The 84,120-nt window shown below is 49.4% G+C and carries 66 protein-coding genes; 32 read left to right on the top strand and 34 right to left on the bottom strand.

Annotated elements, in window-relative coordinates; translation table 11 throughout:
* Positions 1–283, bottom strand: a 283-nt coding sequence (locus tag AC4MRN_RS00795; protein ID WP_491202215.1) for a hypothetical protein, incomplete at its 3' end; no start/stop codon positions are given.
* Between AC4MRN_RS00795 and AC4MRN_RS00790 the strand changes: the two genes are divergently transcribed.
* Positions 267–953, top strand: coding sequence for a response regulator transcription factor (locus AC4MRN_RS00790; protein WP_255051287.1), 687 nt, complete (start codon positions 267–269; stop codon positions 951–953). The two genes, AC4MRN_RS00795 and AC4MRN_RS00790, sit on opposite strands and share 17 nt — an antisense overlap.
* A 240-nt stretch (positions 954–1,193) precedes the next feature.
* Positions 1,194–1,679, top strand: coding sequence for a hypothetical protein (locus AC4MRN_RS00785; protein ID WP_490403402.1), 486 nt, complete (start codon positions 1,194–1,196; stop codon positions 1,677–1,679).
* Positions 1,680–1,743: 64 nt separating this feature from the next.
* Here AC4MRN_RS00785 and luxS read toward each other — a convergent pair whose 3' ends face one another.
* From luxS to AC4MRN_RS00760, 5 genes are all read right to left on the bottom strand, one after another.
* Positions 1,744–2,250, bottom strand: coding sequence for an S-ribosylhomocysteine lyase (luxS, locus tag AC4MRN_RS00780; protein WP_073323751.1), 507 nt, complete (start codon positions 2,248–2,250; stop codon positions 1,744–1,746).
* Between the two features lie 201 nt (positions 2,251–2,451).
* Positions 2,452–3,822: a hypothetical protein gene (locus AC4MRN_RS00775; protein WP_491055028.1), complete on the bottom strand. Its 1,371-nt coding sequence runs from the start codon at positions 3,820–3,822 to the stop codon at positions 2,452–2,454.
* A 20-nt stretch (positions 3,823–3,842) separates the two neighbouring features.
* Positions 3,843–4,160 carry a superinfection immunity protein gene (locus tag AC4MRN_RS00770; protein ID WP_491055029.1) on the bottom strand — a complete coding sequence of 106 codons (318 nt, stop codon included), beginning with the start codon at positions 4,158–4,160 and terminating at the stop codon, positions 3,843–3,845.
* Between the two features lie 175 nt (positions 4,161–4,335).
* Positions 4,336–8,412 carry a response regulator gene (locus AC4MRN_RS00765; RefSeq protein ID WP_491202214.1) on the bottom strand — a complete coding sequence of 1,359 codons (4,077 nt, stop codon included), beginning with the start codon at positions 8,410–8,412 and terminating at the stop codon, positions 4,336–4,338.
* 201 nt (positions 8,413–8,613) lie between these two features.
* Positions 8,614–9,309 (bottom strand): SDR family oxidoreductase, encoded by a 696-nt coding sequence (locus AC4MRN_RS00760; protein WP_491202213.1) that lies wholly within the window; start codon positions 9,307–9,309, stop codon positions 8,614–8,616.
* Positions 9,310–9,509: 200 nt separating this feature from the next.
* Here AC4MRN_RS00760 and AC4MRN_RS00755 point away from each other — a divergent pair, with 200 nt between their 5' ends.
* The 3 genes from AC4MRN_RS00755 (at position 9,510) to AC4MRN_RS00745 (ending at position 12,507) form a co-directional block, all read left to right on the top strand.
* Positions 9,510–10,289 carry a FlgO family outer membrane protein gene (locus AC4MRN_RS00755; RefSeq protein WP_491202212.1) on the top strand — a complete coding sequence of 260 codons (780 nt, stop codon included), beginning with the start codon at positions 9,510–9,512 and terminating at the stop codon, positions 10,287–10,289.
* A gap of 135 nt (positions 10,290–10,424) precedes the next feature.
* Positions 10,425–11,498, top strand: a complete 1,074-nt coding sequence (locus AC4MRN_RS00750; RefSeq protein ID WP_491202211.1) for a glycosyltransferase — start codon at positions 10,425–10,427, stop codon at positions 11,496–11,498.
* Complete coding sequence (locus AC4MRN_RS00745) at positions 11,473–12,507, top strand: sterol desaturase family protein (RefSeq protein ID WP_491202210.1); 1,035 nt, start codon at positions 11,473–11,475, stop codon at positions 12,505–12,507. Before AC4MRN_RS00750 ends, AC4MRN_RS00745 begins: the two co-directional genes overlap by 26 nt.
* A gap of 19 nt (positions 12,508–12,526) precedes the next feature.
* Here AC4MRN_RS00745 and AC4MRN_RS00740 read toward each other — a convergent pair whose 3' ends face one another.
* The 3 genes from AC4MRN_RS00740 to AC4MRN_RS00730 all read right to left on the bottom strand — a co-directional run bounded on the left by AC4MRN_RS00740 (position 12,527) and on the right by AC4MRN_RS00730 (position 15,903).
* A complete protein-coding gene (locus AC4MRN_RS00740) occupies positions 12,527–13,990 on the bottom strand; it encodes a DUF1593 domain-containing protein (protein WP_491202209.1) in 1,464 nt (487 codons plus the stop codon).
* Between the two features lie 81 nt (positions 13,991–14,071).
* Entirely contained in the window at positions 14,072–15,283 is a 1,212-nt protein-coding gene (locus AC4MRN_RS00735) for an acyltransferase family protein (protein ID WP_491202208.1), read from the bottom strand.
* Between the two features lie 26 nt (positions 15,284–15,309).
* Complete coding sequence (locus tag AC4MRN_RS00730; protein WP_491202207.1) at positions 15,310–15,903, bottom strand: CIA30 family protein; 594 nt, start codon at positions 15,901–15,903, stop codon at positions 15,310–15,312.
* A 170-nt stretch (positions 15,904–16,073) separates the two neighbouring features.
* On the opposite strand from AC4MRN_RS00730, the gene AC4MRN_RS00725 reads away from it, so the two are divergent.
* On the top strand, positions 16,074–17,696 hold the full coding sequence (locus AC4MRN_RS00725; RefSeq protein WP_491202206.1) for an RNA polymerase sigma factor: 1,623 nt from the start codon (positions 16,074–16,076) through the stop codon (positions 17,694–17,696).
* A gap of 10 nt (positions 17,697–17,706) precedes the next feature.
* Here AC4MRN_RS00725 and AC4MRN_RS00720 read toward each other — a convergent pair whose 3' ends face one another.
* The 9 genes from AC4MRN_RS00720 to AC4MRN_RS00680 all read right to left on the bottom strand — a co-directional run bounded on the left by AC4MRN_RS00720 (position 17,707) and on the right by AC4MRN_RS00680 (position 28,302).
* A complete protein-coding gene (locus tag AC4MRN_RS00720; protein ID WP_370246069.1) occupies positions 17,707–19,029 on the bottom strand; it encodes a mechanosensitive ion channel family protein in 1,323 nt (440 codons plus the stop codon).
* A gap of 103 nt (positions 19,030–19,132) precedes the next feature.
* A complete protein-coding gene (locus AC4MRN_RS00715) occupies positions 19,133–19,744 on the bottom strand; it encodes a response regulator transcription factor (protein ID WP_370241475.1) in 612 nt (203 codons plus the stop codon).
* Positions 19,741–20,841 (bottom strand): sensor histidine kinase, encoded by a 1,101-nt coding sequence (locus AC4MRN_RS00710; RefSeq protein ID WP_491202205.1) that lies wholly within the window; start codon positions 20,839–20,841, stop codon positions 19,741–19,743. Before AC4MRN_RS00710 ends, AC4MRN_RS00715 begins: the two co-directional genes overlap by 4 nt.
* A gap of 2 nt (positions 20,842–20,843) precedes the next feature.
* The gene (locus tag AC4MRN_RS00705) at positions 20,844–22,679 is read right to left on the bottom strand and encodes an amidohydrolase family protein (RefSeq protein WP_491202204.1); all 1,836 of its coding nucleotides are present in this window, start codon (positions 22,677–22,679) and stop codon (positions 20,844–20,846) included.
* 14 nt (positions 22,680–22,693) lie between these two features.
* Positions 22,694–23,482 carry an ABC transporter permease gene (locus tag AC4MRN_RS00700; protein ID WP_491202203.1) on the bottom strand — a complete coding sequence of 263 codons (789 nt, stop codon included), beginning with the start codon at positions 23,480–23,482 and terminating at the stop codon, positions 22,694–22,696.
* Complete coding sequence (locus tag AC4MRN_RS00695; RefSeq protein ID WP_491202202.1) at positions 23,479–24,408, bottom strand: ABC transporter ATP-binding protein; 930 nt, start codon at positions 24,406–24,408, stop codon at positions 23,479–23,481. The genes AC4MRN_RS00700 and AC4MRN_RS00695 overlap by 4 nt, the downstream gene beginning before the upstream one ends.
* A gap of 107 nt (positions 24,409–24,515) precedes the next feature.
* Positions 24,516–25,406 carry a LysR family transcriptional regulator gene (locus tag AC4MRN_RS00690; RefSeq protein ID WP_370241470.1) on the bottom strand — a complete coding sequence of 297 codons (891 nt, stop codon included), beginning with the start codon at positions 25,404–25,406 and terminating at the stop codon, positions 24,516–24,518.
* Positions 25,407–25,546: 140 nt separating this feature from the next.
* Positions 25,547–27,823 (bottom strand): xanthine dehydrogenase family protein molybdopterin-binding subunit, encoded by a 2,277-nt coding sequence (locus tag AC4MRN_RS00685; RefSeq protein WP_370241468.1) that lies wholly within the window; start codon positions 27,821–27,823, stop codon positions 25,547–25,549.
* 11 nt (positions 27,824–27,834) lie between these two features.
* Positions 27,835–28,302 carry a (2Fe-2S)-binding protein gene (locus AC4MRN_RS00680; RefSeq protein WP_073323779.1) on the bottom strand — a complete coding sequence of 156 codons (468 nt, stop codon included), beginning with the start codon at positions 28,300–28,302 and terminating at the stop codon, positions 27,835–27,837.
* Positions 28,303–28,692: 390 nt separating this feature from the next.
* Here AC4MRN_RS00680 and AC4MRN_RS00675 point away from each other — a divergent pair, with 390 nt between their 5' ends.
* Positions 28,693–30,090: an aldehyde dehydrogenase gene (locus AC4MRN_RS00675; protein WP_491202201.1), complete on the top strand. Its 1,398-nt coding sequence runs from the start codon at positions 28,693–28,695 to the stop codon at positions 30,088–30,090.
* 88 nt (positions 30,091–30,178) lie between these two features.
* On the opposite strand, the gene AC4MRN_RS00670 is transcribed toward AC4MRN_RS00675, so the two are convergent.
* Entirely contained in the window at positions 30,179–31,528 is a 1,350-nt protein-coding gene (locus AC4MRN_RS00670; RefSeq protein ID WP_370241464.1) for a LysR substrate-binding domain-containing protein, read from the bottom strand.
* Between the two features lie 336 nt (positions 31,529–31,864).
* On the opposite strand from AC4MRN_RS00670, the gene AC4MRN_RS00665 reads away from it, so the two are divergent.
* Positions 31,865–34,411 carry a TonB-dependent receptor gene (locus AC4MRN_RS00665; protein ID WP_491202200.1) on the top strand — a complete coding sequence of 849 codons (2,547 nt, stop codon included), beginning with the start codon at positions 31,865–31,867 and terminating at the stop codon, positions 34,409–34,411.
* Between the two features lie 87 nt (positions 34,412–34,498).
* A complete protein-coding gene (locus AC4MRN_RS00660; protein ID WP_491202199.1) occupies positions 34,499–35,590 on the top strand; it encodes a hypothetical protein in 1,092 nt (363 codons plus the stop codon).
* Positions 35,591–35,630: 40 nt separating this feature from the next.
* Here AC4MRN_RS00660 and AC4MRN_RS00655 read toward each other — a convergent pair whose 3' ends face one another.
* The 4 genes from AC4MRN_RS00655 to AC4MRN_RS00640 all read right to left on the bottom strand — a co-directional run bounded on the left by AC4MRN_RS00655 (position 35,631) and on the right by AC4MRN_RS00640 (position 42,054).
* Positions 35,631–36,176 carry an acyloxyacyl hydrolase gene (locus tag AC4MRN_RS00655; RefSeq protein ID WP_073323789.1) on the bottom strand — a complete coding sequence of 182 codons (546 nt, stop codon included), beginning with the start codon at positions 36,174–36,176 and terminating at the stop codon, positions 35,631–35,633.
* Between the two features lie 82 nt (positions 36,177–36,258).
* Positions 36,259–37,650: an efflux transporter outer membrane subunit gene (locus AC4MRN_RS00650; protein ID WP_491202198.1), complete on the bottom strand. Its 1,392-nt coding sequence runs from the start codon at positions 37,648–37,650 to the stop codon at positions 36,259–36,261.
* Positions 37,643–40,813, bottom strand: a complete 3,171-nt coding sequence (locus AC4MRN_RS00645; protein ID WP_491202216.1) for an efflux RND transporter permease subunit — start codon at positions 40,811–40,813, stop codon at positions 37,643–37,645. Before AC4MRN_RS00645 ends, AC4MRN_RS00650 begins: the two co-directional genes overlap by 8 nt.
* A 5-nt stretch (positions 40,814–40,818) precedes the next feature.
* Positions 40,819–42,054 (bottom strand): efflux RND transporter periplasmic adaptor subunit, encoded by a 1,236-nt coding sequence (locus tag AC4MRN_RS00640; RefSeq protein WP_491202197.1) that lies wholly within the window; start codon positions 42,052–42,054, stop codon positions 40,819–40,821.
* A 381-nt stretch (positions 42,055–42,435) separates the two neighbouring features.
* On the opposite strand from AC4MRN_RS00640, the gene AC4MRN_RS00635 reads away from it, so the two are divergent.
* Positions 42,436–43,347 carry an AraC family transcriptional regulator gene (locus tag AC4MRN_RS00635; RefSeq protein WP_084526558.1) on the top strand — a complete coding sequence of 304 codons (912 nt, stop codon included), beginning with the start codon at positions 42,436–42,438 and terminating at the stop codon, positions 43,345–43,347.
* Between the two features lie 71 nt (positions 43,348–43,418).
* On the opposite strand, the gene AC4MRN_RS00630 is transcribed toward AC4MRN_RS00635, so the two are convergent.
* Together AC4MRN_RS00630 and AC4MRN_RS00625 are read right to left on the bottom strand one after the other, a co-directional pair.
* A complete protein-coding gene (locus AC4MRN_RS00630) occupies positions 43,419–44,552 on the bottom strand; it encodes a hypothetical protein (RefSeq protein ID WP_073323798.1) in 1,134 nt (377 codons plus the stop codon).
* Positions 44,553–44,575: 23 nt separating this feature from the next.
* Positions 44,576–46,135 carry an MBOAT family O-acyltransferase gene (locus tag AC4MRN_RS00625; RefSeq protein ID WP_491202196.1) on the bottom strand — a complete coding sequence of 520 codons (1,560 nt, stop codon included), beginning with the start codon at positions 46,133–46,135 and terminating at the stop codon, positions 44,576–44,578.
* Positions 46,136–46,306: 171 nt separating this feature from the next.
* Here AC4MRN_RS00625 and AC4MRN_RS00620 point away from each other — a divergent pair, with 171 nt between their 5' ends.
* Positions 46,307–47,194, top strand: coding sequence for a LysR family transcriptional regulator (locus AC4MRN_RS00620; RefSeq protein ID WP_073323802.1), 888 nt, complete (start codon positions 46,307–46,309; stop codon positions 47,192–47,194).
* Between the two features lie 115 nt (positions 47,195–47,309).
* Positions 47,310–47,891: an outer membrane beta-barrel protein gene (locus AC4MRN_RS00615; RefSeq protein ID WP_491202195.1), complete on the top strand. Its 582-nt coding sequence runs from the start codon at positions 47,310–47,312 to the stop codon at positions 47,889–47,891.
* 21 nt (positions 47,892–47,912) lie between these two features.
* On the opposite strand, the gene nei is transcribed toward AC4MRN_RS00615, so the two are convergent.
* Positions 47,913–48,737: an endonuclease VIII gene (gene nei, locus AC4MRN_RS00610; protein ID WP_073323806.1), complete on the bottom strand. Its 825-nt coding sequence runs from the start codon at positions 48,735–48,737 to the stop codon at positions 47,913–47,915.
* Positions 48,738–49,049: 312 nt separating this feature from the next.
* On the opposite strand from nei, the gene AC4MRN_RS00605 reads away from it, so the two are divergent.
* On the top strand, positions 49,050–49,628 hold the full coding sequence (locus tag AC4MRN_RS00605; RefSeq protein ID WP_073323808.1) for a porin family protein: 579 nt from the start codon (positions 49,050–49,052) through the stop codon (positions 49,626–49,628).
* A gap of 50 nt (positions 49,629–49,678) precedes the next feature.
* Here the strand turns inward: AC4MRN_RS00605 and AC4MRN_RS00600 are convergent, their stop codons facing one another.
* Together AC4MRN_RS00600 and AC4MRN_RS00595 are read right to left on the bottom strand one after the other, a co-directional pair.
* Positions 49,679–50,149 (bottom strand): hypothetical protein, encoded by a 471-nt coding sequence (locus tag AC4MRN_RS00600; protein WP_073323810.1) that lies wholly within the window; start codon positions 50,147–50,149, stop codon positions 49,679–49,681.
* A 147-nt stretch (positions 50,150–50,296) separates the two neighbouring features.
* On the bottom strand, positions 50,297–52,555 hold the full coding sequence (locus AC4MRN_RS00595; protein ID WP_490403748.1) for a TonB-dependent receptor: 2,259 nt from the start codon (positions 52,553–52,555) through the stop codon (positions 50,297–50,299).
* A gap of 301 nt (positions 52,556–52,856) precedes the next feature.
* On the opposite strand from AC4MRN_RS00595, the gene AC4MRN_RS00590 reads away from it, so the two are divergent.
* The 4 genes from AC4MRN_RS00590 (at position 52,857) to katG (ending at position 59,258) form a co-directional block, all read left to right on the top strand.
* The gene (locus tag AC4MRN_RS00590; RefSeq protein WP_073323814.1) at positions 52,857–53,876 is read left to right on the top strand and encodes a LacI family DNA-binding transcriptional regulator; all 1,020 of its coding nucleotides are present in this window, start codon (positions 52,857–52,859) and stop codon (positions 53,874–53,876) included.
* A 112-nt stretch (positions 53,877–53,988) separates the two neighbouring features.
* Positions 53,989–55,221, top strand: a complete 1,233-nt coding sequence (locus tag AC4MRN_RS00585) for an MFS transporter (RefSeq protein WP_370241450.1) — start codon at positions 53,989–53,991, stop codon at positions 55,219–55,221.
* A 9-nt stretch (positions 55,222–55,230) separates the two neighbouring features.
* Positions 55,231–56,754, top strand: coding sequence for a trehalase family glycosidase (locus AC4MRN_RS00580; protein ID WP_491202194.1), 1,524 nt, complete (start codon positions 55,231–55,233; stop codon positions 56,752–56,754).
* 281 nt (positions 56,755–57,035) lie between these two features.
* Positions 57,036–59,258, top strand: a complete 2,223-nt coding sequence (katG, locus tag AC4MRN_RS00575) for a catalase/peroxidase HPI (protein ID WP_073323947.1) — start codon at positions 57,036–57,038, stop codon at positions 59,256–59,258.
* Positions 59,259–59,351: 93 nt separating this feature from the next.
* Here the strand turns inward: katG and AC4MRN_RS00570 are convergent, their stop codons facing one another.
* Both AC4MRN_RS00570 and AC4MRN_RS00565 read right to left on the bottom strand, forming a co-directional pair.
* On the bottom strand, positions 59,352–59,534 hold the full coding sequence (locus AC4MRN_RS00570; RefSeq protein ID WP_491055049.1) for a hypothetical protein: 183 nt from the start codon (positions 59,532–59,534) through the stop codon (positions 59,352–59,354).
* A gap of 274 nt (positions 59,535–59,808) precedes the next feature.
* Positions 59,809–60,228, bottom strand: a complete 420-nt coding sequence (locus tag AC4MRN_RS00565; protein WP_490403463.1) for an Lrp/AsnC family transcriptional regulator — start codon at positions 60,226–60,228, stop codon at positions 59,809–59,811.
* Between the two features lie 276 nt (positions 60,229–60,504).
* Here AC4MRN_RS00565 and yjeH point away from each other — a divergent pair, with 276 nt between their 5' ends.
* Positions 60,505–61,761 carry an L-methionine/branched-chain amino acid transporter gene (gene yjeH / locus AC4MRN_RS00560; RefSeq protein WP_490403464.1) on the top strand — a complete coding sequence of 419 codons (1,257 nt, stop codon included), beginning with the start codon at positions 60,505–60,507 and terminating at the stop codon, positions 61,759–61,761.
* Positions 61,762–61,783: 22 nt separating this feature from the next.
* Here the strand turns inward: yjeH and AC4MRN_RS00555 are convergent, their stop codons facing one another.
* Complete coding sequence (locus AC4MRN_RS00555; RefSeq protein WP_491202193.1) at positions 61,784–62,422, bottom strand: Vat family streptogramin A O-acetyltransferase; 639 nt, start codon at positions 62,420–62,422, stop codon at positions 61,784–61,786.
* 36 nt (positions 62,423–62,458) lie between these two features.
* Positions 62,459–63,493 (bottom strand): LysR family transcriptional regulator, encoded by a 1,035-nt coding sequence (locus tag AC4MRN_RS00550; protein WP_491202192.1) that lies wholly within the window; start codon positions 63,491–63,493, stop codon positions 62,459–62,461.
* Positions 63,494–63,970: 477 nt separating this feature from the next.
* On the opposite strand from AC4MRN_RS00550, the gene AC4MRN_RS00545 reads away from it, so the two are divergent.
* The 3 genes from AC4MRN_RS00545 to AC4MRN_RS00535 all read left to right on the top strand — a co-directional run bounded on the left by AC4MRN_RS00545 (position 63,971) and on the right by AC4MRN_RS00535 (position 68,838).
* Positions 63,971–66,637, top strand: a complete 2,667-nt coding sequence (locus tag AC4MRN_RS00545; RefSeq protein WP_491202191.1) for a TonB-dependent receptor plug domain-containing protein — start codon at positions 63,971–63,973, stop codon at positions 66,635–66,637.
* A gap of 173 nt (positions 66,638–66,810) precedes the next feature.
* On the top strand, positions 66,811–67,632 hold the full coding sequence (locus AC4MRN_RS00540; RefSeq protein WP_073323833.1) for a sulfite exporter TauE/SafE family protein: 822 nt from the start codon (positions 66,811–66,813) through the stop codon (positions 67,630–67,632).
* A 30-nt stretch (positions 67,633–67,662) separates the two neighbouring features.
* On the top strand, positions 67,663–68,838 hold the full coding sequence (locus AC4MRN_RS00535) for a pyridoxal phosphate-dependent aminotransferase (RefSeq protein WP_073323835.1): 1,176 nt from the start codon (positions 67,663–67,665) through the stop codon (positions 68,836–68,838).
* Positions 68,839–68,915: 77 nt separating this feature from the next.
* Here the strand turns inward: AC4MRN_RS00535 and AC4MRN_RS00530 are convergent, their stop codons facing one another.
* Both AC4MRN_RS00530 and AC4MRN_RS00525 read right to left on the bottom strand, forming a co-directional pair.
* Positions 68,916–69,935 (bottom strand): helix-turn-helix domain-containing protein, encoded by a 1,020-nt coding sequence (locus tag AC4MRN_RS00530; RefSeq protein WP_491202190.1) that lies wholly within the window; start codon positions 69,933–69,935, stop codon positions 68,916–68,918.
* Positions 69,936–69,976: 41 nt separating this feature from the next.
* Entirely contained in the window at positions 69,977–70,876 is a 900-nt protein-coding gene (locus tag AC4MRN_RS00525) for a GGDEF domain-containing protein (RefSeq protein ID WP_491202189.1), read from the bottom strand.
* A gap of 324 nt (positions 70,877–71,200) precedes the next feature.
* Here AC4MRN_RS00525 and AC4MRN_RS00520 point away from each other — a divergent pair, with 324 nt between their 5' ends.
* The 11 genes from AC4MRN_RS00520 to AC4MRN_RS00470 form a co-directional block, all read left to right on the top strand.
* A complete protein-coding gene (locus tag AC4MRN_RS00520) occupies positions 71,201–73,894 on the top strand; it encodes a TonB-dependent receptor (RefSeq protein ID WP_491202188.1) in 2,694 nt (897 codons plus the stop codon).
* 113 nt (positions 73,895–74,007) lie between these two features.
* A complete protein-coding gene (locus AC4MRN_RS00515; RefSeq protein ID WP_491202187.1) occupies positions 74,008–75,000 on the top strand; it encodes a purple acid phosphatase family protein in 993 nt (330 codons plus the stop codon).
* Positions 74,997–76,880 (top strand): phytase, encoded by a 1,884-nt coding sequence (locus AC4MRN_RS00510; protein ID WP_491202186.1) that lies wholly within the window; start codon positions 74,997–74,999, stop codon positions 76,878–76,880. The genes AC4MRN_RS00515 and AC4MRN_RS00510 overlap by 4 nt, the downstream gene beginning before the upstream one ends.
* A 279-nt stretch (positions 76,881–77,159) precedes the next feature.
* A complete protein-coding gene (locus AC4MRN_RS00505) occupies positions 77,160–77,525 on the top strand; it encodes a response regulator (protein WP_073323847.1) in 366 nt (121 codons plus the stop codon).
* Positions 77,522–78,106: a chemotaxis protein CheX gene (locus AC4MRN_RS00500; RefSeq protein WP_073323849.1), complete on the top strand. Its 585-nt coding sequence runs from the start codon at positions 77,522–77,524 to the stop codon at positions 78,104–78,106. Before AC4MRN_RS00505 ends, AC4MRN_RS00500 begins: the two co-directional genes overlap by 4 nt.
* Positions 78,107–78,112: 6 nt before the next feature.
* Positions 78,113–79,444 carry an ATP-binding protein gene (locus AC4MRN_RS00495; RefSeq protein ID WP_491202185.1) on the top strand — a complete coding sequence of 444 codons (1,332 nt, stop codon included), beginning with the start codon at positions 78,113–78,115 and terminating at the stop codon, positions 79,442–79,444.
* 105 nt (positions 79,445–79,549) lie between these two features.
* Positions 79,550–80,086: a sigma-70 family RNA polymerase sigma factor gene (locus AC4MRN_RS00490; RefSeq protein WP_491202184.1), complete on the top strand. Its 537-nt coding sequence runs from the start codon at positions 79,550–79,552 to the stop codon at positions 80,084–80,086.
* A complete protein-coding gene (locus AC4MRN_RS00485) occupies positions 80,083–80,781 on the top strand; it encodes an anti-sigma factor (RefSeq protein ID WP_491202183.1) in 699 nt (232 codons plus the stop codon). The genes AC4MRN_RS00490 and AC4MRN_RS00485 overlap by 4 nt, the downstream gene beginning before the upstream one ends.
* A gap of 204 nt (positions 80,782–80,985) precedes the next feature.
* Positions 80,986–82,563: a DUF4331 domain-containing protein gene (locus tag AC4MRN_RS00480; protein WP_370241434.1), complete on the top strand. Its 1,578-nt coding sequence runs from the start codon at positions 80,986–80,988 to the stop codon at positions 82,561–82,563.
* 9 nt (positions 82,564–82,572) lie between these two features.
* Positions 82,573–83,073, top strand: coding sequence for a cadherin-like domain-containing protein (locus AC4MRN_RS00475; protein WP_491202182.1), 501 nt, complete (start codon positions 82,573–82,575; stop codon positions 83,071–83,073).
* Positions 83,074–83,109: 36 nt separating this feature from the next.
* Positions 83,110–84,120: tetratricopeptide repeat protein (locus AC4MRN_RS00470; protein ID WP_491202181.1), on the top strand; the 1,011-nt coding region annotated here is incomplete at its 3' end.

Raw genomic sequence — 84,120 nt, 5'->3', positions numbered from 1 at the left:
CAGACATACCGAATAGCGTGAATTCACCAACCAGCAGCGCGGGCCAGAAACGTTTATCGAGTAGCAAAAATGCGTATACTCGAACACCTGCCGGCAAAAACCAGCTAGTCGTGTTATCGATGGCCTCCATACTTATTGAAATAAAATAACTAACGGTCATGGCCAATGCGAAAATGACACACGCCGCCACTTGCTTTAAGCTAGCATGCAGGAACGAAGTCAGATTTCCCTCGCCAGAGGTGTAGGCAGTACCAGGATGGAAAAATTTGGATAATAACAACATAAGAGTTCTGCTCGTTGATGATCACGAAATCGTCAGACGCGGGTTCAAGGCGCTCATTAATGTGGAAGATGCATTGGAAGTCAGCGCAGAAGCCGCCAATGTATTTGAAGCCAAAAGCGTTCTGGACAGCCAACAATTTGATTTGATCATCACAGATCTTTCCCTTCCGGATGGCAGCGGCACTGACATTCTTCGATACCTGTCTGAGCGCTCGCTGCCAATCAAGTCCATTGTATTCAGTATTTACGATCGGGAACCTTATATTTCCGAAGCGTTGAATGCCGGAGCAAACGGTTACTTATCTAAAAGAACAGCATCGGACGAAATAATCAATGCTATTCATCAGGTAATGAATAACAATGCGTTTCTAAGCCAGGATGTCCTGGTAAACCTGAGCAACAGCGTAAAAGGCAAAAGTACCGTAAATCTGGATGTATTAACATCCCGGGAACGCGAAATCTTTATGTTGTTGGCCAAAGGTAAGCTGGTGAAGGAAGTCGCACAGACACTGCGCATAATGCCTAAGACTGCCCACTCTCATCGCCGCAACATCTTTGAGAAGTTAAACTGCACCAGTAGTTTCGAGCTTACTCAGCTCGCCTTGCGTGCGGGATTGATTAACAGCGACGACCTCATTGACCTCAACCATGATCACTCTGCCTTGTCTTAAAACGTGTTTAAGTCGACGTTGACGTAAGAGTCTTTACCTGCAGATGCGCTTGAGCAAAACGAGCGTTTCCTCAGGATAACCTCAAAAAAACTTAGCATGCAGTGGAGATGACTATCAGCTGAGAGCTGATTGATTCCATAGACAAATATTTCCCTTAAGCTCAGTGTTACGTATATTTTTTAATAACTACGTATACCGCATTTTTTCGTGAAACACCCGGGCATAGGCTATGAGTAAAGTATGGGCGAGTTTCATAGCGAGTGCATTATGCAGAAGAAATTGTTGCTGTGTTTTATTTGTGCGATCTACGTATTGCCGGTGTTTGCTAACGACGCTTATCATCACTACCCGGGCGTGTTTGTCGGGACTACACACAATAACAATACTTTCTTCACCACCGTTGGACTGGAATATGAATATCGTACATCTTCGTCTAGCGGCGTCGGTCTGGCCTACGAACACATCAGTGACTATCACGACGGAGCTGGGGCCGACTTATTGGCGCTGCAGCTATTTTACCACCCAAACACGCACATCAAACTTGGCCTGGGGTTTGGTCAGGAAAGGATTGGCGGTCATCACGCCCGAAACGACACCTTTTATCGCTTATCAGCAGCGTATGAGTATCATGTCGAGCCATTTGAAATCGAACCCACTGTGGATTTCGATGTTATGAATGGTGACACGTCCGTTGCCATTGGTATTGCTATTGTTATGCCGTTTTAGTGAAGTGCTTTCTGAGAGGAAAATTTCACTGCGCAGCCTGAACAGACTGCGCAGTGAATTGTGGTTATTGCTCTAAAAACTCGTCGCTCAAATACAGCTCGTCATTGCTGTTAATGGCAACTTTGCGGTTCAGTACATCTTGCGCGATTTCCTGCGCTTCTTTTAATGAGTGCATCTTGTAAGTACCGCACTGATATTCGTTTAACTCAGGAATATCTGATTCGGTTTGTACTTTCAGCACGTCATTCATGGCCGCTAACCAGGCCTTGGCTACGCGCTCTTCATCCGGCGTACCGATCAGGCTCATGTAAAAGCCGGTGCGGCAGCCCATGGGCGAAATATCGATAATTTCCACATCGTCGGCATTAAGGTGATCTCGCATAAAGCCAGCAAATAAATGCTCCAGGGTATGGATGCCTTTTTCTGACAGCGCTTCCTGATTAGGGATACAAAAACGCAAATCATAAACCGTAATAGGATCGCCTTTCGGCGTATTCATTTTCTTTGCAATACGCACTGCAGGTGCATGCATACGTGTGTGATCAACACGGAAACTGTCTAGTAATGGCATGAGGCATGTCCTTTCATGTTGGGTAAATGAGCCTGCTCGTCGCGGCTCGTCAAACCATAAAAATAGAATGTTCTGTATTGTACATCAACTCATGGGGATAAACAGGCATTATCCCGAAACCTCAAACGTGATTGCGGTATGAAATGAAGCAAAATCGGACGTGAAGGCAACTTCACGCCCGTAGATATGATTTCCGGCTTATTAATCCATTAAGAGAATCATGGCAGCAAGCACATAATCGCGATCACTGGTGCCGGGATCAAACCCTACTACCATGGTATTGTTTCGGTATTGTTCTGCCATTAGTTTATTCATCCCGGATGACTTAACCAAAATACCAAAATTGGCTTTTTGTCCTGGCGACTGCAAATCTATGAAAATAGTGTAGAAACTGCCGGCATCGATATCGAACTTATAGTCATTGATACTGATCGATTCGACAAGTGACTTGTCCAGTATCTCTTCGGCAACCGAGTTATAGTACTGCCGCAAAGACACCAGATAAGGGTCCATGATTTGATATTGAAAATCGCCAGATTGGTTCGGGTCAAACCGCGCATTTTTAGCCCTTTCTATGGCATTCTCCCAGCGAACAGGGATTGCATCGTTGTGCCTGAACCTTTGTTGTAAGCCAGACAATGAATCCCTGCCAACGCCGTGTCTTTTCTTGAATGCACCAAACGCAGATTTAAGCTCACTCTCTTTTTGCTTTACTTGATGTTTTAATGAGCCCTTGTCACGTAGTGACCGTCCAAGAGATTTTTCTAGCTCGTAATAGTGTAAAACATAGGATTCTGCGATCGCGCCAAACTCGTCAAGATGTTCCTGCCAAGCTTGTGCCGTTGTCCAGTCGAAACACTTATCAACTTCGCTTCGTTTATCGATGGAGTACCACCGCTTGGATACTCTGCATTCTCCCGATTTTCGGTCTCTTCCCGCTTCTCGGAATTTTAACAGTTTAATCGAGCCACTACTTTTTGATATTAATCGAGGACTGGCCGAATTCGCTGCCAGAATAGCGTTGGCCCGTTGGATAAATTCATCGTCCATCGCGACCAGTTTGGCCTCTATTTCTGAGGCTTTATTCTGCAGCGTTTCAAGTTCCTCAACGAGTGGGCCCAACTCCTGATTAAAGTTAACTTTTAACGCATTTACTTCTTCATATGCACGCATATCATTTTGATAGTCTCTGGACTGCTTTATACGACTCTCTGCATTCGTATTCGTGTCTTTTATCCAAGCGTTTTTAATCGCAGTGTACATTGGCTGAAAACCAGCTATACGCTCATTCAAAGTTTGAATATTGCCATATCTGGCATTAACACCCGAAAATGTGCCTCTTTCGAGAATCGCTATCAACTCATCATTTGTGCGAGGCACGCCGGAACGAATGATATCGTTAGTGAACTCAGTCAGATTTCCCTTAAACGCGTAAGCTTTGCCTTGAGTTAGGACCTCGCCGTATCTGTTATTCAAAAAACTACCGGCACTTACAGTAATTTCAGTCGCAAACGCGCAAGAACAAGCACCTGCTAAAAAACCGAGAATGGCATATTTACCAAACTTCATCATACTTCTCCCTGTTAAAAGCTTTAAATCGTACTCAGGATGGATTTCTTTTTAGCTTCAAACTCGTCGTACGTAATGGCTCCGTCTTCCATTAATGCTTTTAATTTGGCAATTTCATCACCGGCTGATACATGACTAACTGGCGTTGGTTGTGAGGATTTTTCATTTTTCACTGCCCACACCAACGCAATCACCCAGCCCAGTAAGCTCCAACCCAGAAAGAAATTCAGCAAAAATATCGACATAAAATTGGGGTGATTCTTACCTTTTGCGACAAAGGTAGGCAGGAAGTAAATAAAGAGGGATATTACAACTAGAATAGCACCGTAAACCGTTTCCATTTTTCATCTCCATGAATCAAACTGATTGTAATGTAATAAACACGAGCTCTCTGCACGGCTACATTGCTTTGTGTAACCATTGCTCAGGTTGGAGTGTGAAGGAGAATATTGAGAAGGGTTATTACATAAACGACATCTGTTATTACAACGACGACATTGAATTTAACCCGTTGTTTTATTGTGAATTTTCCATGTGACTTTCAATGAATTGGGAAGGGGTAATATTAAACGTTTCTCTAAAGCACTTCGTAAAATACGCCTGACTCGAAAAGCCACAATCGAAGGCGACATTGCCAACAGGTACGCCGGAAAGCAGCATCAATTTACTTTTTTCCAGCCGGCGGGTACGAATAAATTGTGACGGCGTGCAGTCTGCCAGGGCTTTTAATTTTCGTTGCAACTGGCGCTCGCTTAGTGCCATCGCATCAGCCAACGCTGGCGCGTCAAAATCTGCTGATGCGAAGTGCGCATCCAAAATGGCATTGAGCTTTTCTGAGAAAGCCCGCTCACTCACCTGCAAAGCAGAATCAATCCCCATGGACTGTTTCAGATCCTGTTGGTAATGCAATTTCAGTTTTTCCAGTTGCTCCGTTAAGTTGCGAATATGAAGAAGCAGTTCATCAGTCTCAAACGGCTTGCTCAAGTACACGTTTGCCTTATGGGACAGCCCTTCAATGCGGCTGTCATAGTCACTTTTTGCGGTTAATAGAATAAACGGAATGTGAGACGTTGCCGGCTCAGCTTTCACTGCCTGACATAAGCTAAAACCGTCCATTTCAGGCATCATCACATCTGACACTATCACGTCGGGCTGGCGGACAGCGATGGTATCGAGCGCGACAACACCGTTTTCAGCCAGTGTGCACTGATAGCTGCGGGATAATGTTCTCAATAAGTATTCACCTAATTCCTTGTTATCCTCCACAATGAGCACGTGCGGTAAAGTATCCTGCCCTGCGTTTTGCACACTCAATGATTCAGAAGAGTGCAGCCCCGTCAGATCCTGCTCAAGCTCAACTGCTACCGTTTTCGGGGGCGTTGACTGAACCGGCATATTTTCAGGAGAAACTGCAGGTAGCGTAATTTCAAAACACGCACCGCTGTCTGGCAAATTATAAGCCCGGGCAGTGCCTTGGTATTTCTCTGCCAGGCTTTTTACTAACGGTAAGCCCAACCCGGTTCCAGCAATATGTTCATGTTGCCTGCCGCGATAAAACGGCTGCCAGATACGAGGCAACTCGCTTTGTGGAATGCCTTCTCCTGCATCCAACACCTGAATAATGACCTGCTCGTTAGCTTTACAGATAGTCAACTCAACCGCGGCGACTCGCTTGTGTAGCTGTGCTACCACACTGTACTTCAGGGCATTTGATAGCAGGTTGTTGACGATGGTTTCCAGATCTACGGCGGATATTCGACACCACACGCCTGGCGCTATAACAGCGTTCAGGGTCAGGCCTTGCTGGCGAGCCAGTACCTGGAAAACATCAACTACCGGTTGAAGAGTATGGTTCACATCGCATAATGCAGGTAATGCTTCAGGTGGGTGTTTTGAGTTGAGCGCCAAAAGTTGATTAACCAGTATCAGCAGCCGGTTTCCTTGTCGCTTAATACCGGACAAAGCATTTGTATGCTCGCTGGTGTGTGATGTTTCCTGAATTTCCCGAACCAGCCCATTAATGAGCGTCAGCGGCGTTCGGAATTCATGAGAAATATGATTAAAAATCGAGTTTTTCTCGGTTAGCGCGTTATTCAGCGCTTTGGTTCGTTCAGCAACGGCTTGTTGTAACCTGAGTGTTTGGCGTTTATGAAAGTTAATCCGTCTTCGATACAGTTCAAAAGCAAGAAGAAGCGCCAGCAGCAAGTACAATGTTAAAGCGGGCACGCTTCGCCAGAATGGAGGAATAACCGATAACACAATGGACTTACTCCCTACTTCAGCACCGCCAGAAGATAGTGCGCGAAAGGTGACATGAAATGTACCTGTGGGTAAACCGGTAAAAAAGGCCCGCTCTCCATCTAACGACAACCAAATGTCACCTAACTCTTTCACTTTGTATTCATAGGTTATGCTGCGCTTCTCACTGAACTGCAAAAGCGCAAGGTCAATGGAAAACGCGGGTAAATCCTGTCTTACAGACAATTCGGATAACTGGCTTAACGGCCCATTCAGCGTTACACCATCAATAGTGCTGGCATAGGATATGTGTTCATTGAGTACTTTCAAGCCGACTACCTGTAAAGGCAATCGTTGTGGCTCATGGTTAAGTAAGATGTCTGGGTCGAACAGGTTCAATCCACCTACACCACCAAAAGCCATACTGCCGTTAGCCAGTTTTACATATGCCCCGGTATTAAACTCATTACTCTGCAAACCATCGGCCTGTCTAAAACGCACCGTTTTCCCGGTTAACGGCGTGTACGCAATAAGCCCATCGTTAGTGCTTAACCACAATCGCTGCTTCGCATCCTCAACAATTCCGTAAATGGTATCAGACAGAAAATAGGCGTTGTCTACCCTTATAACGGCCTCGCTAACCTTTACCTGATTAAGGCCGGCATTGGTTCCAACCCACAGTGTCCCATCATTGGTTCGCAAAAAGCTTCGAACCCAATTGTTACTCAGTGAACCCGTTGTATCTTCGCTGAATGTGAGTAATTGGCGGGACTGAGAATGATAAACATAAGCCGCTTTCGTGCTGCCTATGTAAAAATTATCATCCCTATCGATGAACAACGACTGCATGTACGAAGGCTGATTAGCCTTGTCAAAAACATCCGCGATGTGCCAGGTTTGATCGGTTAGGTTGAGGTAATGCAGCCCTGAGGATACAAAGGCGACCCAGAGTTTATCCTGATGCACAAGACTGGTGAATACGCCGTCTGTTTCAACCAGTCCGGTTGGAGGAGACAACGCTTTCCATTCACGCGTTTTCGGATCAAACAGCCAAAACATGGAACCCTGAAAAGACTGCGACAGCATCAACAGAAGCCGGCCCTGATAACCGTATATGCCTCTGATAAAGAAACGACCTGACGTATCAAACGGCGGAAAGTACTGCTCAACAGACAGCGTTAAAAGGTCAACCCTATTCAAACCATCGAATGTCCCTACCCACAGTGCATTAGCTTGCCTGTCTTCCCAAAACGATCTGACATGATTGTGACTTAGTCCGGACTTATCGCCTTGTTTCGAAACAGTCACAATAAGGCCTGGTTCAGATTCAATTAGATTCACGCCCGCTCCATAGGTCGATATCCAAATATTGTTTTGGTTATCTACATACAACTTACCAATGTCATTATTGGGCAGATAAGTGTCTTCATCTTGCTCTGAACTATACTCGCGTACGCGTTTATAATTCGCATCCAGCATGTATAAAGCGCTGCCATAACTAATTAAAATTCGGGTTTGTTTATCGTAGGGCTCAATAATGACAGGAGCGTCAGAAACGGCGGAGTAATATTTCGGAGAGAAATCAAAATTATGCCCTCCACAGTTAATCAACGCCGGTCCCTTAAGACACCAGCGAGCAGACCGACCTAGCAAGGCTATTGCGTCTGAGTACAAACGCTCAAATACAACATACGGCGCCGTCAGCATAGGTGTAATATCCTTAACCTCGCCTTCCTCTATAGATACCCACAATATTGCCTCTTTCGAGACGAGATACATATCGCCATCCGGGTTAACCAATACACTCTGCGCGTATTGCGTTTTCGCTAACGGGATCGTTTGCCTTTGTGTTACCTGAACTCCGGACAGAGAAAAAATACTCAACTGATTGATCTGGCCGCGCTGCAGAATAATAAGGGTATTTTGCCATACAGATACACCGCCGTTTTGCTGAACCTTAATCGGCTTTTGGCTTTCAGTGTGCAATACCGGTTGTAATGAATCCAGAGATACATCGTAATAAAACAACTGGTTCTCACCCATCGCGAACAACACGCCGTCATGAGAAACCAGCAACTGTGTAAATCGCTTAACTGGCCGTTGGTTCTCAGAAGTAGCTTGATAGGTTTTAAACCGTGAGCCGTCATATCTCGCCACACCATCGTTGGTGGCAAACCACATAAAACCCTGTGGTCCCTGAATAATATCGCCAACACTGCTTTGAGGCAGGCCTTGCTCGATACCTAAATTCACTACGCCGGATGCGTGAAACGAGCAGACAACACTGAGGAGCAACAACAGCCTTGCGATTGCGAATACAACCAAACGCGTTGTGGGTTTTACGGCACGCCACATAACTCAGACCATCCCTGACTTCGTTACTACCAGTGAGAGCGTTGGCAATTGACTCGCTTTCGCTCACACTCCTCTTGGAATCAATGACTCACTTCAGGTGTTGAAGAACCACCTGATGAAAAACCAACCTATCCTACCTGGTCAATTTTTGCAAAAAACTTCCATTCCGTTGGAGAGATAACACGCTGAGCGTGTAAGAATTTAAAAGTTACGCTCGCTCTCAGGTCGAATTACCAATTCGTGGATATGCGCGCTGGGTCCGGTGTTTAGCATTGCCATGATCGCCTCGGCGACGTCTATGGCCGTTAAGTACTCGGGGCGGGACGCTTCCCGGAAATCCGTATCAACGCCCCCCGGATACACTGACAACAGTTTGATATGTTCGGCAGCCAACTCTTTGCGCATAACTTTTGTATAGGCATCCAGAGCAGCTTTGCTCGCCGTGTACGCCGCGATTCCGGGGTTCGAGAATAAACAAACCGTTGAGAGCACGTTAATAATGGTACCGCCTCCGCGTTGCTTCATGTCCGGTATCACGGCTTTCATACACTCGATAGGAGCGTAACAGTTTACCCGCATCAACCAATCCAGTTGTTCAATCGGAGTGGCATCTGCGGGCAGACGTACATTGTTCAGACCTGCACAGTTTATCAGCACGTCGACCGGCCCGTTGGCCTGCTCCGCACCTTTAAAAAAGGCTGTGACTGCGCTTTCATCAGTCATACAAAATGTCTGATTGAATGTGGCGGCCTGGTTGTCGAGCTGCCCGACGGTAGTGGCGAGTTTTTGTGCATTCCTGCCACAAATGCTCAAGCGAAAGCCGGCTTTTTCAGCCAGTACAGCCAGTTCCCGACCAATTCCCGAAGAGGCGCCGGTTAAAACAAGATGCTTAGTCATGATGTGTCTTTTTTACAAAACCAATTTGCCGCTATCTTACGCTTTCCTCACGGTTAAATCTGTATTGTCTTTCACAACACTGCAGAGAAGCCGCCCGGCGAAATGCAGTAAGAATTTTTCTTAGCTGAGCTAGGAACAATCCCTATAGCTTAACCCATTGAAAAATATGATAACTACCCAAGAGGATAAATGGAGGTAGTATGAGAGTAAAACATGGTATTTTAGCGGGGGTAGCCTTAGCGGCGCTTAGTGCATGCAGCAGCCCTCACCACCGTGATGTGTATAACGAGCATTCACATCATCAACAGGTTGTGCCGCAGCAGCAAACCCAGTATTGCAACCACCCGAGTCATTACGGTACGCGAAAGCCACCACAAAACCGGCATCACACCCCGCAATATGTGCACGTAGATGATACCCTGCAACAGGCTCATCAAATGCAAAGCAGACCAATGCAAATCAATGGCTGGCAGCCGCCGGTGCACACCTACAGGCCGGTGTATACTCATAAATTACTGGGTGACTATGCTGAACAGATCACCATGAAATTGGTTGAGAATATGCGTTACGTTACAGTGAATACGCCGGTGGCGGTAGCATCGTTTGTTGACCTGGATAGTTCTTTGGGGAGAACGAATATCCTGGGCAACCAGTTGGCTGAAAGCTTCATCACCGAACTGCAGGAATTTGGTGTCCCGGTGGTCGACTTTAAAACCACAGGCGTCATTCACGTTGGGGATAGCGGCGATTTTGTATTCAGCCGTAAACTGGGTGAATTAGCTCGTAATCCGCACATTAAGTATATTTTGTCGGGCACGATGACCTACAACGACAGAGGCGTGATCTTAAACGTCAGAATGGTCGACATTAACAGCAAAGTGGTGGTGGCTTCTTCGAAAGGGTTTGTCCCACAGTTTGTTGTAGAGTCGTTGTATCCCAGAAATTATGTTGACGGAATAGTACTGGATTCAACCAGTTGATGGGGATTGCGTATACCGGTTGGGGGTATACGCAGTTCTCTCTCCGGGGCTCAGGCGCCGCCAGTTGGTTATTAACAGTACAACATAGCGTCACATAGTGTTAAGCTTCCTGCACTTAAAGCAGGAAGTATTAAGATGCAAGGACGAGTTCTTTCCATTGTCCCCAGAGGCTATTTACCAGAGCTCGCCGGCGGGCTTGAAATTTGCGCTATGGAAACCCTCGAGTTTTTCATCGAGCAAGGATACAGCGGTGCCGTTGCAGCCAAATGCCCTCAGACATTTCGAGGCAAACTAGCCGCCCGCCTGAGCCGAAAATTCAAAGGGCCATTCTCAACAATCCACACCGTTAAACGCCATCAGGTTTATACCGACTTCTGGCATCCTAATGCGTTAGGTTCCTTATTCGACAAGCTAAAGCCCGATTTTGTTGTTTGCCATGTGTCTATGTGCGACGACCTGCTGCAAAAACTCATCGCGCTGAATTACCCCACTTTGTTTTACATTCACAGCCGGGAAATTTCTCCGTTATTTGGAACATTACCCGCTGATCACAAGTTTGCGTTTGCCTGCGAGTCGACCTTTATCAAACACCAGTTCCAACAGATAAGCGAGGCGCACATTGACGTGATTCGCCCTATTTTGCCACCGCAAAAATTTCAGGTGAGTGACACTGGCGACGCGATTCTAGTGATCAATCCTCACCCTAAAAAGGGTGGAAAGTTGATTGTAGAGGCTGCGCGTCAATTGCCTCACCGTCGCTTTTTGATAGTAGGCGGCTGGGCCAATACTCAACACGACCCTGAGGTTGTGGAGATCGAACAGGCGCTTACACAATTGCCCAATGTGACACGTCAGCCGCACGTAGAGGATATGCGAACAGTCTTCAAACAGGCTCATTGTTTACTTATGCCCTGTGTCGTGGCGGAAGCTTACGGCAGAACCGCCGCCGAGGCATTAATTGCCGGTATTCCCGTAGTGGCATCAAACCAGGGTGCATTGCCTGAAACCGTGGGCGACGGCGGCATCATTATTGACATTGAAGCTCCGGTTACCGAATGGACAACGCAACTGGAAAACCTTTTTAACAACTCTGACCTTTACCGTAACCTAAAACAACAGGCACTCGCGACATCACAGCAAGATGTTCGCCAGGCCACCTTTATTCAGAAGCAATTACTTGACCATGCAAAACGCTTATCCGGAAAATAATACCGCCGACGGCAGCAGAAAAATCTGGGCCATCGAGTCAAAACTGGCCAATGGCATCATTCTGCTTTTTTTGATTTTGGCATCACTGGCCAGTATTGGTGTGGTTGTTAATCACTATTATCAACTTGCTCAAGCCAGTAACATTCCCTGGTACGGAATTAAGCAGATTTATTGGCATATCCATCACGATGTCATTGTGCCTTTTGGTGCTGATCCTCAGCTCTATCTGGGCATTCCGGCTTTGCTTTGCATTCAGGCTTTGTTTCCGGCTATTCGTTCACAAAAGCCATTAAATACAGGTATTTTGGTGGATATGGTATGGGTATTCATTCATGGCTTCATGGTAACCGGCTTTGTACTCATCGCCATTGCGGCATTGAACCAGGTTCTTATGCCCTGGACCAGTAGTTTAAAAGTCGGCGTTTTCAGCAATGTGCCCGCCTGGCTTGAGATTGTACTTGGTTACCTCGCGGTTGAACTGGTGGGCTGGTTCAGCCACATGCTGCGTCACAAGGTGCGGGTATTATGGGTATTTCACGAGGTACACCATTCGCAAAGTCAGATGAACCCATTTACGTTATTTCGCGTGCACCCCATGGACTATTTGTTCGCGGAATTTATTATTTTTCTGCCCGCGCTTTTGTTTGAAGAAACACTGGGCATTGTACTCAGCTATCTGATTATTTCCCGTTTGCATGACGCATTAACCCATAGCAACATACGAACAAACCTTGGGCCGTTGCGGTATATTTTTGTGACCCCACAATCGCATCGTGTACATCACTCGTCAGAAACCGAGTATTTCGACATGAATTATGGTGTCACCTTGTGTGTGTGGGACCGGTTGTTCGGCACGCATTCGCCGTCTGATTTTGTGTACCCAAAAACCGGTATCAACGACCCCGACTTCCCGGAAGAGAAAGGCCAAAAATGGTATAAGCTCCCCTGGATAATCACGCGACAACTGTATTACCCCTTTGTAAAAGCGATGCGATTATACTGGCGTTAGACCAACCGCCAGTCGTTTGTTAATTTGGGACAACCCTTACTAAAACGCGTTTATAACGAGTCAGTGCAGGGTTGCCTCTATCAGTTACCCGCAATATAAAATGCAGCGTTTCCGGTTTCGTAACTTCAGGCGCCACAACAGCTACCCGCGCCATATTTTCTGCGCTTTGAATAGCAACAGGCGACGCTGATAACGTACCGGCTTCTGCATAGTTAAACCAATAATATTCGAGACTGTCTCCGTCGGGGTCCTTCGAGTCTCGGGCATCCAGTGAAAAATAACTACCACTTTTCACTGTTAGTTGCTGCTCGTGACGCAGTGACGGCTGGGGAGGATGATTTGCATGTGCGTAATCAAACAAAGTCCAATCCATGCGAGCTGCAAAATCATTCTGAAAATCGTTGCGCCATCTCCACAATGTTTCCCGATAACCGGAAAAACGCTGGTCACTGATGGTTACCGTGCGACCAAATTCATTTCTCTTAAGCAGAAAGAACGTGTCTGTGGCATTTGTCCATATTGGGCGGGTTTCCTGCTCAATGGGAACACCACCGGTAAAGCCATTCGGGTCAGTGGCGTTTACATCGGGTATGTAGATCTCGTAGCGGCCGCCCCATCCTCCAACATCAGGTTGTTCTGGCACGTTTAGGCCATTACTAATTAGATTTAACCAAGCAGGTGTATCACCCTCCATGCCATAGGCAACATCAGGGTATTGTTGCCCCAGAGGTCCATGATTTTGCTGTATATTGTTCGCAATCCAGGTGTTGCTGATAGTTGTATTGTCTGTTCCATCGACAACCATGTTTATACCAAGCCAGGTAGCGGCGCCATAACCGCCTGGACTAACGATATAAAACAAGTCAGGAAATGTTTTTCTTATCCATGCAGCAGAGTCATCCTGATCCGAAATGGTGTATACGCGCAGTTTACTAATCAATTGGGCTAGCTGATCGGGAGATTTTTGCTTTTGTAGAGTATAAAGCGCCTGAGCAAGTGTATTAGGGCCTCCCCACACACTCACCCAAAGCGGCCTGGGATCATCTTTTTCAATTGCTTTAATCAGCAACCGGGCACCTTCTGACTCCTTATCTTCTCCGACGCCCTTCATGCCATATACTGGCAACCCCGCCCGCACAATGCTGCGCAAGAAATCAGCTGTCGGAAAACCAGGTTCATGCAATAACAGATTACTATGTACTTTGCCGTAAGCGTCTATAATTTGGTGAATGGTTTCAGGTGCAACCATCCCCTTCTGGTGTACCGATGTCGTCGCGACCAACCCTTCAACATCAAAATGATTTGAATACAGTAAAAATCTTACCAGCGTCTGAGCATCATCAGGATCAGCCTCAATATCTGTAAGTACAAACACACGGCTTTTTTCTTCAACCTGCGGCTCTGCAAATGAGTATGAGTAAAAGAACATACTCACAAGCAATATCAACACTGGCTTAATTGCTGGTACACAATGTAATTTCATACGCCTTAACAACCATTCTTACAATCTAACTGTCTAGGTTGCGCATTTACCAATAGCTTTACCTTTATTGATTTTAATTAATCAATTACTTAATTTTGCCGCGTATACTTTTTCTGGTTTCCGCCAGCCGTTTAGTATCCTTCCCACCCAGGAATGCTTCACCAGGGATTCGTATAGTATAAGTCCGATACCCAGTGTACTTGCACACACTATGACCCACTTAATAACCCAGTGAAACGACAATTCAGCAACCGCGATTTGCAGGGCAACCACCAGCGGCAAATGAATTAAATAAAGCCAGTAAGACGCATTAGACAAATAGCTTATCCAGGCTTTAGGGCTGCTAAATAACTTTTTACACAGCCCTAGCGTGAGGGGAATCAACGTCCACATTGTTATGCCGTAGGCGAGGCAAAATAAGGCTTTAACCCACAAGTAACACTCGTATCCTGGCTGTGATTCATAGGGCGTAAGTGCAATCAATACGGAAATACTGATCAACGCAAATACGCCATTGAAGAGCGAAAGGCAGCTGTATACCTGAAACCGTTCGCGGTTATGCTGAAAGGCCCAGCCAATCAGGAAACACCCGAAATATAAACAAAACACCGGCCACAGAGGCACAAGGGATTTGTCTGGCGTGTCGATGCCCCAATGGTTCATCCACCACAAGCAACAAGCTGTGGGAACGGCCAGAAGTAACGGCGCACTTTTCGCACCAGCCAGAAAACGCACCAGTTTGTTTCCCAGTGCCATCGTAGCTTTGTAAAGCCCGGGACGACTGAGCACACAAGACCGCAACACAATTGCGCTTAGAGTGAAAAGTATCAGGTAATATAAAAACCATAAGTGCGTGCCGACAAATAACTCATTGGGCAGGTTGGTAAGAGAGGCAAACCCTTGTGAGAGGGACGCAGATATGTCCACATCCCCGCGCATGCTTTGCCCGCCCGCAATCCAGCCGCTTACCAGCAATGGGCGGAGCAAAAACCACCCAACAATAAACGGCACGCCTAACCGCACAGCTCTGGATTGCAGGAAATCACGGGTGCGGGTTTTGTTCAGTACCATAGCGCTGAAAAAGCCGGCAATCAGAAAGAATAAGGCCATTCGAAAGGTGTGGCTGATGAGTGCAAATCCCCCCGCGATATAGCTGGTTGATACATCCATCACCGCCCAGCCAATGAATACCGGCATAAACGACAAGCTGGCGTGAAACACAATCCCCAGTAGCAGGGCAAACGCCCGGGTGGCATCCAAATAATGCAGTCGGGTTGATGGACTCGTATTCATGGCTGGCTCCTTCTGGATGTATACTCTTAGTAAAAACTCACTGCGTCAATTTCGTAGTCAAATGCGGTGGGCTGAAGGCTGTATGCCACTATACTCAGGCTGGTTAAGTTGGTGGTATTCAGTGGTGTTTGTGCTGACCAGGCGCGTTTCATTTCCTTGAATGGGATCTTAACTTCATGAAACTTTCCGTCTGTTTTCACCACAACCGGTGACGCGTGAAAATCAAAATTGGTGATATCCAGACTGTTGGCCGACAGGTTGATATTTCCCTGGCTAATACGCACGCGCAGTTTAATTCCTTCAAACTCACTGACATCCTTTGCCTGCCCCAATGCGGCCAGAGGTAATACCGTGCTCGACCAGCCGGGCTGCCCCCGTGGCGGGGTAATTGTTCCGGTGACCTGCAAAATACCGTTTTTCACTGAGTGCGCGTCTTGTGTTGCACCGCCTGCCATAGAATCGTTCAAATACTGGCGCGGCTGGCCGTAGTGCGTATTGGTCGAGGCGGTAAAATCATCAATCATCGCAGTGGCATCGGCACTAAGCGAAAACACACTGCTGGATAACGCGACTAAGCCAGCCATCAACATCATTTTTCGATTATTGCTATTTGTTTTCATTTCTTTCACTCCGGTTTAAGGTAGATCCCGCAACAAGCACCGCGCTGTTGTGGGTAGGTACCTATAAGTGCCTGCAACACGAAATTAGGTGACAGGAAATTTTTTTATTTTTTTCTGTCACCTTTTGTTGCTGAGTTGGCACCTATAAAAAAACAGCCAGAGTGTTAAATATGTTTTCACAGCGAACGTCATTCGATAACGAACAGGATGCCTACCTGGTAATGCTTGCATTGGGCGGCAACAGAGAAGCGTTCTGCCAGATTGTAAAGCGGTATCAGACCCTGCTTTGCACGATTGCCTATTCCGCGCTGGGTGATATTAAACACAGTGAAGACGTCGCTCAGGAAACGTTTGTAGAGGCCTGGAAAAAGCTCGATACCCTGCACAATCCGGAAAAGCTCAAGTCCTGGTTATGCGGCATTGTGCGATTTAAAATCAGTCGTTTCAGGCGTCAGCAACCCACCAATGAGCAGACTGTAGACGACCCTGCGTTGCTCGAAGAGCACCCGGCAGAAAACGAAGAGCCCGAAGCGAAGGCTATGTCCCGCCAACAGCACGCCCTTATGTGGCAGGTGTTAAATAGCATGGATGAAACTTATCGCGAGCCATTGATTCTTTTCTACCGTGAACAACAATCGGTAGAACGCGTCGCGGCTGAACTGGAACTGACCACCGATACCGTTAAACAGCGTTTGTCACGGGGCAGAAACCTGCTGAAACAAGCCATGAGCCATGTGGTTGAGGAAGGGTTGAAACACAGTAAGCCGGGGGCCGCTTTTACCTTATCAGTCATGACTCTCATTAGCGGCATTTCTCCTCCTGCGAAAGCGGCAGCATTTGGTACCGGGACAGCGAAACTCGGCAGTGCTTTTAAACTCGCGACACTGCTCACGGTGTTAGCCGTATTTTCAGGTTTTATTAGCTCTTTCTTTGGCTTGCGCGCCGGCCTGGATCAATCCCGCACCCAACAAGAGCGCCGGCTCACCATTAAATCTGTTGTGTTGTTCTTTGTGGTTACCTTTGTGTATGTGGTGGCTATGTTTGGTTTAAAAGCGATAGCCGTTAATAATCCGAGCCTGATCACACCTATTACCTATGGCGCACAACTCCTGATACTGGTTATCGCCTGCAGTTTTGTTTGGCTGACTCAACGCATGCTCTATGCGATGCGAACCCTGCGTGCCCACGAGCGTATTTTTAACCCCGAGGCATTCAGGCATAACGCCGACCAACCCGGCTCGAAGCGGCGGGAATACATCAGCAAGCTTCAGCTGTTCGGCGTGCCACTGGTGCATTTTCAGTTTGGCATGCCCGAACATACCGACACACCGGCCTACGGTTGGATTGCCGGAGGTAGCCATGCTTATGGATTACTCTTTGCCTGGGGCGGCGTTGCAGTTGCCCCAATAAGTGTTGGCATTGTTGCAATGGGTGTAATTACGGTTGGCGCCGTGGGAGTTGGTATTATTAGCACCGGCACCATTGCAATAGGGCTACTCGCCTTCGGCGCCTCGGCGGTAGGTTACAAAGCCTATGCATCCTTGTCTGCAACAGGGTGGGAAAGCGCCTTCAGCGGTGGATTTTCACTGGCCAAAGAGGCCGCGGTAGGGCCCGTTGCAGTTGCTCGCTATGTGAACGATGACCAGGCCGTTGCCCTTACACATTTGACTGAATTTGGTTATGTCTATCAGTGGGTATTGGCCGCCATTGCGGTACTGGTTATTGTCCCTGCGGCCTGGCACGCCATGCAGGTCAGGCGGCGGATGAAGTCACCTCATCCACCGCAATCGTAGGCATGACACTTTACTTAGGCGTTGTATTACTCAGTTTAATCGCCTCGTCATTTATGACACGTACTTCGCGTTGTGGGAACGGGATTTCAATGTCGTGTTCTCGCAGCGTCTCAAACACAATGAGCAGTAAGTCCCCACCGACGCGGTTTTTACCGTCATCGACGCCTTCCATCCAGAACTCGACAAACATATTCACACCAGAATCACCAAAGCTGTCAATTTCGCAGTCCGGGCGTTCCTCAAAGGGAATGTCATCACCACTGATCACCTGAGGATGTTCAGACACGGCTTCTTTAATAATTTCCACCATAGCGCGAATATCCGTTTTGTAAGCCACGGAAAAGTCGATTCGATAGCGCTGTTTCGGGTCCTTATGCGTCCAGTTGATTAGCAGTGAATTGATGAACTTCTCGTTGGGCACCAGGATGTCTTTGCCATCGTAGGTTTCCAGCACGGCATAACGCATTTTAAATTCGCGCACGAAGCCTTTGCTGCCATCGTCCAGCTCAACAAAGTCCCCTACGGTCAGTGAACGGTCGAGTAAAATAATGATGCCTGAAATAAAGTTTGAGGCGATTGTTTGCAAACCAAGACCAAGGCCGACACCCAGCGCACCACCGAACACCGCCAGCGCCGTCAGATTAATACCCATGATGTTCAGCAATAGCAGGAAAATCACGCAGAACATGGCCACTTCAAAGAGTTTGGCAAACACTTCTTTGGTCGAGACATCAAACTCTTTGTGGTTGCGAATAATGTCTTTACCAATGGAGTTGGACGCCCTGCCCAGCCAAAACAGCAGTACACCGAAAATCAGCACCCGCGCGATGCCATAGGCAGAAATATCGACGTTACCTACATTGAAGGAAATCGACTCCAGTGCATGGATAACGTTTGGCAACACGTTTATCAAATGCAGAAAGACAATCGGCAGCCCTACCCAGCGCAAAAAATTAGCGATACCGGTACTGCTAACAAACGCACGAATAAAGGAATTCAGGAAGATCATCACCGCAATAACGACAGCGATTTCCAACAACCACGCATCAAGCTGATACTGCTTACCCAGCACGGATGTAAGCTTTAACAGGGTAATGGTGAATATCGGGAAGAATGTCCCACCAGCGCGATACCCCAGAACCTGCAGCGAGTGCGCCCCTTCCTGCGGCTTCTCCCGCGTTAGGGTAAATTGTTGTCTGACTTTGGCTGAAATTAACCAGGCAAACAAATAGATAAGTAGGATTGCTCCGGCCTGATAAATAAACGTCGGGCTTACAACCGCGTCCTGAAACAACTGAAACTGTTGTTTAATTTCCGCAACCAGCGTGTCCATGACGGCACCAATGTAAAAGGTAGATTGCGCATGTTGTAACGCTAAATGGCGGCGGGGTAAAGCATTTACTGTTGTTTAATTCCGCTGGTTTTCCAAAAGCCGCTTACAGCCAACCCTTCTGTCTGGCAATGCGAGCGGCTTCAATGCGGTTTGAGGCATTCAACTTACTGGACGCGCTGGAGAGATAATTTCGAACGGTCCCCGGAGAAAGGTGCATTTCACTGGCAATTTGCTCGGTTTGTTTGCCATCGGCAGCCAATTTCAACGCCCTGCGTTCTTTGTCGCTTAGCGGGTCGGCTTCTTCCCAGGCATCCACGATTAGTTCCGGTGCGATAATTTTTCGCCCTTGCATCACCCGTCGAATAGCATTGGCTAAATCATCGCTGGGCGCGTCTTTTAACAGGTACCCTTTAACGCCGTAATCCATGGCCCGACGCAAATACCCTGAGCGGGCAAAGGTTGTCAGGATAATGACCTTACTGGTTAGTTGGCGCTGTTGAATACACTGGGCCAGTTCGAGCCCTGTCATTTCCGGCATTTCAATATCGGTTATCACGATATCGGGCGTCAGTGCTTCAGCCATCGCCAGGGCCTCCTTGCCATTACTGGCTTTACCTACCACCTGCATGTCGGGCTCTAAATCCAGCAGTGCAGACAGTGCCCCTAACAGCATGCCCTGGTCTTCTGCAATAAGAATGGTTGTCGCCGTCGTCATAATGGCACCTTCACAGTAATATTAAATCCATCTTTACAGTCGAAACAAATGTCACCGCTGAGCTGTGACACGCGCTCCCGCATCCCTTTTAAGCCGTTGCCCTCTGGCGCTTGTTTACTGTTTCCATTGTCTTTAATGGCTAACGTCAACTGGTTGCCTTCCACTTCAAGGGTAATCTGGCAGCGGTTGGCATTGGCATGTTTTACCAGATTGGTAACGGCTTCCCGCACAATAAACGCAAGTGCACTGTCTACATGGGCAGGCAGAGTGCGTTCCTGTACGGTATAGTGAAATGCCACGTCCACTGAATTAAGCAAGGTTTTGGCATTGGCCAATTCCGAAGCCAGATCCTTTTGCCGGTACCCGGTAACCGCTTCCCTTACGTCAGACAGCGCACTTCGGCTTATTTGCTCCAGCTCGGCGATTTCCTGCCGGGCTTTGTCAATATCGTGGTCAAACAGTTTTTGCGCCAGCTGTGCTTTCATGGTGAGCATTGAAAACGTGTGGCCAACCAGGTCGTGCAGGTCCCGGGCGATACGCTCCCGCTCAGCGGTGGTCGCCAGCCGCTTCACTTCTTCCTGGGTCAGCTTTAACTCTGCATTCTTCTTAGCCATCTCGCGCTGGAAAACATTCACGCCACCTATCATGACAGAGAATATCAGCGCTGGTGCATAGAAATACGAAGGTAAATCCCGAAGCCAGGCCAGCAGCACGATGTACACCAACACGGCGCCTATGGTAGCAATGCTCTGCTTCGGCGGCCCTACATGGGAGGCAAAAGCACTGGCATACACAAAAAACACGCCAGCGCCCGGATTCACCAGCGTCATTAGCGAACCAATCACACAAATACCGGCAATGTATTTCAGGGTTTGATGCCCGGTCACCCAATAAGCCCGAAAATAACAGGCAAGAAAAGCCGTAACCCCAAATAGCGTAAGCCCTATATGCCAGGCTGGCGGGTCATAAAAGAAAAAGTGGACGAAGAACATCCCCAGATACACCAGCCACAGGTAGGGCAAACCCCCTACCTCACTGTCAGCGGGCAATAACTTACGATGCAGAGCGATTGCCACGCGGCTTAACGATTTAATCATGGTTACTCAAATTCGATATTGTCGAGTTCAAAGGCAAACTCAGGCGTTGCGGCGCCGGCCACCCAGCCGATCCCTGCAACATTGCGCCAGTCAACGCCGCCGATATCGGCGAGTGCGATAGACACGCTTTGGCATTCACTGGTGACGTTAAAGCTCACTTCACTGGGTCGTGCCGTTTGCGGGTTCATTACCATCAGACGAAACTGACCGGGTGTGCCTTTCACATCGAACACTATACGCTTGAAATTACTCAGATTGTAGCCGCTACTCACAGATTCCCCGAGCATTAAAAATGTGCCAGCCCAAGGGTACGGAAATTGCCGGCCAATTCGGCCTTTCACCCGCAAAGCACCGCTTCCGCCGCATCCTGCCTCTACATGAGTAATGGTAGCGGTTGAGTCTCCCTGCATTATGTTGTCGGTGGATACGACAAACTGATTGCCTAATTGCGGTGAAAGATCACTATCAAACTGACTGACCAAACCCGATTCCGGGGTTTCACCGGTTTCAACTTCCGTCTCGAATAAGGACGGCACCCTGAACCCATTTTTCACAATGATGCGAATAGATTGGGTATGTCGAATATCTTCACGTGGATCGCGTTCCAGCAGAATAAAATCGGCTCGAGCGCCCGGTTGCAGCGTACCCCGCTCACCTATAGCAAAACGAGAATAAGGTAAATACGTGGCCGCCTTTAAGGCGTCGGTGGGCGACAATCCACTATCGACCAATAGCGCCAGTTCATCGTGCAGGCTGATTCCATGCGCGGTCCCCTGATTCGGCGAATCCGTGCCAGCCATAATCTGAATACCGGCTTCATGCATGCGGCGCGTATTGTCCAGCGCAATAGCGAAGTAGTCATCAGATACCCGGCTCGACGCAATGTCATGGACAATGGCATATTCAACGTCGGCGCTTATGCTTCCGCTGAATGCAGAATCACTCACCAATGCTCGTCCCCGCCCCTCGCCAGCAATGGAAGCCAGTATCGATAAGGTCGGAATAACGAACATGTTTTGCGAGGTCATTTGTGCAATCAGTTCGTCGCTGGCACGCGCACCACCAAAGGTGTGTACCAGTCCGTCGGCGCCAGCTTTAGCGGCATGCTCAGCCGATACCACATCCATAACGTGCACGACAGCCAGTACATTATTGGCGTGTGCCGCTTTGACTACTGCACTTAATGTAGCGTAATCAATGGAAGTAAAACGCCCTTTGTGATCAGCATCACTGGCTGACGCGTCATACACGATTTTGATATAGTCACTGCCCTCTGCCAGTCGGGCTGCAACGAAGGCATCGGCTTCTTCAGCAGAGGCAATAGTCGGGATCTCAATACCATATTCTGTGCCGTGGCCGCCCGCACTGGTTACCAGCACACCCGATGAAAACAAATCCGCTTCCTGGCGGAGCGACAGCGCATTGCGCTCAGCGCTTTTAGGCGTAAAAAAACGCAGGTCAGTAAACATATCCAGTGTGGTGGTAACACCGTACTCAAGGGATTGTTTCAGTGCATTGCCCCAGCTATGAGTATGTGCATCGATTAATCCCGGGATGATATAAGCACCTTGTCCGTCAATTTGTTCGATATCAGACGCGGTAGTTGTATCGAATGGCTCTGCAATACGACCATCCTCAATGCTCAGACTGGCATGTTCATGCCACTGCTGACCATCAAACACAGTGACATTGACGATTTGGTAGCGCCCCGACGCTGGCCAGCTCGCTGGCCGGGCGTCGTTTTCCGCTGGTACCGGTGACACTTCTGGGGTCGGTAACACGCTAAGAACTATCCCTACCAGCGCGATACCTGCTATGACAATAAATGAAAATCGCATGTTGCTCTCCCTACTTAACCACGATTATCGACACGTTTAAACTGTCTTACTGACAGCACCAAAAACACCAGAGTAAATGCCAACAACGCACCGGCATGCAGATACCATGGTGAACCAGCATGATTACCCTGAACTAACAACGCCAGTTGTGCAAGGTGGTAGGCAGGAAACGCATTTGCCAGCATTTCCATGGAATTAGGAAACAAGTGAATGGGTACCCACAACCCCGACAAAAAGGCCATTGGCAAATAGATAACATTCACCACAGCAGGCGCCGCTTTCGCCGATACTGACAACCCGATGAACAAGCCAATTGCACAAAAAGGCAATGTACCGGCAAGCACCGCCACCAGTGTAAGTACCCACTGACTTCGTGTCATCACCACATCACCAAATACGGCGCCCAATGCAAACAAACTCAGAATAATCAGCAAAGCGAACAACATGGCAGTAGCAATCCGGGCAGCAAAATAGCTGCTGACGGGCATTGGGCTGACTAATTTTAAACTTAGGATCCCTTTGTCTTTGTCGGTCGCCACATCAGCGCCAAAGGAAAACAATGCCGGTCCTATTGCACCGAAAACGGCATAGGTCGCCATCATGTATTTGGCAGCATTGCCCGGGTTTCCGCCTATGGCATTAAACAACAGACCGAAAAACACGTAAAACATCACCGGGAACGCCAGACTCGGGATCACAAAAGCAGGACTACGAAAGGTCTTTAGCAGCTCGGTTTGGGTCTCCAGCATCAGGATCTGCCAACGCTTCGACAACGATAAGGGAATAGGTTGAAATTGACTCATGCTGACATCTCCTTTGCAGGTACTGCGTGTTCCTGAGTGGGTTGGGTTAGGTGTAAAAAGGCATCTTCCAGCGAAATGCCGGCTACGGTGAGGTCCTGTAACACAATGCCGGCGTCGAATAACGTCTTCAGGTGTGCTTCGGGGGTTTGCGAATGCAGCTCGATATAGTCACCGCGGCACTGAGCTACGCATCCGGGAATCGCTTGCTCAATGGCACCAACGCCGCCGTTACTGCGAAAACGAATTCGCTTACCGCCCAACTGCGCTTTAATCGCTTCCGGCACGCCTTCGGCTACGACTCGCCCTTTGGCCAGTACAACAATGCGATCAGACAACGCATCTGCCTCTTCGAGATAATGAGTAGTCAGCAGCACCGACGTGCCATTGGCAGCCAGCGCGCGTATGCAGGACCAAAACTCGCGGCGAGCCGTCGCATCAAGCCCCACCGTGGGTTCGTCCAGAATAACCAGTCGCGGATTGCCAATAATCGCCATAGCGAACAACAAGCGCTGTTTTTGCCCACCCGATAAGGTTTGTACTTTGCGTTTTACCAGGTCGGTGAGCAGCGCCGTATTCAGCACATACTCCAAAGGCTGGCTGTGCGGATAATAGCTGGCAAATAACCGCAGTTGTTCAATCACGGTCACGTTGTCCGGCAGGGCGGCGCTTTGCAGCATCACGCCCATTTGCTGTTTGGCAGCCCAATGCCCGGCCGGGTAACCAAGCACCGTAACTTCACCTTTATCGGGCGTTAGCTGACCGAGCAGCGTGCTTATGGTGGTTGTTTTACCCGCGCCGTTTTCGCCTAATAGCGCAACGACTTCGTTCGGCTGTATATACAGATCGATGGCGTCTAATGCCGTTTCTTTACCAAACTGTTTAGACAGCTGGCGAAGACTAACCAGTGGATGTTGATGTATGTGCATATTGATTCTCCCTACTATGAGAATCAGTATGCCGGGAGCGGCTTGTGAGGATAACTAGCAAGTGTCACTACTTTAATATGACATTTGTCATGATATCGACGTAGCCATTAATCCTGATGGCGCATGGCTTCGACAAATAACGAAAAAGCCGGTGAATACTGGCTGCGATTCGGATAATACAAATAGTAACCCGGAAATTCATCACACCAGGGTTCCAGTACGCGGACTAACCGGCCATCGGCAACAGCGTCTTTCACCATATCCTGAGGTAAATAAGCCAGCCCTACGCCTTTCAATGCGGCGTCCCGAATGAAGAACGACTTGTTGACGGTAAGCTGTCCCTCAACGCGCACGTTCACTTCGCGCCCGTCTTTTTCAAAGTCCCATACCAGTAATCGCCCATAGGTGGGTAACCGCAAATTAATGCAGCGGTGCTCCGACAGATCACGTGGACTTTCCGGGATCCCATATTTTTCAAAATACGCAGGGGAGCCAACCACAGCCATTCGCAGCGGCGGGGATATACTCACGGCAATCATGTCTTTTTCAAGGCTCTCACCGAGCCTGACACCGGCATCAAATTTGTCGGCTACGATATCGGTAAGCGCATAGTCCACCGACATTTCGATATGAATGTCCGGGTAATCCTGCATGAACTTCAGTATTTTTGGCCACAACACATTGCGGGCAGCGTGCTCTGCGGTAGAAATGCGGATGGTGCCAGACGGACTGTCCTTTAACGCGTTCAACGAATCGAGCTCGTTTTCGATATCCTGCAGCCGGGGCGCAACCGAACTGTAGAGCTTACGGCCGACTTCGGTTAACGACACACTGCGCGTAGTACGGGTTAACAAGCGCAAACCGAGGCGAGATTCCATGCCCTTAATGGTATGACTCAGTGCCGACTGGGATACCGACAATCGGGCGGCCGCCCGGGTAAAGCTTTCTTCTTCTGCAACAGCGATAAAGGCAATTAAATCGTTTAAGCGGGTTTTCATGGGTCATGATCTTATTGTTTGACGACTACCTTATCAGAAACACCCCATACATGCTGCTATTCACGTAGAGGAAGAGAGACAGCGAGACGATGCGTTGGGTGCATTGAACAAGCTGCCTCTGGGCACAAACTTTCTTTACGCTAGCCTTTTGCGATTTGCGGGGCAAATGGCTGCTCATACAATCTCTTACCCGTCCCCTGATAAAGCGCGTTAGCCAGCGCAGGAAAAATAGGCGGGAATGGCGGCTCGCCGAGGCCGGTTGGATCGGTATCACTTTGAACAAAACTCACGCTGATGTTTTTGGGGATCTCGTTCATGCGAATCATCCGGTATCTGTCGAAGTTCTGTTTGTCGGGTTTGCCATCGGTAAAGGTCATCTCGCCATACATGGCATTGCCAATACCATCAATGACAGCCCCCTCCACCATATTGACCGCCCCTTCGGTGTTCACAACAATGCCGCAATCAAGCACACTAAACACATTATTAATCTGCGGATTGCGTTGATCCGCGGCGTCCAGTGTGACTACATGCGCGGCATAGGAGTTGTGACAATAATAAACCGCCACACCTTTGGGCGTAGTGGCGGGTATGCTGTCCCAACCGGATGTTTCCCGCAATTGATGTAGTACCCCTGCATAACGTGCCGCGTCGTAATCGTTATTGCTACCCACCGGGTTTTGTTGCGCCCGCTTCAACAACGATAAGCGTAAATCTATCGGGTCCTGACCCATTGCTTCTGCCACTTCGTCTAAAAACGCCTGTTCGGCCATCGCCATAAAATTGGAGCGCGGTGCACGGAAAGCCCCGACCGTAATGTTGGAGTCGATCTCGGCACCCTCTGCAAGGTAATTGTCTATTGCGCCAGCCGGAAAACGGTGCTCATGTACACAGTGTTCAGGCACACCCACCCCGCTAACCTGATAAGCAGTGAGTTCGTTTTGCTCATTCAACGCCGCTCGCAATTTTACCGAGTAGGTCGGCCGGTATATACCCATGGTCATGTCGTCTTCGCGGGTGTAAATAAGCTTTACCGGTTTGTTGACTTTTTTCGAAATCACCGCGGCTTCAACCAGATAATGAGAATACGCCCGGCGACCAAACCCACCACCCATTCGCTTCATGTCTATATTAATGTTGTCCGGTGAAATGTTTAAACGCTCTGCCAGTGTTTGGCGAATAAAAATCGGCCCTTGCAACGGCCCGGAGACATTAACGACCTCACCGGTTGCATCGGCAAAAAAGTTCATCGGCTCCATGGTGTTATGCGCAAGATAAGGCGCGTAGTAAGTACTTTCGACAACGCGTGCTGCGTTAGCGAATGCGGCTTCCGGATCGCCATCGCGGCGCAATTCACGCAGTCCTTCACGTTTACCGCTTAACACATCGGCCATGGCTTGCTTGTGGTCTGAGGTATTTTCCAGTCCGCCTGGTACTTTTATCACTGCTGGCGAACCAAATCGGTCAATGGTTTCTTCATAGCCATCAAACGTTTTCCATTTTGCATTGAGGGCTTTTTTGGCCTTCATCACCTGCCATGTGGAGTCGCCCACAATGGCCACCATGGTGGGAAACGCGGTCACATCAAAGTAATTCTTCGTGTAGTCGGGCTCGAGCGCTTCAAAGACAAACGCATCGCGAATCCCCGGCATGGCTTTGATCGCATCTGTATCAGCACTGACCAGGGTTTGCCCGAAAGCTGGAGCATGTACGATCATGGCAATCAACATGCCATCAACTTGCGTATCCATACCAAACAAAGGTTTGCCGGTTACGATCTCCCGCCCTACCAGATTCTTTTTAGCAGACCCAATCAGACTAAAATCATCGACCGATTTTACCGCTACATTTTCAGGTACCGGCAAGGTAGCCGCCAATGATGCCAATTCTCCGTACGTCGCCTGTTTGCCCGATGCCGCATGCTTTACTATTCCCTGATGCGTCGTTAGCGATGCCATTGGCACATTCCAACTGCCTGCTGCAGCTTGCATTAACATATGCCGCGCTGCTGCGCCTGCCATACGCAACCCGCTCCATGCGCGCCGAATTGACTGGCTGCCACCCGAGAATTGTCGTTCATATAACGCCGGGTCATAGGGTGCCTGCTCCGCAACGACAGATTGCCAGTCCGCATCGAGTTCTTCTGCGAGGATCATTGGCATTGAGGTCATCAGGTTTTGGCCAAACTCCGGATTTGGCACCATTGCGGTAATGGTGCCACTACTGGCGATGTGAATGTATGCATTCAGGCTAAACAGTTTGTCTGGGAGAGAATCTGCGTCACTGCGTGCAGCCAGCGCTGCGCCAAGCCAGGAAAAATTGATCATCAAGCCACCACCGGTTGCGGCAGTCGCTTGCAAGAAGCGTCGGCGACCCAGTGAAGTCGGCAACGTTTGCGTCGAATGTGGTGTTTTCATGATGTAGCTCCCTATACGTTTACCACGTCAATCGACGCAGACTTGATGGCAGCTTTAATTCGATAGTAAGTCGCGCAGCGGCAGATATTCCCGCTCATACTGGCCTCTATAGCCTTGTCATCAGGGTTAGGGTTTTGTGCAAGTAAGGCCGCGGCCGACATGATCTGACCTGACTGACAGTAACCGCATTGTGCAACGTCGTGCTCCAACCAGGCTTTTTGCACCGGGTGTTCACCGTTTTCCGATAATCCCTCAATGGTCGTAATTGCATTCTCTCCTACTGCCGAGACAGGCAGTTGACAGGATCGCATTGCACTGCCATTCACATGCACAGTACAAGCACCGCACATGGCTACGCCGCAACCGAACTTGGTGCCGACCAGTCCCAATTCATCGCGCAACACCCACAATAACGGGGTGTCAGCATCGACATCCACCTGATGGGAAATTTGATTCACAGATAACGTATATCGTGGCATGTGTGCACTCCTGGCAGCTTCAATAAAAATGGCTAACTACCACTATAGCAACCCCTTGAATAAGCACTATTGAATTATTCCGCAAAGAATCATGAGTAATATTCATTAATTATCACACTAAATGTAAACCAAAAGTAATGAGCTGGTTACTATTTGTAATTGGAAAGGAACGACAAAGTCGCTTAAGGTCGTGATCCGAGTGTCACCTCAATGCTCGTGAAGAAGTAAAAGATGGCGCTCATTTTCTTGGGGGGCTGACCTGACAGACGGTTCGGTCAGCACGCTGCCTAACCCTGCTTGCATTATTCAATTGTGTTGGAAACCTTGGCGCAGAGTAATGCAATGATGGGTAACGACTGTCGCCGAATAGGACGACATACAGGGGAAAAGATGAAGTTTGAAAGAATAAATCCGCTTACGGGTGAATGTGCCAGTACGTCAATTGCCATGCAGCCCGGCGATATGGCATCGATTGCCAATACTGCGCAATCCGGGTTTGAAGCCTGGTCTCAAACCGGTCCGAATACACGCAGGGCTGTACTGTCAAAAGCTGCAGCTGCACTCGAAGCGAAAAAAGACGCATTTGTTGATGCGATGATGAACGAAGTCGGCGCCACGGCTGGTTGGGCAATGTTTAATTTAACGCTGGCTGCGTCTATGCTCAGAGAAGCCGCCGCCCTTACCACTCAAATTGGCGGCGAGACTATCCCTTCTGACAAACCCGGCTGTCTTGCTATGGCAGTAAGGGAACCCGTAGGTGTGATATTGGGCATTGCGCCCTGGAATGCACCTATTATTCTGGGTGTCAGGGCCATATCCACAGCGCTAGCATGTGGCAACGCGGTCATTTTAAAAGCGTCTGAATTATGTCCTCGCACACATAGCCTCATTATCGAAGCTTGTGCTGAAGCTGGCTTCCCCGATGGCACTGTTAATATTGTTACCAACGCTAGCGCAGACGCAGCCGATGTAGTGGGTGCACTTATTGATCACCCCGCAGTAAAACGCATCAATTTTACCGGTTCAACCGCAGTCGGTCGCATTATTGCCAAACGGGCTGCCGAGCACTTAAAACCCGTCTTGCTGGAGCTTGGGGGTAAAGCCCCACTACTGGTGCTCGACGACGCAGACCTCGACGAAGCAGTAAAAGCTGCGGCGTTTGGCGCATTTATGAATCAGGGCCAAATTTGTATGTCTACAGAACGGTTGATCGTTAACGAAACCGTTGGCGACGCTTTTGTGGAAAAACTTCAGGCCAAGGTCAACACTATGCCCACCGGCGATCCCCGGGAAGGAAAAGCGCCCTTGGGCGCCGTGGTAGACGAGCGCACCGTGTCCAAGGTGAACAGCCTCATCGACGATGCAGTGAGCAAAGGCGCACGTCTGGTATCTGGTGGTAAAAGTGACAGCGTATTAATGCAAGCCACCGTGCTCGACCGGGTGACACCGGCAATGAAAATATACCGGGAAGAAAGCTTTGGACCCATTGTTGCCGTGATACGCGCACAAGACAGTGAAGACGCTGTACGCATAGCAAACGACAGTGAATATGGCCTGAGCGCTGCTATTTTTACCCGCGACAGTGCCAAGGGACTTACCCTGGCTAAGCGTATCAAGTCGGGGATATGCCACATTAATGGCCCGACTGTGCACGACGAGGCACAAATGCCATTTGGCGGCGTAGGCGCATCAGGTTACGGACGATTTGGTGGCAAAGCAGGGATTGATCAATTCACGGAGTTACGTTGGATCACGCTGGAAACCCAGCCAGGTCATTACCCTATCTAGCCGCTGTGCCCCGCCACGGCCACCGGGATTACCCGGTGGTCTGTGCGCGTTAATACTGCCTAAAAAAACATATCGTGCGTAATTCAACTCAAGCCGATGCCAGAATTGGCAAGATAGCCCGAACCTGTCCGCGCATCGCTTGCTTGGCAACGGCAATACCCTGTACACACTTCGCCACGGCCCTGAGCTGGTCCAGAAATAACCGGGCAGCAGGCGACGGTTGCGATGCTTTGCGCATAGTGACCCCAATGGGCCGGTAAGTCTCGGGCAGCTCCACCGGCAACACGTCCAGCAGACCACACTGCTTTTCATAATAGATCTGATGCTCAGACAACAATGCGACTCTGTCGCTGTCGATCAGAAGACCGCGGACCATCGACAATGAGCTGGTGTGAATAGCTTGTTTCGGCATACTCAAACGATATCGCTGCAACAGCTCATTAAACAGATGCCAGGCTGGAGAACACCGCGCCGGCAACACCCAGGCTAACTCGGGTAGCTGTTGCAAGGTTATCTGTTGCTGTGTCATGAGCGGATGATCTCGTCTGGCTATAACAGATAACTTGTCTTCGAACAGGATCTCAGTGGTGATGTCGGCCTCTTCATCATGCTCACGCACAGCACCCACAATGAGATCGATGTCACCACTTCGCAGCGCCGCTTCCATGGTTTCGTAAGAGCCTTCCTGGGTTGTCACATGTAACTCGGGATGGTCACGTAGCACCTGATTAATGGCCTTGGGCGTAATATAGGTGCGGGTATAAGGTAAGGTACCTATACTCACTGTGCCTTGCGTGACGCCATTGATACTTTCAATATCTTCCAGACAACGGCGTATCTCGGCGAACGCCATTTTTACATGCATAGCCAGAATTTTGCCAAACGCCGTGGGCGACACCCCATCCGGTTCAGACTCAAACAGACGCAGTTTAAGCCACTCTTCCATTTGCCTGACCGAGCTGTAAACCGACGCTTTTGAATTACCCAACATATCGGCCGCACATTGGATCCGCTTGGTTTCGAACAAGGCAATAAACGCCGCCAGACGCTTGTAACTGACGTCCATAGAAAATATAGGAATGCGCTGATACGGGCGCGCATCGCGTACAAAACTACTGTACACCTCGCCCGCTTTTTGTAGCTCATCCAGGGCCAACTGTGCCCGTTTTGCCACGGCTTTGCCGTATACCGTGGGTTTCATCCCGGTTGGTGTACGTTCAAATAAACGGCAATTCAAACTCGCTTCCAAATCATTAATCGATTTGGTTACTGCTGTTTGCGAGCGATTTAACGCCTTTGCCGCCTTAGTGACATTTTTGGTGCGGTTTACCACAATTACTGCTTTCAATTGTCGCAAACTCAGCGCCGGTACATCATTTCTCACAATGTAAGTCATGTTAACCTCACCAATCAGCATGAAGAAACACATACCAGCCATGAAAAACGGTGACCGTTAATTCAGACGCCTTCCCCTAACGCCGGCCAGCTTTGTATTGATGCTGAATGAATGGAAATTAGTGACCCATGAAAAACACTATCGCCGTTCACCATAACACTATTTTTACAAAGGAGCGCCGTCATTTCGGCTTTCCGTTGTGATAGTTCATGATGAACGCCCAGTAAATCTAACATGTCCCGGCATAGACAACCATGCATGTAAATTAAAAGTGATAGCTTTGTTACTTTTTCTGATTGGTGACAACAATCCAACCTCTTTAAGGTGATTTTTAGCCTTTACACAAACACCATAAAAACAATCTTAAAGAGAGTAACGATGAACACACACCTTGAATCAGGAAAACACGACAAGTCGTTGCGGGTGCGTCCGCTGTGCGCGGCCATTGCACTGATCTTGTCCAGCCAGGCCAGTTTGGCGCAAACAGAACAAAGCGACAGCGATGAACCCGCACTGGAGAACATTATCGTCACCGCACAAAAACGTTCTGAGTCTATTCAGGAAATCCCCATTGCCATGCAGGCTTTATATGGCGACCAACTGAAAAAGATGGGCATTCAGAAAGCCTCGGACATCACCCGTATCTCGCCCAACGTGAATATTTCAGGGCAGAATGCCGCTAACCAACAAATCAATATTCGCGGTGTTGGCACCAGTGACTTCTTTGGCACAGCCACCGGCGCGGTGGGGATATACATGGATGAGGTCACCATGAGTGCCCCGTATTTGTCGGGGGTCGGCCTGTTTGATATGGAGCGCATAGAAATATTGCGTGGCCCGCAAAACTCCCTGTTTGGCCGCAACACCACAGGTGGCGCGGTGAACTACATTTCCAATCAGCCTAAGCTGGATGGCGATGCGGAAGGCTATATTTCGGTCAATGTGGGCAACTATGGCCTAATCGATCTCGAAGCAGCAGGCACCCTCTCGCTGTCAGATAACGCCGCCTTGCGGCTGGCCGCAAAGTCCTATCAGCGAGACGGTATATGGAATGACCTGTCCAGTGGTGACGATGAATTTGGCGACAAGGAAAGCCAGTCATTCCGGGCAACGCTTCTTTTCGAACCGGCTAAAAACACCCAAATCACCGCGAACCTTCATGTCGCGAATGAAGACAGTCAGATGGATCCGGTTCGCGCCGTCGGCACCCGTATCGAGAATGGCGTGCCAGAGCGCGGGCCACTGCCCACAACCCGTTTTGCCGCGGGCGAGCAAATCAATTTCGAACGCTACTATCCCAACACCTTCAACAATCAGGGCGACAATCCGTCTACTGACGACTGGCACGATGTGTACGTCAACCATTCGCAGCCGTTTGAAATGGATAATGTCGGTGGCTACCTGAAAATTGTCCACGACATGGACTGGGCCTCTTTTTCTTCCATTACCTCCTACGACAGTACGGATGTACGCTGGGGCTATGATGTTGGCGGTAACGCTAACCCGGGTAATGTCTCTAACCTCAGCGTGTTTATTCACGAACAGTTAGGCGGCCCCGCTCCGGCACCCCAGGCTATTCAGGCAATTAACCAGGACCAGGAATACGAGCAATGGAGCCAGGAGTTCAGACTAATTTCTGACGATGATGCGCCCTTTAAATGGATAGCCGGGCTGTATTTCTTCGGCGAGGATGCCTCTCTGAGTCAAAACATTAACTTTGGCATCTCTGCCCTGCCCTATGGCGGACCACCAGCAGGGGGCGGTTTGGTTATCCTGGCATTTGGCGGCAATCCTGCCAGTAATCAAACGTCATTCTCGGTTGCGGAAGTCGAGAACTTCGTTTGGTCGCCTTATGTGCATACCGAATTTGAGCTGACCGACAAACTCGATCTGACGTTCGGCTTGCGCTACACCCATGATGAAAAACGCTTGCCCAGCCTGATTGTGGGTAACCTCGACAATACGTTGCGTCCGCATGGCTTTTTCTGGGACAAAGAAAACTCCCTTGCCGTTTCTGCTGAATACCCGCTGTGTGATTTGGATGGCGATGGCAACCTGTTCAGCGGCGGCACCCCAGACAACCGGGGAACGTTGTGCCGCCAGGACATCGGTGGTCCACAGGAAGATCTCACCTTCAGTGAGCTGGGCGGGAAAATTGGACTGGACTACCAGTTCAATCGGGATTTATTTGCCTACGCCAGCTTCTCACGGGGGTTCCGTTCGGGCAAAAGTGATGTCGAATTCATCCACGGCCCTCATACCGGTATTCCCCGCCAGAACGTGGATGTGGAAATTCTTGATGCAATGGAAGTGGGTTTCAAGTCCACCCTATTGGAAGGCACGTTACAACTAAACGGTGCGCTGTTCTATTACATCTGGGAAGACCAGCAACAGTTCTTCGTCGGCCCCAGCGGCCCGGATTTTGTGAACATCGACGAGTCTGAATTAAAAGGTCTGGAGCTGGAGTTTCGCTGGGCGTTACCGGCAGAGTTCCGACTTCAGGGTGGTATAGGATTGCAGGATACAGAAATCACGAAATCCTCTGACGAAGCCGCCGCACAAGTGGGTCACGAATTACCCTTCGCTGCCGACGCCTCGGCGAACCTGATGCTCACCAAATCACTGGTGCTGGACAACAGTATCATCGACTTCCAGATAGACTACCAGTATCGCAGTTCGCCGAAAGCATACGCCACAGAGCGCGCACTTATCGATGAACTTGAGGAAACCAATCAGATCAACGCCCGCGCAGTATGGACCTTCGGCGACTTTGAAGAATATGAAGTCACTGTTTACGGCAACAATATTACCGGTGATAAACGCTGTACCTATAAGTGGGAACTAACCGCCGTCGGCGGCTCTGCCTACTGTATTGCCAACGAAGGTACGCCCATGTACGGCGTTATTGGTAAGTGGCGATTCTGATCCTGCTTTTCTCATACTGAACCACAGGTCAGGTAGCTCAGTTTGCCTGACCTGAATTTTTTCGCGCTTTACTTTCTGGAGGTTGTTATGGGAGGCGCAACACACAATGCCGGGTCACAACGCGACATCGTCGTTGTCGGTTTAACAGGGATTGGATGGGTGCTATTAGTGACCGCGTTGGTTATTTTTGCATTCAACCAATGGTGGGGACATGACCATTTTGTGCACTGGGTAAGTTATGCGTTTATGTGTGCAACACCGTTTCAGATCATGCAGGCAGTGGTTTGGCACAACAGCATACCGGCTCGTATCTCGGGCTTGTCTCAACCCGCAAAAGGACTCGCCATCGTCGGCTGTTTTATACTGGCGAGTATCATTGTTATGCCACTGCTATATTTTACTGTAGGTCAGGGCGCACTTACGCCTATATTACTGCATTTTGTTATTCAGTCTGTGGTGGTTACCCTATTTGTTATTCTGGCTTTGGGTTGCTGGCCAGTATCCCGCTTTTGTCGTACACCCGGCATTTGCGGCCTGGCTACCTTGGCTTTTTGTTACCTGCTTAATCTGGTGATATTTTGCATTTTTTACGACTATGCGATGTTCGAAGGCTTGCCCTTCTATGCTCACGTATTTGCGCCATCAGGACTTTTCAATGGCATAACAGCCCTGACATTTGCAGTTACCAGTGCCGCCATACTGATGCTCGCGACAATGCTGGATTTCTGGCCCATGTCTAAATGGGTCGACAACGCCAAACAGCCTTTGATGGGGGTTGTGACGATACTGGCTATTCTTGCCGTTGCCCTGATGGTTTATGGCATCTTTGTTCACTGGCTGGGCATGGACCCTATGGCATTTATGGTGAAAGGCCCTGTGTGTATTATCTTTGGTACCTTTCTGGTGCAAAACATGATGCAATTTCAGTTGCTGGCCAGCGTGCCGCAGCCCCAAAAAGGCTTGTTGAAAATTCTGCTCTGTGGATTATGCGCGGCACTGATGTACCAGCTGTATTTATGGGCTTTGCCTGTGATGGCAGGTACGGCTTTGCCTGCCGGACCCTCAGCCGGGTATGGGCAGGAAATCTGGATAGCCAGTGCAATGCTGGGGGTCACCTTTCCGATCATCAATTTTGTCTCTGGCGGGTTCGAATTCTGGCCTGTAAAACGCAATAAATAATCACCCTGACGCCTACCGAATGCCGCCCACCGGGCGGCATTTACAGCGGATAAATCAGCGATACGTTAATGAAATCCAGCCCCGGATTAGACTCAGTAATGCCGCCGTTGGAATAATGCATATAGCGCAGCGACACTGCCAGTCCTTCAGTTAACTGCATACGTAACCCCAGACGGTCTTCAAACTGAAACTTAGAGCCCATGTCTTTTTGGCCGAAATGGCGGTTTTCCAATAGTCCCACGCCAATGCCAAATTCGATTTCAGTGGGTATTGAAAACAGCCTTCCCAAGGGCTTTCTTAGCACTGGTGTAATAGCAAATACCGCATTACCATTGAGATCTGGCGCTGCACCTGACGCTTCCAGTTGAGTCAGGCTAAACTCCGTTGTTACCACAACTTTACCAAGCAGCGGTAGGTGGTAATCCCCGGGAGACCAGGGCGCAACGCCTATTCTTGCGCCGGCTATCTCGCCCTCGCCTTTCAGCACATCTACCGACATTTGGTTAAAGGCATTCACCGGTGCATGGTAAAGCGCTATCAATAAACTTAACGTGACCAACAAAAACTTGTGTCGTGTTAACCACACGTTCGACTTACCTCTCTTTTCTTCGTGATTAATAAAAGTGTGGCCTCAGGCACCGCGACCCGAAGCCATGGTCTGTGAGAAACTAACCAGGCTGTTGCCATTGCAACGCGCCGCTAAAGCTGCGGTACACCTCAACCAGGCGAAGGAAGTGTGCCTGTTCGATTTGTGCCAGTTGATCGCGGCTGGCGATAAGCTCGCGTTCGGTGTCTAGCAATTGCAGAAACTCCAGACTTCCCTCTTCGTAGCGGATCCTGGCGATATTCGCAGATTGCTGACTAGCCTTAAATTGCTGCTTAGCACTTGCTAACTGTTCGCGACTGAACTGGTAGTTCTGTAACGACAAATCCATGTCATTTACCGCTTCAATCACGCTTTGCTCAAAGCGCGCCAGCTGGGCGTCGGCTTCAGCATTTGACGCACGTACCTGCGCTTTCACTGCTGACCAGTTTAGTCCCGACCATTGCAACGTGGGCGCAATGCTCCAGCTTTGCGAGGCACTGTTTAATGCCAGACCTGGCGATGATAAAAAGCCCAGAAACCCGCTGACCGAGAGTGACGGATAAAGCGATGCGGTCGCCACACCAATATCGGCTACGGAAGCTGCAAGGGCACGCTCTGCACTGGCTACATCCGGGCGGTATTGCAGGTAGTTTTCGCCTTGCGCTACAGGCAATGGCGATCGCAATGTTGGTAAACTGGCGGCGCCGCCAAGTTCAAGCTCGTCAGCCTGACGCGCAACCAATGCAGCCAATGTGCGTTTAGCAGTTGCCTGCGCGATGCGCATGGACGGGATATCCGTTTCAACCCGGTGAATTTGTGTATCGATTTGCGCCAGCTCGAATGTGGTTGCGGTACCCGCATCAACCTGTGCCTGAACTACGTCCCGGCTTTGCTGTAAAAAAGCCAGGTTCATCTGCGCACACACTAAGCGAATTTGCGCACCGCGATATTGCCCATAGCTATTAACGACCTGACTGATCACCTGCAGTTGGGCATCGCGCCACAGCAAGTCAGCCTGTTCGGCTCTGGCTAAAGCGGCCTGCTCGGCGCGTACCAGCTTGCCAGCCAAATCAGCATCCCAGTTCAATGACAGTCCGGTATTGAAGCCGCGCAGCTGTACGCCATCGTCGGCGTCGAGCAACGACGTATTTTCAACCGCCTGATAGCCTGCGGACACACTGCCCTGAGGCCAACGCTGGGCACCAGATTCACTGAACACCGCTTGCGCACGGCGCACGTTGGCGAGCGCTTCGTGCAATGACCTGTTTTCCGTCAGCGCCAGCTCTATCAAAGACGACAAGGTCTCGTCCTCAAAAGCCTGCCACCAGCTTTTCACAGCATCGGCAGTTTGGTAGGACGTTGTCAGTTCAATAGTCGATACGTTATCGGGAGCCTGGTAATCAGGCCCCACTGCACAGGCAGAGACTATGCCGGTTAGCGTTAAAGCCACTGCAACACGAGTAAATTTATGCATGTGTCTCTCCTTCCGGTGATTGTGCTTTCGAAGCGGTTTCTGGCTGGCGCTTTGCCAGCAGGAAATAAAACAGCGGCGTTAATAGCAAACCGAAGATGGTCACGCCAATCATGCCGGAGAATACGGCTACACCCATTGCCTGACGCATTTCCGCGCCCGCGCCGGTAGAAAACACCAGTGGCGCCACCCCCATAATGAAGGCGATAGACGTCATCAGAATCGGGCGTAACCGCAGTCGGCCGGCTTCCAAAATAGCGTCCATGATCGACAGCCCCTGGTCTTGCAACTCTTTGGCAAACTCCACTATTAAGATGGCGTTCTTGGTAGCCAGCCCCACCAGCACAATAAAGCCAATCTGGGTAAGAATGTTGTTGTCGCCGCCGTATAGCAGTACACCGCTTAATGCCGACAGCAAGGTCATCGGAATGATCAACACAATGGCCAGTGGCAGACGCACGCTCTCGTATTGGGCCGCCAACACCATAAACACCAACACAATTACCAGCGGGAAGACCAACATATTGGCGTTGCCCGTCAGGATTTGCTGATACGTCAGCTCTGTCCATTCGTAGGTCATACCGTTGGGTAGGGTTTCAGCCAGGATCTTTTCAATCGCGGCCTGAGCTTCACCCGAGCTATAACCCGGCGCAGGACCACCATTAACTTCCGCAGTGGGAAAACCGTTGTAGTGCATGACTCTGTCGGGTCCGGCGACGTCACGAACCTGAATAAAGGAGTCCAAAGCAACCATTTGACCCGCCTGATTACGCACTTTTAGCTGACCCACTTGTTCGGCGGTCACGCGATACGGCGCATCGGCCTGCATATTCACCTGAAAGGTACGGCCAAACAGATTGAAGTCGTTTACGTACGTCGCACTCATGTAGCCTTGCAGGGTTTGGAACAACAGATTGAGATCGATACCCTGCTGTTTAGCTTTCTCGCGATCAATGTCAATGTCCAGCTGCGGTACATTCACCTGATAGCTTGAAAACACGCCGGCCAATACCGGATCCTGCCAGGCTTTCTGCATCACCTGCATAGTGACGTCATTGAGGGCTTCAAAGCCGTATCCTGCGCGGTCCTGAATTTGCAGACGGAAGCCACCAATAGTGCCCAGCCCCATCACCGGCGGGGGTGGAAAGATGGCCACGAACGCTTCCTGAATAGAGGCATACTTGGCATTAAGTGCACCGGCTATGGCATTCGCCGACAAAGACGGATCCGTGCGTTCTGCAAAGTCATCCAGCGTCACAAACACAATGCCACTGTTGGTGGCGTTGGTGAACCCATTTACACTCAGGCCCGGAAACGCAATGGTATTAGCAACACCAGGGTGCTCAAGGGCAATCTCGGACATCCGCGAAATGACACTGTCGGTTCTATCCAATGACGCAGCATTAGGCAGTTGAGCAAACGCAATGAGGTACTGCTTGTCTTGCGCCGGAATGTAGCCGGTCGGCGTGGTCGTAAACTGCAAGCCCGTAACGCCCACCAATACCACATACAAAGGCACCACCACGACACCAAAGCGAATAATCTTTTTCACTACCAGGCCATAGCCTTTGGAAAGTCTGGCGAAGAAGCGATTGAAAGGCGCAAACAACCAGCCACCGAACAGCTTGTCCATCAACCGGGTAAGGCCGTCTTTGGGCGCGTCATGGCCTTTCAGCAACAATGCCGATAGTGCAGGGCTTAGCGTTAATGAGTTAATCGCCGAAATGAAAGTAGAAATGGTAATGGTTAATGCAAACTGCTTGTAAAACTGCCCGGTTAAGCCGGTCATAAAGGCGGTAGGAATAAATACCGACGCCAGTACCAGCGTGGTTGCCACAATCGGGCCGGTCACTTCTTTCATTGCTTTGGTCGTAGCAGCGACGGGCGACAAGCCTTCGCTGATATTACGCTCGACGTTTTCCACCACCACAATGGCGTCGTCCACCACGATCCCAATGGCCAACACCAGGCCGAACAGCGACAGGGCGTTTAACGAAAAACCCATGACCTGCATAAAGGCAAAGGTACCAATTAAGGAAACAGGTACCGCCACCAGCGGAATAATAGACGCTCGCCAGGTTTGCAGGAACAGCACTACAACCACCACAACCAGCAAAACGGCTTCAAGTAAGGTTTTTACCACGGCTTCAATTGAGCCACGCACGAACACAGTCGGGTCGTAAGCCAGTTCATAAGCCACGCCTTCCGGGAAGTTCTCAGCCAGCATCGCCATAGTCGCGCGTACATCTTCTGAGATCTGAATGGCGTTTGAGCCAGCAGATTGGAATACGCCCATACCTACAGCGGGGTTGTTATCGATGGTCGAACGAAGAGCATAAGAGTCAGCGCCTAATTCGATGCGAGCAACGTCTTTCAGGCGACTAATTGCACCGTTGTCACCGACTTTAATGATGATATTCTCGAACTCTTCAACGTTGCTCAGTCGACCTTTTACATTCATCAGAATATTAAAGTCAGCCCGCTTTACCGGTTGTGCACCCAGACTACCTGCGACAACCTGCTGGTTCTGTTCCTGAATGGCACTGGCAATGTCTGATGGAGTGAGATTCAGTGCAGCCACTTTATTGGGGTCCAGCCACACACGCATGCTGAATTCACCTGCACCGAACTGACGAACCTGGCCAACGCCGTTTATTTTGGCGAGCTCGTCTTTGACGTTGAGCGTGGCATAGTTGGCCAGATACAACATGTCATAGCGTTCGTTAGGCGAGTAAAGGTGCACCACCAGCGTAAGATTAGGCGAGGATTTTTCGGTCACTACGCCCAGTCGCTGCACTTCTTGTGGCAGACGCGGCACCGCGCGGTCAACCCGGCTTTGTACCTGTGATTGTGCCAAATCGACATCAGTGCCGATGGCAAAGGTAATCGTTAAAGTCATCAGGCCATCGGCGTTGGCTTGTGAAGACATATACAGCATGTTTTCAACGCCGTTGATTTCCTGCTCCAGCGGAGACGCCACAGTTTCAGCGATAACCTGAGGGTTGGCGCCAGGGTAACTGGCGGTCACTACGACAGTGGGCGGCACGACTTCCGGGTATTCCGTGATTGGCAGCTGCCACACCGCAATACTGCCGGTAATAATAAACAGCAGCGATAAGACCGATGCGAACACCGGTCGATGTATAAAAAATCGGGAAAACATAATGACTCCTATTGCGTTGCCGTTACGTCAAACGAGGCAGACAAGGCAATTTGTGTGGGATCCAGCATGGCTTGCGAGGCTGCAATAGCCGTTAGTGTGGCCTCGTCGGCCATAGGGGTGAGGTCTGGATTGATTGTCATTCCGGGCATGACACGCTGCAATCCATTTACCACAATGGTGTCACCGGGTTGAAGACCAGAGGTGACCAATCGCAAATCACCGACAGATTCACCCAGCGTAACTGGGCGATATTCAATGGCGTTGTTTTGCGCCACGACCAACACAAACTTGTTGTTTAAGTCGGTACCTACGGCTTTTTCATCAATTAAAATGCCGTCGTGCGGCTGACTGCCTGCCAGGCGAATACGCGCATACAGGCCAGGCACTAATACACCATCGTCATTACTAAAACGTGCTCTTACCGTAATGCCGCCGGTTTGCTGGTCGACCTGGTTGTCTACAAAATCGATGTAGCCGCGGTACTGAAATGCGTTATCACCAGACAACGCCAGCGCAACCGGTTGATTCGCGCCGTTGTTATCAGACCCATTCTGGATTACCGCACTGCGAACGTAGCGCAGGTAAGTTTGCTCATCGACGCTGAAATAAGCATACATCTCTTCAACTGACACAATACTGGTAAGGGCGCTTTGCCCGGCAGTAACATAGTTACCCTGTGTAATGTGCGCGCGTGAAACCCGCCCTGATACCGGCGCAGTTACCTTGGTATAAGACAAATCTAATTCAGCGCGTTCCACTGCTGCACTCAGCGCAGACACATTGGCTTTTGCCTGTTGTAATGCCGCAAAGCGACCATCGAGGGCTTCCTGAGAAATGGCTTGTTGTTTACTCAGGCGCTGACCGCGCTCATAGTCATTTTTAGCAAGCGTTAATTGGCTGGCTGCACTGTCCAGTTCTGCTTGCAATCTGGCAACTTCGACTTCAAAGGGCGCAGGGTCGATCTCAAGCAGCACATCACCAGCTTTCACTAACGCGCCTTCTTTAAAGTGAATGCGGTTTACGTAACCGGATACGCGTGGCATTAACGTCACAGACTCAGGGGCGCTGAGCCGGCCACTAAATTCATCCCAGTCACTAACCTGCATATTAACTACTTCAGCCACGCTGACTGTTGGCGCCGTCATTTGCTGAGCAGGTTGTTGTGTTTCGCTACCACAGCCAGCGAGTACAACGGTGGCAATAGCGCTTAATAAAAATAGCCGGGCGGTGTGTCGTGTTGACATGTCTCACTCCTGTTTGGGACGATTTCAAAATTAAGGTGAGCATAGGGGGAGTGCTCAATCAGAAGTGAAAAGTGTAATGTCAGGAAGAGGGAACGATAATATCCGAAACTCGGCAATCATTGCACATTTCTACAATCACTGGAGAATCATGCAATCTACCTGCAGTATCAGGCAAGGCTGGGAATTTTGTAATAAAATATAACCAAAAACCGCCTACAAACCATATTGCAAAGGCACCATAGATAGTTACCCATAAAATTGAATTGTCGAAATCTACACAATCATTGCCTAATCCTACAATGCCTGATTCTACAAATTGGCTGGATAATTATTACACTCTATACTTAGCAAACTGTCGCTCATCATCCGCCTGGAGAATTCATGCATACTCAAGCCCAGATATATCAACAAGAGCTAATCGATATGACCGCCCGGGTAAGTCAGGAGAATGGCCTGATGGATACGCGCGTGCCTGGACTACGTACTTTGCGTAGTAATTCGAAAACCTGTACCGCCCCGGCGATATATGAGCCGATGCTATGCCTGTTGCTACAAGGCAGTAAAAAGCTCTACGTCGGTGAGAACGTATTCCACTACAACGCCTTAGACTATCTGATGGTCCCCATTATGATGCCGGTGATTGGTGAAATCGTGCAGGCCTGCGACAGTGAGCCTTACGTCGGGATCAGTATTGCGCTGGACCTTCGGGAGCTATCGGAACTATTAATTGATATGGCAGATGTGGGCACGCCTACGTGTGGCAAAGAATGCAGTATTAAGGTTATTAATGCTGATGTTGAAATGCTGTCTACCTTCAAACGTATTTTGTCGTTGCACGAGTCGCCGGCAGATATCCCGATCATGCTGCCTATGCTAAAACGCGAGTTGATGTACCGTGTTCTGAAAGGCCCGGCCGGTAATCAATTGCGTCAGTTTTTACTCTACGATACCAACGCTAATCGTATCAGTAAGGCCATTGAGATCATTCGCGACAACTTCGATTCGCCGTTAAAAGTAAAATCTCTGGCCAGCGCCGTTCACATGAGTGAATCCTCGCTTTACAGCACTTTCAAAGCCGTAACCAGTATGTCACCGCTGCAATACCAGAAACACATACGTCTGAACGAAGCTCGTCGATTAATGTTACATGAAGGCATTGAAGCCGCCGCAGCGGGCTATAAAGTGGGCTATGAAAGCCCGTCGCAGTTCAGCCGCGAGTACAGCCGCTTATTCGGCGCACCGCCAATCACCGATATCAACCGGGTTAAAACGGCGCAAGCTGCTGCATCCTGAAAAACACATTCAGCGACGGAGCCATTGGGCTCCGCGTGCTACCTACCTGAATAGGCAGCAACTGTTTGCAGTTAATCCAAACCCGTAGGTTTAGCACCCAATCCCGCTTTACTTAGCGCAATAGCCCTATCGATCGTTTGGCTGGTTAAGCGTATCGGCCAGTCGGCATTTTCCTGTTCTGACTCGAACATGGCTTCAATAATACGATCGCCCATGGCGGGACGGTAGTGGGCAGGCTCCCAGAACCATTTCATTGGCTTGTGGTTTTGCGCATAGTCAGGATCTTCAAGCGTTTCTGGCGATGGCAAACTAAAATCGTAAAAAGGGAATTGCGGATAGGTATCGGCTAAGCCGGCTAAGTCACGCTTCCATTGCAAATAATCAGGCCAATGACCCGTTTGCTTAATAACCTGCCAGTAAGACTGATGATAGGGATTAATAAACGTGTATAGCGTGATCTGTGGATGCCTGGTCACCAGTTCATCGATAAACGTCTTGTACATGCCAATACCAAACAAGCCATGTTCACCGCTATAGCTGTACTGCTCTCGCTCAAAACGCTGTTGTACACCACTTTGCTGGTGCTTAAAGAAACGTTGTTTACCTTCTGCTTTTATGGTTGCCAGATAGTAATCACCGGTATTACTACCCAGAGGCGTAATGTGATTATAGAGCCCTCCCTGCTGAAGCACTGTACTCAGTGAATCCTGCAGCGTATCCAGTGAAAACAACGCAGGATAAATACGTTGGACTTTTTCTAAGGCGGTTTCAGGCGCTTTGTTGTATTTGTCCATTAATTCCTGCGCTGTCCAGGGCCCAGGATCGTTGCCATAGTTATTGAGGAAATACCGGTAATCGACGCCAATGATCAGGGTACGCACATTGGGATTTTGCCGAATGTGCCACAGCGCATATTTAAGGTTTTCGGTTAGGCCAGAACCAGGAAGCGCAAGGTTAAATACTTTACGCTCACCAAATACCTCAGATTCGGCAGCAAAACCAAGTTGCACACGTGAACTCCCAATTAATAACGTATCAGGCTGTAAGTCCAGCGCACGGAATGGCGTAACCTCGCGAACCCGCTCGTCGGCCTGCGTTTTCCTGGCGTTAAATCCTTCGATTGTTGGCGACCAGTAGAATCCATACGGATCGATGAATGCGTTCACTGCACCAGCGAGCACAAACAGCCCCACAATAAAAACCAATAGCTTCCGTAAATAATGCATAATTAAAACTGAAAATATAAAAATTCACTGACTTGCGACAAAGTCATTACTCCAGCCACAAATAACAGCGCCATCCACAATGCCCAAGCTGTTGAGGTTTGCCAGGTAAATCTCGACACCCATTTGTGCCCGGGCCAGAATGCATCGTGTTTGCTAAACGACAAATTACTGAGTGAGCCGTTACTGCGACTGAACATATCCTGCGTGTTTGGCAGCACAAGCACTGCCACTAACAGACAAACATTCCAAATCCACACCGACACAAATGCGCTGCTGCTGGCTGAGGACGCAGTCATACCGACACCATCAAGTACTGATGTTATCGAGGAACCCAACCTCGACCAAATCCCTTGCGGAATGCTTATTCCGTATTGCCCAACCATCCCTTTAAGCATTGTCACCGCGCCATCAAACGTGGTGGCGCGGAAAAACACCCAGCTCACCACGGCAGCCAGAAAGGTAACCACCCAGCCGAGGCCCATTGCTGCAATGTGCTTTGAAGCATGCAGTGTCGGGCAGAGATTACGCCACCCGTGAAACACCATCAGATAGCTACCATGAAGCACTCCCCAAATCAGGAAGTTCCATCCGGCCCCGTGCCAGATACCACCGAGCACCATAGTCAGAAATAAGTTTCGATAACGATTAAAGTTACCGTTGCGGTTTCCTCCTAGCGCGATATACAGATAGTCACGCAGAAAACGTGACAATGTCATATGCCAGCGTCGCCAAAATTCAGAGATATTCACCGCTTTATAGGGCGAATAAAAATTGAGCGGAAGCACGATGCCAAACATGCGGGCCAGGCCAATGGCCATATCGGAATACCCGGAAAAGTCGAAATACAGCTGGAATGTATAAGCTAATGCGCCGCCCCAAGCGGCAAAAAAGTCCAGCGTTCCGCCGGTATCCACAGTAACAAATGCAGTGTTGGCGTAGCCCGCGATGCCATCGGCGATTACCGCTTTTTTAAACAAACCCATGGCAAAAATAGACAGGCCAATGCCCATGTTCTTAGCAGTAATCGATGCATGCCCTTTGGCAAACTGCGGTAGCATCTCCTTGTGATGCACGATTGGTCCGGCGATGAGCTGGGGGAAAAACGTCACAAACAAAGCATAATCAAGCGGGTGTTTCTCGACGGTTTCACCGCGGAATGAATCAACTAGATAGGCGACTTGCTGGAAAGTAAAAAAGGAAATCGCCAGCGGCAACACCACATTAGGCAAAGGGATGGGTGATTCTAGCAGCAGATTTACGTTGTCTAATACAAAATCGGTGTACTTGAAATAACCCAATGAAAAGAGATTTAGTAATACACCAGCATACAGCAAGGGTTTTTCTTTCCGCTTGCTGAGCCGTTTACCTAACTGGTAGTTGATCACCATCGACAACACGATGATCAGCAAATAAACCGGATTCCACCAGCCATAAAAAAACAGTGAGGCCGCGACCAGTACAGCGACCACGGCCTGAAAAGACGCGAAGCGACCAAACGCCCAAACCAGCAGTACTACCACGGGTAAAAACGCAAAAATAAATTCGAACGAGTTAAACAGCATAGCGTGGGACAGTAATTGTTATTTTTAATTGTTCAATTAGTGATCTTCGACCTTACCCTATTCACCTTGCAGGTTGAAGAGGCAAACAACATATCGATGCAAAAAGGGAGGTTACATCTATGAACAGTATTGGTACATTAAGCATTATTTCATGCATAAAATTCATCATACATGTTAGAGCGCATTCACCTGGCGATTCTCCACGCCATCGACAAACACGGTACCCTCACACAGGCAGCCGACGCGTTGCACCTGAGTCAATCCGCACTGAGCCACAGTATTAAAAAACTCGAACAACAAATGAATACGCCGCTTTGGGAAAAAGAAGGTCGGCGGCTGCGGCTAACCCGAGCTGGCACTGAGGTGCTAAAACTGGCCAAACGCGTATTGCCACAATTTGAACACACGGAATTGTTGGTGTCGCAGATTGCCCAGGGCGAACGCGGCATGTTGCGCATCGGAATGGAGTGTCACCCCTGCTACCAGTGGCTGTTAAAGGTCGTATCGCCATTTTTAGATGAATGGCCGGATGTGGATATAGATGTAAAGCAGGCGTTTCAATTTGGCGGTATGGCGGCGTTGTTTGAATATGACATCGATATGCTGGTCACCCCCGACCCGCTGTTTAAACCCGGTGTGACTTTTACACCGGTGTTTAGCTACGAACACAGATTGGTAGTAGCCAGTTCTCACCCTTTGGCACAACACACCTATGTTAGTCCTGAGCAACTGCAAAACGAAGTATTGATCACCTACCCCGTTGAGCCTCAGCGTCTGGACATATTCAGTCAGTTCCTGACACCGGCTGGCTGTACAGTAAAACAACATAAAACTATTGAAACCACTGAAATCATGCTGCAAATGGTGGCAGCGGGCCGCTGTGTCTGTGCCTTACCGGGATGGTTGGTTGATGAGTATGCCAGCCGCCTGCCAATTACCAGTCTGGCTATTGGTAAAACTGGCATTCACAAGCACATTTATGTCGGTGTGCGGGAAGTCGATACACACATTCCCTATGTTGAGGACTTTATTCGCATGGCCAGCGCAACTGACAGCTAGACCCGTTTCTCAAATAGAAATACTTATCTGTCTAAAGAACAGGTGGCAGGTTTCACCTCCATTTTACCAATGGGAGCTTATGTTATTCCGAACTTAGACTAAATAAGGAATTAACATGAAACACTACATGGGTTTGATCCTAGGCAGCCTATTGTCGGCATCGGCGATGGCAGACACGCCGTCTTACCACTTTGTTCAGGCTGGCTATGTGAATGCAGACTATGCCGACCTGCAGCCGTTTGATTTAATCGGCTTTGAGGTGCGGGCCAGTGCAGAACTCACAGAAGCACTTTTTACAACAGGTCGATTTCGAATGGTCGACGACACCCTATCGGCATACAAATTGGAAGAAACCAACTGGCAGGTAGGTATTGGTTATCAAATGCCCTACGGCAAGGATACGGTGTTTGATGTACGTGTAAATTACGGCGATATTGCGTTTGATTATACCGAGCCTGAAGGTAAATTTAACGACTCGGCCAGCCACTACAGCGTGTCTTCTCATGCTCGTCACATGCTAACCGAAGACATTGAAGTTTACGCTGGGCTGGAATGGCAGCTATGGAAAAAAGGCTCCGATCAGAAAGCCTATCGATTAGGCAGTATGTACAACTTCAGTGATCTGGCCGTCGGCGTGGAATACGTAAAATACTCAGATTCCAGCGCCTACACGTTATTTGCACGCTACAATTTTTAATTGCTCTCAAAGGCCGGTCGTTCACCCGCCCGGCTGGCACTGCTTACAAACATAAATGCGCCGATTGCCACGCTCCATTCTGACAATGGGCGTCTCACACACCCGGCACGGCTGGGTATCACGATTAAATGCCATAAAGCGGCTGGCCTCATAGGGCAGCTTGTGATTTTTGGCATACCGGAAGAACGCATCTGGGACGGTGTATCCCGCCGTTTTATAGGCGCGTTGAGTAACCTCAATTGATACGCAAGCCAATGCCTTAAGCTGTTCTGCCGTCAAATCCTTAGGCCGCAAATCCGGATGCACGCCGGCGAAAAACAGGATTTCACTGCGAAGGTAATTGCCAATTCCCGCCAGAAATGCCTGATCAAGATACAAACTGGCCAGCTTTCGTCCTTGAAAGCGCGTCATCATCAACCGTTCGGTAATCTCTTCCACAGAAGGGCAATCATTCAGCACGTCGGGTCCGAGTTTAACCAAAAAGGGATGTGATTGGATTTCGGCTGTCGGCCACACACTGATGTCTGAAGCGCTGTACAACAGTGCTGCGCCTTTGGCGGTGTGCAGGCCAAATCGAAGCTGGCGATTAGTGTTCGGGTATTCGCCGTTCTTCCTGACATACCACAGGCCATAAAGCTGATTATGAGAATACACCGACAAACCAATATCAAAATGAATCAACATGGCTTTGCCCCGGCTCTCTACGTTTATAACCGTGCTGCCGGTAAATGCCTGGCGATGTGATTGAATGGCAGAGTGCCCTGCATCAACGTGGGTTACTGGTGCGTCGATTAACACCTGCGCAAGCTTATCGCGGCTTCTGCGTATTTCCGGACCTTCTGGCATCTTGTTTCCTTTTTAACGATTGTTACTGCTGCAGCGAGCATTTGGATGATACCACCAGCGACATTGTTAACCAGCTTCGGTAATTTTTATAAATCATATGAAAATTCAACACGTTGCAGAATGGCTACAGATCGCCTTTTTTGTCAAAATTGCGCGCAAAAAAACAACAACCATGAAAAATATTCCCGTTTTTACCCTCCAATCAGGCAGATAATGATTGGCACACGACTTGAAATACCTCTTGTAACCAAACGTGCTATTCCGGCTTCCTTTTTTCTCCGGGGGCCAATCATTAACAAGAGGAATCGTGTTATGAAAAAACTGATCACTACACTAACCGCGTTAACCGCTGTAACGGCTTTTAATACTTACGCACAATCGCCTGACGAAAACCTGAATGAATCCGGCATTTATGTAGGTGGTAACTATGGTTACCTGCGCGTTGAAGGCGAAGACGAGTTTGATGACGACAAGGATGTATGGCAAGGCGTATTGGGCTACAAATTCAATTCCTACATTGCACTGGAAGGGTCGTACATCGACTTTGGTGACTACGGCAATAATGTAGCAGGTGCATCAACGGATGGTTACACCGCGGCGCTGAAAGGAATCGTCCCTATTGTTGGTGGGCTATCAGCTTACGCTAAGCTGGGTCAATTGTGGTCTGAAACCGATTATCGGTTAGCCGGCGCAACTACGACAGAAGACGATGAGAGTGTGTTTGTCGGTGCCGGTTTAAGTTTCGCGGTTACGCCACAGTTTTTAATCAATGCCGAATATGTGGTGTATGACACAGAGCTGGATGCTGATCAGGTCGCTGATGACCTGGAAGATACCAATTTTGAAACGGATCTGAAGCAAGCCAGTCTGGGTGTTGAATACCGCTTCTAAACTTAGCGTGATTTGTCCCCGGGTATACCCTTACCCGGGGGCAAGCAGTATTAAGCCTGCCAGGTCCAATCGGGATGATTCAATCCCATATTCTGCACAAACAATTCGTAGTCGCGTTTTCCCATGGCACCTGCCACCGTTTTAAACTGCGACTTAGCCTTGATGTTTTTTACCTGCAACAAATCAAGCCGTTTATCGGCATTTTCATCAAACTGATCGGCGAGGATCGCATCAATTTTCCGACTCGTTTCCCAGTGCTGTAACACATAGCCTATCAGCCGGTTGTAGATACCCGGCATCCGCTTGTCTTCCATCGCTTTAGCCAATCCTGTGGTGGCGACTGCTTTTTGAAACGATGCGACAGTTTCTCCTGATGCCACTTCATCGATGGCTTGCAATACTTTTTGTATATCGCGCAGCAGTTTCGCATGAGACGCCTGCCCGTATTCACTGGCGTCCAACATTTCCAGGTCGGCCAGTAACATATCCAGGTTGATCAGATGGCGTTGCAGTGTGCCCATAATCGCTTGTGAAAGTGGTTAAGACGAGTTTAATCTCTCAAGCATATCATGAAGTTATACCGATTCGCATTGGTCATGCATAGCACATAAACAAAAAAGCCCGGGCGAACCCGGGCTACAAACGTCTCATTGGAAACAGATGTCAGCTTAGTATAGCGCGTATGAAATGCTGAACTTCACACTGCGTGGCAGAATGTAACGGCCGTTGGGTGCGTCTGCATTACGTGGGTCACCTTCCGTAATACCTTGCTCGTCCGTTAGGTTATCTACCGCTAGTTGTAGTTTTAATCTATCTGTCGGTTCAACCATGACACCAAAGTCGACTTTTTCGTAGCCAGGCAGAACAACGGTGTTCTCGTTGTTGCCGAAGCGATCATCAACAGCGGTCAGTGTGGCATACACATTGGCGTACATTTCACCCACTTCAAACTCATAAGACGGTGTCATGCGCACCTGCCAGCCAGGCTGACGCTGTGCTTCATTACCTTCATTGGCGGCGCTGGCAGTAATTTCGGTATTCTGCACCGTCGCATTCAGGTTCAGGCTGAAACCCGAGTCGTGGTCGTAGTTACCATCCAGCTCCACACCCATCGCTTCGTTGGTGAGGATTTCTGCAGGCGCGCCGGGCTGACGCACAAAGGTGTCGCCTTTGACGCGGTTTGCAAACAAGGTTGCAAAGAACTGCAACTCATCGTTCATGTACTTGTAGCCCACTTCGCCCTGAGTCACTTCCTTAATTAACTGCTCGCCACCAGTGTAAGCGCCCCAGTTGTCGCGGAAATCATCAAAGTAAGGCATTTTGTAGCCGCGGTTCATGCGTACGAACACACCACTGAAATCATCCAGCGCGTAGTTGGCACCGAACGTCCAGGACGTTTTGCTTTGATCGTAAGTCACCGCCTTGGTAACAACGCCATCCAGACCTTCGTCGACAGAGTAATTCACTTCATGCTGCTCGCGACGAATACCCGCGTCGATGATCAGATCTTCAATGCCGTAGTAAGACAAGGTACCGTAGAAAGCGGTAGTTTGCGCATCGCCAGCAGAGTTGATGTCGTAGTTCCAGCCACACCCTTCATCTGATGTATTACATTCGATGCCAGCAAGCATTTCACCGCCTGGCTGCAATACGTGGTATGCGTGGTTACCCAGACTCCACCAGTCTTTGGCTTCAGTTGTTGCAGTATATAAACCAAACGCTGTATCAACATTGTCGAAGCTCTTGGAAACAGCAACATCGTTGGTGAATGCAAAGATGTCTTTCAATACTACCCAACGGCCGATTTGCTGAATTGGCGTATTGCTGCCGTAAGTCTCACCCGTTACAGCGCCAGTTACCGCCGCATCTGTCACTTCGCCTACTGTTGTTGCTGAACCATTCGGTACCAGACCAAACGTATTGGCATTGCCGTCTGTAATCGAGAAGCGGTCAACTAAACGCCAGCCATCTGCCAAATCAAGCTTAAGGCTACCGCCGCTAACGTGACCGTCCCAACCACGGCCGTTAGCGAAATCGAACGATTCCTGCGTGTTGTCAGCACCATAGGTAATGGTTGCCTGACGATTCAACGGACCAATTTGCGTGTAACCGGCGTCAATACCCGCCACATTCAGCGGCGTAGGCAGATACCAGGTACCACGATCATCGGTCTGACGTGTGTACAGATTTAGCTCACCGTTGTCGAACACCTTGGTCAGGTTGATCGTAAACTGATTCCCCTGCTCCGAACGGAAACCCGCGTCCCGAATACCCGGAGAACTCTTCAGGTAACCGCCAATCATGTAGTACAGGTCATCGTCTAACGCGCCGCTTAACACCAGGTCAACGCGGTTCAGACCGTAGTCAGATACCGTGTACTTAGCCAGTGCTTCGGTGCTTTCGCCGCCGCGTTTCAGACGGAAGTTAGTCGTTAGACCAGGCTGACCGTTGCTAACAACCGGGTTTGGACCACCGCGCAGGCCTTCAACCATTTCGATGGTTTCGTCAATGCGGAATATTTGCGTGTTTTCCAGGAATGACAATGTCGGCGCAGGATAGACAGGTGACCCTTGCAGCGACAGCGTTAAGAAAGGGGCATCACCACCGCCCGGGAAACCACGAACGAAAACGTTCGCACCAGACTCACCGCCTGAACTTTCTACCCAGACACCCGGAATGGCTTTGAACAGGTCTGCGGTGGATTTTGGGGCCAGTTTTTCGATGTCACTGGCATCGATGTTGGTAACAGCAAAGCTGGCATCGATTTTTCTGATCCCGGCGCCGCCCGGTGTACCACTGACGACGATGATTTCGGTGTCGTCGCCGGCAGACGGTGTGTTATTTGCTTCTTGTGCAACCGCTGACTGACCTGCAAATGCAAGGGCGACAGCGCTGGCTAACACGCATTTTGAAAAACCTGTTTTCATGGTGTGCTCCTGAACGATAGTCAAAATTAGTTGTTAACCGCTAACAATTATTTGGTTAATTTTTTGTCACAAACTGCGGTATGGAGGACAAATTAGATCACAATGCAAACGATTGCAATAACAAAATGCAATCGTTTGCAATTTAATTGTAAACGACTCTATACTGCGGCAGGTGCTAACCAATAGCCCATGCTTCTGTAAACACAGCATAAATTCCCCCTCACAGCAGCACCCGTTACCGCTGGTAGTGCCAAGCGGGGAAATTCACGTTATAGTTATCAAAAGGGTATTTTGAGTATTCATGCCATTGAAAGCAGAAAGTAAATTAACGCTGGCGAAATTAGCTGAACTTGCAGGTGTGTCAACGTCTACCGCATCTCGTGCGTTAAAGGACAATCCGTTAATCAAAGAAGAAACGCGTACGCGGATCCAGGCGTTAGCGCGAGAACATAATTTTAGTGTTAATGCCGCAGCGAGTCGGCTACGCACGCAAAAAACACACGTCATCGCGGTTATTCTGAACTTAATTGATCACACTGAACAGAGTGTGTCCGATCCCTTCTTACTGAAAATTGTGGCCGAATTAAATAAAGCGTTGAACGCCGCGGGCTATGAAATGCTGCTGTCGAATTCGTTTATGGCCAGCGACGACTGGGCCAGTTACTTTGTCTCCAGTCAGCGCGCTGACGGTATTATTGTGGTGGGTCAGGGCAAAAGTACCGAAAAAATCGATAAAGCCGCGGCCGCCCGAGTGCCAATTGTGGTGTGGGGTGAGCCACACACCAAGGCCGACTACCCCATTATTGGCGGCGACAATTATGCCGGCGGCTACATGGCTACCAAGCACCTGATTGAAAGCGGCAGCAAACGCATCCTGTTTTTGGGCGATCCGGGCCATGCCGAGATGGAACAGCGCCATAAAGGCTATGAAGATGCCCATCGCGATGCGGGACTCACTGTGTCAGCGGATTACACCAAACCCATCGATATTACCTCTACCGCAGCTTACGAGTGTATTAACGACGCTATCAAACAACAGGGTTTGTATTTCGACGGCCTGATTTGCGTAAGTGACATGGTGGCATTCGGCGCGATTAAGGCGTTAAAAGAACGCTATGTGGGGATCCCCGGCGATGTCAGAATTATTGGCTACGACGATATTATGCTGGCTGAACTGATGCACCCTGCTCTCACAACCGTGCACCAGAACGTAACCATGGCCGCTCAATTAATGGTAGAACAGTTACTTTGCCAGGTGAATCAGCAACCGGTTTCTTCGCAAGTAGTTGAAACGCATCTGGTTAAGCGCCTGTCCAGTTAATTTACCAGTCTACAACCTCATTCACCTGTGACTAAAGAATAAATGCAAACGTTTGCATTTATTCCCGGCTAAGGCTAGACTTCGCCGAAATGTGTTAACAGAGTATTTACAGATGCCGCGATTTCTTGTGTTTGCCGCCATAGCTGCGAGCTACTTTTTGTTTGCCATACTGCTGAACAGCGTTGGCACTGTGATCCTGCAATCCATCAACAGCTTTGATATTTCCAAACCCGATGCCAGCACGCTGGAAGGTTTCAAAGACCTGTCGATCGCATTTGTTTCCTTTCTTGTTGCGTCCTTTATACCCCGGGTGGGCTACAAAGCGGCCCTGCTTTTCGGGCTTTTACTGGTAACCCTAGCCTGTGCTGCGGTGCCTTCTGTTCCCGAATTCTGGATGATAAAACTGCTGTTTGCCTGTGTGGGCACCAGTTTCGCTCTGGTTAAAGTCTCGGTTTACGCAATTATCGGGCAGCTTGCCCCGGATACACGCAGCCATTCATCTATCATGAACGTCGTTGAAGGTATTTTCATGCTGGGCGTGTTGAGTGGCTACTGGGTATTTGCGGCGTTTATCGACCCGGATAACCCAGGGGCGCTAAGCTGGCTGAACGTTTACTACCCCCTGGCCGCACTTGGTGCAGTGGTTGGCCTTATTGTGTGGTTGGCCCCTATCGAAAAGCCTGCGCTCCCGCCAGTAAAAACCGACGCCTGGCAGGACTTCATCGCTACGCTCAAACTCACTTACCAGCCGTTGGTACTGATTTTCGTGATCTCAGTGTTTCTCTATGTACTGATTGAACAAGGCATTGGCTCCTGGTTACCGACTTTCAACCGTGAAGTAATTGGGTTACCAGTGGATATCAGTATTCAGCTCACCAGCGTCTTTGCTATAGCGTTGGCTGTAGGGCGTTTGTCTGCTGGCGCCGTGCTGCGCAAACTACACTGGTATCCATTTTTGAATGGCTGCCTGATCGCCATGGCGGTGTTAATTTGCGTTAGCCTGCCGTTGGCTCAACCCGTTGCAGAAAACAGCGTTAACAGTCTTTGGGACATTCCGTTAGCAGGTTACCTGTTTCCACTAATTGGCCTGCTGATGGCGCCAATCTATCCGGTACTTAATTCGGTGATGCTAAGCGCCCTGCCTAAACATCAGCATGCCCCCATGACAGGTCTTATTGTTGTATTTTCAGCCCTGGGTGGCACCACAGGGTCTATAATTACCGGCAGTGTGTTCGCCGCATTTAGTGGCCAGGTCGCGTTTTATCTGGCTTTGGTACCACTGGCAGGTTTGCTTTTTTCGTTGTTCAGATTCCATCGTGCAACACTTCGTCTTTCTCAGGTTTAGAGGTTTTTCATGACGCGTCTCGCTAGCCCAAACCGCCACGCACAAGAGGTGTTGGCGTTTTTCGATAGCCAGTTGTTTATCGACGTTCAGTGCGCAGGGATTTTTCCCGACAGCAAAACATTTGCTGACGCTACGCCCAATCAGCCGCTTAACGCGATACTGTCAGCTTATGAACAGGAGCGTAACCAAACGGACTTCTCTCTTGTCACGTTTGTGAATCGGTATTTTTCCATTCCTGAAGTGGTGGACGTGCGGTTTAACACCAATGAACCTTTGACGATTGGCGACTACATAACGCGCATGTGGGATGTGTTAACGAAGCCGGCTGACATGGGTTCTGATTACAGCCTGTTGCCCTTACCCCACTCGTATATTGTGCCCGGAGGCCGTTTCAGAGAGGTTTATTACTGGGATACGTTTTTCTCTGCGCTTGGGTTAACGCTCAGTAATAAAACTGACCTGGTACATGATCTGATCAGGAATTTTCTGGCTATCCAAGCCCAGGTGGGTTGTATCCCCAATGGCAACCGCCTGTACTATGCCACACGAAGTCAACCGCCCGTACTTGCCCTAATGTCACGGTTTGTGGATACAGATGACGCTAGTCTGCAAGCGGCTTTACAAGCCGGTTTAGAGCACGAGTATAAGTTCTGGATGCAACGACAGACAGACTCGTCGGGTGCAGCGTCGTTGCGGTCAGTACAGTTAGACGATGGTGTTACACTGAACCGGTATTTTGATACCAGTGAAACGCCGCGACCAGAAAGTTACCGGGAAGACTGTCACCTTGCCGCTGCTCTGCCCGAGCAGCAGAAAGGCACGTTTTTTCAACATATTCGCGCCGCCTGCGAATCTGGCTGGGATTTCAGTTCTCGCTGGCTGAAAGATCCACAGAACCTATCCACAATCCGCACCTGCGACATTATTCCCGTTGATTTGAACTGTTTGTTGTATCTGCTCGAGGAAGCCCTGGCAGAACGGGCAACGGGTTCAGAAGCTAAAACGTACCGTCAGGCGGCGAATACCCGGGTGGCAGCCATTCAGCATTACGCTTGGTCTGAGCAACATGGCTATTTTCTGGATTACCATTATCCCACAGCGCAACAGTCTGACGTTTTGTCGCTGGCGGGAGTAATGCCACTATTTGCGGGAATTGCCACGCAAGAGCAAGCTCAACGTGTTGCAGAGGTATTGGAAACGCAATTCCTGCGCGAGGGTGGACTGGTTACCACACTACAGACCACCAGCCAGCAATGGGACTCCCCGAATGGGTGGGCCCCGCTGCAGTGGTTCGCCGTTAAAGGCTTAATGCGGTATGGCTTTGACGATTTGGCACATAAGATTATGCAGCGTTGGAACACACTTATTGCTAACCACTATTCAACCCACGGCGTGATTCTGGAAAAGTACAATGTGGAATCCCCCAACAGCGCAGTTGGTGGCGGTGAATACGAAGTTCAACTGGGATTCGGCTGGTCGAACGGTGTCTATCAATCATTCGAGAGTTTATTGAATTCACCCACTAAAAAGTAAACGAAATGTAAACAAAATGTATTCACAAAAGAGCAAGAAACACTTACTAAACCGGCTAAATGCCGGTTTTCTTTTTGTTAAACAGAGCTAGAAAATAACCACAAAATAAACATAACAAACTGTTACATATACGTTTACTGTGTGATTTTATTTTTCCAATCAATTGAATCTGATTTTTTAATTATCAAATTTCACTGTCCTCAATAACAATTATTCCTGTTTACAACTACTCTTGTTTACAACACTGGTTCATATTTCGAACGAGGAGAGGACATATGAAAATGAAAAAAACACTGTCACTTGCAGCTGCAATTGCTATCGCATTGTCGCCTGTTGTGATGACTGCCCCGGCACATGCCGACACCGCCCCAAAAACCAACAAATTCTGGTGGCCTGATCAATTGGATCTCAGCCAGCTGCGCGCACATGGTATCGAGTCAAATCCATACGGTGAGCAATTCGACTACGCCGCTGAGTTTGAATCCTTAGACCTTAAAGCAGTTAAAGAAGACATTCGCGCCGTATTAACTGAGTCGCAAGACTGGTGGCCAGCTGATTATGGTCACTATGGTCCTTTCTTCATTCGTATGGCCTGGCACGCAGCCGGTACTTACCGTGTACACGACGGTCGCGGTGGCGCAGGTGGCGGTCAACAACGTTTTGATCCACTGAACAGCTGGCCGGACAACGCCAACCTGGACAAAGCTCGCCGCTTACTATGGCCAGTAAAATCAAAGTACGGCCGCAAGATTTCTTGGGCTGACCTGATGGCGTTAACTGGTAACGTTGCGCTGGAAGACATGGGCTTCAAAACCTTCGGTTATGCCGGTGGTCGTGAAGACGACTGGGAGCCGGATTATGTGTACTGGGGCCCGGAAGGCAAAATGCTGACTGACGAGCGTCGCGACAAGTTCGGTAAACTAAAAGGCCCATTGGCCGCGGTTGAAATGGGTTTGATCTATGTTAACCCGGAAGGTCCACATGGCAACCCGGATCCACTGCTGGCAGCAAAAGACATTCGCATGTCGTTTGGCCGGATGGCAATGAATGACGAAGAAATCGTTGCGCTGATCGCAGGTGGCCACACCTTTGGTAAAGCACACGGCGCGAAAAGTCCTAAAGATTGTGTTGGTGCAGAGCCTGCAGCTGGCGAACTGGAAGACCAAGGCTTTGGTTGGAAAAACAAGTGTGGTAAAGGCCATTCTGAAGACACCATTACCAGCGGCCTGGAAGGTGCGTGGACAGTTACGCCAACCCAATGGACAACCAACTACCTGGACAACCTGTTCAGCTTCAATTGGGTGAAGACGAAGAGCCCGGCTGGTGCAACTCAGTGGGTTCCGGATACAGACGCAGCGGCGAACATGGTACCTGACGCACACGATCCAACTAAGCGTCACAAGCCAATTATGTTCACTACCGATATCGCGATAAAAGAAGACCCGGAATTCCGTAAAATTGCAGAGCGCTTCCGCGCTGATCCGGCTGAGTTTGAGCTGGCCTTCGCAAAAGCCTGGTTCAAACTAAACCACCGTGATCTGGGGCCACGTGCTCGTTACCTGGGTGACGAAGTACCTGCAGAAGTATTGGTATGGCAGGATCCGATTCCAGAAGTAAACCACGAGCTGGTATCAGACCGTGACGTAGCAAAACTGAAAAAAGACATTCTGGATACGGGATTAAGTGTTCAGGAACTGGTTCGCGTAGCATGGGCGTCAGCAGCCAGCTACCGAGGTACTGACATGCGTGGTGGTGCGAATGGTGCACGTGTTCGCCTTGCCCCTCAAAACGGTTGGGAAGTGAACAACCCGAAAGAGCTGGACAAAGTACTGCTGAAACTTGAAAAAGTGAAGAACAGCTTTAACCGTAAAGCGTCAGGTAACAAGCGTATTTCAACTGCCGACATCATTGTTCTTGCGGGGGCCGCTGCGATTGAAAAAGCCGCAAAAGATGCTGGCCATGACATCACGGTACCTTTTGTACCAGGTCGCATGGATGCTACTCAGGACATGACCGATGTCGAATCATTTGCTTATCTTGAACCGGTAGCTGATGCATTCCGCAACTACTACGCACCAGAGAAGAACTACTTGTCTCCTGCTGAAGCGTTGGTAGAACGCGCTGACCTGTTAAACCTGTCGGTGCCAGAGATGACTGCGCTGCTGGGTGGTTTACGTTCGCTGGACGCAAACTACAAAGGTGCGAAGCACGGCGTGTTTACTGACAAGCCGGGAACACTGAGCAATGACTTCTTCACCAACCTGCTGGACATGGGCACAGTGTGGAGCAAGACTGACAAAGAAGGTGTATACGAAGGTCGCGATCGCAGCACGGGTAAAGTGAAGTGGACCGCAACACCCGTTGACCTGATCTTTGGTTCAAACACAGAACTGCGTGCAATCGCTGAAGTGTATGCCGCCGGTGATGCTAACGAAAAATTCGTGAAAGATTTCGTAGCAGCCTGGACCAAAGTCATGCAAAACGACCGTTTTGACCTGAAATAACCTTCAGCGTATTCAAAACACAAAAGCGGCGCTTGATTATAGCGCCGCTTTTTATTTGCCTTCCTCTCGCAGATTTAAACCTGCGATTGTGTATTACATCAAACCCGCGACTTCCAGAATTTGTCGCATTTGCCCCTCGGTGACCGAGCTTGGGCACACACCTTTACTGATTAGCTCATTACGCACATGAGCAGGATCACAGGGGGTGTCAATCTTGGCGCTACGCTGAACGTATCGCACCAATTGTTTTTGAAGCTGTCGGGTTAAACTAGACATACATACCTCTACTTCTCTGTTTGCCTGTTGGTTTGTAGCGCTAGCTACCAGGGGCTGCTGACCTTTGCCGTAGGTTTTTGCAGCGAGTCGTGCGTCATTTATGCTGCCCTTCGGGTTCGTCATAGAACAAAAATAATACAGCAAAGGTCAGCAGCCCCTTGTTAAAATCGTGCATAACCCGGACCAGAATATAAATGGCGTTATCTATTAATAACTTAATAAAATTGCGTTTTCGCAGAGCGATACAGTTGTCAAAATTTCTGACATTGCCGTCTTAACCCAGCCATTGGTTGAGTACCACATGGGTTTTGATTTTGATGATGTCGTCGATGGTATCAATATGCTCACGGATTTCGTGCAGACGTCGCATGGTATCGGCGCGAATGAGCACAATAAGATCACACTCCCCCGTTACGCCATAGCACGAGACCACTTCAGGAATTGCCCTGAAATGCGGGACAACATCCGTGCAGCGGGCTCGTTTATGCTGAATTTCCAGATACGCCGCAACGCCTTCTTTCTGAGATTCAGATAACATTACCTGATAGCCGCGAATGACATTGGTCGACTCCAGCTTTTTTATGCGTTCCGTCACCGCAGAGCGCGACAGACCAACCTCGTCCGCTATCGCAGACACACTGGCTCGCGCATTCTGTCGCAACTGCGCAATAATCGCGTGATCGAATTTATCCATTGTTATTTATTCCTGCATATTGCGGGTAAAAGCCATGTTTACCGGCAAAGTGACGGTACCAACCCACTGAATGCCTGTAAATTAAGCCATATTGAAATAGAAAAACGCAGTATATTACGCAACAGGCGTTTGCACAGACTTTTCTCGGGTTATTCAGGTGAGCGTGGTTACCCCCAAAGAGAATATTGAATTTATTAAAGACGATTCAGTTAGTTAAGAACTCACTGACTAGTCAGAGGCAGACATTATTTTTTCGTTTTCAGGACCTTTCAGAGCATGACACAGCACAGTGCACACAAAATCGGACGTTGGCAGGGAGCCGGCCTACTCACCACCACTTTGTTGGGGACCAGTGTATTTATCCTGCCACAAATGACCATAGAAACAGCTGGCAACTGGGCCATGTTAAGCTGGATATTGCTCACCCTTGCCATTTTGCCGGTGGCTATGGTGTTTGCCAAACTGTCATCGTCTTACCCTCACGCCGGTGGACCAGCATACTTTGTAGAAAAGGCATTCGGAAAATCGGCAGGCCGCACGATCGGGCTACTGTTTTTGTTTGTGGTGCCCATAGGCGCCCCCGCAGCAATCATAATGACTTACTGGTTTATAGAAACCTTATTTGGCCTGTCTGCAAACTGGGCATTACCTGTTCAGCTCAGCATCATCGGGTTACTATTTTTACTCAACTATCGCGGTATACAGTTCTCTGCGACATTGCAGCTCATGCTTACTCTGGTCATCACGCTCGTTGTAACCGCCATGGTGGCAGGGCAGTCGACAGCGTCAACACCTGAAATCTCGATATCGACCAGTACCTTTGCTATCACCCCGGTGTTAGGCGCCATGGGCATAGCCTTTTGGAGTTTCCTGGGAATCGAAGCGATCTCGCATCTGGCCGATGACTTTCAGAATCCCAAGCGCGATCTGGTCCCGGCCATTATGACCGGTACCCTACTGGTTGGGTTAATTTATCTGGGCTGCACGTATCTGCTAATTGATACACCAGTATCAGACACCCTGAGCATGGTCACCGTGTTTGATCAGCAATTCTCAGCAGGGGGCGCTTATATTATTGGCGCACTTGGTGTTGCGGGTGGTCTGGCTACCGTAAACGTGTACACTGCAAGCCTGTCACGTCTGATCTGGAGCCTGAGTAATGACAATGTGCTTCCCGGTTATTTTCAGGCGCTCAATGGGCATCAGGTACCGCAACGGGCACTGCAGTGTATTTTGATCGTAATGACTGCCACCCTTATCATCACTCACTATGGCAAACACGACCTTGAGGATCTGATTGGCTGGGTAAATGGCGTATTCGTGCTTATCTATCTTGCCAGTATGCTGGCTGCTGTGCGTTTACTGTCGGCCCGTCACAGACCTTTGGTCGTACTGAGCTGTTTATTCTGCGCTACCATAGCGGTCGGATTAGGTACCAAAATGCTTTACGCGCTGGGCTTATTCACCGTGTTTGCACCACTGCTGTGGTACCAGCAGCGATACATTTTGCCCCGAATGAAACGCAGCGCTTAAGGCAAGCTAAGGTTTGAGGCCATCAATTACCGATGGCCGATAACGCATCAATATTGCCGCTGGTGATCGCTGGCAGCGCTTCAGTGATAGTTTCAATTGGCCAGTCCCACCAGCACAGACTTTCCAGCCTGGCTATCGTTGCGTCGTCAAAGCGCATTTTTAACACCTTAGCAGGATTACCTGCCACCACGGCGTAGGCTGGCACATCTTTTGTGACGACTGATTTAGACGCAACGATTGCACCGTTTCCAATGGTAACACCGGGCATAATAGTCGCGTCATAGCCAATCCAGACATCATTTCCAACCCGGGTATCACCTTTATAGGGCAGGTCTCCCGGCTGAGGTGCAGCCGTTTCCCAGCCATTGCCGAAAATATAGAACGGGTAGGTACTCATCCCATTTAACGGGTGATTAGCACCATTCATGATAAAGGTGACCTTATTGGCAAGGGCACAAAACTTTCCAATGATTAGCTTGTCGCCTATAAAATCAAAATGGTAGAGCACGTTTTTTTCGAAATCCCGCGCCAGCTCGGGATCGTCAACATAGGTGTACTCTCCCACCATTATATTGGGTGAAGTAATAATGTTCTTCAGAAAGGTGACCTGTTTGGCTGCCGGGATCGGCGCAACTTCATGGGGATTAGGGCCCGTCGTCATAATGCTTCCTCCTTGTTACAGGAAGCAAGCCATGACTTAATCGTAAGCCCTCAGCGTTGCTTCCAAGCTACCTGGTGCGCTGGTTGAAGATGAAAAGCTGCGGACATCAGCATGCTTGAGCTGGCCCACAAATTTACCCCGCCAGTGACCGGCCTGCTGCTCAGTAGCCGTCACTTCCTGGATAATCGCAATCATCTTCACAATCGCGTCAGTTAACGCAAAGTTACTGTTAGTAGCGGCAATGACCTGTCGCTTCATTTCCGGCTGAGTAATTTTCAGCGATTTAACTACCTTACTGTCCTCCAGATGATACATCGCAGAAGACGGCAGAATCATTAACCCTTCGCCCTGTATGACCTGGCGAAGCCCGGTCATTAGCTGACCCGAATAGGCTTTATCGTGTTTTAATGCTACGCCGGTTTCACGCTCGTACTTGTCGATTAGTCGCCCCAGCGCATCCTTGGTACCTGGCGTAAGTAATTCGTACTGACTCAATTCCCAAAAGTGAATCGTCTCTCTGGTTTTTAGCGAGGTGTAATTGTCGGATGCCTCATTAACGCCTACCACCAGATACATGAATTCTTCAATCAGTGGGTATACCGTCATAAACCTTGGCTCGACTTCTTGTTCGTAAGTCAGCGCGATATCAACCTGATTGCTTTGCAACCACTCCTTTACCGCGTACGACGGGCCGGTACTGATCTCCAGTTTTAACTGCGGATACCAACGTGTTACCTGCGCTATCAGCGACATTGACAACACATTACCTATGGACGGCAGCATACCAACCCGTACTTTACCCTGCTGTACAGCGGCGAGTTGCTGCAACTCCATCTTGGCGTTGTTTATGTCATCAATGAGTTTTCTGGCGTGCTTCTCGAACAATTTCCCTGCGGCAGTCAGACTCACGCCTTTGAAACTGCGCTCGAAGAGTGCACTGCCCATCTCTCGCTCTAAATTAGCTAACTGCTGACTAATAGCAGGCTGGGCAATGTCCAGTTCTCTTGCAGCAGCGGCAATACTTCCTTTTTGCACGGTGACCAGAAAATACTGTAGCTGTTTAGAATTCATGCTCGATAACAACTCTTCAAGTGTAACCATTCGTTTTAGTATGCGAAATAATCGATTTGTAACAAACCTTTTAAAAATCAACATACCAGGCTTTTTCTATTCTAATTCAGCAAGTTACATGCCACCAACTGGTCAGGTTTCGGTGCCTGTTTGTTAAATTATTGTGTTAAATGTATTTATTATAAAATATTTTATTGTACCAACCAGCCTCTAAACCCATGATTTAATTGAGCTTAATTCAGGGCTCAATATTTTAGTTATAACCCTCAACATTCTTTTTTCTTCCGCTCTACCGTGCTCTTTTTTTAGTCTCATTACAGACGATGGCGCGTGTTGTCGTCCTCACTAAGCTCAATAAATGTTTAAGTTTGGTGCTTACGCGTACCATTTTGGGGCAATTTTGGCCATCTGCGTGATTTCACGCTCTGCGCGCATGCACCTAAAAAGATCATAGCGATATGGCAATTTAGGGAACACATGATGAAACTCAATAAATTAAATGCAGCAGTGCTGGCAGGTCTTGCCGGTTACTCGCTATCAATGACAGTAGCTACCTCTGCAATGGCAGAAGAAGCCGCTGAAGAAAATGTTGAAAAAATTGCGGTTGTTGGTGCGCGTGGTGCTCCTCGTTCCGTAACCAGCTCGCCAGTACCGGTAGACGTACTGACCGCCGATGACATTAACGGCGTGGCCTCATCTGATATGAACGACATCATGATGACGTTGGTTCCCTCTTATACTCTGAGCCGTCAGCCAATTTCTGATGGTGGTACTTTCATTCGTCCTGCGTCACTGCGTGGCCTGCCTACAGACAAAACATTGGTGTTGGTAAACGGCAAACGCCGTCACCGTGCTGCATTAGTTCAGATCGGAGGTTCAGGTACCCAGGGTCCTGACCTTGCAACCATTCCTGCAGCTGCATTAGGCAGTGTGGAAGTACTTCGTGACGGTGCTGCTGCACAGTACGGTTCAGATGCTATCGCTGGGGTAATTAACTTCCAGCTGAAAAATAACGCTGAAGGCGGTTCACTGTCTTTAGACGCCGGCCAATATTATGAAGGCGACGGTCAACAATACACAATCAGTGGTAACAAAGGTTTCTCACTGGGTGACGACGGTTTCCTGAGCATCTCTGCAGAAGTTACTGACTCAGAAGCAACATACCGCGGCGAGCAATACTGTGAAAGCTGGTTCTGTGTAGACGATCAGTCTGAGCAGTACGTAGCAGATGCAGAAGCAATGGGGCGTTCAGTTCACGGTACTGACGGTGAAGTACAGCCTTGGGGTCAACCGAACTACAGCGGTGCAAAAGTATTCCTTAACGCGGGCTATGCGCTGTCTGGCGACATGGAACTGTACAGCTTTGCAAACTACTCAGAGAGTGAGGGTGATGGTTCATTCTTCTATCGTTACCCAGGCAACGGTACAATCGAAGACCTGCGTGAAATCGACGGCACAATCTACTCTCCGTTAGAAGAATTCCCAGGTGGTTTCACACCTCGATTCTTTGGTGACATCACAGATTACTCATTTGCTGCTGGCCTAAAAGGCATGACGGGTTCATTGGGTTATGACATCAGTGGTCGTTACGGCTATAACGAGATTTCATACACACTGGCTAACACTATCAACCCATCTATGGGTAGTGCGTCTCCAACTAAATTCCACCCTGGAGACCTGAGCAACGACGAATTGCAATTCCAGGCTGACTTTACGTATGACCTTGCTGAATATGTACTGGCGTTTGGTTTGAGCTACATGGAAGAGTCTTACGAGATCTCTCAGGGCGATGAAGCGTCTTATGCTGTTGGCCCTCACTCAATTCCTGATCCATATGGTCTGTGTTCTCGCGAAGACAACGGTTTTGGACTGGCAACTGATGAGCAAGTTGCTACGGCAATTGCAAATGGGTTGAATTGTGCGAACTACACCTCAGCAACCGATGAGAATGGTAATCCTGTTGATGGTTTCGACGGTATAGATCCTGTATTCACGGCCGTAGGCGTAGGTTCCAACGGTTTCCCAGGTTATTCAGACGAGTTCATTGGCACTTACGAGCGTGACTCTTACGCGGTATACGGTGATATCTCTGGTGATATAACTGACGCATTGTTTGCACAAGCTGCGATCCGTTACGAAGACTACTCTGATTTTGGTTCTGAAGTGGTTTACAAAATTGCGGGTATTTACCAGCTGACTGACGAAGTTGCACTGCGTTCTTCATATGGTACTGGTTTCCGCGCTCCTACTCCTGGTCAGCAAGGTACTACAAACGTTTCTACACGTTTACCAAATGGCTTCCCGGTTGCGACCGGTTTATTCCCGGCGAACAGTGTAGTAGCACAGGCATTAGGAGCTGAGATTCTTAAGCCAGAAACATCAACTAACTTTACCTTTGGTTTAACCGCAGAATTAGACAGCTTAACCCTGACTGTAGACTACTATCACATTCTGCTGGAAGACCGTGTTAACGCGATTTCAACTTTGGATGTTTCCACGACTGTAGTGACAGACCCTGACGCTGATGGATACGGCGCATACCAAAATTATTTGGCGCTTGATGCTGCTGGCGTAGTCGGTGCTAACACTATCGGTGGCGTATTCTTCTTCCAAAACGCGTTTGATACCGTTACTGAAGGCTTGGATGTTGTTGCCACTTACAGCTTGGAGTCTGATATGGGTGACACCATGATCACGGCATCATTTAACTACGGTACCAACGAGTTTGATGGCGACCCAGGTGACTTATTCAATCTGGAAGACCGCTTTGACTTTGAAAACGGCACCCCGAGTACACGCGGTGTAGTTTCTGTTAAACATTCAATGGACGACTTTAGCGTTACCGCCCGTTTGAGTTACTACGGTTCTTACGAGAACTCAAATGGAATCGAGACAAATGAAGCCGGCGAGCCTATCGGTGTAGCACAGATTCAGGAGTTCGATCCTGAGTACATGTTCGATCTGGAAGGTACCTACTTCATCAATGAAACACTGTCAGTGTCTTTGGGTGCGCGTAACCTGTTCGACAACTACCCTGACCCAGGCACCATTGGTGAAACCTGCTGTGGCCGTATCTACCGCTCAGACTCTATTGTTGACTGGCAAGGTGGTTACTACTACATGAAGCTGAACGCATCGTTCTAAAGGTGAGGATCATTTCTGTGATCTAATCCGACTTCGACCAGCCGCAAGGCTGGTCGTCTGTATCATGTCACTCATCGCGATCCACGCGACAAAACGCCCCAAAAATTATACTTTCTACTTTATAAATATTACAAAAAAACGAATTTTTATTTAACAAGTGGAGCACTGTTGTTATGGAGATTGAACTCGTCTGGTTCGTCCTCACTTTGTGCGTTGCGGGCGCAGTCGCAGGCATTACATCCGGCCTTTTTGGTAATGGTGGAGGTTTTGTCGTCGTCCCTGCCCTTCTCGCAGTCTTTCCTTTTTTTACCCCTGCCTCTGACGAGTTAGTGAAAGTTGCTATCGGAACCTCCCTGGCTTCCATCGTAATTTCCAGTGCTCGTTCGGTACTTGCACACAAGAAGCGTGGCGCTGTCGATTTCGACATGCTTAAGTCCTGGTTTATCTGGATTATTCTTGGCGTACTAAGCGGTGTGGCCATTGCCAACCACACCAGCAGTGGTGGATTAACTATCGTATTTGCAGCGGGTGTATTGCTGTATTCGATTTACTTTCTTTTCCCGGATTATGTGGTTCGTCCGGGCATGTCTTTCTCTATGCCAAAAGGCCCGGGGAAAGCCATACTGGCCTTTGTAATTGGTGGATTTTCAGCCTTGCTGGGGATCGGTGGGGGCACCCCTACGGTGATTACTATGGTCATGTGCCGTCGCACAATTCAACAGGCTGTTGCCACTGCAGCGGGCGTTGGTGTGCTAATCGGCCTACCTGGCGCAATTGGATTTTTATTCATGAAGAACGCCAGCCCGGAAGCGATGCCTTTTGGCACCGTTGGGTACATAAACCTACCCGCTCTGATTGCCATCAGCGTGGGTTCCATCATGACGGCGCCCATTGGTGCATCCATGGCGCATAGTTTCAGCGAAAAAATGCTAAAGCGTCTGTTTGGCGTTTACCTGGTAATAGTGTCCGTTGCCATGTTTAGCAAAGCATTATAACCGGCCACACTCAATTAAGAGGAACAACACATGACTTATAACCCATCAAGAAGACTATTTCTGGGCGGTTCATTAGCTGCCTCAGCAGCAGGCGCGGCAGGTATTATTACCCCGGCAGGCCTTGCGTCAGCAAAGACCATGCAAGCGCCTGGTATTATGTATGGCCCAACACCGGGTGTAGCGAAATTGAACGCTAACGAAAACCCTTATGGACCCAGTGATTTAGCGTTAAAAGCCATCGCTGAAGCCAGTAAAGACGGCGGCGCATATTACGCCTACCGTGCCGGTATGTACTTACGAGATATGCTTGCCGAGTCCAATGGACTGAAGCCGGAAAACGTATCGATCACAGCCGGTTCAAGTTTGATTCTGGCCTTTGCCGCCTTTGCCGCCACCAGCAAAGGTAAAATCCTCGGCCCGGATTTGTTCTGGGATACCACCTCAATGGCACCGGTACGCCAGGGTGGACCTGAGATTGTACGTGTCCCGAATACGGCGGCACTGGATATCGATCTGGATGCGCTTTACAACGCGATCACGCCAGAGATCGCCATGGTACACGTATGCAACCCGAATAACCCGACCGGTAAATTACTGGATCCGAAGAAGTTACGTGAGTTCTGCATCAAAGCCTCTAAAAAGACACTGGTACTGGTAGACGAAGCGTATAACGAACTGATCGAAGACGGTCCCAAACACTCTATGATCCCGTTGATCAACGAAGGCCACAATATCATTGTTGCCCGCACCTTCTCTAAAATCTACGGTTTGGCCGGTATGCGCGTTGGTTACATGCTGGGTAGCGAAGAGAATATGGAATTCATCAACAAGTACGGTTTGGGTGGTTACTCCATTAACCAGGCCGGCCTCGCCGCAGCGATTGCCAGCTACAATGACGAAGCATTCAAGTCCTTCTCGCGCGACAAGGTCAAAGAAGGCCGCGACATCATTATGTCAGCAGTCAAAGCTAACGGCTTAACCGCCCTGCCTTCTACTACAAACTTTGTGTTCGTTAACCTGGGTGACGACGGCGATGCCAATGCGTTCCGCAAAGCGATGGAACAACAGGATGTGCTGATCCGCGGCCAGTACCGCACCTATCAGCAATGGTCACGCGTCAGCACCGGCCGCATTGAAGACGTCAAAAAGTATGCTGCCGCCATGCCGAAAGCACTGGAAGACATGTACAAATTAATGAAAGCCTAAGGGCTTTTAATCAGGTCCCTTGGACAGTGCAAGACGACAGGAAGTCAAAGGCCGCATGTATATGCGGCCTTTTTTATTCAGACCTGGCGTAGTTCACTGGGGGTTAGCCCTGTCCAGCGTTTCACCGCTCGCCTGAAATTCGTAATATCACTGAAGGCCATTTTTACCGCGCTTTGCTCATTGTTAAGCTTTTGCACTTGTAAGTAGAAAATCGCTTGCTGCCTGCGAATATTGTCATGTAAATCGCTAAAGCTGGTTTGATGTTCACTCAGTTTACGCTTGAGTGAGGCTGCGCTCATGTTAAGCCTGGCCGCGGCTTCGGGCAGGGTTAGCGACGAATTTCTATGCAACAGAGCACGTACACTGTCGAGCAAGCCTCGGCGACAGTGTATTTGCCGATTGAGCCGATGACGGGCGTAGGCTTGCAAGGTCAGATTAGGTTGTAAACAAGGCACTGACATAGCCTGTTTTTCAATGCGAATTGCAAACACAGGTTGATTAAACCGCAGTCGAAACCCAAGGTTTTCCTCGTATTCCTGAATATGGCGAGGCCTGCCGAAGGGAAAATCAAAATGAAAGGGCAAGCGTTTCCCCGTGCACATTTTCGCCAGTGCAACTAATGCAGCACAATAAGCCTCAACCATGAAGACAAACAATTTCCCACTGCCCATCGCATCCTGTAGGAGATAATAGTAGCAGTCATCATCTTCAAAACGCTGTGCCGATACAAACGGGCTCACCAGTGTCTGAAACACAGGTAAGGCTCTCAGGCACTGGCCAAAATAGCGGGCATGCATAAAGTACGGCAGCGCGTCACTCATAGAACCGGTTATCAATTGCTGCCCAAAACGAAAGGCAACATCATAGCCTTTGGCATATTGGGTCGCGTTAGCGGCGAGTTTTTGAATTTGCCGGCAGCTCAGCGTGCTGTCACCGACTAAATCGTCGGTAAAAATACCGGTGCCACGCAACAATTTGTGCTCAGGCGCACCTCGCGCCACCGCGACCGCCACTAAATTTGCAGCCAGCTGTCGCCCCGGTAACACTTTGTCGTTTACCGTTAGCAGCCGTGTATTCTTGCCGTCAGAACTACGCATCAGCACTTCACTTTTTACTGCGTACTGTTTCCTGCACAGGCTCAGGCCACCTGCCGGGATGTTTCATCTAATTGCCGATTCAGGCCGGACATGAGATCCGCCAACGTGCTGTGTTGACTCAGCCTTGCACAGGCACTGCGAACGGAGTGGAAAATTGCGGTTGTCTGGCCGCCACTTTTGAACGCAACATTGCGAATACTTCGCTCCAACTGTTCCGCCAGTTCTCGGGCCTCGGGCACACCGGTATCCGGTAGCAGAATCACAAAACGGTCCCCGGCGTAGCGACAGGCCAAGTCTACTGCGCGCAGATTCATAACAATTAATTGCGAAATCTCACGTAAGAAACGATCGCCTTCCTGGTGACCGTAGCGCAGGTTAAATTCAGAAAAATCATTGATGTCTAACACAATCACCGACGCGTCGACACCTTGCTCCTGAAGCGTACTGGCGCGATCTCGCCAGTAATCTGCGCGATACAGCTGCGTGATCACATCGATTTGTTCATGACTGCGATACCAAAGCTCGCGACGTTGTAACTGACGATTCAGCGCCAGTTGCTCCTGATGCCACAGGTATAACGCGTAGCTCATTACCACCATGCCGACTGCCGCAGGAATCGACTCTACCAGGCTCAACCAGGTTGCCGCATTGCTATAATGGGTGAACTCATCAATCACATCCAGCAGGGCAGAAAAGCTAAACAGGGTTAATCCAACCACCAGCAAAGTGGTCACCTGCCCCGGCGGGCGGCTAATCATAACCGCAAAAATCCAGCACAATGTCAGCAGGCACACGCTGCCTTCGCCCACGACATCGAGCCATTCAATGCTGGTCATGGGTTTTAACTCACCGTGCAAGGTACACAAGGTCATGGCAAGGGTCAGTATCACTACAACAAATGCCAGCAAGCCCTGATGTCGAAACAATAAACTGAAGTTCATTCGTAAGTCCTACTTTCTGCAGCAACCAAAAATTACGTACCACAGCGTATATTGAATTGCATAAATCATAGGGGTCATTCTGGCTCACGAATGTGACACTACTGTGATAACTCCCGCGGAAAAAATCAGAAAATTGCTTGTTAAGCATTTAGAATCAATGAGTTATGAGGGGGTCATTTGGGCTCAACATTTGTGGGCAAAGCACCTAAAAGGTGCTTTTTGGCGCCGTTGTCGCAAAAACGTCATGATGTGTTTCACAGAACTGTCATTTTTCATTCCTACCTTAGCCGCAACGCTTACAACACTTCTTCGATGAGAACACACATGACTATGAAAATTTCACAGGTAGCCGTTGCGGTAGGCACCATTGTTGCCGCATCCTCAGCCGTGGCGGCTGACAATGCAGGCCTTATAGGTCAGTTGACCAATGCCCAGCAAGACCGCGTGTTTGCCGGCGCAAAAATCGAAATCAAAGAACTCGACAAAGTCACATTTTCCCGTCGTGACGGCACGTTTCGTTTTACTAACCTGCCCGCGGGCGACTACACACTGGTCGTAACCTATCTGGGCGCTAAGCCCGTTAGCCAGACTGTGTCTCTCGTTGCCGGTGAAAACATGACACCGGTGATCACACTGGAAGCCAAAGACGATGCATTGGAAGAGGTCATGGTGCGCGGACAGCGCAGCGGTCAGGCAAATGCAATTAACCAACAACGTATGGCCGACAACATCAAATCGATTGTGTCAGCTGATGCCATTGGCCAGTTTCCGGACCAGAACGCAGCAGAGTCATTACAGCGTTTGCCAGGCCTTTCGATAGAACGCGATCAGGGCGAAGGCCGCTTTGTTGGCATCCGTGGTATCGACCCTAATCTGAACAACGTCACCATCAACGGCCTGAATATTCCGTCTCCGGAAGCCGGTGTGCGTTCAGTAGCACTGGATGTTATTCCGTCGGAACTTATTCAAACACTGGAAGTGTCCAAGTCTGTTACGTCTGATATGGACGCCGATGCCATTGGTGGTGCTATTGAAGTAAAAAGTGTGAGCGCGTTTGACCGCAAAGGCCAGACTGCCACACTCAGTGCGCAGGTCAGTCAGAATCAGCTGCGTGACGAATTAAGCCCCAAAGCATCAGCCACCTACACCAACCTGTGGGATGACACGTTTGGTATTGCTGCCGCGCTAAGTTACTTCGAACGTGACTTCGGTTCGGACAATATCGAATCCAATGCCGATGACGAGATAGAACAACGCCATTACACCATTACCCGGGAACGGTTAGGTGCGGCGGTAAACCTGGACTATCGACCAGATTTTAATAACCAGTACTACCTGCGCACCCTTTACAGCGAGTTTTCTGACGCCGAGTACCGCCAGCGCAATACGTTTGTACTGGATGGTGAAGATTCGGAAGTCGAGCGCGAATCCAAAGATCGTTATGAATCGCAATCTATCTTTACTGCGGCGCTGGGCGGAGAACACACTCGCGGCGAATGGCTGTTTGATTATCAGTTGGGCTATGCGAAGTCTGACGAAGATGAACCCGATGCGTTGTATTACGTGATGGTTACTGAAAACGACAGCATAGAAGGCGATATGATGCGTCGCATTCCCTCCCTGACCTATAACGCCGATGTCGACGACCTGAGTACTTATGAGCTCGACGAAATTAGCTTTGAAGATAACTACACCGAAGACACAGAAAACAGTATTCAGGCAAACATTACCCGCTCTTTTGCCAATGACCCTTACCTGAGTGAGCTGAAAGCCGGTTTTAAAGTGCGCCAACGCAGCAAAAAGGTCGACAGCAACATTTACATTTTCGACGGTGATTTTGATGGCGTAGACCCCTCTCAGTTCGCTGCCACTCAGCCCGATTGGGGATTGGGCAACTTCGGGCCGGGATTAAACCGGTCGGCACTACGCAGCGACTTTAAACAAAATCGCGGCTCACTGGAATTGGCAGAACTGGACTCTGAACTCGAGTCGAACGGCGCGTCATACAACACCAACGAAGATATTTTTGCAGCGTACTTTATGGGTACCTTTGATATCGAACAATGGCACATTGTTGCCGGTGTCCGCTATGAAAATACCGACTTCGATACCTCTGGTATGCGTGTTGAACTGGTAGAAGACGAGCAAAACGACGTAGAAGAAGTCGTTAATACGCCGTGGCAGGCAGACCGCTCATACGACTACTTCTTACCCAGCGTAAATGCCAAGTATACCTTTTCGGATCAATTGATTCTAAGGGCCGCATTTACCCAGACTATTTCTCGCCCCCGCTTTGAAGAGTCCGCCGCCTACCAGATTATCGAAAGCAAGACGGAAGAGGACGATGGCGAATTTGTTACCGAGCGCGAAGCGGAAGTGGGCAACCCTGCTTTGCTGCCTTATGAAGCCACAAACTATGATCTGTCTCTGGAATACTACCCGGGCGACATTGGGGCCCTGTCCGCCGGGTTATTTTATAAGAAAATCGATAACTTCGTGATTTACGCCGACGTTGCCGGTACCAGTGACTGGGAAGGCTATGACGAAGTCATTCAGCCGGTCAACGGTGAAAGCGCCGACTTGTTAGGCCTGGAATTGTCGTGGGTGAAAGCCTTCGACAACGGCTTATTGCTCTCAGCTAACGGCACTTTCTCAAATTCAAATGCCACTACGTTACTCGACGGCGAGCGCTACAAAACCAGCTTGCCTAACCAGTCTGATACCGTGGGCAACCTGACAGTTGGCTACGAAGCCAATCAATTCAGCCTGCGACTCACCATGGCTTACAAGAGTAAGAACCTCGAAGAAATCGACGGTGACATGATTCGCATGGAAGACGCCCACCAGCAGTTTGATTTTACCGGCAAATACTTCGTTAACGATGACGTTACCGTGTACTTCAACGCAATTAATATCAATGACGAGCCTTACTACCATTACTTCGATCAGCGCAATCAAAACGCGCAGTATGAAGAATATGGTCGCACGTTCGAACTGGGCTTCAACTGGCAGCTATAAGCCAGAAAATAGCGCGGGCGCACAAGGACCAGCGCGCCCGTTCTAATTTTAGTAACACAGACTGCGTTTGCGGCCAGCGGCTAACAAACGCATAGCAATACCTAAGGTACACAATGAAAATACGGGTTTTATGGGGCATCGCGTGTCTTGCGCTGCATGCTAACTCGCTGGCTGGCGACGTTTATACCGACGACTATTACCAGCAGCACGTCATTGCTACGACGCACACTGACACGCTGGATAAAAGCTGGAACTGGCTTGTGCTGGGCGATTGGGGCCGCAATGGCCATTTCGCACAGCGCAGTGTGGCACAATGGATGGATATCGCAGCCAGGCAATTTGACGTCGATATGATTGTGTCGACAGGGGATAATTTTTACGACAACGGTATCGCATCGGTAGACGATCCCTACTGGCAGACCTCGTTCGAGAATGTCTATCACGGCCCTCATTTATTCAGTAACTGGTACGTTGTGCTGGGAAACCACGATTACCGGGGCAACTGGCAGGCACAAATCGATTACAGCGCCAAAAGTCGACGCTGGAACATGCCCGCTCAATATTACAGCGTCTTGAAAACACTGGACGATGGCGCCACCGTCCATTTGCTCTTTCTGGACACCAGCCCACTGAACCCGGACTACCAGCAGGAAGCTAAATACGCAGAGACACAAAAACAGGATGCGAAAGCGCAGCTTAAGTGGCTGACGCAGCAACTGGCCGAGCACCAGGACGCAACCTGGACATTTGTAATAGGTCACCATCCGCTGTATTCCAGCGGCAAACGTTACGGGAAAAATAAAGCAATTCGCAACGTACTGGAACCGCTGTTAGAGCAGTATCAGGTAGATGCGTATTTTGCCGGACACGAACATGATCTTCAGCACAACCAGCCTGTCGGAAAGCACATGGCGCACTTTGTATCTGGCGCGGGTTCCGAAATTCGTCCGACCGGCCAACGTGAATTCACCCGATTTGCCGCTTCCACAGCAGGCTTTGCTGCGGTAAGCGTAAATGCCCGGGAAACACTGATTCAATTTATTAATGATCAAGGCGACGTGATTTACAGTCATTCACTTCAGCCACACAAGGAAGCCGCCCAATGAAATTTGCCGCTTTAACCCTAAGCCTGAGTCTGGGGTTGCTGTTAACCGGCTGCTCGGGAACAGCATCCACGCAAGCACACACAGGACCTGCGACGCCTATTGAACTTAACGAAATCCAGATAAAAGGTGAACACTTACTACCGGTTGCAAACGACACTTTATCGGGCTGGTTGGTTGTTAGTGAGCACACTGGATTACACTGGCTGTCACCGAATTACAAAACACTCAGTCACTGGCAGGGCCACTTTAGTCAGGCCGATTGGCGTTGGCTGGACGCCCAGACATTGGTGATCACCACGCTGGACAACAATACCAGCGCTATGCAGGTGTTCACGCTGGATACAACATCAGGCGAGTTTAACTCGCGATTGCTTGCGCATGCCGACCTTGCAGATCGCGAAACCGTTTGCCTGCAAAAATCACAGGATGATTTGTTTGTATTTAGCACCGATGCCCGCGGTTTACTGACACATTCGCTGTTACTGCCCGGACAAGAGGATTGGCAAATAACGGATATACGCACCCTGATGGTAGGCCCTAATATTTCTTCTTGCAGTGTTGCCGATGCATCAGGCACGCTCTATTTAGCAGAAGAGGAAATCGGCATATGGCAATACGCCGCCGAGCCAGAAGGGGAAAATACCCGACAGTTAGACTATTTTGCCAATGCACCGGAAATCGAATCCGTATCAGCTCTGAGTGAAGAGGTGTATTTTACCGTAGCGACCAATGAAGCCCGCATTCATATGCGTGGTTCGGAGAATACAAGCTGGCAGCTCGACGATACGTTCGAACTCAAAAGCATCAGTGTTGCCGCGACCTCACAGGGCCTGCAAGCCGGTATTTATGACGAAGCCAGTCACACCTTGTTTGCCGTTAAATTACCGGGACCAGGGTTAAAAAAGGCACCTGAGAAACAAAGTGTCATGCTCACCGCCGACGCACAAACCGTCCCGGTAAACCGGTATGGTGATGCCGCCGACGATCCGGCTTTCTGGATAAACCCACACTCCCCCTCAGACAGCCTCATTCTGGGAACAGACAAAAAATTTGGCCTCAATGTCTATGCGCTGGATGGCAGTCTGCGTCAAACCCTGCCAGTAGGACGAGTGAACAATGTGGATGTGCGCCAGGCTATTCAAACTGCACAAGGCAGTATTGATATAGCCGTAGCAAGCAACCGCTCATCACAATCTCTGTCGGTATTCAGTATAGACAATCAAGGTACCGTCGCATTGCTGGACAACGTGCCCACAGATCTGTCGGATGTGTATGGGCTGTGTACCGGTTTAATCAACGCTCAATTACACGTGGTGGTGAATAACACCGATGGGCGTTTTCAGCACTACGCGCTAACCATTAAAGACACGACGGTAAGTGCTCAGCGCCTGAACGAATTCACCCTGCCCAGCCAGCCTGAAGGCTGTGTTATTGACGATAACACTGGCACACTTTATTACGGTGAAGAATCGACCGGCGTTTGGAAGCGTTCGCTGATAACGGATGCCTCTGCCCCCACGTTGATTGCGGCAGTAAATGAGCAGGTACACGCAGATATTGAAGGCATGGATATTTACCGCCACGAGCAGCAGCGCTATCTGATAGTATCCAGCCAGGGGAACAGCCGTTTCGCTGTTTATGCGCTGGACGATAACCAACGCCTGCTCGGCACATTTGGTGTCGCTATGAACCCGCTTGCAGGTATCGACGGCGTCTCGGAAACCGACGGACTCGCAGCTACGTCTCATAATTTGGGGCCGCAATACCCGAACGGATTGTTAGTGGTGCAGGACGGGCGCAATGTCATGCCGGCAGCGCCACAAAACTTCAAAATTATTGACGGCAATAAAATCGCGCGGTTCATTCAACAACGTCGTTAACTGCGCTTCAACCAGAGCCCTGGACCGGATAGCCCGGGGCTCCCCGAGACTTCCTTCCTCCGCACGATTATCACTTTGCATACTTGTGTATTCAGATTTATACATAACACACGCTTAAATACCATAAGATTACCAATAGTCACATTTGTCACATAAAGCAATGAAGAACATCCGACGAGTTACACTAAAGCAGTAATTTTTAACAATTACGCGAAGATAACTTGCAGGATTACGAAAATGACAAATACTTAGGTTAACGAAAAAGCCCCGGAGTGCTGCATGAGTTTATCGGTACTGGTAGCGGATGATTCCAAGCTATCTCGGCGTAGTGTAATACGCGCGTTGCCGCCAGAATTGGAAGTCACCATTGAAGAAGCCACTAATGGCAAAGAAGCCATCGACAAGCTGTCGGTGCAGCCATTTCAACTATTGCTGCTTGATTTAACCATGCCCGAAGTCGATGGCGTGGGTGTGCTCGAATATTTATCTAATCAGTCCAGCTCGCCCAGCGTAATTGTGATTAGCGCTGACTTTCAACCGGAAAAACAACGAATTGTGATGTCCCTCGGGGCAAAGAAGTTCCTTCGTAAGCCACTCGACAAAGAAGAGTTGGCGATGACGCTTTTCGAGTTGGGTTACCTATGAACGATGCTATTGCTTTCACTGAAGACCAGCGAGACGCCCTGCAAGAGCTCATGAACATTTCAATGGGTCAGGCTGCCAATAGTCTTGCGCATTTAATCGAAACAAAGATAGGTATATCTATACCTAACATTACCGCCGTTACGCCAGAACAATTGTTCGAGATGGTGAGGCATAATCAAGAGGCTCATTACACCCGCCAGTCGTTTATGGGCGATATTCATGGCGAGGTCATGTCCATTTTGTCGCAATCTGGTTTGGCTGAGGTGGCAGAACTCATGGAGTACGAGCAACCACTGTCCGACGCCGATATAAAAGAGACCATTCTGGAACTGTGTAATATTCTGGCTGGTGCCTGTTTGTCGGGGTTGTCTGAACAACTCGAGCTGACCACCAATTTGCAAATGCCTACCTTGTTTCAGCCTGAGAAGCATGATTTTAATCAGCTGGGCTGGCAACACAGTCTGGTAATGGAGGTCAAATTTGATATCCAGATCTCTTCGTTTACCATGCGGGTTGTATTTTGCCTGGACGACGCATCACTGCATAAACTCACCTCGACGATTGATGAGTTACTGGGCTAGCGGGAAATGGATAACCCCCTACTCAACAAACTCCCGATTGGGATTTGTTTAGTCAACCAGGATTATATCATTACGCATTTGAATGCGTTCTTTCTTGATCGCATGGCATCAGAACTGCGCGACGAAGCCATTGGAAAACCTATCGGTGACGTGTTTCCAGAGCAGATAAAGTTTTTGAAACGGCGTATTAAGTCGGTATTTGTGTTGAAACACCCCAGTTTTAGCTACTGGGAACAACGACCGCATATCTTCCCGTTTAAAAGTAGCCGACCGATTACCGGCGAAGAAACACAGATGGTACAAAACATGGAAATTGTGCCACACAAAGACCCCGACACCGGCCAGCTCTGTGCTTGTATCCTGATCCAGGATGTCACTGCACAGGCGAGTTACTTTAAGGCGCAGGCGCAGTTGGCCGAGGAGTTAAAGGCCGAGCACGAAGCGCAACGCAAACTGATCCGCAAACTGGACCGCGCACAGGCACAACTGATTCAGGCTGAAAAAATGGCATCGACCGGTCAGTTAGCCGCCGGTATAGCCCACGAAATCAATAACCCTATGGGGTTTATTACCGCCAATCTGAATACCCTTGAACAGTATGCAAAACACCTGCTCGACGCCTGCCAGGCCAGCCGGGACCTGGTGGAAATACACAGTGATACCGAACTGCAGCAACAATTTAATCAGATTATTCAATCCAACCACGTCGATTTAGTCAGCGAAGACATCGCCCCGCTTATCGAAGAGTCGAAAGACGGACTCAAACGGGTGCGTGAGATTGTTTCCACACTGCGCTCTTTTGCGGAAGATACACAAACCGGCTGGGGTTTACTGAATCTCGATGAAACCGCCAACCAACTGGTGCAACTCATTGGCGTGCAATACAAAGCGCCGACTTACAAAGTGAAATGCGAACCGCCAAACCTGAAGTGGTATTGTGAATCAGCCAGTCTGAAACAAGCCCTGACCAACGTACTCATGAATGCCGCCCAGTCTATCACCGACAAAGGGTTGGTTATGTTATCTATTCAGCAGCGCGGCGCCATGCTGCATATAAAAATCCTCGACACGGGTTGCGGTATCAATGAGAAACACCTTGGGCGCATTTTTGAACCCTTCTTCACAACCCGCCCGGAAGGCCAGGGTCAGGGGCTCGGTTTGTCTGTAGCCTACACAGCCATTGAAAATCACAAGGGCAAAATGGTAGCCAACAGCAAGCCCGGCAAAGGTACCGTCATCGAAATATTGCTGCCAGCCTTGTCCGAGAAACAGGCAGAACCGCAGGATGACGAAAATTCTTCATTAGCTGCATCCACTCAGCAACCCGAATCGTTATAACTATGTGCAAAGTGATTTACCAGTGCGACACGCTTACATGCTGCCTTGGTCATTTTACACATCGATAAAAACAGAACATTAACGCAAGAACCCATTGAGGCTGTTATGGAGCAAGAAACCCTGTTCCCGCTGTTACGCGGAACAGCTCAGGGGAACCGAGAGGATTTCGCTGAGCTATATAAAGTTGCCAGTCCACAGGTATTTGCTGTTGTGCTCAAGCTACTTAAACACAAAGAGCTTGCAGAAGAAGCAACACAGGATGCCTTTATTAAAGTGTGGCACAACGCAGCAAATTACCAGAGAGCAAGAGGCACTGTGCTTACCTGGATTATTAGTATTGCCCGCTACCGCGCGCTCGACATGCTGCGCTATCAGCGCGTAAGAAAGACTGAAGATACCGAGCCCGATAGTATGCCTACTGACGACGAAAGCAATTTCGAGTTGGAGGCGAAACTTTCTCACCCAAAGCTTGAGAGCTGCCTCGACGAACTGGATGCTCAACAGCGGCAAGCCATTCACCTGGCTTACTTTAATGGACTATCCCACCTTGAAGTTGTTCAACATTTGTCTTCACCACTTGGCACCATTAAAAGCTGGATCCGCCGTGGTTTGGTGAGCTTACAGAGGTGTTTGTCATTATGAATTATGCCAAAGAGACACTGTGTAATGCGTTGGCGGCGGAGTACGTTCTGGGTACCTTGAAAGGCAAAGCCCGCCAACGCTACGAAACCCTGATGATGGAAAATCAAACCATCCGCGAAACCACCTGGCTGTGGGAGCAACACCTCAACGGCTTGGGCGAGGGTCTGAAGCCTGTGCAGCCGCCCCCTTCGGTATGGAATAACATTCAGCAAAAATTAGGCTGGGTAGCGCAAGCTGACAATGTCGTTACACTCAAGCCTGAGAAGTCCAACAGCAAGCGTTGGCAGGTTCTGGCAGGACTAAGTACGGCGGCGGTACTTCTGATTGTGCTGTTAATGCCATTAACTCAGCCGACCGTAGAGCCAAACATATCCAGTGTAGCCGTAGTCACCGATCAGGCGCATCAACCCTTGTGGCTCATTGAGCTGTCTGACAACCATATCTTTACGCGTGCAACCAGTAATCTGGTGGCACAACAAAATAAAGATTATGAGTTATGGATGGTGCCGGATGATGGCAGCGCCCCGGTTTCACTTGGCCTGTTACCTAAAACGGGTGACGTACAGTTGGTCAGACCGTCACAACTCACTCTGGCCGGCGTTTCTGCCCTTGCAGTAAGCCTTGAGCCACTCGGCGGCTCACCGTCAGGCTCTCCCACCGAAGTGTTGTACATTTCACCACTTACCAAAGTGTAATTTCGTGTGAGCTCTCAGCATTGAGAGCTCATCATTTCCACTCGACTATTGTTTTATTTGCCCTCTTAAAAAAATTACCATTTTTTTAACATTTTCTGCATCCACATCGAATCCCTCAGTCGTACGGCTAAATAAGAGAAGCTGAAAACGCCTTCAACTTCTTATTGGAACTCACGACAACACACACCCAAATGGGGATTTGATATGAATAAAATACGTTTGCCAATCTTACTAAGCAGTCTTGCAATTACCACACTTGCAAATGCTTCCAGCCACCGCGAGGCACCTAATATTGCCCGCTCGCCGGCGCTGGACAGTACCGACTTTTACGCGTTTAACAGCTACGAAGAGGGTCGCGATGGGTTTGTTACCCTGATTGCGAATTATATTCCTCTGCAAGATGCCTATGGCGGCCCTAACTACTTCGCTATGGATCCGGCTGCGGTTTACGCCATTCACATCGACAACGACGGCGATGCAATGGAAGACCTTACCTTTACCTGGCAGTTTACGTCTAACCTGGCGGCAAACAATGAAGGTATCGCGCTAAATATCGGCCCTGCAGACAATCAACGAGCAGTGAAGGTCCCGCTGAAAAACATCGGTCCAATCAGCGCTGATGACATGAGTGCGGCGAATTTTTCAGAGTCTTATACCTTTGCCATGATCGAAGGCGGTATGCGCGATGGCACTAAAACTATGCTCAGTGCTGAAGGCAGCATGGGCTTTGCCAAGCCGCTGGACTACATCGGGAATAAAACCTTTAGCTCTGCCGCGGAATATGCACGTTATGCAGACCAGTTTGTATATAACGTATCTGTGCCTAACTGTGAGATGCCAGCGCGAGTATTCGTCGGTCAGCGCAAAGACCCGTTTGTGGTCAACCTTGGAAAAACCTTCGACTTGGTTAACTACGTACCAGTAGAAGGTGACAGTGCACCAGGTGCTAACGATGCTGGTGGGTTCCCGGGCGGCATTACACAAGATGACAGCAATGACGATCTTGCAGACAAAAACGTTACCAGCATTGCATTGGAAATCCACGCTAGCTGCATCACTGGTGACGGCAACGGCACTATTGGCACCTGGACGACAGCCAGTTTGCCGCAAGGCCGCGTATTAAACCCGAATGCCACGTTTAGCAAGCCAGATGTGCAACAAGGCCCGCTAACGCAGGTATCAAGACTGGGGAATCCGTTGGTAAACGAACTGGTAATCGGTATTGGTGACAAAGACCGTTTCTCTACTGCGCATCCCAAAGACGATGGTCAGTTTGCGGATTACGTAACACACCCAGCGTTACCGGAACTACTCAATATCCTGTTTAAAGATGCGGTTAACACTACCCTGGGCGCCAATTTGGACACGCTGGCTCCAACTAATATTCCTCGTATGGATTTGGTTACCGCGTTCCTGACCGGCTTCCCGGGCGTGAATCAGTTAGCCACCGTAACACCTTCAGAAATGCTGCGATTAAACACCGGTATTCCGGCGACGCCGGCAGATCAACAATCATGGGCAGGCGTAGCCGGTGACGACCTTGCAGGGTTCCCCAACGGCCGTCGCCCTGGTGATGACGTTGTTGATATTGCGCTTCGTGTCGTTATGGGCCGCTTGTGCTACCCGATCCCGGTTAACGGTACTGATACAGATCTGGGACTCTGTACGCCTGATGACGCCAACGTAGGTACAGTGCCATTTACCGACGGTGCGCCACTGGATGCGTCAATGATGGACAGCACCTTCCCTTATCTCGCTACGCCGCTGCCAGGTTCAGAATAGGAGAGCACAATGAAAAGACTATCTTTATTGTCTCTTGCTGTAGTGGTGAGTCTTACTGGCTGCTTTGATTCGTCTGATGACGATAACACTTCACAGAATACTAACCGGGCTCCTGAAGCTGACTCACGGGCACTGACAACGCAAACCGAAGTGGCCATTACTGACCAGCTTAATGCGACCGACGCTGACGGCGACTCACTGACTTATGCGGTTTCCACGGGTCCTATGTTTGGTACCTTGAGCTTGTCATCAGGCGGTGCGTTTACCTATACCCCTAATAGTGAGTACACCGGCGCAGACAGCTTCAGTTACACAGTGTCTGATGGCACCGCCTTTGCGGTAACCGGGTTTATAGACATTACGGTTGAAGCACTGGAGGTGTCTTTCAACGACACCGTAAGAACGGTGTTTACCCTCGACGCTAACGCCGAACCTGTTAGCGTGAACGGACGGGAATACATCGAAGATGCCAATTCACCGGGTAACTTTGACGATCTGTTAGACAATTAACCAACCGGCCAGGGACGGCTTCCTCAGGATGCAGCTATGAAAAGAAAATCACTATTTCACATTCCTATTCTGGGCTCAATTACCGCAGTTTGCATGACGGTAATCGCAATGTTGATTCTCGAAATTAACACCGCGTTTGCTCACGTACACGGGCATGACGATCACAGCACGATTCAAACTACTTTCAGTCCCCGTCAAATTGAGCGCTTGCTGGCAAACAGTACCAGACCGGACTTTGATGCTCGTTGGTTAACGCCAGTCCTGAATTACTTTGAACACACTGCCATGGAGACCGACCTCACTTCAAGGCAGCGTATGTTTTACGCCAGACTACTTCAGCATGAACACCGATTCGACGAAGCGCAATTACAGCTTGAGATGTTGCTGGAGATGAACCCACTCAATACTCAGGCTCGACTGCTACTGGCTAACGTCGCACTGAATCAGGGACAGGCTGATGAGGCAATTTTGCTTTGCGAGCGCCTGATAGGACAAACTGACTTACTGGTCGCTACAACATGCCTGATGGAAGCGCGCATGCAGCAAAAACCCTCTGAAATACACTATGCGCAACTGCAAAAAGTCACACGCTTCAGTGAAAGGGCCCCTGTGCAGGTGCAAACCTGGATCAACGAAGTGTTGGCCGATATGGCGTTGTACACTGACAACCCCGAAGAAGCAATTGCCTATTGTGAGAGGACTGAGCGCAGTGACTGGCCAGTGAGTACCTGGGTTGCCTGGTCGAAAGCCAAACTTCAAATGAATCAAGGCCGGGAAATTCTGACACACCTGGCACCACTCATCGACAAAACTGCGGTTCCCAATGACAGTATGTTGCTTTACCTGGCGCTCGCAGAACAGCAGGTTGGCGGCGAGCATAAATGGATAAAACAGATGGCTCAGCGGGTACAACTTAGAGAAATGAATCAGGACACCTCGCATGCCGCCGAAGTCGCGCTCTATTATTTGCATTTAGCCAATGAGCCAGCTCAGGCACTCACCTGGGCAACCATAAACTGGGATAACGCCAAGTCGCTTAACGACCAG

The organism is Marisediminitalea sp. (assembly GCF_984433645.1).
The sequence above is the reverse complement of the archived record's forward strand: the minus strand, read 5'-3'. Positions and strand labels throughout refer to the sequence as shown.

Coding starts and splice junctions, on each gene's coding strand:
- AC4MRN_RS00785 (WP_490403402.1), top strand. CDS start 1,194: ATGGGCGAGTTTCATAGCGAGTGCATTATGCAGAAGAAATTGTTGCTG.
- luxS (WP_073323751.1), bottom strand. CDS start 2,250: ATGCCATTACTAGACAGTTTCCGTGTTGATCACACACGTATGCATGCA.
- AC4MRN_RS00775 (WP_491055028.1), bottom strand. CDS start 3,822: ATGATGAAGTTTGGTAAATATGCCATTCTCGGTTTTTTAGCAGGTGCT.
- AC4MRN_RS00770 (WP_491055029.1), bottom strand. CDS start 4,160: ATGGAAACGGTTTACGGTGCTATTCTAGTTGTAATATCCCTCTTTATT.
- AC4MRN_RS00765 (WP_491202214.1), bottom strand. CDS start 8,412: ATGTGGCGTGCCGTAAAACCCACAACGCGTTTGGTTGTATTCGCAATC.
- AC4MRN_RS00760 (WP_491202213.1), bottom strand. CDS start 9,309: ATGACTAAGCATCTTGTTTTAACCGGCGCCTCTTCGGGAATTGGTCGG.
- AC4MRN_RS00755 (WP_491202212.1), top strand. CDS start 9,510: ATGAGAGTAAAACATGGTATTTTAGCGGGGGTAGCCTTAGCGGCGCTT.
- AC4MRN_RS00750 (WP_491202211.1), top strand. CDS start 10,425: ATGCAAGGACGAGTTCTTTCCATTGTCCCCAGAGGCTATTTACCAGAG.
- AC4MRN_RS00745 (WP_491202210.1), top strand. CDS start 11,473: ATGCAAAACGCTTATCCGGAAAATAATACCGCCGACGGCAGCAGAAAA.
- AC4MRN_RS00740 (WP_491202209.1), bottom strand. CDS start 13,990: ATGAAATTACATTGTGTACCAGCAATTAAGCCAGTGTTGATATTGCTT.
- AC4MRN_RS00735 (WP_491202208.1), bottom strand. CDS start 15,283: ATGAATACGAGTCCATCAACCCGACTGCATTATTTGGATGCCACCCGG.
- AC4MRN_RS00730 (WP_491202207.1), bottom strand. CDS start 15,903: ATGAAAACAAATAGCAATAATCGAAAAATGATGTTGATGGCTGGCTTA.
- AC4MRN_RS00725 (WP_491202206.1), top strand. CDS start 16,074: ATGTTTTCACAGCGAACGTCATTCGATAACGAACAGGATGCCTACCTG.
- AC4MRN_RS00720 (WP_370246069.1), bottom strand. CDS start 19,029: ATGGACACGCTGGTTGCGGAAATTAAACAACAGTTTCAGTTGTTTCAG.
- AC4MRN_RS00715 (WP_370241475.1), bottom strand. CDS start 19,744: ATGACGACGGCGACAACCATTCTTATTGCAGAAGACCAGGGCATGCTG.
- AC4MRN_RS00710 (WP_491202205.1), bottom strand. CDS start 20,841: ATGATTAAATCGTTAAGCCGCGTGGCAATCGCTCTGCATCGTAAGTTA.
- AC4MRN_RS00705 (WP_491202204.1), bottom strand. CDS start 22,679: ATGCGATTTTCATTTATTGTCATAGCAGGTATCGCGCTGGTAGGGATA.
- AC4MRN_RS00700 (WP_491202203.1), bottom strand. CDS start 23,482: ATGAGTCAATTTCAACCTATTCCCTTATCGTTGTCGAAGCGTTGGCAG.
- AC4MRN_RS00695 (WP_491202202.1), bottom strand. CDS start 24,408: ATGCACATACATCAACATCCACTGGTTAGTCTTCGCCAGCTGTCTAAA.
- AC4MRN_RS00690 (WP_370241470.1), bottom strand. CDS start 25,406: ATGAAAACCCGCTTAAACGATTTAATTGCCTTTATCGCTGTTGCAGAA.
- AC4MRN_RS00685 (WP_370241468.1), bottom strand. CDS start 27,823: ATGAAAACACCACATTCGACGCAAACGTTGCCGACTTCACTGGGTCGC.
- AC4MRN_RS00680 (WP_073323779.1), bottom strand. CDS start 28,302: ATGCCACGATATACGTTATCTGTGAATCAAATTTCCCATCAGGTGGAT.
- AC4MRN_RS00675 (WP_491202201.1), top strand. CDS start 28,693: ATGAAGTTTGAAAGAATAAATCCGCTTACGGGTGAATGTGCCAGTACG.
- AC4MRN_RS00670 (WP_370241464.1), bottom strand. CDS start 31,528: ATGGCTGGTATGTGTTTCTTCATGCTGATTGGTGAGGTTAACATGACT.
- AC4MRN_RS00665 (WP_491202200.1), top strand. CDS start 31,865: ATGAACACACACCTTGAATCAGGAAAACACGACAAGTCGTTGCGGGTG.
- AC4MRN_RS00660 (WP_491202199.1), top strand. CDS start 34,499: ATGGGAGGCGCAACACACAATGCCGGGTCACAACGCGACATCGTCGTT.
- AC4MRN_RS00650 (WP_491202198.1), bottom strand. CDS start 37,650: ATGCATAAATTTACTCGTGTTGCAGTGGCTTTAACGCTAACCGGCATA.
- AC4MRN_RS00640 (WP_491202197.1), bottom strand. CDS start 42,054: ATGTCAACACGACACACCGCCCGGCTATTTTTATTAAGCGCTATTGCC.
- AC4MRN_RS00635 (WP_084526558.1), top strand. CDS start 42,436: ATGCATACTCAAGCCCAGATATATCAACAAGAGCTAATCGATATGACC.
- AC4MRN_RS00625 (WP_491202196.1), bottom strand. CDS start 46,135: ATGCTGTTTAACTCGTTCGAATTTATTTTTGCGTTTTTACCCGTGGTA.
- AC4MRN_RS00620 (WP_073323802.1), top strand. CDS start 46,307: ATGTTAGAGCGCATTCACCTGGCGATTCTCCACGCCATCGACAAACAC.
- AC4MRN_RS00615 (WP_491202195.1), top strand. CDS start 47,310: ATGAAACACTACATGGGTTTGATCCTAGGCAGCCTATTGTCGGCATCG.
- nei (WP_073323806.1), bottom strand. CDS start 48,737: ATGCCAGAAGGTCCGGAAATACGCAGAAGCCGCGATAAGCTTGCGCAG.
- AC4MRN_RS00605 (WP_073323808.1), top strand. CDS start 49,050: ATGAAAAAACTGATCACTACACTAACCGCGTTAACCGCTGTAACGGCT.
- AC4MRN_RS00600 (WP_073323810.1), bottom strand. CDS start 50,149: ATGGGCACACTGCAACGCCATCTGATCAACCTGGATATGTTACTGGCC.
- AC4MRN_RS00595 (WP_490403748.1), bottom strand. CDS start 52,555: ATGAAAACAGGTTTTTCAAAATGCGTGTTAGCCAGCGCTGTCGCCCTT.
- AC4MRN_RS00590 (WP_073323814.1), top strand. CDS start 52,857: ATGCCATTGAAAGCAGAAAGTAAATTAACGCTGGCGAAATTAGCTGAA.
- AC4MRN_RS00585 (WP_370241450.1), top strand. CDS start 53,989: ATGCCGCGATTTCTTGTGTTTGCCGCCATAGCTGCGAGCTACTTTTTG.
- AC4MRN_RS00580 (WP_491202194.1), top strand. CDS start 55,231: ATGACGCGTCTCGCTAGCCCAAACCGCCACGCACAAGAGGTGTTGGCG.
- katG (WP_073323947.1), top strand. CDS start 57,036: ATGAAAAAAACACTGTCACTTGCAGCTGCAATTGCTATCGCATTGTCG.
- AC4MRN_RS00570 (WP_491055049.1), bottom strand. CDS start 59,534: ATGTCTAGTTTAACCCGACAGCTTCAAAAACAATTGGTGCGATACGTT.
- AC4MRN_RS00565 (WP_490403463.1), bottom strand. CDS start 60,228: ATGGATAAATTCGATCACGCGATTATTGCGCAGTTGCGACAGAATGCG.
- yjeH (WP_490403464.1), top strand. CDS start 60,505: ATGACACAGCACAGTGCACACAAAATCGGACGTTGGCAGGGAGCCGGC.
- AC4MRN_RS00555 (WP_491202193.1), bottom strand. CDS start 62,422: ATGACGACGGGCCCTAATCCCCATGAAGTTGCGCCGATCCCGGCAGCC.
- AC4MRN_RS00550 (WP_491202192.1), bottom strand. CDS start 63,493: ATGAATTCTAAACAGCTACAGTATTTTCTGGTCACCGTGCAAAAAGGA.
- AC4MRN_RS00545 (WP_491202191.1), top strand. CDS start 63,971: ATGATGAAACTCAATAAATTAAATGCAGCAGTGCTGGCAGGTCTTGCC.
- AC4MRN_RS00540 (WP_073323833.1), top strand. CDS start 66,811: ATGGAGATTGAACTCGTCTGGTTCGTCCTCACTTTGTGCGTTGCGGGC.
- AC4MRN_RS00535 (WP_073323835.1), top strand. CDS start 67,663: ATGACTTATAACCCATCAAGAAGACTATTTCTGGGCGGTTCATTAGCT.
- AC4MRN_RS00530 (WP_491202190.1), bottom strand. CDS start 69,935: ATGCGTAGTTCTGACGGCAAGAATACACGGCTGCTAACGGTAAACGAC.
- AC4MRN_RS00525 (WP_491202189.1), bottom strand. CDS start 70,876: ATGAACTTCAGTTTATTGTTTCGACATCAGGGCTTGCTGGCATTTGTT.
- AC4MRN_RS00520 (WP_491202188.1), top strand. CDS start 71,201: ATGACTATGAAAATTTCACAGGTAGCCGTTGCGGTAGGCACCATTGTT.
- AC4MRN_RS00515 (WP_491202187.1), top strand. CDS start 74,008: ATGAAAATACGGGTTTTATGGGGCATCGCGTGTCTTGCGCTGCATGCT.
- AC4MRN_RS00510 (WP_491202186.1), top strand. CDS start 74,997: ATGAAATTTGCCGCTTTAACCCTAAGCCTGAGTCTGGGGTTGCTGTTA.
- AC4MRN_RS00505 (WP_073323847.1), top strand. CDS start 77,160: ATGAGTTTATCGGTACTGGTAGCGGATGATTCCAAGCTATCTCGGCGT.
- AC4MRN_RS00500 (WP_073323849.1), top strand. CDS start 77,522: ATGAACGATGCTATTGCTTTCACTGAAGACCAGCGAGACGCCCTGCAA.
- AC4MRN_RS00495 (WP_491202185.1), top strand. CDS start 78,113: ATGGATAACCCCCTACTCAACAAACTCCCGATTGGGATTTGTTTAGTC.
- AC4MRN_RS00490 (WP_491202184.1), top strand. CDS start 79,550: ATGGAGCAAGAAACCCTGTTCCCGCTGTTACGCGGAACAGCTCAGGGG.
- AC4MRN_RS00485 (WP_491202183.1), top strand. CDS start 80,083: ATGAATTATGCCAAAGAGACACTGTGTAATGCGTTGGCGGCGGAGTAC.
- AC4MRN_RS00480 (WP_370241434.1), top strand. CDS start 80,986: ATGAATAAAATACGTTTGCCAATCTTACTAAGCAGTCTTGCAATTACC.
- AC4MRN_RS00475 (WP_491202182.1), top strand. CDS start 82,573: ATGAAAAGACTATCTTTATTGTCTCTTGCTGTAGTGGTGAGTCTTACT.